This window comes from Bacillus sp. FSL M8-0071 (assembly GCF_037975455.1).
In the GTDB taxonomy this organism is placed as follows: domain Bacteria; phylum Bacillota; class Bacilli; order Bacillales; family Bacillaceae; genus Bacillus; species Bacillus subtilis.
In genome coordinates this window covers 2,544,796-2,658,608 of sequence record NZ_CP150256.1, presented here as the reverse complement: position 1 = coordinate 2,658,608, position 113,813 = coordinate 2,544,796, and the positions used below count along the sequence as shown (strand labels likewise).

Genomic DNA, 113,813 nt, shown 5'->3' with positions numbered 1-113,813 from the left:
CCCGAAGCAGCCTGGCTGCACTTACCCGTTTAAAGAGCTTGCCGGGGTTGGAGTCGCGTTTAAGCTTGCCCACGCTTTATTGGGTGAACTTCCTGATGAACTGCTTGACCTGGCGGCTATCGGCACCATTGCCGATCTAGTCCCGCTGCATGACGAAAACAGATTAATAGCAACACTAGGACTTGAAAGGCTTCGACGGACAAATCGGCTCGGCTTAAAAGAGCTGATTAAGCTGTCAGGCGGAGACATCGGAGAAGCGAACGAAGAAACAGTCGGATTTCAGCTCGCACCAAGGCTGAATGCCGTCGGAAGAATCGAACAGGCGGATCCCGCTGTTCATTTGCTTATGTCAGAGGATTCGTTTGAAGCGGAAGAGCTTGCCGCAGAAATTGACCAGCTGAACAAAGAGCGCCAAAAAATGGTCAGCAAAATGACGGATGAAGCGATTGAAATGGTTGAACAGCAAGGGCTCGATCAAACTGCAATTGTCGTGGCCAAAGCCGGATGGAACCCGGGAGTCGTCGGGATTGTGGCTTCAAAGCTTGTGGACCGTTTCTACCGACCGGCCATTGTTCTTGGCATTGATGAAGAAAAGGGAATCGCTAAAGGTTCGGCCCGAAGCATCAGAGGATTTAATTTATTTGAGAGCCTTTCTGAATGCAGAGATATTCTTCCTCATTTCGGCGGCCATCCAATGGCTGCGGGGATGACGCTGAAAGCCGAAGATGTGCCGGATTTGCGAAGCAGGCTGAATGAAATAGCGGACAATACGCTTACGGAAGAGGATTTTATTCCCGTACAGGAAGTCGACCTTGTCTGCGGCGTCGAAGACATTACAGTTGAAAGCATCGCAGAAATGAACATGCTGTCTCCTTTTGGCATGCTGAACCCGAAACCGCACGTTCTCGTAGAAAACGCAGTACTGGAAGATGTCCGCAAGATAGGGGCAAATAAAACTCATGTCAAAATGACGATCAGAAACGAGTCGTCCCAGCTTGATTGCGTCGGTTTTAATAAAGGCGAGCTTGAAGAAGGCATCGTACCGGGTTCAAGAATTTCTATTGTCGGTGAGATGTCAATCAACGAATGGAACAATCGAAAAAAGCCGCAGCTTATGATAAAGGATGCCGCTGTTTCTGAATGGCAGCTGTTTGATTTAAGGGGAAAACGGACGTGGGAAGACACAGTTTCCGTCCTTCCATCTGCTAAACGGGCCATTGTCTCTTTCAAAGAAGACTCAACAACATTACTTCAAACTGAAGACCTTCGCCGAGAAGTGCACGTCATCAGTTCTAAAGATCAAGCAAAGGCGTTTGACCTCGATGGTGCATATATTGTATTACTGGATCCGCCGCCTTCGCTGGACATGCTCGCACGTTTGCTGGAAGGCAAGGCGCCCGAGCGGATATATTTTATTTTTCTCAATCATGAGGACCACTTTTTATCAACTTTTCCCGCAAGAGACCACTTTAAATGGTATTATGCGTTCTTGCTGAAAAGAGGCGCTTTTGACGTGAAAAAACACGGTTCAGAGCTTGCAAAACATAAAGGCTGGTCCGTTGAAACAATCAATTTCATGACAAAGGTGTTTTTTGATCTCGGTTTTGTTAAAATAGAGAATGGTGTGCTGTCTGTTGTGAGCGGAGCAAAGAAACGCGACTTAACAGACTCACAAACATATCAGGCGAAACAGCAGCTGATGGAACTGGATCAAAAGCTGAATTATTCTTCTGCTGAAGAGCTGAAGGAATGGCTGAATAAGCTGATGAAACAAGATTCAGAGGCTTATGAAAGTACGAGGAGGACATAAAACAGATGGATTTAAAACAATACGTAACAATTGTACCGGATTACCCGAAAGAGGGCGTGCAATTTAAAGATATTACGACACTGATGGATAAAGGCGATGTATACCGCTATGCCACAGATCAAATTGTTGAATATGCGAAAGAAAAGCAAATTGATTTGGTCGTTGGCCCTGAAGCGCGCGGCTTTATTATCGGCTGTCCCGTTGCTTACGCGCTTGGCGTAGGTTTTGCGCCGGTCCGCAAAGAAGGCAAGTTGCCTCGTGAAGTAATCAAAGTGGATTATGGCTTGGAATACGGAAAAGACGTATTAACGATCCACAAAGATGCGATTAAGCCTGGTCAGCGTGTGCTTATTACAGATGACCTGCTTGCGACAGGCGGCACAATTGAAGCGACAATCAAACTTGTTGAAGAACTTGGCGGCGTTGTTGCTGGTATCGCTTTCTTAATCGAGCTTTCTTACCTTGACGGCAGAAATAAGCTCGAAGATTACGACATCTTAACATTGATGAAATACTAAGGATAACCGCATAACGAAAAAGCACTCCATGTCAGGGTGCTTTTTTCCTATTGTTTTGCATTTATTTTATATAATATTTGGCTATTTGAACTTCTGCTCTTTACATCTTTCGTTTTTTTCTTGATAATAAACTACAATACAGTTTACATTTTAAAAAAGGTGATTCCATGGCGAACGAACAAGTATTGACTGCCGAGCAAGTTATAGATAAAGCGCGCAGCTATCTATCTGATGAGCATATCGCATTTGTCGAAAAAGCATATCTGTACGCTGAAGATGCTCATCGCGAGCAATACCGCAAATCGGGCGAGCCATATATTATTCATCCGATTCAGGTTGCGGGGATTCTCGTTGATCTTGAAATGGACCCTTCCACAATCGCGGGCGGATTTTTGCACGATGTCGTGGAAGATACAGATGTGACGCTCGATGACCTGAAAGAAGCATTTTCCGAAGAAGTGGCAATGCTTGTAGACGGCGTAACGAAACTCGGCAAAATTAAATATAAATCTCAAGAGGAACAGCAGGCGGAAAATCATCGCAAAATGTTTGTCGCTATGGCTCAAGATATCAGGGTCATATTGATCAAGCTGGCGGATCGTCTTCACAATATGCGGACACTGAAACATCTGCCTCAGGAAAAACAGCGGAGAATCTCCAATGAAACGCTGGAAATTTTTGCTCCTTTGGCGCATCGTCTCGGGATTTCAAAAATTAAGTGGGAATTGGAAGATACGGCGCTCCGTTATTTGAACCCTCAGCAATATTACAGAATTGTCAACCTCATGAAGAAGAAACGTGCAGAACGTGAGCTTTATGTCGATGAGGTTGTCAATGAAGTGAAGAAACGTGTCGAAGAAGTAAATATCAAGGCTGACTTCTCGGGACGTCCGAAACATATTTACAGCATTTATCGAAAAATGGTGCTGCAAAATAAGCAATTCAATGAAATTTACGATTTGCTGGCTGTCCGTATTCTTGTGAATAGCATAAAGGACTGCTACGCGGTGCTTGGCATCATTCACACATGCTGGAAACCGATGCCCGGCAGATTCAAAGATTATATCGCAATGCCGAAGCCGAATATGTATCAATCGCTTCATACAACGGTTATTGGGCCTAAAGGCGATCCGCTTGAAGTGCAGATCCGCACCTTTGAAATGCATGAAATAGCGGAATACGGGGTTGCGGCTCACTGGGCTTATAAAGAAGGGAAAGCAGCCAATGAAGGTGCAACCTTTGAGAAAAAGCTTTCTTGGTTCCGTGAAATTTTAGAATTTCAAAATGAATCGACAGATGCAGAAGAATTTATGGAATCGCTCAAAATTGATTTGTTCTCTGACATGGTGTATGTCTTTACGCCAAAAGGAGATGTAATCGAGCTTCCGTCCGGTTCTGTTCCGATTGACTTTTCTTACCGGATTCACTCTGAAATCGGCAATAAAACAATCGGTGCCAAAGTAAACGGAAAAATGGTTACGCTTGACCATAAGCTTAGGACAGGTGATATCGTTGAAATTCTCACCTCTAAGCATTCCTACGGCCCGAGCCAGGATTGGGTGAAGCTTGCCCAAACATCCCAAGCGAAGCATAAAATCCGTCAATTCTTTAAGAAACAGCGGCGTGAAGAAAATGTCGAAAAAGGCCGTGAGCTGGTCGAAAAAGAAATTAAAAACTTGGATTTTGAATTGAAGGATGTTTTAACGCCGGAGAATATTCAAAAGGTTGCTGACAAATTTAATTTCTCAAATGAAGAGGATATGTACGCGGCGGTCGGTTACAACGGCATCACAGCTCTGCAGGTGGCGAATCGCCTAACAGAAAAAGAGAGAAAGCAGCGCGATCAGGAAGAACAGGAAAAGATCGTTCAGGAAGTCACTGGGGAACCTAAGCCATACCCGCAAGGAAGAAAACGGGAAGCTGGCGTTCGTGTCAAGGGCATTGACAACCTCCTTGTCCGTTTATCAAAATGCTGCAATCCTGTGCCAGGTGATGATATTGTCGGCTTTATCACAAAAGGCAGAGGGGTTTCGGTCCATCGCGAAGACTGTCCGAATGTCAAAACGAATGAAGCCCAAGAGCGGCTGATCCCGGTAGAGTGGGAGCATGAGTCACAAGTTCAAAAGCGCAAGGAATACAATGTTGAGATAGAGATTCTTGGGTATGACCGCCGCGGATTGCTGAACGAGGTGCTGCAGGCAGTGAATGAAACGAAAACGAATATTTCATCTGTCTCTGGCAAATCGGATCGCAATAAAGTGGCAACCATTCATATGGCGATTTTTATTCAGAATATCAATCACTTGCACAAAGTCGTCGAGCGTATTAAACAGATTAGAGATATCTACTCTGTGCGCCGCGTCATGAACTAAAGGGGTTAGAAAATGAGATTAGTTGTTCAGCGAGTAACAGAAGCAAGCGTTACAGTGGACGAAGAGGTCGTCGGCCAAATTGGACAAGGCCTCATGGTGCTGGTCGGCATCACTCATGATGATACAGAAGATGATGCAGCTTATTTAGCCGATAAAGTTGTCAATCTCCGTATTTTCGATGACAGTGAAGGAAAAATGAATCTGTCTCTTGTAGATATAGGAGGAGAGATTTTATCCGTCTCACAGTTTACGCTTTATGGAGATACGAAAAAAGGGCGCCGGCCGAACTACATGAACGCGGCCAAACCTGATAAAGCTTTAGGTCTTTATGAAAAATGGAATGACCTGCTTCGTGAAAAAGGAATCAAAGTGGAGACCGGAACGTTTGGAGCAATGATGGATGTTCAGCTTACAAACTCCGGACCGGTTACGCTCATTATGGATTCAAAATAAAAAAAGCTGCCAAAAGGCAGCTTTTTTTATTGGAAGTACTTCTCTAATCCGCTTTCGATCCCATCTGTTACTTTTTCTTGGTATGAATTGCTATGTACAATGGCTTCTTCCTGCGGATGGCTTACATATCCCAGCTCGTACAGCATAGCGGGCTGTCTGTTTTCCCGGAGCACATAATAATCTCCGAATAATACGCCGCGGTCTGGAATGGAAGAACGCTTCACCACTTCTGAGTGGACATCTGATGCGAGTTCCTGATCTTTGGCAGGACTGTAGTAATATGCTGTACTGCCTCTTGTAGAGGTATCCGCATAGCTGTCATAATGAATGCTGATAAAGGCGTCAGCGTTGCGGTAGTGAGACGTAGAGACCCGTGACTGCAGGCTGACAAAGGTATCATCCTGGCGTGTCACATATACATCCGCGCCAGCCGATCTAAGTTTGCTTGCGAGCAGTTTTGCCGTTTTGATCGTCAGGTTTTTCTCGAATTTCCCCGAATACCCGATCGTTCCGCTGTCTTTTCCTCCATGTCCCGGGTCAACAATAATCGTTTTATTGTTTAGAGAGCCGTTTCCAGACGGGGAATCAGAGACTGGCGGTTCACCTGCTTCTTCTGCGCTTTTAGACGTTTGAACCACCCAATTGGCTACATAAGCAGTTTGCCCGTTATCAAGCTTTATTTCATACCAGCTTCCCTTTGAACCGGTAATGGTGTATGAATCTCCTTTGGCAGCGCGCTCAACGATCGAAGCTGATGTTGACGCATCACTTCTTAGATTCGTTCCTCCGTACATGATATAGGCTTTTTTAGCGGAGGATGAACTGCCGGCATTTGCTGACTCATCAGCTGGAACAGAACTAGTCAAAAGGTAATGGCTTGCAACCCAGCCTTTTAGCCCGTTCACCTCAATGTGAGCCCAGCCATTTTTCTCGTTGAGAACAGTCAGTTTCGTTCCGCGATCAAGTTTTGTTATAATTGCCGCGTCATGTGAGGCGGAGGCTCTTACATTTAGCGAAGAAACACCGACTGTGCCCGTCGTTGACGCACCGGAATCCTTGGTTTGGTCATTCTCATCAGACGCTGAACTGCTGCCTCCTGATGTGACATATTCAGATGATACCCATCCGGTGGCACTGTGATAGGATATCTTGATCCAGCCCGAATCTTTATCAATGACAGATGCTTGGCTGCCTTGCGGGAATTTGCCGATGACTTCGTAGGAAGTGCCCGGGCCGCTTCTCATCCGCAGATCGGGGTCTGTTGATGTCACAGTGTCACTGCTTCCTGAGGAGCTTGTGCTGGCCTGGTCTTCCTTTGTAATAAGCCAGGAGACTACCCAGCCCTTTTCTCCGGAACCAAGCTGTATCTGCACCCAGTCTCCATCTTCCTTTAAAATCGGATAGCGTTCTCCCTTTTTTACTTCCGCTGTAATGCCGTAGCTAAGCCCAGGGCCGCTTCTGACGTTCATTTCATCTGTTGCGATGACCGCTTCTCCTTGAGCAGCTGTAACGGATGAAAAGGTCGGGAATAGCGCTGCGGTGAAAATAATACATACAATAAGGACAAAGTATTTCTTGTTCATTGTGTCCTCCTTTCTGATGATCATTAAAAAAGCATTCTTGTTTAATATCGTAAAGTCCTTTCTGATTTTTAAATAAAAATAAAATGATTTGTTTATACTAAGCGTAAATACAATCAAAAAGGTGTGCAAATCATGAAATATCATCCAAAAATGGGACGTGCATTTCACGACGGTGAAGCGAATCTGCATTACAGCGATCACGCAGATCCCGATACGACTGGTTATCTTACGGAAACAGCATCTGAATTTGGTCTTATGTCCAAAGAAGCAGCGCTGAGGAAAAACAACCGGAATAAAGCTTGACAGAGAACCCCAATCCCATTATTATAATAGAAATTGAGTACATAGCAAATGATGAAAGATTTGAACCAATAATGGAGAAGAGTAGGTCAGATTGCATGATTAGAGAGGAACCCGCCCCAGGCTGAAAGCGGATCCCATTGCGTCTTTCTCGAAACAACACTCCGGAGGTTTCCTGCTGAACGCGTGAATAACGCCATTAGGCAGTGAACGTGAACCTGCGTTAAAGGATCGAGCGGGAATATGAACGTATTCCAACTAGGGTGGCACCACGGGTATAACTCTCGTCCCTACTATCATGTATAGTAGGGGCGGGAGTTTTTTTCATTTTCATCATTAACGATCATTGGATATTTTATAAGGAATACATAAGGAGGTCTACCTATGGGATATAACATTCCGAGAGGAACACAGGATATTCTGCCTGGAGAATCAGATCGCTGGCAGTTTGTTGAACAAATTATGAGAGACACTTGCCGCACTTATCAATATAAAGAAATCCGCACACCGATTTTTGAGCATACAGAACTGTTTGCCAGAGGCGTCGGAGAATCAACGGATATCGTACAAAAAGAAATGTATACCTTCGAGGACCGCAAAGGCAGAAGCCTGACGCTTCGTCCGGAGGGAACAGCTGCTGCGGTTCGCGCTTTTAATGAAAACAAGCTGTTCGCAAATCCTGTACAGCCGACAAAGCTTTATTATGTCGGGCCGATGTTCCGTTATGAACGTCCTCAGACGGGCCGTTACCGCCAGTTTTATCAGTTTGGAATTGAAGCGATTGGTTCGAAAGACCCTGCAATCGACGCTGAAGTAATGGCGCTTGCGATGAGTATTTATGAAAAAGCAGGTTTAGAAAACGTTAAGCTTGTCATAAACAGTCTCGGCGATCAAGATAGCCGCAAAAGCTACAGAGAAGCGCTCGTGAAACACTTCGAGCCTCGCATCGAAGAATTTTGTTCAGACTGCCAGTCCCGGCTGCACACGAACCCGCTTAGAATTTTGGACTGCAAAAAAGACCGTGATCATGAGCTGATGAAATCGGCACCTTCGATTTTGACATATTTAAATGAAGAATCAGCCGCTTATTTTGAAAAAGTGAAACAATACTTAAATGATCTTGGCATTTCGTATGAAATCGATCCGAACCTTGTGAGAGGGCTGGATTATTACAACCACACCGCATTTGAAATTATGAGCAATGCGGAGGGCTTTGGCGCGATTACGACACTTGCCGGCGGCGGACGCTACGACGGGCTTGTCGAACAGATCGGCGGACCTGAAGCACCGGGCATCGGATTTGCGATGAGCATCGAACGCTTGCTTGCCGCAATTGATGCTGAAAAAAGAGAGCTGCCTGTTGATAAGGGAATCGACTGCTATATCGTCACACTCGGCGAAAAAGCAAAGGATTATTCTGTTTCATTGGTGTACAAACTGAGAGAAGCAGGCATTTCCAGTGAAATCGATTATGAAAATAAGAAAATGAAAGGCCAGTTTAAAACAGCTGATCGCTTAAAGGCCAGATTTATTGCGATTTTGGGTGAAGATGAGCTTGCCCAAAACAAAATCAATGTAAAGGATGCACAGACGGGCGAACAGATTGAAGTGGCACTTGATGAATTTATACATGTGATGAAGGCAAACCAAAAGGGATAAGGAGTGAAACGCATTGTTTGGAAGAACATATTATTGCGGTGATATAACTGAAAAAGCAATTGGCGAATCTGTAACGCTGAAAGGCTGGGTCCAAAAAAGACGAGACCTCGGCGGATTGATTTTTATTGACTTGCGTGACCGTACGGGCATTGTTCAAGTCGTTTTTAACCCTGATGTGTCAAAAGAAGCGCTTGCTATTGCGGAAGGCATCAGAAATGAATACGTGCTTGATATTCAAGGAAAAGTGGTGGCGCGTGAAGAGGGAACAGTTAATCCGAATTTGAAAACAGGCGCGATCGAAATACATGCTGATGGAGTGAACGTATTAAATGCTGCAAAGACACCTCCATTTGCGATTTCTGATCAAGCTGAAGAAGTGTCAGAGGACGTTCGTTTAAAACACCGTTACTTAGATTTGCGCAGACCGGCTATGTTCCAGACGATGCAGCTGCGCCATAACGTGACGAAAGCTGTTCGCAGCTTTTTAGATGAAAATGGGTTTCTTGATATTGAAACGCCGATTTTAACAGGAAGCACGCCTGAAGGCGCACGTGACTACTTGGTGCCGAGCCGTGTGCACGAAGGTGAGTTCTACGCGCTGCCGCAGTCTCCGCAGCTATTTAAACAGCTTCTGATGGTATCAGGCATTGAACGATATTATCAAATTGCCCGCTGTTTCCGCGATGAAGACTTGCGTGCGGACCGTCAGCCTGAGTTTACGCAAATTGATATTGAAATGTCCTTTATGAGCCAGGAAGACATTATGTCATTGGCTGAGGAGATGATGGCAAAGGTTATGCGTGAAACAAAAGGTGAGGAACTTCAGCTTCCTCTTCCTCGAATGACGTATGACGAAGCAATGAACAAGTACGGGTCTGATAAACCGGATACGCGTTTTGATATGCTTTTGACGGATGTGTCTGACATTGTAAAGGATACGGAATTTAAAGTGTTCTCATCAGCTGTAGCAAACGGCGGCGTGGTCAAAGCCATCAATGTAAAAGGCGGTGCCGGCGATTACTCCAGAAAAGACATCGACGCTCTTGGCGCTTTTGCTGCAAACTACGGGGCAAAAGGGCTTGCCTGGGTGAAGGTTGAGGCAGACGGAGTGAAAGGCCCGATCGCTAAATTCTTTGATGAAGAAAAGCAGTCTAAGCTGATTGAAGCACTTGATGCTGCTGAAGGTGATTTGCTGCTGTTCGGAGCGGATCAATTCGAAGTTGTGGCCGCATCACTCGGCGCCCTGCGCTTAAAGCTTGGGAAAGAACGCGGACTGATTGACGAAAAATTGTTCAATTTCTTATGGGTCATCGACTGGCCGCTATTAGAGCATGATCCGGAAGAAGGCCGTTTTTACGCAGCGCACCATCCGTTCACAATGCCTGTCCGAGAAGACCTTGAGCTGATTGAAACAGCGCCTGAAGACATGAAAGCGCAAGCTTATGACCTCGTCTTAAACGGCTATGAGCTTGGCGGCGGTTCAATCCGTATTTTCGAAAAGGATATTCAGGAAAAAATGTTTGCGCTTCTCGGCTTCTCACCAGAAGAAGCGGCTGAACAGTTCGGATTCCTGCTGGAAGCATTTGAATACGGCGCTCCTCCGCACGGCGGAATCGCACTCGGCTTAGACCGTCTCGTTATGCTTCTCGCAGGACGTACGAACCTGAGAGATACGATTGCATTCCCGAAAACGGCAAGTGCAAGCTGCCTGATGACAGAGGCGCCTGGAGAAGTAAGCGACGCTCAGCTTGACGAGCTTCATCTTTCTATCAAGAAAAAAGTTAAGAACTGAATGTGCAGTTGGATTCTTGAAAATCAAAATCGTCTGTGATATGATTTTGACAAGTTAAATAAAGTCCTGATGTGTTAGTTGTACACCTAGTTTTGACCGAACATTTTTTTGATTTGGGAGCCCGCATTTTTAAATGGCGTACATGCCTCTTTTCATTCGGTAAAGAGGACTTACAAGATTTAAAAGAGGGCACCCACCTGCTGAGAGCGGGTTCAAAACAAAGGAAAGCTGCAACGGCACTATTGGGACTTTATTTTTTGTGCGCAGAAAAAACGGCTGCTCATGGATCAGCCATTTTATAGATGAAACCAGAATACGAATGTGGAGTGAGGTTCTTGTTACACCAGTTTTCACGCAATGAATTAGCTATCGGAAAAGAAGGCCTTGAAACGCTGAAAAACAGCACAGTTGCTGTGCTTGGAGTCGGGGGGGTCGGGTCGTTCGCCGCGGAAGCTCTCGCGCGGTCAGGCGTCGGCCGCATTCTGCTTGTCGACAAAGATGATGTCGACATTACAAATGTAAACCGTCAGCTTCACGCGTTGCTTTCAACTGTCGGACAGCCGAAAGTTGATTTAATGAAGGCGCGGATCGCAGACATTAACCCGGAGTGTGAAGTAATCTCGTTAAAAATGTTCTATACGGAGGAAACGTATGAGCAGTTTTTTGACTATGATCTTGACTATGTCATTGATGCGTCAGACACCATTTGTTATAAAATTCATTTAATGAAGGAATGTCTAAAACGGGATATTCCGCTCATCTCCAGCATGGGTGCAGCAAATAAAACGGATCCGACACGCTTCCAAATCGCTGATATCTCAAAAACGCACACTGATCCAATTGCGAAGGTCGTTCGTACGAAATTACGCAAAGAGGGGATCAAAAAAGGCGTTCAAGTGATTTTCTCTGATGAAAGCCCGATTGTCATTCGGGAAGATGTCAGAAAAGAAGTGGGAAATGACGAAGCGAAAATCCGTAAAGCAAAAATGCCGCCTTCCTCTAATGCTTTTGTGCCGTCAGTTGCAGGTTTGATTATGGGCGGACATGTTGTCATGGATCTTTTGAAAGACATTGAAATCAAACGTGTGAAGGATAAATAATGCATAAAAACAGCCTTGATGATCAAGGCTGTTTTTTTGTTTTATTTTCTTTTCATTAATTTATCGTACACCTGCTTTAAGGCAGATTCGAACTTTCCAGTCTGTTTCGGCTTATAGTATTGCTTATTTTTCAGAGGATCAGGGAGGTATTGTTGTTCGACCCAACCGTTGTCGTAATTGTGCGGGTATTTATAGTCGATTCCTCTTCCTAATTCCTGAGCTCCTTTATAATGCGCGTCTTTTAAATGCTTCGGGACATCCCCAATTTTTCCGGCTCTGATATCTGCCAGGGCCTCATCGATTGCCAGAATGGCAGAGTTTGATTTCGGTGAGAGGCAAAGCTCAATAACTGCGTTGGCCAGCGGGATTCGCGCTTCAGGAAACCCGACTCGCTCAGCGGTCTGAATAGCGTTCAGCACTCTAGGGCCGGCTTGCGGGCTTGCTAAACCGATATCCTCATAGGCGATAACAAGCAATCGTCTTGCGATGCTCTCCAGATCACCGGCTTCAATTAATCTAGCCAAATAGTGAAGAGCAGCGTTGGCATCAGAGCCGCGGATTGATTTTTGAAAAGCGGACAGTACATCATAATGCGCGTCACCATCTTTATCGTGAGAAAAGCTTTTTTTCTGCAAGCATTCTTCCGCGGTTTCTAATGTAATGTGAATTTCACCGTCTGCTGACTCCTTCGTTGACAACACGGCAAGCTCAAGCGCATTTAAAGCGGAGCGGACATCTCCTCCGCATCCGTGGGCAAAATGCTCCATCGCCTGATCATCAATGGATACAGAATAGGTGCCAAGGCCCCGATGCTCATCATGGAGCGCACGTTCCAGTGCCTGTTTAATCAGTTCAGGTGTTAACGGTTCAAGCTCAAAAATCTGGGTCCGGCTTCTGATCGCCGGATTAATGGCATGATACGGGTTAGCCGTCGTTGCTCCGATCAAAATGATCATTCCGTTTTCTAAATAGGGTAATAGAAAATCCTGTTTTCCTTTATCCAGCCTGTGGACTTCATCCAGAATCAAAATCACTTGGCCGGACATCTTGGCTTCCTGAGCTACGATTTCCATATCTTTTTTATTGTTAATGACAGCATTCAGCTTTCGAAAAGCAATACTTGTTGAACCGGCGATTGCTGTTGCGATTGATGTTTTTCCAATTCCGGGCGGCCCGTACAAAATCATGGATGACAAATGTTTTGCCTGGACCATTCTGCCAATAATTTTATCTTCAGCCACCAGATGCTGCTGGCCGATAATATCCTCTATTTTTGTCGGACGCATCCGATATGCCAATGGCTTCATCTATCATCTCTCCTTACTTAATTACAGGGTAACGGAAAACCGTACATTAGAAAAGGGTAAAGGCCCCTTTCCTTCTGCCTCAATGAAAATTCGCTGAAGGTATGTTATAATAACAGTTGGTCTATAAGATAATAAACGGACGAAACATATAGAAATTACCATTATAAATGTGGAAAATCATGAAATAACAGAGGTGTTCATGTTGAAAATATCAACTAAGGGAAGATACGGGCTCACCATTATGATCGAGCTTGCAAAAAAGCACGGTGAAGGCCCGACTTCATTAAAAAGCATCGCACAGACGAATAATTTGTCCGAGCATTATTTGGAGCAGCTGGTATCGCCGCTCAGAAATGCCGGTTTAGTGAAAAGCATCAGAGGCGCATATGGCGGATATGTATTAGGCAGTGAGCCGGATGCCATTACTGCGGGAGATATTATCCGTGTGCTTGAGGGGCCGATCAGCCCTGTTGAAGTGCTGGAAGATGAGGAGCCTGCCAAGCGTGAGCTCTGGATTCGCATCCGGGATGCTGTAAAAGAGGTTTTAGACAGTACAACATTAGAGGATCTTGCCAGCTATACAGACGGAGAGCAAGAAGCTTATATGTTCTATATTTAGATCAGAGGTGTAAACATAATGGAACGGATTTATTTAGATCATGCCGCAACGTCTCCGATGGATGAGCGCGTGCTGGAAAAAATGATACCGCACTTCTCCGGCAGTTTCGGTAATCCCTCCAGTATTCATTCATTTGGCAGAGAATCTCGAAAATGGGTGGATGAAGCAAGAGCGCAAATCGCAGCAGAAATCGGAGCGGCAGAGCAGGAGATCATTTTTACAAGCGGGGGAACGGAAGCTGATAACTTGGCGATCATGGGAACCGCACTTGCAAGAAAAGATCTTGGCAGACATATCATCACAACAAAAATTGAGCATCACGCCGTGCTTCACACATGTGAAAAACTTGAGGGAGACGGATTTGACATAACGTATCTGGACGTTGACCAAAATGGAAGAGTCAGTGCAAAACAGGTGAAAGAAGCACTGCGTGATGATACAATCCTTGTGACAGTGATGTATGGAAATAATGAAGTCGGAACAGTGCAGCCGATCGAAGAAATCGGTGAGCTGTTAAAGGAACACAAAGCTTATTTTCATACCGATGCTGTTCAGGCATTCGGGTTGCTGCCAATTGATGTGAAAAACAGCCATATTGACCTTCTGTCTGTTTCCGGGCACAAGCTCAACGGGCCAAAAGGGACAGGCTTTTTATATGCTAGTAAAGATGTGAAGCTTTCACCCCTTTTATTCGGAGGAGAGCAAGAAAGAAAACGCCGTGCCGGAACGGAAAATGTTCCAGGCATTGTCGGGCTGAAAGAAGCGATCAAGCTGTCAAGTGAAGAACGTGACGAAAAAAACGAGAAGTATCAATCGTTTAAAGCAATCTTTGCCGACACGCTTAGAGATGCAGGTGTGGCATTCGAGGTCAACGGGGACAAAGAGCATAGTCTGCCGCATGTTCTGAATCTTTATTTCCCCGGTGTGTCAGTGGAAGCGCTGCTGGTTAATCTTGATATGGCTGGTGTCGCTGTCTCCAGCGGTTCAGCGTGCACGGCCGGTTCAGTCCTGCCGTCACATGTTCTGACTGCTATGTTCGGCGAAGAGAGTGACCGGCTGACGTCCTCTATTCGAATCAGCTTCGGCCTCGGCAATACGGCTGAGCAAGTGAAAACTGCTGCCAAACATGTGGCCGACGTTGTCAAACGGCTGACATAATAAGGCGGCGTAGTAATTGGAGTGAATGAAATGGAAAAACGGCCGGAGGATACAAGAGTCGTCGTCGGCATGTCCGGCGGAGTAGACTCATCTGTGGCGGCCCTGCTGTTAAAAGAACAGGGCTATGATGTAATCGGAATCTTTATGAAAAACTGGGATGATACGGACGAAAACGGTTTTTGCACGGCGACAGAGGATTATGAAGATGTGATCCGCGTCTGCAACCAAATCGGAATTCCGTATTATGCCGTAAACTTTGAAAAGCAATATTATGAGAAGGTATTTCAATACTTCCTTGATGAATATAAAGCAGGCAGAACACCAAACCCGGATGTATTGTGCAACAAAGAAATTAAATTCAAGGCCTTTTTGGAGCATGCATTGTCACTTGGCGCCGACTATTTAGCGACTGGCCACTATGCAAGAGTAGACAGAAGCGGCGGAAAAGTCAGAATGCTGCGCGGCATTGATGAAAACAAGGATCAAACGTACTTCCTGAATCAGCTGACAGAAGATACGCTGAGCAAAGTCATGTTCCCGATCGGCGAACTTCAAAAAAGCCGTGTGCGTGAAATTGCCAAAGAAGCAGAACTTGCAACAGCGACGAAAAAAGACAGTACAGGCATCTGCTTTATCGGCGAACGCAACTTCAAAACGTTTCTCAGCCAATATCTCCCTGCACAGCCGGGCGATATGATGACGATGGACGGCGAAGTAAAAGGCCGCCACGACGGGTTGATGTACTATACGATCGGACAGCGTCACGGCCTTGGCATCGGCGGAAGCGGCGAGCCGTGGTTTGCGGTAGGCAAAGATCTTGAAAAGAACATCCTCTACGTAGATCAAGGGTTCCATAACCCGCTTTTATATTCCGACAAAATCACAGCAACAAATATCAGCTGGGTACGTTCGGATATCATGAAGGGCGAAGAGATTTCCTGCACGGCTAAATTCCGTTACCGCCAAGAGGATCATAAAGTAACAGTGCGCATGACTGGCGAAGGTGAAGCGGAAGTCATCTTTGATGAACAAGTCCGCGCTGTAACGCCGGGACAAGCCGTTGTCTTCTATGACGGCGAAGAATGCCTTGGCGGCGGGACAATTGATGATGTGTACAAAGACGGAACAAAATTGTGGTACGTATAAAAGATGAAAAACCTCAACACTGAGTTGGGGTTTTTTAATGAAAGGAAGATGATCGGTGGATTATAATCAACTCGGTATAGAGGCGATGCAGGAAGGCGATTACGAGAAAGCGGCAGAGGCATTTACAAAAGCGATTGAAGAAAATAAAGAAGACGCGATTCCGTATATCAATTTTGCCAACCTGCTTTCATCCGTAAACGAGCTGGAACGTGCGCTTGCGTTTTATGATAAAGCGCTTGAATTAGACAATAGCGCAGCCACTGCTTATTATGGAGCAGGAAATGTCTATGTTGTAAAAGAAATGTACAAAGAAGCGAAAGACATGTTTGAAAAAGCGCTTCGTGCGGGGATGGAAAACGGCGACCTGTTTTACATGCTCGGAACGGTGCTTGTCAAGCTCGAACAGCCTAAGCTTGCACTGCCATATTTACAAAGAGCAGTCGAACTGAATGAAAACGATACGGAAGCGCGTTTTCAATTCGGGATGTGCTTAGCCAACGAGGGCATGCTGGACGAAGCGCTCAGCCAATTCGCAGCTGTGACAGAGCAAGACCCGGGGCATGCAGATGCATTTTATAATGCCGGTGTCGCTTATGCTTATAAAGAAAACCGAGAAAAAGCGCTGGAAATGCTGGACAAGGCAATCGATATCCAGCCAGATCATATGCTTGCGCTTCATGCTAAAAAACTGATTGATCCATCATAACAGGCACAGGAGGAGGGACAGCTCGTGCAGCAGCATCCGGATCAGCTTAAACTGGAGGAAGAGCCCTATTTAAAAGGGACAGTCAACACAGTCATCTATCATAATGACACCAATTTATATACGGTTCTGAAAGTGAAAGTCACAGAGACCTCCGAAGCCATTGAAGATAAAGCCGTATCCGTGACGGGCTACTTCCCTGCGCTTCAAGAAGAAGAGACCTACACGTTTTACGGAAAGATCGTAACCCATCCAAAATTCGGGCTCCAATTTCAGGCGGAGCATTTCAAAAAGGAGATTCCAACGACTAAGGAAGGCATCATTCAATATTTATCGAGTGATTTATTCGAGGGGATCGGCAAAAAAACAGCTGAAGAAATTGTGAAAAAGCTGGGCGACAGCGCCATTAATAAAATATTGGCTGATGCTTCAGTGCTTTATGATGTTCCCAGACTCTCAAAAAAGAAAGCAGACACGCTGGCTGGCGCATTGCAGCGGCATCAGGGACTGGAGCAAATCATGATTTCCTTGAATCAGTTTGGCTTTGGCCCGCAGCTGTCTATGAAAATCTATCAAGCCTATGAATCCGAGACGCTTGAAAAGATTCAGGAAAATCCTTATCAGCTTGTGAAGGATGTAGAAGGCATCGGGTTTGGAAAAGCGGATGAGCTGGGCAGCAGAATGGGTCTTTCGGGTAATCATCCTGAGCGGGTAAAAGCTGCTATTTTGTACACGCTTGAAACGACTTGTCTGTCAGAGGGGCACACGTACATAGAAACGGAACAGCTGATCATCGACACTCAATCACTGTTAAACCAGTCAGCAAGGGAAGGGCAGCGCATTACAGAAATGGATGCCGCTAACGCAATTATTGCCCTTGGAGAAAATAAAGACATTGTCATAGAAGATGGCCGCTGTTATTTTCCTTCGCTGTTTTACGCAGAACAAAACGTTGCAAAGCGTGTGAAACATATCGCTAGCCAAACCGAATATGAGAACCAGTTTCCCGAATCAGAGTTTTTGCTCGCGTTGGGAGAACTGGAAGAACGGATGAACGTTCAGTATGCCCCCAGCCAGAAGGAAGCGATTCAAAAAGCCCTTTCCTCGCCGATGCTTCTTTTAACAGGCGGCCCGGGAACAGGAAAAACGACGGTAATCAGAGGGATTGTCGAGCTCTACGGAGAGCTTCACGGTGTGTCGCTAGACCCGTCAGCTTATAAAAAGGATGAAGCTTTTCCGATTGTTTTGGCCGCTCCGACAGGGAGAGCAGCAAAACGGATGAGTGAATCAACGGGACTTCCTGCAGTCACGATACACAGGCTGCTTGGCTGGAACGGTGCTGAAGGCTTTACTCATACAGAGGATCAGCCGATCGAAGGGAAGCTGTTAATTATCGATGAAGCCAGTATGCTTGATATATGGCTGGCGAATCATTTGTTCAAGGCGATCCCTGATCATATACAAATCATCATTGTCGGAGACGAAGACCAGCTGCCTTCCGTCGGTCCGGGACAAGTGCTCAGAGACCTGCTGGCATCCCAGGTGATTCCGACTGTGAGACTGACAGACATCTATCGTCAGGCGGAGGGGTCATCAATCGTCGAGCTTGCCCACCAGATGAAAAATGGATTGCTGCCGAACAATTTGACTGCCCCGACAAAGGACCGTTCCTTTATTCGCTGCGGCGGGTCGCAAATCAAAGAAGTAGTTGAGAAGGTTGTCGCCAATGCATTGAAAAAAGGCTATACAGCAAAGGACATTCAGGTCCTCGCTCCGATGTACAGAGGAAAAGCCGGCATTAATGAATTGAATGTGATGCTGCAGGACATTTTAAATCCTCCTAAAGAAAAACGGAGAGAATTGAAGTTCGGGGATGTTGTCTACAGAACCGGAGATAAAATTTTGCAGCTTGTCAATCAGCCGGAAAACAATGTGTTCAACGGAGATATTGGCGAAATCACGTCGATATTTTATGCAAAGGAAAATACAGAAAAAGAAGACATGGCCGTCGTTTCTTTTGACGGCAATGAAATGACATTTACGAAAAAAGATTTTAATCAATTTACCCATGCGTATTGCTGTTCTATTCATAAATCGCAGGGAAGTGAATTTCCGATTGTGGTTTTGCCTGTTGTGAAAGGCTATTATAGAATGCTCAGAAGAAACCTTCTTTATACCGCGATTACAAGAGCGAAGAAATTTCTCATTTTATGCGGGGAAGAGGAGGCGCTGGAGTGGGGCGTGAAAAATAATGATGCAACTGTCAGACAGACCTCCTTGAAAAACAGGCTGTCCGTACAGGTTGAGGAAATGGATGCCGAGCTTGAAGCTTTGCAAAAAGAGCTCCCGTTCAGCGTACACGACGCCAACATTGGCATGGAAGGCATTACACCATTCGATTTTATGAAAGAAGAACAGCAATAAAATGCTCCCGTGCAAGCGGGAGTTTTTTTCATTTGCAGTGGAATTGATTTCATCGTATGAGTCTAAGGCGCAAAGCAAAACCTAAGCCTGTTCAACAAAAGGTGGTTGATCACACTTTGAGAACATGCCATGAAGTAGAAGGATTCCCAGTATACTCAGAACGAACTTCTTGTTATCTCGGGGCAATTTCCGATATTTGTTTTTCTCTGAAAGGAGATTGTCTTGGGTTTATTCTTGCACAAAAACGCTTTTTGCATCATCATCATGCGCTATTACGGGCGTGTGATATCTCTTCCATTCTTGATGACCGCATATTGGCTTCGGTCAGTTCAGAACAGCTTTTGCCTCTTCCGAAATCATGCTTCACATACGAGCAGATGAAGATGAAGCTTGTGAAATCGCAAGAGGGCGATATATTGGGGATGCTGGAAGATGTATACTTTTGTTTGGACAGGGGCATAATCGTAGCATATGAACTCTCGGACGGTTTCTTTTCTGACCTGGCGGGAAGCAAGCGCCAGATCCAAAGAGCGGATTCGCTTGTCGAGGTGCGGAAAGACGAGATCGTTCTGAACGGATAGAGGTGTGAGGTATGCTTATATGCCCGAATTGCAAAAGTAAGGATATCGGCAAAATCGGCGTGAACCAATATTATTGCTGGGGCTGTTTTATTGAACTGACAGTGGCGAAAGGGAAGATTGCAACTCATCAGGTGGAAGAAGACGGAACGTTAAGCAGCTTGGATGATTTGTTTTCTGAGGATGAACGCAGCATCAATTTTTAATCATGAAAGGAGATGCGCAGGATGAATCGGACGATGACTTCTCTTTTGGCAATGGGAGCCGGAGCTCTCGTGTACCGAATGGCGACTCAATCTGACATGCTGAATAATCGAAGCATGAAGCGGATGAGAAGAAGAATTACGAAAATGTTTTAATGTAAAAAGGATACTCTCCAAAGAGTATCCTTTTCTATGTTTGCCGGACCTCGAGGCGTCTTGCTGCGAGTGAAAGGCTGTAGTTGACTGCGAAATACATAAGGGCCGCAAGTAAAAAGATCGGGAAAAAATAACTGCCGTCTGCGCTTTGGCCGTTAATAATTTGCGCGTTGTGAATCAGTTCAGGCAGGGCGATCACAACAGCGAGCGATGTATCTTTTAATAAAGAAATAAACTGGCTTACGATGGGCGGAACCATGCGGCGAAGCGCTTGCGGCATGACGATAAAGAACAGGGTCTGTGTATAGCTCAGCCCGGAGGAGCGCGCCGCTTCAATTTGTCCTTTGTCAATTGATTTCAGTCCGCTTCGGATAATTTCAGATAGCATAGCGGATTCAAAAATCGTTAGTGCTGTAATTGCAGCAGCTGTAATTTCAAGCTTAATCCCAATTTCCGGAAGGGCAAAAAACGTAAAGAAAATAATTAACAGCAAGGGGAGGTTTCTGATCGTTTCAACGAGAACTGCAATCAATTGAGAAAGAACGGGAACTTTCGCATAACGCAGGGTGCCTGCGATTAAACCGAAGAAAAAGCTCAGAATGATGGAGATGTAAGCAACGTACAAGGTGACGAGAAAGCCATCCCATAAAAACGCTAAATGCTCCTGTGAATAAGCACCAATGAAATCCAATGTAACTCACTCCTTATCAATAGCTTTTTTCCAGCCGTTTTTCCAGATAGTTAACACCGATGCTAAGCGGAATCGTCAGCACTAAGTAAAAAAGCGCCACAAAAATATAAACATCAAATACAACGAGTGTGCTCGACGAAACTAAATCGGCTTGGTACATAAGATCCAATCCGGCCACAACCCCAAGAATCGAAGAGTTTTTGACTAAGTTTAAAAATTGATTGCCTAAAGGCGGAATGACGATTTTGATTGCCTGCGGCAAAATGATATGGAGCATGGCTTGGCTGTAGGTAAAGCCTGACGAGCGTGCCGCTTCCATCTGCCCTTTTGAAACAGACTGGATGCCTGCTCTGATGGCTTCAGCGATAAACGCAGAGGTATAAATGGTGAGAGCAACCGTTCCCGCTTGAAAACCGTCAAGCCTCAGGCCTGCGTTTGGAAGTCCGAAATAGAAAACAAAGGTAATTAAAAGAAGAGGGATGTTGCGGATGAATTCTACATAGGCGGTCCCGAGCCATTGCAGCGGCTTAAAGACTGTTATTCTCATAACCGCTACAGCAACGCCGAGGACAAAACTGCCGACCAGCGCGATAACACTTGCGAGCAAGGTATGGTAAAAACCGTCCATATACATGCCGAAGTTATCGAAAAGAATTGACACATTCATCTGCCTATTCACTCCTTATCAAATTGGGATGAGCATCGCCTGCTCATCCCGGGATGGTTGTTATTCAGCTGGGTCTTCTTTGATCCATTTTTTATAAATTTCATCGTATCTGCCATCCGACTTCATCTTTTTAAGTGAAGCGTTGATTTCTTTCGCGAGAGCAGATTGCCCTTTTTTCACGGCGATCCCGTAAGGCTCATCTGTAAAAGGCTTTCCTGTTAATTGATAATTTTTATTTTCATCAGCCATTCCATATAAAATCGCATTATCTGTGGTGAGGGCATCGCCTTGCCCCGATTTAAGGGCTGTAAAGGCTTCTGCGTAGTTTTCAAATTCTAAAACAGAGGCTTCAGGCGCCTTTTCACGAATGTTTTGAGAGGAGGTGGAGCCTTTTACTGCAAGAACTTTTGAGCCTTTGCCAAGATTCTCGACACTCTTGATTTTGCTGCCTTTTTTCACGAGAAGCGATTGCCCGGCCTCGAAATAGACATCAGAAAAGTCAACTTCCTTTTTTCGTTCTTCAGTGATCGTCATTGTGGCGACAATGGCGTCGATATCCCCGTTTTGCAGCATAGGAATCCTTGTTTTTGAGGTGACCTCTTTAAATTCAGCTTTTTTCTCATCACCTAAAATGTCTTTAGCGATTTGTTTGGCAATATCAATATCAAAACCCTCAATCTCACCTGAGCTTGGATTTTTAAGACCGAACAGTCGAGTGTCCGTTTTTACGCCGAAGACAATTTTGTCATTGTCTTTAATGGCGGCTAGCGTATCTTTTTTGCTCTCCTTTGAGGCTTCTCCGTTTGATCCCTTGCTGCCGCAAGCGGCAAGCAAGATGACAGCGAATAAAGAAATCAATGCTAAAGAAAAAATCTTTTTCATACAAGCTCCCCCATTTCTGTTTTAATGATTTAAAATACGGCTTAAGAATAAGCGGGCCCGTTCTTCCTTCGGGTTCGCGTAAAATTCAGCCGGCACTGCTTCTTCTAAAATTTTTCCTTCGTCAATGAAGACAATCCGGTCGGCAACTTCTTTGGCAAACCCCATTTCGTGTGTCACGACAACCATTGTCATGCCTTCTTTGGCGAGTGTTTTCATGACATCTAGCACCTCACCGATCATTTCAGGATCAAGTGCTGATGTCGGCTCGTCAAACAGCATGACCTCCGGCTTCATCGCCAGTCCTCTTGCGATGGCAACACGCTGCTGCTGCCCGCCGGAAAGCTGGGAAGGATAGGCGTCAGCCTTGTCTGGGATGCCGACTTTTTCAAGATAGTACCGCGCCGTTTCCTTTGCTTGTTCAGGTGATTGTCTAAGCACTTTTACCGGAGCCAGCATGATGTTCTGCAGCACTGTTTTATGCGGATATAAATGAAAGTGCTGAAACACCATCCCGATATTTTGCCGCACTTGATTGATATCAGTTTTTCTGTCGTTAATGGCGGTGCCGTTTACTGTAAGCACTCCCTCATTGATCGACTCAAGTCTGTTGATGCATCTGAGCAATGTGCTTTTACCGGAACCGGATGGGCCGATGATAACAACGACTTCACCTTTTTCGATTTGAAGATTAATTTGTTTTAACACGTGAAAATCTCCGTAATGCTTGTTTACATTTTGAAATGTGATCATCGCAATCCTCCTATCAGAAAATTTGACCAAAAAGTAAATGATCAAACTATTCTGAAAATTAAAAGTGAAAAAATGTCCATGACTTCTGACTGACTAAAGAAACATAAAGAATAATTCCTTGTAAACCTCAAAAGATATAGGTGAGGTGAAAGCAGATGCTCCAAAAACCGGTGCAGCTTTTGTTGTGGGTGGCTATTTGTTTGCTGGTTCTGTTAACAGTCTATGTCTTTTTTATGCTTGATATGTTATGGTCACCCTTTTGGCTCGTCATAAAAACGATCTTTATTCCCTTGATCATTTCTATTTTTATATCTTATTTATTGCTTCCGGTCACAGAATGGCTGCATGGCAAAGGATTGCCTAGGACTTTGAGCATCTTGGTCATTTATGTTCTTTTTTTTGGCGGGATTGGCTGGGCGTTGTATAAAGGGGTGCCTGTTTTAATCGTGCAGCTGACGGATCTGTCAGAAAATATACCCATGTTTGCCGAAACGTATAACGGGCTTCTTCTTCATGTGCATAACCATACGGATGACTGGCCTGATGGTATGCATCACCGTATAGATAAAATGATCCGCCAGACGGAGGCGTTTTTTGCGGGAACGATCGAGGGTGCGATCAGCGGGATCCGCAATGTGCTTGATTACTTCTTAATTGCTGCAACAATCCCTTTTCTCGTGTTTTATATGGTGAAGGACATTGAGTTAATGAAAAAGACAGTATGGTACTTGACTCCGAAGTCGTGGAGAAAGCGGGGCAGCGCCTTTTTGCGGGATGTGGATGATTCGCTTGGCGATTATATCCGCGGCCAGCTTTTGGTCTGCTTGATTCTTGGCGTGATTGCAGGCATTTCGTTCTGGGTATTTGGGCTTCCATATCCGCTGATACTTGGCCTTATCTCTGGAGTAACGAATGTCATCCCGTATTTTGGCCCTTTCATCGGAGCTGTTCCTGCGTTGTTAATTGCGATGACGATCTCAGTCAAGGCGGTTCTTGTTGTGGTGATTACGGTGTTTATTCTGCAGTTTATGGAAGGAAATATCCTCAGTCCGTTCATTGTCGGCAGAAGCCTTAAAATGCATCCGGTCGTTATCATGCTTGCACTCCTTGCCGGAGGGGAGCTTGCGGGAATCGTCGGGATGATTCTGGCTGTTCCTGCGACGGCTGTTTTAAAAGTAATGATGATCCATTTTTTGCGGATGAGGACGGAGCATTGACATCGGCGTGCCGCTTGTCTATAATTTCTCGTAGAATACATACGAATCTCGAGTGACGGATCTGAGTACGCCGAAGCCCTGTTAAAGAGAGAAGCTCCATAAGCTGAAAGGAGCTTTATCAGAAGATCGGAGGAAGCTAATCCTGAGTGCAGTTAATCACTGCCGCTTATCCTGCGTTACAGGGTTAAAGGTGACGGGCGAATGAATGCCCGTAATCAGGGTGGTACCGCGAGACAGCTCTCGTCCCTGTGTAAACGTTGGTTTGCATAGGGGGAGGGCTTTTTTGCTGTCACTGAAGAGAATTTCGATTTTTATAGAGGAGGAAATACAATGAAACACTTAACTTCTGCGGAAGTGCGTCAAATGTTTTTGGATTTCTTTAAAGAAAAAGGACATGCGGTAGAGCCAAGCGCGTCATTAGTGCCTCATGAGGATCCTTCACTGCTTTGGATCAACAGCGGTGTTGCGACGCTGAAAAAATATTTTGACGGCCGTGTCGTGCCGGAAAATCCAAGAATCGTAAACGCTCAAAAAGCGATCAGAACAAACGATATAGAAAATGTAGGTAAAACTGCGCGCCATCACACTTTCTTTGAAATGCTCGGAAACTTTTCCATCGGCGATTATTTCAAAGAAGAAGCCATTACATGGGCTTGGGAGTTTTTAACGAGCGACAAGTGGATTGGCTTCGACAAAGAGCTTCTCTCTGTTACGGTTCATCCTGAAGATGAAGAGGCATATGAGTTTTGGGCGAAAAAAATCGGTATTCCTGAAGAAAGAATTATCCGTCTGGAAGGGAACTTCTGGGATATCGGTGAAGGGCCGAGCGGACCGAATACGGAAATCTTTTACGACCGCGGTGAAGCATACGGTAATGATCCAGAAGATCCGGAGCTTTACCCAGGCGGGGAAAACGACCGTTACCTGGAAGTATGGAACCTTGTGTTCTCAGAGTTCAACCATAACCCTGACGGCACGTACACACCGCTTCCAAAGAAAAATATTGATACAGGCATGGGTCTTGAAAGAATGGTATCTGTCATCCAGAATGTTCCGACAAACTTTGACACCGATTTGTTTATTCCGATCATCAAAGCAACAGAATCGATTTCTGGTGAAACATATGGCAAAGACAATGTGAAAGACACTGCGTTTAAAGTGATTGCTGACCATATCAGAACGGTTGCCTTTGCTGTCAGTGACGGTGCGCTGCCGTCAAATGAAGGCCGCGGCTATGTATTAAGACGCTTATTACGCCGTGCCGTGCGTTATGCCAAAACGATCAACATCCATCGTCCGTTCATGTTTGATTTAGTGCCGGTTGTCGCAGAAATCATGGCTGATTTCTATCCTGAAGTGAAAGAGAAAGCGGATTTCATCGCAAAAGTCATTAAAACCGAGGAAGAACGCTTCCATGAGACCCTTAATGAAGGGCTTGCGATCCTGTCAGAAATGATCAAAAAAGAAAAAGACAAGGGCAGCAGCGTTATCTCAGGTGCTGATGTGTTTAAACTGTATGATACGTATGGATTCCCGGTTGAATTAACTGAAGAATATGCAGAAGACGAGAACATGACGGTTGACCATGAGGGCTTTGAGGAGGAAATGAGCCAGCAGCGTGAACGGGCAAGAAACGCCCGCCAGGATGTCGGCAGCATGCAGGTGCAGGGCGGCGCACTGCGCGACGTGACAGATGAAAGCACATTTGTCGGCTACTCTCAAACCAAAGCTGATGCCAATATCATTGTGCTTCTTCGGGACGGCCAATTAATCGAAGAGGCTCATGAAGGAGAAAGCGTTCAAATCATTCTTGATGAAACACCGTTCTATGCAGAAAGCGGCGGCCAAATCGGCGATAAAGGCTATCTCCGAAGCGAGCAGGCAGTTGTAAGAATTAAAGATGTTCAAAAAGCGCCGAACGGCCAGCATGTGCATGAAGGTGTTGTGGAGAGCGGTACTGTTCAAAAAGGCCTGCATGTTACGGCTGAAGTTGAAGACCATATGAGAAGCGGCGTCATTAAAAACCACACGGCAACGCATTTATTGCATCAGGCTCTAAAAGATGTTCTTGGAACTCATGTCAATCAGGCGGGCTCTCTTGTAACGGAAAACCGTCTTCGTTTTGACTTCTCGCACTTTGGCCAAGTGACAAAAGAAGAGCTCGAACAAATTGAAAGAATCGTAAACGAAAAGATCTGGGCGAGCATCCCGGTCAGCATTGATTTGAAACCGATCGCTGAAGCAAAAGAAATGGGTGCGATGGCACTGTTCGGCGAAAAATATGGCGATATTGTCCGTGTCGTTCAAGTTGGAGATTACAGCTTAGAGCTGTGCGGCGGCTGCCATGTCAGAAATACAGCAGAAATCGGCTTGTTTAAAATCGTTTCTGAATCTGGAATCGGAGCAGGCACAAGACGGATTGAAGCTGTAACGGGACAAGGCGCTTACGTCGAAATGAACAGCCAGATTTCTGTATTGAAGCAGACCGCTGACGAGCTGAAAACAAATATCAAAGAAGTGCCGAAACGGGTCGCGGCTCTGCAGGCTGAACTGAAGGAAGCACAAAGAGAAAATGAATCTCTTCTTGCAAAACTAGGCAACGTGGAAGCAGGAGCAATCCTGTCGAAAGTAAAAGAAGTTGACGGCGTAAACGTGCTTGCGGCAAAAGTGAATGCAAAAGACATGAATCATCTCCGCACTATGGTCGATGAACTCAAAGCAAAGCTTGGCTCTGCGGTGATCGTGCTTGGTGCGGTACAAAACGATAAAGTTAATATCTCTGCCGGAGTCACAAAGGACCTCATTGAGAAAGGCCTTCACGCCGGCAAGCTGGTTAAACAAGCTGCGGAAGTTTGCGGCGGAGGCGGCGGAGGCCGTCCGGACATGGCGCAGGCAGGCGGCAAACAGCCGGAAAAATTAGAAGAAGCCTTGGCTTCTGTAGAAGATTGGGTGAAATCCGTTTTATAATTCGCCCATGTAGTGTAGAATGATGGTAAGATTAGGACCCCAGGCTGAACTTTGCCTGCGAATTTGGGAAAGAGGTGCAAAACGGTGAGCTCGTTTGATAAAACGATGAAATTTAATTTCTCCGATGATTCTGCTGAGACTAACGTAAATGAGGTGCTGATTACAGTGTATGACGCGCTTCAGGAAAAGGGCTACAATCCAATCAACCAGATTGTCGGATACTTGCTGTCAGGTGATCCCGCTTATATTCCTAGGCATCGTGACGCTCGCAATTTAATTCGCAAACTTGAAAGAGACGAATTAATCGAGGAATTGGTAAAGTCTTATTTAGAACAGCATAAAGAGGCGTAAATAAAGAATGAGAATATTAGGACTCGATTTAGGAACCAAAACACTCGGTGTAGCTCTGAGCGATGAAATGGGCTGGACTGCTCAAGGCATTGAGACCATAAAGATAAATGAAGCAGAAGGCGATTATGGTTTATCCCGTTTATCTGAACTGATAAAGGACTATACTATAGATAAAATCGTGCTCGGCTTTCCTAAGAACATGAACGGAACAGTCGGCCCGAGAGGCGAAGCCAGCCAAACATTTGCGAAAGTGCTTGAAACAACGTACAATGTTCCTGTTGTGCTGTGGGACGAGCGTCTTACCACAATGGCGGCTGAAAAAATGCTGATTGCAGCTGACGTCAGCAGGCAAAAACGAAAAAAAGTCATTGATAAAATGGCGGCTGTTATGATTTTACAAGGATATCTTGACAGCTTAAATTAAAGCCAGAGGTGAAGAAAATGGAACACGGCGAAAAAAATATTACAATTGTTGACGATCAAGGAAATGAACAGCTTTGTGAAGTGCTGTTTACATTTGAAAACGAAGAGTTTGGCAAGTCTTATGTCTTGTACTATCCAATCGAATCAAAAGATGACGAAGAAGTAGAAATTCTTGCTTCCAGCTTCACGCCAAACGAAGACGGTGAAAACGGTGAGCTATTCCCGATTGAAACTGACGAAGAATGGGATATGATCGAAGAAACACTAAACACATTCTTAGCGGACGAAGACGAAGAGTAAAACATCGCGCCAAATCAAAGCCGGAGCTATACTGCTCCGGCTTTTTTCTGCTTTATGCAGGCCTCTTTTTGTAATAAATTGCCGAAATACAATGAATCATGTAGTATAAGAGCTGATGGGAGGAGACCTAATGTATATCAATCAGCAAAAAAAATCGTTTTTTAATAAAAAAAGAATTATACTGTCTTCCATTGTTGTGCTGTTTCTCATCATTGGCGGGGCATTTTTATATGGGAAATCATTGCTTGAACCTGTTGAAAAAGACAGTAAAACGACAGTTAATATTAACATTCCGAGCGGTTCGTCTGTTTCAGCCATCGCATCGATATTAAAGAAAAATGATGTCATAAAAAGCGAGAAGGCGTTTCAGTACTATGTGAAATATAAAGGTGCTTCCGGGTTTCAGGCCGGATTCTACCATCTGAATAAAGGTATGGATTTAGATGCCATTATTCAGAAGCTGACAAGCGGGGCTACAGGTTACGCTTTTCAAATCACAGTGACTGAGGGAGCACAGCTGACCCAAATCGCGGCTGCTATTGCTGATGAAACAAAATACTCTAAAAAACAAGTCATAGCGAAGCTGGACGATGAAACATTTATCAATCAGCTGAAGAAAGAATTCCCGGACACTGTGACAAATGATGTTTTCAATAAAAACATTAAGCACCCGCTTGAAGGGTACCTATTCCCGGCTACATACCCTTTTAACGATCCGGACACATCACTTGAAGACATTATCAAGGCAATGATTAAGCAGACAAATTCTTATGTGGAAACATATAAATCAGAAATGAAGAAAAACAAAGTTTCTGTGCATAAGCTGCTGACAATGGCTTCTTTGATAGAAGAAGAAGCGACTGAAAAAGCCGACCGCCATAAAATTGCGAGCGTCTTTTATAACCGCCTGAAAAAGAAAATGCCGCTCCAAACAGATCCGACCGTCCTGTACGCGGCAGGCAAGCATAAAGATCGGGTTCTTTATAAGGATCTGGAAATCGATTCACCATACAATACGTATAAAAACACAGGGCTGACGCCAGGGCCGATTGCCAATGCCGGCATGTCATCATGGGAAGCGGCGCTGCATCCGGATAAAACGGACTATCTGTATTTCTTGGCCAAATCAAATGGTGAGGTCGTATTTACAAAAACGCTAAAAGAGCATAATAAAGCAAAAGAAAAATACATTTCCTCAAAAAATGAGAAATAAAAGGAGAGCAAAAAGCTCTCCTTTTGTTCGCTTTCCGCAAGGTTTTATGATAAAATATATCGGGTTGTTTACCGATGTATCATGATGTATTCAGAGAGTGTCCTGCGCATAAGACTGGGGCACTCCTTTTTAGAACGGGAGGCTGTTTGTAGTGACTGACCGGTATGAACAAATAAATGACTATATAGAAGCATTATTAAAGCCTCGGCCGGATAACGTGAAGAAGCTTGAAGCATATGCAGAAGAACATCATGTCCCGATTATGGAAAAAGCGGGCATGGAGGTGCTGCTTCAAATTTTGTCTGTGAAACAGCCGAAAAAAATACTAGAAATCGGAACGGCCATTGGTTATTCAGCCATTCGAATGGCGCTGGAGCTGCCGTCTGCTGAAATATATACAATTGAACGCAATGAGAAACGGCATGAAGAAGCGGTAAACAATATCAAGGAATTTCAGCTTGATGACCGGATTCATGTTTTTTACGGAGATGCGCTTGAATTAGCCGACGCCGTTCATGTAACCGCGCCTTACGATGTCATTTTTATTGACGCTGCAAAAGGTCAGTATCAAAACTTTTTTCATTTATATGAACCGATGCTTTCACCGGACGGGGTGGTTATAACAGACAACGTGCTGTTTAAAGGTCTGGTGGCAGAGGATTACAGCAAAATAGAACCGAAGAGAAGGCGCAGGCTTGTAGCAAAAATTGATGAATATAATCATTGGCTGATGAATCATCCGGATTATCAAACTGCGATTATTCCTGTCGGGGACGGACTTGCGATTAGTAAAAAGAAGAGGTGAACGTCATGAAAAAACCAGAGCTCTTAGTGACGCCGACAAGTACAGCGGACATTTTGCCGCTCATACAGGCTGGGGCAACTGCGTTTTTAGTTGGGGAACAGAGATACGGCTTGAGATTAGCCGGAGAATTTTCTCGTGAAGATGTAACAAAAGCCGTAGAGATTGCTCACAAAGAAGGGGCAAAAGTATACGTTGCTGTAAATGCAATTTTCCATAATGATAAAGTGGGTGAGCTTGGCGAATATCTGGCTTTCTTAGCAGAAGCCGGTGTCGATGCAGCGGTATTCGGCGATCCTGCCGTGCTGATGGCTGCCCGTGAATCTGCGCCTGATCTGAAGCTTCATTGGAGCACAGAAACGACAGGCACCAACTATTATACATGCAACTACTGGGGACGCAAGGGTGCGGCGCGTTCTGTGCTTGCCAGAGAATTAAACATGGACAGCATTGTTGAGATTAAAGAAAATGCTGAAGTCGAAATTGAAATCCAGGTGCATGGAATGACGTGCATGTTCCAATCGAAGCGTTCTTTGATTGGAAACTATTTTGAATATCAGGGCAAAGTCATGGACATTGAAAGAAAGAAAAAAGAATCAGGCATGTTTTTACACGATAAAGAACGCGATAATAAATATCCGATTTTCGAAGATGAAAACGGCACTCACATCATGAGCCCGAACGATGTGTGCATCATTGATGAGCTCGAGGAATTGATAGATGCCGGAATTGATTCTTTCAAAATCGATGGTGTTTTGAAAATGCCTGAATACCTAATAGAAGTCACCAAAATGTACAGAGAAGCAATTGATTTGTGCGTGGAAAACCGTGACGAATACGAAGCGAAAAAAGAAGACTGGATCGAACGCATTGAAAGCATCCAGCCAGTAAACAGAAAAATTGATACCGGATTCTTCTTCAAGGAAACGGTTTATTAATCAAAAGGAGGTTAAGCTATGACTGCCGTAAATGATAAAATATCCACAATCGTTAATGGAAAGCGTGTGATTACGAAAAAGCCGGAGCTTCTCGCACCTGCGGGTAATCTTGAAAAGCTGAAAATCGCTGTTCATTACGGAGCGGACGCGGTCTTTATCGGGGGACAGGAATACGGGCTGCGCTCGAATGCCGATAACTTTACGATCGAAGAAATTGCAGAAGGCGTTGAATTCGCAAAGAAATATGGCGCGAAGATCTACGTAACAACGAATATTTTCGCTCATAATGAAAACATGGACGGGCTTGAAGACTATTTAAAAGCGCTTGGAGACGCCAACGTTGCCGGTATTATTGTGGCAGATCCGCTTATTATTGAAACATGCCGCAGAGTGGCGCCGAATGTTGAGGTTCACTTGAGCACACAGCAGTCTCTTTCAAACTGGAAGGCTGTCCAGTTCTGGAAGGAAGAAGGTCTCGACCGCGTCGTGCTGGCACGTGAAACTAGCGCTCTTGAAATCAGAGAAATGAAAGAAAAGGTAGATATCGAAATCGAATCCTTCATTCATGGCGCAATGTGTATTGCATATTCCGGCCGCTGCGTGCTGAGCAATCACATGACAGCGCGGGATTCCAACCGCGGAGGCTGCTGCCAGTCATGCCGCTGGGATTATGATCTCTACCAAACAGACGGTGCCAACGCCGTTGCTTTGTATGGTGAAGAAGATGCACCTTTTGCTATGAGCCCGAAAGATTTGAAGCTGATTGAATCCATTCCAAAAATGATTGAAATGGGGATCGACAGCTTAAAGATTGAAGGCCGCATGAAATCCATTCACTATGTAGCAACTGTTGTCAGCGTATACCGCAAAGTAATCGATGCTTATTGCGCTGATCCAGAAAACTTTGTGATTCAAAAAGAATGGCTTGAAGAGCTTGATAAGTGCGCCAACAGGGACACTGCGACAGCTTTCTTTGAAGGAACGCCAGGCTATGAAGAGCAAATGTTCGGCGAACACGCCAAGAAAACGACATATGATTTTGTCGGCTTAGTGCTGAATTATGATGAAGATACACAAATGGTCACGCTTCAGCAGCGCAATTTCTTCAAAAAAGGCGACGAAGTGGAATTTTTCGGTCCAGAAATCGAAAACTTTACACATACGATTGAAACCATTTGGGACGAAGACGGAAATGAGCTAGATGCTGCCCGCCATCCCCTGCAAATTGTCAAATTCAAACTAGACAAAAAGATTTATCCGAGCAACATGATGAGAAAGGGGAAGTAATAGCCCATGGGTAAGAATCCAGTAGTCATTGGAATCGCAGGAGGTTCCGGTTCAGGAAAAACGAGTGTCACACGGTCCATTTATGAACAGTTTAAAGGACACTCAATTTTAATGATCCAGCAGGACCTTTATTATAAAGACCAAAGCCATCTTCCGTTTGAAGAAAGGCTGAACACAAACTATGATCATCCGCTTGCGTTTGATAATGACTATTTAATCGAGCATATTCAGGATCTATTGAATTACCGCCCGATTGAAAAGCCGATTTATGACTATAAGCTTCACACACGTTCAGAAGAAACGGTTCACGTAGAGCCAAAGGATGTTATTATCCTTGAAGGCATTCTTGTTCTTGAAGACAAAAGGCTTCGTGATCTGATGGATATCAAGCTTTATGTTGATACGGACGCTGACTTGCGTATCATCAGACGGATTATGAGAGATATTAATGAGCGCGGACGCTCTATTGATTCTGTCATTGAACAATATGTGTCAGTGGTCCGTCCGATGCATAACCAATTCGTCGAGCCGACGAAACGATACGCTGATATTATTATCCCGGAAGGCGGTCAGAATCACGTCGCAATTGATCTGATGGTCACAAAAATTCAAACCATTCTTGAACAAAACGCGATTTTGTAATACCATAGCATAGACATAAATAACTCTGACCATATTATGTATAGGCAGGAAGGGAATGTGCGAATTCCCTTCTTTCCCTGTTTATAAACGCGAAATATTTGCAGAACGACACGATTCAGTTTAAGATAAACAGTACCTATATGGGAGAGAAGAACGAGGACTGCCCTGTGTTCTCATTCTTGTATTTTTTAGTTTATGCTCTCATACATAATCGAAGATGTTGAGGGACAACCAGAAGGAGTGAAGGGACATGGCACAAGAGAAAGTTTTTCCTATGACTGCAGAAGGAAAACAAAAACTTGAACAAGAATTAGAATATTTGAAAACGGTTAAACGAAAAGAAGTAGTAGAGCGAATCAAAATTGCGAGAAGCTTCGGAGACCTTTCCGAGAACTCTGAATACGATTCAGCGAAAGAAGAGCAGGCATTTGTAGAGGGCCGCGTGACGACTCTTGAAAATATGATTCGCAATGCGAAAATCATTGAAGATGACGGCGGCTCTAACGTTGTCGGTTTGGGTAAAACCGTCACTTTCGTCGAACTGCCTGACGGTGATGAAGAATCATATACGATCGTCGGAAGCGCGGAAGCTGACCCGTTTGAAGGGAAAATCTCAAACGATTCACCGATCGCAAAAAGCCTCTTGGGCAAAAAAGTAGATGAAGAAGTCACAGTACAAACACCGGGCGGAGAAATGCTCGTGAAAATTGTGAAAATTTCATAATATCTGTTTAGCAGCGAAACACCTCGTCCACAATGTGGGTGAGGTGTTTTTTTATGAAGATATCGAAACGAATGAAGCTGGCAGTCATCGCTTTTTTGATTGTATTTTTTCTGCTTCTGCTGAGACTTGCAGAAATCCAGCTGTTTTTCACAGAATCATTTTCTAAAAAGAAAATTAATTTGATTCAAGAAAGTGTGAAACAGCGGACGGAGGAAGTGCTCATTTCAGATGGAAGAGGCTCTTTTTTAGATCGAAACGGGCGGGCGCTGACAGGACAAAGCGAGCCTGCGGTTGTTTTGTTCCCTTTTCTGCTGACGCAGGATTGGCCGATCAAAAAAGTTGCGGACATCCTCGGCATGTCTGAAGATGATTTGCGCCAGACACTAGGTCAGGCAAAAAAACCGGTCATTTTGCAGCAAAAGAAAATCAAAACACTTTCAAAACAATCTATCACAAAAATCAATTCTTTGAAATATCCCGGCATTTACGGCGTATATATGGAGAATGAAGACAAGCCCAGCCTTGCTTCACATACGATAGGGAGCACGAACCAAGATCCGGCGCTGCTTCGCAAGAAATATCCTGACAAGGAGAGCCTTCCGATTACAACAGAAATCGGAACAACCGGTTTAGAACGGACATTTGACGAGTTTTTGCTTCCGGAACAAGACACAAAGCTTTTATATCATGTGGACGGAAAAGGAAACCCTTTGTTTGGCATGGACGTCAAATATACAGCTGAAGCCAATACATTTTATCCGCTCCAGATCAAAACAACGATCGATCAAAGCATTCAAAAAGCGATGGAGGAGGTATTGGATGAACAGGGGCTGAAAAAGGGAGGAGCTGTGCTGCTGGACATCGAAAATAGCAGTGTTCTGGGAATTGTAAGCAAACCAGATGCAGACGTGTCCCGGCAAAACACACTTCAAAATTATATGCTGACGCCAATCTATCCCGGATCAGTTTTTAAAACAGTCATTGCCGCAGCTGCAATCGAAAATAATATGGTGAAGCCTAGTCAAACCTTTAATTGCAATTTAAACCTGTACGGGGAACCGGGGGACGACAAAGGCACCTTGTCTTTTGATGAAAGTTTTGCCCAAAGCTGTAATTACACATTTACGAGTCTTGCAGAACAATTAATGAAAAAAGACAGCTCGGTTATTGAAGATATGTCCGAGAAGCTGGCTCTCACTGATCGGGCAGGCTGGGAGGGAAAACTGTACCACGAAACCGATTTCCGCCAGCTGTATAACGAAAAAAGCGGCGTGATTTGGGGGGATGAAAAAGACAAATCAGTCAAAAAAGCCATTGCGCAAACAGCAATCGGGCAGAAAAATGTAAAGGTAACGCCGCTGGAGGTAGCCAATATGATGGCGATAATCGCCCGCGGCGGAGAAAAACGGCAGGTGAAAATTGCCGAACAAATTGAGTATAAGAACGGCACAACGCTCGTTACGTTTAAAGATCAGAAGCTCAAAGGGGAAACGATAGACAAATATACGTCACAGCAGCTTCAAAAAATACTGCGGCGGGTAGTAGAATCTCCTTCCGGAACGGGCAGAAGGTTTCAAGATCTTCCGTATACTGTAGCAGGGAAGTCGGGCACAGCCCAGACAGGCAAGCTTTCAAAAGAGAAGGAAACGCTCTACGAAAAATGGTTTGCCGGATATTTTCCCGCGGATAAGCCGAAATACGCTCTAGTTGTTTTACACATGGATACACCGGGAGATAAGGCTCTGACAAATTCGGTGTTTTATGATATTGTTAAAAAAGTACACGAAATTGAAATCAATCAGAAATAGAACAACTTCTCAGCACATGTTAAAATATATGCTGAGCCAAGAGGGATAAAGGAGTGCAGAATTATTGAGCAATAATCAATCTCGTTATGAAAATCGTGATAAACGCAGAAAAGCCAATTTAGTGCTTAACATTTTAATCGCAATCGTATCCATACTAATTGTCGTAGTAGCAGCGAATCTCTTCATTAACAGTCCTTCTAGCAAAGATGTCAGCAAGGATTCTGAAACGGCGCAAAAACAGGAATCTCCGGCTTCAGGAAAGACGGAAAAGAAATCGGATGAGGATATAAAAGACAGCAAGAAAGATACATCTGACAGCGAAAAGGATTCTGAGAAGTCTTCTGACTCTGATTCCAAAAAAGATGACTCTGATTCAGATTCAAGCTCAGATTCAGCCGGTGACGGGCTTAAAGATGCAAAAGTAACAGAAGGCGGCTCATCGAGCGATGTGGAAAAAACGTATGAAAATCCTGACTGGAAAGCAGTCGGAACTGAGCAGACTGGCGAGCATGCCGCTACTTATGATTCAAGCTCACAAGACTGGGCTGAGATGCTGAAAGCCATTTCGTACGCAACTGGTGTCTCAACAGATAACATGACGGTGCTCTGGCTTGGAAATAACGGCAGCCCTCAGGATGCCAAAGGCAAGATTTTGGACAAGGCGACTGGGAATAAATATCAAGTCACGATTACATGGGTCGATGAAAAAGGCTGGAAGCCGACAAAAGTAGAAAAGCTAAAATAAACAAAAGCAGCCGGGTTAAAACCGGCTGCTTTTGTTTTAGGCTTCAGCTGCGAAATGAACCACCGCGCTGTACAATATTCTTCCTTCTGCCACAGCAGTTTGGTGTGAAACAGATTTCACCCGGAGCATGATGGCTTTATTGTTTTCAATTTGTGTATTGATTTTCTTTTCAAGCTCCTGCAATGAAGCCGCTTCAAAAAATTCCACTTTGTCTTTAATCAGATCTAATTGAAAATTCATGTCTTGACCCTCCAGCTTTCACAAGTCATATGAAGTATAAGCTTTTTTGCGGTCAATGCGCAATATGAGATGGCATAAAATACACAAAGTGTTTTAGTACCTGCTTTTCAGAAGATGTGGTATTATAGGAACTGTTCCATCATTAATCCATAGTATACTTATAGGAATTATTAAATATGGAGTGTGACAAATATGGGCCGTGAATTTATCCCTCTCTTTGAAGATTGGGCAGCAACTTATGATCAAACAGTACAAGGTTTAGATATTCAGTATAAAGAAGCGTTCAGAGGCTACGATCATATCCTTGATGCCATCGTCAGAAAATCTGGAACGCATGTGTTAGAATTTGGCCCGGGGACCGGGAATTTGACAGCTAAGCTGCTCGATGCAGGCAAAACTGTATTTGGAATCGAACCTTCTCCAGCAATGCGTAAACTGGCTTCTGACAAGCTCTCAGGCAGGACGGAAATCGTTGATGGAGACTTCCTGACATTCCCTGAGCCGCCATTTCAGGCTGATACGATTGTCAGTTCATATGCTTTTCATCATTTGACTGACGAAGAAAAGCGGGCTGCCATAAAGCAATATGGCAAATACCTTCACTTGCATGATAAAATAGTGTTTGCCGATACCGTCTTTGAAAATGCGCAAGCGTATCAACAGGCTATCGATAAAGCCCGTTCTCAAGGCTTTTATCAGCTTGCAAATGATTTAGAGACAGAGCATTATCCTACATTGGATGCGTTGAAAGAAATGTTTACAGCTGAAGGTTTTGCAGTCCGATTCACTCAGCAAAACGACTTCGTGTGGATAATGGAGGCGATCAAACGGTAAAGTGAAGGGAATGTGAATAGATGAGACTAGCAGTCATCGGAGCAATGGAAGAGGAAGTTACCATCTTAAGAAACAAACTTGAAAATGCAAAAACAGAAACGATCGCACACTGTGAATTTACAACAGGCGAATATGAAGGAACTGAAGTGATTCTTTTAAAATCAGGAATTGGAAAAGTAAATGCTGCTATCAGCACGACGCTTCTGCTTGACCGTTACAAGCCTGATTATGTTATTAACACAGGCTCAGCCGGCGGATTTCATCATACATTGAATGTAGGGGATGTCGTCATTTCCACTGACGTTCGCCACCATGATGTAGACGTAACGGCTTTTGACTATGAATACGGCCAAGTGCCGGGTCTTCCGGCTGCTTATGCGGCGGATGAAAAGCTGATCAGCATCACTGAAGAAGCGGTATCTGAACTCGACGGCATTCAGGTTGCAAAAGGAACGATTGCAACAGGCGATTCTTTCATGAACGATCCGAAGCGGGTTGAAGAGGTGCGTGCGAGATTTTCTGATCTGTACGCGGTTGAAATGGAGGCTGCGGCAGTGGCTCAAGTATGCCATCAATTTAAAACGCCGTTTGTCGTCATCAGAGCGTTATCAGATATCGCAGGCAAAGAATCACATGTTTCATTTGACCAATTTTTAGAGCAGGCGGCTGTTCATTCAACAGAGCTTGTGTTAAAGGTGATCAAACGAATTCATTAAAACGGGGAGAACGTTCTCCTCCGTTTTTCTCTAAAAACAACCTCTATTAAGGAGGAGGACATATATGACAGTGATTACGGACATTACCGAGCTGATTGGGAATACACCGCTTCTCCGCTTGAAGAACTTTGATGTTCCAGAAGGAGTCGCGGTGTATGCCAAGCTTGAAATGATGAATCCAGGGGGAAGCATCAAAGACAGACTGGGAGATATGCTGATTCGTGACGCGCTCGATTCAGGCAAAGTGAAACCCGGCGGAGTGATTATAGAAGCTACGGCAGGCAATACAGGGATCGGCCTTGCGTTAAGTGCCAGAAAATATGGGCTGAAAGCGATTTTCTGTGTCCCTGAACATTTCAGCAGAGAGAAACAGCAAATTATGCAAGCGCTTGGCGCATCAATCATTCATACACCGCGTCAAGACGGAATGCAGGGAGCCATTCAAAAAGCCATTCAGCTGGAGACTGAAATTGAAAATTCTTATTGCGTTTTGCAATTTAAAAACCGAGTAAATCCATCGACTTACTATAAGACGCTTGGACCTGAAATGTGGGAAGCGCTTGACGGGAATATTCATACATTTGTCGCAGGGGCAGGATCAGGAGGCACATTCGCAGGGACAGCTTCCTTCTTAAAAGAAAAAAATCCAGCAGTCAAAACGGTGATTGTTGAACCGGTGGGCTCGATTTTAAACGGAGGAGAGCCCCACGCTCATAAAACAGAGGGCATCGGCATGGAGTTTATCCCCGATTATATGGATAAGAGCCATTTTGACGAGATCTACACCGTAACAGATGAGAATGCGTTTAGACTTGTGAAAGAAGCGGCAGAAAAAGAAGGCCTGCTGATCGGAAGCTCTTCAGGTGCAGCGCTTTATGCGGCATTGGAGGAAGCGAAAAAAGCATCCGCTGGAACTAACATTGTCACAGTATTTCCTGACAGCAGCGATCGATATATCAGCAAACAAATATACGAAGGAGGCATCTGATATGAAGAAAAAAACATTGATGATACATGGCGGAATCACAGGTGATGAGAAAACAGGCGCAGTTTCCGTGCCGATTTATCAAGTAAGCACGTACAAGCAGCCGAAAGCAGGGCAGCATACAGGCTACGAGTATTCAAGAACGGCCAATCCGACTCGAACCGCTCTCGAAGCACTTGTGACAGAACTGGAAAGCGGGGAAGCAGGCTATGCGTTCAGCTCAGGAATGGCTGCCATTACAGCGGTTATGATGCTGTTTAACAGCGGAGATCATGTCGTGTTGACTGATGATGTGTACGGCGGAACATATCGCGTGATGACAAAGGTGCTTAACCGTCTTGGCATTGAATCAACATTTGTTGATACGAGCAGCAGGGAAGAAGTTGAAAAAGCGATTCGCCCTAATACAAAAGCAATTTATATTGAAACACCGACAAACCCGTTGCTCAAAATCACCGACCTGACGCTCATGGCTGATATTGCAAAAAAAGCGGGTGTTCTGCTTATCGTAGACAATACCTTTAATACTCCTTATTTTCAACAGCCGCTTACTTTAGGCGCTGATATCGTACTGCACAGTGCGACAAAATATCTTGGCGGACACAGTGATGTCGTCGGAGGTTTAGTTGTGACAGCTTCGAAAGAGCTTGGAGAAGAGCTGCATTTTGTGCAAAACTCCACAGGCGGCGTGCTCGGCCCTCAAGATTCCTGGCTGTTAATGAGAGGAATCAAAACGTTGGGACTCAGAATGGAAGCGATCGATCAAAATGCGCGGAAAATCGCAAGCTTTCTTGAGAATCACCCTGCTGTCCAAACGTTATATTACCCTGGTTCTTCAAATCATCCCGGACATGAGCTTGCAAAAACGCAAGGATCGGGCTTCGGCGGCATGATCTCCTTTGATATTGGCAGTGAAGAACGGGTTGATGCGTTTTTAGGAAATCTGAAACTGTTTACCATTGCTGAAAGCCTAGGGGCGGTTGAAAGCTTAATTTCTGTTCCTGCAAGAATGACACATGCCTCTATTCCGAGAGAACGCCGGCATGAGCTCGGCATTACGGACGGCTTGATCAGAATTTCTGTAGGAATTGAAGATGCGGAAGACTTGTTGGAAGATATCGGCCAAGCGCTTGAAAATATATAACAAATGGATAGAATTACTTTCTCTGTAAGCCGCCGGATTATATTATAATAGTCGTATACTATGAATCTGGCAGGTGATTCTTTTGAACAAAAATAGAATGAAATCTTTAAAAGAAGACTACAAGCATTTTGCTTTTACATTGCTTGCAGTCAGCACTTTTTTATATATAGGCGCAGTTCTCCCTGATCAAGGCTTAACATTAGGCCAGAAATCGACTATGTTTTTAGCGGATTGTGTATTTTTAGCCGGTGCCTTCTTTTGCGCTGACCGTTCACTTATTTACAAGAAGCGTTTGGAAGAAGCCGACGAATAAAAAAACAGCCATCATCAAGAGATGGCTGTTTTTTGTTATTTTTCTCGAAGTTCTTTTCCCATGCCTTTTAAAAACTGAAGACCGAAGCCGACGGCTCTGTTGATGTCAGGATCGTTCATTGCTTTTAACAGGTCGAGAATCCCGACTTTCTTGTCTTCTTTTAAAAAGCTTTGTGCCTGTTCAGTCCCAGCCATTACGCTTTCTAAAAGCTTTGCTGTAAACTCAGGATCGGCTTTTGTCAATGCGCCTCCGGCGGCCATCATCGTGTTGATGAGGTTGGTGACAGGCTCGCGGGAAACTTGGCCAAGCGCAATCTTGGCAATGTCTTCCTTCGCTCTGAGCATGCTTGTTGCCGCATCAAAAATTCCAAGATCATTGAGTTCATTCATTAACGTCATCGTTTTAGAGACGGCGTCCTCATTTTCCGCCAGCAGCTCTTTCAGTTCTTCTATTTTTTCAAGCTTCATTTGCTCAGCTGTTTTTGTTTCTTTTTTGATCGTCGTAATCGGAGTGGCCATTCGTTTTCCTCCTATCGTTTAATCAGTCAGATGTACATAGCCAGGGCGGTTCCATTTTCTTTCTGCTTCGACTCCGTTTTGCGGATGCCGTTTTTTGTTGCGCGGATTTGTTTTTGGAAGCGGCGCTGTTTCACAGCCGCCAAGCACTTCCATGCGGACCTTTGTCTGTTTATAAGCAGGCGTGTTCGTCCGTTTATCAGCTGCAGGGCCCGTCAAGAAGTTAATCGCTGACTCCTTGTCTGTCGAGTTCATTGGCAAATAGAGTTCATTTTTCCGTACCCGGTCTGTGATCAGCGCGTTCAATTTGACTGCTCCGAACGGAGAAACGAGCCGTACAAGCGAACCGTCACAAACACCTCGCTCTTGTGCAAGCTCAGGTGAGATCTCAACGAATACATTCGGCACTTTCGCTTGGATGCCTTTCGATTTATTTGTCATGTTTCCTTCGTGGAAATGCTCCAGCATCCGGCCGTTATTGATATGAAGGTCATATTCCTCCGGAAATGCCGCTGGCTCGGTCCAATCAGAAAGGGCAAAGCGGGCTTTTTTGTCAGGGAAATTAAATCCGTCTTCATACAGAAGCGGTGTGCTTTCACCTGTGAAGCTGCCCCATAGGAAGCTGTTCCAGCCTTCAAGCACCTCATAGCTTGCTTTGGCAAACAGAGGAGAAAGACTCGCCATTTCAGAGAAAATGTTACTTGGATGGCTGTAATTCCAATTCGCTCCTAAACGGTTTGCCACCTCTTGAATAATCCACCAGTCCGGTTTTGCGTCACCAAGCGTCGGAAGCGCCTGATACAATCGCTGGACACGGCGTTCTGTGTTGGTAAATGTTCCGTCTTTTTCAAGTGAAGGAGTGGCCGGCAAGACGACATCAGCATATTGAGCTGTTCTTGACAGGAAGATGTCCTGTACCACGAAGAAATCAAGGCTTGATAAAATATCATGCACATGGTTCGCGTTTGAATCGACCAGTGCCATATCCTCACCGACAAGATACATAGCTTTCATTTTTCCTTCTTCAATGGCATGAAGCATTTGAATATTATCTAAACCAGGCTTTCCATCAATCTCGACACCATATGCCTCTTCAAATTTAGCGCGTGCTTTGTCATCTGTAATATGCTGATATCCCGGCAGCCAGCCAGGCAATGTTCCCATATCACATGCGCCTTGCACGTTATTGTGTCCACGCAGAGGATAAGCGCCGGCACCTGGACGGCGATAGTTGCCCGTAGCGAGAAGCAGGTTTGAAATGGCTGCTGATGTATCAGAACCGCCTGTATTTTGTGTGACACCCATTCCCCAAAGGACACAAGTGCCGTCAGCATCACGAATCATTTCAGCAATTTGAATGATGTTTTCTTTTGAAAGGCCTGTGATGCGTTCTGCATAATCAAGCGTATACGTTTTAAGGGTTTCTTTATAATCTTCAAAGTAATTGACGTTCTCATCAATAAACGCCTGATCGTGCCAGCCTTGGTCGATCATATATTTCGTAACAGCCATCAGCCAAACTTGGTCTGTGCCTTGTTTAGGGCTGATGAACAGATCAGATCGCTCAGCCATCTCATTTTTACGCAGGTCAGCAACAATCAGTTTTTGACCGTGGAGCTTGTGTGCCCGTTTGACGCGTGTTGCGAGCACTGGGTGTCCTTCCGCCGGATTGGCACCGACAATGATGACCAGGCCTGCTTTGGCAATATCTTTAATCGTGCCGGCGTCACCGCCCATGCCGACAGTGCGGAACAATCCGTCTGTAGCAGGAGACTGGCAGTAGCGTGAGCAGTTATCGACGTTGTTTGTTTCAAATACCTGACGCGCTAGTTTTTGAATGACGTAGTTTTCTTCATTCGTAATTTTAGAAGAAGAAATAAACCCTACAGAGCCTTTACCGTACTGCTCTTTAATTGATCCTAATCTGCTTGCGACAAGATCGAGGGCTTCTTCCCAAGAAGATTCCACAAAGGCTCCGTTTTTACGGATTAAAGGCTTTGTGATCCGCTCCTCAGAATTGACAAAATCCCAGCCGAATTTCCCTTTGACACATGTGGAAATTGCGTTAACCGGAGCATCAGAAACAGGCTGGATCTTTAAAATATCCCGTCCTTTTGTCCATACTTCAAATGAACATCCGACACCGCAGAACGTACATACAGTTTTCGTTTTTTTCGTTCTCGTTTCACGCATTGCCGCTTCGACTTCAGAAATGGCAAAAATGCTGCCATACCCCGGTTCAACATTTTTCACGAGATCAATCATCGGTTCCATGACGTCCTCTTTAATGCCTGTCATAAAACCAGCCTGCCCGAGCATTGATTTTTCCATCAGTGCATTACATGGACATACTGTTACACACTGACCGCAGCTGACACAGGAAGATTCATTGATCGGAACTCCCTCATCCCAAATGACGCGAGGGCGTTCGCGTTCCCAGTCGATTGAGAGTGTTTCATTTACCTGAAGGTTTTGACAGACCTCAACACACTGGCCGCAGGCAATACATTGGTTTGGATCATAGCGGTAAAAAGGATGAGACATATCAACCGCGCAAGAAGGATCTTCTTTTGGCGTGTATGGGTATTTTTGATGCTCGATCCCCATCATTTCCGCTGTATTATGCAGCGTACAGTTTCCATTGTTGTTGTCGCAAACTGTACAATACAGCAAATGATTTTCAAGAAGGCGGTCCATCGCTTCGGTTTGCGCTTCTTTCACTCGATTTCCTGAAAGATCAATAGACATCCCGTTTTCTGCAACCGTCGCGCATGAACGAACCAGCTTGCCGTTTGCCTCTACTATGCAAGTATCACAAGTTTGAATCGGGTCAACCTCTGGTACGTGGCAAATCTGCGGGTACTCAAGTCCGTTTTCATTTAAAATATCTAAAATTGTGGCCCCTGCTCGTGCTTGAATTTCTGTTCCGTCTACACGGACACTGATCGACTTAACGTCCATCATATTCATATTCCCCTCCATCTTTCTTTCAAGAAGTCAAAAAAAGCCATGTATAGATACACCTGCCCTTAATTCTAAGAAGGTGTAAACACACATGGCGGAATAGTTCACTAGCAAGTCTTACTAACAGACCAATCCTTGATTTTTATAAAACGATAGACTCATAACAAGATCCTATTACAAATCCATCAACACTGCTTTTATTATAATGTGATATTTATTATAATACAATATGGCAGGAAAATTTTAACCAAGTGAAATGTCCTGAGGGGAACCGGGAAAAGCCTTTATAAGGCAATATCGGAAGGGGTAATCAGCATGTCTAAAAAAATTCATGAATTCAATGATATTATTCGAAAACTTCGCAAAGAATTGTTCGGAAAAGGGCCTGAGAGAATTCATACTGTATTTGTAGAAAACATGGCAGTTTCAACACTATACGGAAATCTGAGTGCAAGCGAGCAGTTTATCGCCCGCACGCCTGAAGGAAGAGAGATGGTACATGCGGCCCGGACAAGCCTAATTCAAGACCTTTATTCCAAACAAACACCGGAAGGAATGGAGGAACTCATGGGAGCTAAGCTAGTCCATTTGTTTTCTGATATTAAAATTGAGGAAAACATCGCTGTATCTGTATTTGTTTTTGACCGAAAAATAGATGAGCAAAAAGAAGTTCTGCAAAGCTAGTATATTTGTCATTGACACAAATTTGTCACATTTGATATGATGTTGCTACAGTTATAGAAGGCTAAAGCAATGGAATGTATGCACGAACTGTATATATTCTCTTTCAATATCTTATATACTGCTTGATATTGTTGTATGGGTATGCATACAAGTTAGGCAGCATTCAAACGCCTGGTTTGACACAGGTTATTTGAGTGCTGCCTTTTTTATTGCCTTTCTTGCATAACTGTGAGAAAAGAAGAAGTAATGGAGGCGTTTTATTATGGCTTTTCGAAAACCGGATGAAATAGCGGAAGCAGCAATTGAAGCAGGGATGAAAAAAATAAAGCTCCCGCTGCCGTCACTGCTTGTGCTGGGGTTTTTAGGCGGTGCATTTATCGCGCTTGGGTATTTGCTTGATATCAGGGTAATTGGCGATCTTCCGAAAGAATGGGGGAGCCTGTCCAGTTTGATTGGTGCAGCAGTATTTCCAGTCGGCCTGATCCTTGTCGTTCTCGCTGGCGCTGAACTGATCACAGGCAATATGATGTCAGTTGCGATGGCGTTATTTTCGAGAAAAATATCAGTAAAAGAGTTAGCGATTAACTGGGGAATCGTCACAATTATGAACTTAATCGGCGCATTGTTTGTTGCTTACTTTTTCGGGCATTTGGTTGGATTGACTGAAACAGGTCCTTATTTAGAAAAAACGATTGCCGTTGCCCAAGGAAAGCTTGATATGAGCTTTGGCAAGGTTCTCATTTCCGCCATCGGCTGTAACTGGCTTGTATGTCTTGCAGTGTGGCTTTCTTTCGGCGCCCAAGACGCAGCAGGAAAAATCCTTGGCATCTGGTTCCCAATCATGGCTTTTGTGGCTATCGGATTTCAGCACGTTGTCGCCAACATGTTTGTGATTCCTGCTGCCATTTTTGCAGGCTCATTCACGTGGGGGCAGTTCATCGGAAACATCATTCCGGCTTTTATCGGTAATGTCATCGGCGGAGCTGTATTTGTCGGTCTCATTTATTTTATTGCATATCATAAGAAAGACCGCTCCAGAAAAGAAATGAAGCAGGTGTCATGACCAACGGGCAAATCCATTCGATGATTTGCACAATTTCCGTCCATTTTTAGAAAAAGATGTTTACAAAATGGAATTTGGTGGATATACTTACAAAGTAAGAAAAAAGCAAAGGAGGCTGAACCAAAATGACAATGAGACAACGACGTCAACCTGTACGTGATACACATGTAAAAGTTCATGGTTTATTCAGCCTGTGGAAGAGTTCGTGTCCTTCCTTAACCGATGCTTATCGCACGCATTAAATTCGGAATAGTCGGACATACGCAACTCCCCGCAGGCAGTAGAGGCATTGGTGTCTTCTTTTGTCTGCGGTTTTTATTTGCCCGCGGCAGAAGGGTTGTGCCGCGGGTTATTTCGCTTGATGCGGACTTTGAAAGGGGGTGAGCGATATGACGATTAACCTATTCTTTTTAACGTTAACGATTAAAAAACGGTTTAAAAGCCTGGAAGAATTCGAACGAGAACAGCAGATTGAACAAATTTATGATGAAATGAAAGAGTCTCAGTTAAAGCATCTTTATTTAACAAACTGGCGCTAAAAGCAACGAAAAAAACTGAAGGGGGAATGGCATATGCTTAGAATGGAACTATTGATGCATTATACAATGGAGAAGGACCAAGTTTAGCGAAATAGCTGTCAAGAAAATGCGCGCCTGCATATAGTAAATCAACGTTATTGTGAGGCAGGTGATGGCATGATGAACGATTATCAAAAAAGACTGCCGTCGATTGGCCATGGTTATGCGTCCATGCCGCATTCCTTCAAACATGGTTATGGAAATCCATTCAGACAGCAGAGGCTGATGGCAATGCAGCAGCAAAGGCTGTATGTATTCCCTTATCATTGGCATTAGAAAGAGGGCAGAAAACATTATGTTTTCTGCTTTTTTTTCGGAAAAAAATGAAAAAGTTTAGTTCTATTGAAACATTTTTCAATACATTGCCGTCTAGTTGGTACCTTCCTTCACTTTTAGAAATGAAGATGATGTTTATTTTTTTAAGATAATAAATAAACATAGGAAACCAAAAGCAGGTGTTTAAAATGCTAGAAAATAGACTCTATAAACGATCGGATTTTTGGAAATTATTTTCTCGGAAATATAAGCTAACCAAAACAATTGAGCATATGATGATTGACTCTATAGATATACAAGAAAATGACAGAATTTTAGAAATTGGAATTGGAAACGGCACTGTCTTTAAAAGCATAACCAAGAAACTAAAAAAGGGTAGCCTAAAAAGCATTGATCCTTCAAAACGAAAGGTAAGACAGATATCACGTGCGAATCGAAAGAACATGGGGAACGGGGAGGTTTTTCATGGCTATCCAGAGGACATTCCCTTTGATGACCGTACCTTTAATAAAGTCTTTTCTTTACATACGGTTCAAAGCTGCACCGATATTAGGCTTGCATTAAGAGAAATTTACAGGGTGCTTCAAATTGACGGCCGGTTTTATATCAGTATTGACACAAATACCGGTGAAAAAGAGAAAACGTATATTCAACTGCTGAAAGACCAGCATTTCAGGGATCTTTCTGTTATCAGGCGTGCTTCCTGTCTATGTATTGTGGCTGTTAAATAAAAAATTTCTCGGGAAATATATCCAAGATCCTCGTATTAGGATTTGGGTATATTTTCTTAATTTTTTATTTTTTGCATATACTTTATATTAAAAAAAGTTTTTTTCATATAAACTTATAACAGAAGAAAGAACAAAGAGGTGATATCAGACAGGGCAGACATTCTTTGTGAACAAAAGGAATGAATATTCATTCCGCAAACGAATCGGAGGTTGTCAGATTACATGATACCCGCATCCAGCAGTAAATACGACATGATTATGAAAGCGTCAGTCTCACTTTTTACGGAAAGGGGTTTTGACGCTACCACTATTCCTATGATAGCTGAACGTGCTCATGTAGGGACAGGAACGATCTATCGTTATTTTGACAGCAAAGAAACACTCGTTAACGTACTGTTTCAAGAAAGCATCCAGCGATTTACGGAAAAACTGAAGCAAGACGTTTCAGAATTGCCTGTCAGAGAAGGCTTTCACCACGTATTTTGCTGTCTCGTTCAGTTTACGAAAGAGAGCGACTATGCGCTTTTTTTTCTTGAAACCAAAAAAGATGCTCATTACTTAAATCATACAAGCAAAAAAATGATAGAAAATCTGACTCAAATGCTTGATGACTATTTTAATAAGGGAAAAGCGGAAGGCGTGATTCGCAGCCTGCCCTCTAATGTGTTAATTGCGATTGTATTAGGGGCGTTTCTCAAGATATATCAGCTCGTTCAAACAGGTGATATAGAGATGGACACTGATTTAATTACTGAATTGGAACAATGCTGCTGGGACGCCATTAAGCTTCATTCATCACAAAAATAAGGAAAGGGAGATGTTAATGAAACAGGCAAGCGCAATACCTCAGCCCAAAACATACGGACCTTTAAAAAATCTTCCGCATCTGGAAAAAGAACAGCTTTCTCAATCCTTATGGCGGATAGCTGATGAATTGGGACCGATTTTCCGTTTTGATTTTCCGGGAGTATCCAGTGTTTTTGTGTCCGGCCACAATCTTGTGGCTGAAGTGTGTGATGAAAACCGCTTTGACAAGAACCTTGGCAAAGGCTTGCAAAAGGTGCGTGAGTTCGGGGGAGATGGCTTATTTACAAGTTGGACGCACGAACCGAACTGGCAAAAAGCCCACCGCATTTTGCTGCCGAGTTTTAGTCAAAAAGCGATGAAAGGCTACCATTCTATGATGCTGGATATCGCAACCCAGCTGATTCAAAAATGGAGCCGGTTAAACCCTAATGAAGAAATTGATGTAGCAGACGATATGACACGTCTGACGCTTGATACGATTGGGTTATGCGGGTTTAACTATCGATTCAACAGCTTTTACCGTGATTCACAGCATCCGTTTATCACCAGTATGCTCCATGCCTTAAAAGAGGCGATGAATCAATCGAAAAGACTAGGTCTGCAAGATAAGATGATGGTGAAAACGAAGCTGCAGTTCCAAAAGGATATAGAAGTCATGAACTCCCTGGTTGATAGAATGATAGCGGAGCGAAAGGCGAATCCGGATGAAAACATTAAGGATCTCTTGTCTCTCATGCTTTATGCCAAGGATCCAGTAACGGGTGAAACGCTGGATGACGAAAACATTCGATACCAAATCATCACATTTTTAATTGCTGGACATGAGACAACAAGCGGGTTGCTATCCTTTGCGATTTATTGTCTGCTTACACATCCGGAAAAACTGAAAAAAGCTCAGGAGGAAGCGGATCGCGTGTTAACGGATGACACGCCTGAATATAAACAAATCCAGCAGCTCAAATACATTCGGATGGTTTTAAATGAAACCCTCAGACTGTATCCAACAGCTCCGGCTTTTTCTCTATATGCGAAGGAGGATACTGTTCTAGGCGGGGAATATCCGATCAGTAAAGGGCAGCCAGTCACTGTTTTAATTCCAAAACTGCACCGGGATCAAAACGCTTGGGGACCGGATGCGGAAGATTTCCGTCCGGAACGGTTTGAGGATCCTTCAAGTATCCCTCACCATGCGTATAAGCCGTTTGGAAACGGACAGCGCGCTTGTATTGGCATGCAGTTTGCTCTTCAAGAAGCGACAATGGTTCTCGGTCTTGTATTAAAGCATTTTGAATTGATAAACCATACTGGCTACGAACTAAAAATCAAAGAAGCATTAACGATCAAGCCGGATGATTTTAAAATTACTGTGAAACCGCGAAAAACAGCGGCAATCAATGTACAGAGAAAAGAACAGGCAGACATCAAAGCAGAAACAAAGCCAAAAGAAACCAAACCTAAACACGGCATACCTTTACTCGTTCTTTACGGTTCAAACCTTGGGACAGCTGAGGGAATAGCCGGTGAACTGGCTGCTCAAGGCCGCCAGATGGGCTTTACAGCTGAAACGGCTCCGCTTGATGATTATATCGGCAAGCTCCCTGAAGAAGGGGCAGTCGTCATTGTAACGGCTTCTTATAATGGGGCGCCGCCTGATAATGCTGCCGGCTTTGTAGAGTGGCTGAAAGAGCTTGAGGAAGGCCAATTGAAAGGTGTTTCCTATGCGGTATTCGGCTGCGGGAACCGGAGCTGGGCCAGCACGTATCAGCGGATTCCCCGCCTGATTGATGACATGATGAAAGCAAAGGGGGCATCGCGTTTAACAGCGATTGGGGAAGGTGACGCCGCCGATGATTTTGAAAGCCACCGTGAGTCTTGGGAAAACCGCTTCTGGAAGGAAACGATGGACGCATTTGATATTAACGAAATAGCCCAGAAAGAAGACAGGCCTTCATTATCGATTACTTTTCTCAGTGAAGCGACGGAAACGCCGGTTGCTAAAGCATATGGCGCGTTTGAAGGGATTGTGTTAGAGAATCGAGAACTCCAGACAGCTGCCAGCACGCGTTCAACCCGCCATATTGAATTGGAAATTCCGGCTGGTAAAACATATAAAGAAGGCGATCATATCGGAATCCTGCCAAAGAACAGCAGGGAGCTTGTTCAGCGGGTTCTCAGCCGATTCGGTTTGCAGTCCAATCATGTGATAAAAGTTAGCGGAAGCGCTCATATGTCTCATCTGCCGATGGATCGGCCGATCAAAGTAGCGGATTTATTGTCGTCCTATGTAGAGCTGCAGGAACCGGCATCAAGGCTTCAGCTTCGGGAGCTGGCCTCTTATACAGTCTGTCCGCCGCATCAAAAAGAGCTGGAACAGCTCGTTTCAGATGATGGCATTTACAAAGAGCAGGTACTTGCAAAACGTCTTACCATGCTTGATTTTTTAGAGGATTATCCTGCTTGCGAAATGCCGTTTGAACGGTTTTTAGCACTTTTGCCATCACTAAAACCGAGATACTATTCCATTTCAAGCTCACCGAAAGTTCATGCAAATATCGTGAGCATGACGGTAGGAGTTGTGAAAGCCTCAGCATGGAGCGGCCGAGGTGAATACCGGGGTGTTGCCTCTAATTATTTAGCAGAATTGAATACAGGTGATGCAGCAGCCTGTTTCATTCGTACACCGCAGTCCGGATTCCAGATGCCGGATGAGCCTGAAACGCCTATGATTATGGTCGGGCCGGGCACAGGAATTGCGCCATTCAGGGGCTTTGTTCAGGCAAGATCGGTTTTGAAGAAGGAAGGAAGCACCCTTGGTGAAGCACTTTTATACTTCGGCTGCCGCCGTCCGGACCATGACGACCTTTACAGAGAAGAGCTGGATCAAGCGGAACAGGACGGTTTGGTCACAATCCGCCGATGCTACTCGCGCGTCGAAAACGAACCAAAAGGATATGTCCAGCACTTGCTCAAGCAAGATACGCAGAAATTGATGACACTCATTGAAAAAGGGGCTCATATTTACGTATGCGGTGATGGATCGCAAATGGCTCCTGATGTAGAGAGAACTTTGCGATTGGCATATGAAGCTGAAAAAGCAGCAAGTCAGGAAGAATCAGCTGTATGGCTGCAAAAGCTGCAAGATCAAAGACGTTATGTGAAAGACGTTTGGACAGGAATGTAAAATATAAAATCCCGCCAATCTGATTGGCGGGATTGCTTTGCATATGAGAAAACCGGCACGATAATGAAATCTACTGAAAAGGATGTTATAGGGAGTATCGCGCCGGCCTTATTATTCATATCGGCATGCAGAGGCAAAAGTTTAGTTCTTTTTACCTTGTTTTTAAAAATAAATAGTCTGAAAGTCTTGTTTTTGATTTTCGACTCAGGCTTTTGGCATTTTGTTCTTTCTTATTCCTTAAGATCAGTCATCTGTTGAAGATTGATGCTTGAATTGCTGTTCCACATGCTTACGGTAATGAAAGTCATGAATCAGCCGAATGGTCGGCCTGATTAACAGCAGCAAACTTCCGATCGCAAACAGCCATATCCCTGCCGACATTAACCGGTCATAAAAAAAGAAAAAACTTCCAACGAGAAACATAGCACCGATGATAAAATCGTTTACTGTATAAAGAACCTTATATCGTTTTTTGAAAAAAAGCTCATATCGTTTCAACTCTTTTTGGATGTCATGTTCTTCATTTCCTTTCATTATCATCCCTCCATTCAATTTTGGCTTACCCTTACGTAAACGGCATGTAAACATAAGGGCTGCCTTGCTGAAAGGAGACATAATCAACGATCAGAAACTAAAGTGAAAAAGTAATCCGCATAGGATCTCTTTTTTACGATTTCATCGCCTGAACAATAAGAGCAGTCAAAGCTTTTGCCCCTTTAGGAACCAAGTGAACACCATCAGGGGTAAAATATTCCGGATGCTGAAGAGCTTCTGTATGCCAGTCAACTAACGTAACATGTTGATGTGCGCTTGCCTGGCGCTGTAAAGACTCATTAACCTTGCTTTCCCATTGGCGGGGAACCCGTGTATTGACAAGATAGATATGAGCTTTTGAGAAAGATTGAAGCAGTTGTTCGATTTGGCTGTTTGTAAAGTAGCCATTGGTTCCAAGCTCAATGATAACAGCCTTGTTCGGCTGATTAAAAGACTTGTATTCCCTTGTGAGTTCCAAAGCTTGAGACATTTGTCTCCCCACCTTTCCATCAATCGTCACATTTGAAAATGACTGACGCAGATGTGAAGAAATATCAAGCATGACGGAATCTCCTATAGCTAAAACTTCTTTCGCAGTGTCTGCTGGTTTTTTCTGCTGTTGGGATTGCGTGTCTTTCTTTTTATGAGTCTCTTGCCCACTATCTTTGTTTTCCTTTTGACCCTGATTGGAATCTGTTGTCTTTTGTTCAGGATTGTGTTTTTTATCTGCTGCAGCGTTCTTTTTATCCCCAGAAGCCTGGCTGGTGTCAGCATTTGTTTCTTGTGAGCTATAGGTCCATTTGGTAGGGTGCTTTTGCTCGCCGGCTAGCCCTGACAGCCCGCCTGCAAAAATAAGTATAGCGAAAATGATGAAACCAATTGACATTTTGCTGATGACAGATGTCGTTTTCCATTCCTTGATTCTATGTATAAAAACACGGCGGAAAAATGACCTAAATCCCTGTGTCCGTATCGGCTTCTCAATAAAATGGTAGGAAAGCTCGGCAAGTATACATGTCACAATGACCTTTAGCACGATATGCCAAAAAACAGGGTTTCCGATTTCTTGAACTGGCGTGCTTAACACAATAACAGGGTAGTGCCAAAGATAAATTCCGTAAGACCTCGTTCCAAGCCACCGAAGCGGCCTCCATGAAAGCAGATTGCCTAAAAAGCTGCTCGGATGGCAAACACATGCAATAAGGATTGCGGCAGTCACGCTAATGAATAGCATTCCGCCTCTGTAAAGAAAAGGCTCGTATTCATCTGTGAAATAGACACACAACACTAAAATACAAAATGCCGAAAATTCAGTGGCGTGCAAAGTGTGCTTCAGTTTGCTAGGCAGCCTGTTGGAAGACAGCCTTTTCATCGGCCATACCAAAGCCAAGGCACATCCGATGAGAAGTCCAAACGAACGAGTGTCTGTGCCATAGTAAACGCGGCTCGGATCTCCGCCAGGTTCATACAGTACGCTCATCATCACGGCTGAACAAAGCGCAAGCAATGATATCACCGCAGCCAATCTGGCGCGGCTTTTCATTATGTACATTCCAACAACTAAGAACATCGGCCATATGATATAAAATTGTTCTTCAATCGCCAGCGACCAAAGGTTTTTTAGAGGTGATGGGGAACCGAAACTATCAAAATATGATAGCTTGTGAAAAATAAACCACCAATTGCTCATATAAAAGAGAGAAGAGATCGCATCTCCACGTACAGTGTGCAATAGTTCTCGATCAAACAATACGACCCACACAACAGTGGAAAAGATCATAAGGTACGCTGCCGGCAGAAGCCGCCGAATGCGGCGCACCCAAAAATCCCGAAAATCAAGATTGATATCATTTCCATATGCCGGTAATAGAATAGATGTAATCAAATATCCGGATAAAACAAAAAAGATATCAACTCCGATAAAACCACCGTTAGCCCAATTGAAATTTAGGTGATAAGCGATAACTGACAGGACGGCAAAAGCGCGAAGGCCATCAAGTCCAGGGATGTATCGATGATGCTCTGTCTTGTGATACATGGGTATTCCTCCAATAGTATGCAAATATTCTCGTTGTTTGTGATAGCGAGGTTACGACCTCGAATAGAGAAGAGAGAAAACATCCATAATCTTAGATGGATGTTTTTATTTTATCGAATATAACGTTCTCCCACGAGCAAGTTTGAAATGACGCCGGTTGGAATTGTAAACTCTGTAACGCCCATATAGCCGGGGGCGACTTCATATTCGTCAAATGAGATCACAAGTTTATGGTCTTCAGTAATGTAAAACGTCTGATCAGGAAGAATCGTTTTGAACGGTTCTGCATCTTCGTCAGTGAGCCAATATATTTTATTTGGATCTTCCTTCATTTGCTGTTTCATTTGTTCTTTGATGTTTTGACTGATGACTTTGATATAGCGCTCATCTTTGAATAAGCTTTTTAATGTAAGTAAAATATCATTCTTTTTGTCAATTGTAATATAACGGCTTTGTGTGTAGGAAGATGCTTGTGTTGTTTCAATATTGCGCCGGATAGAGAGTAAATCTGGCGTGTCTGTGACCGTCTCGTAATCACTGTAGATGCTGAGATGCCCTTTTTTGTTTTTGGATGTGGACTGTATAAACTCTTTATACAGCTGCTGGCTTTCTTTCAAGTATTTCTGGTTAATGCTGTTTTCAAGCTCTTTATTAGAAAGCCCGGACAAAGCAGGTGTTTTGACATCAATGCTTGATTGGTCTTTTTCCTCTTTGATTTCAATAAAGGTGATCGCTTTGACGATTTTGCCGATGACAGGGATCTTGGACATAGCCTGAGCGGCGTCCGGGTTGATATTAACAAGCGCAGTGAATAAAATAGCTGCAGCGATTGCTGCTGATGTCGGCCACATGACGATTCTTTTCTTTTTTGGTTCTTGCTGAAGGGCTTTTTCAACAATGATATCCAATTCTTTAGGAATCTGAACATTTTTATATTCTTCTCTTAATTGCTGTAATCTCTTATCCATTAAGAAAGATCCTCCTTCGTCAATTGAATGCGCATCAGCTTCAATGCTCTGTATAGGCGCGTTTTGACGGTATTCGTGTTTTCTCCTGTAATTTCCGCAATTTCTTCTAATTTGAGGTCTTCAAAAAAACGTAAAATAATAACGGTTTTATAGCGGTACGGCAATTCGTCAAGCGCTTCATAGAGATCAGTATCCTTGTAATGGTCTTCCTTTCCTTTGCTTAAAAATTCTATCGTTTCGTCGTCCATCACTCTTATCTTTTTTTGTTTGCGCAAAAAATCAATGGCTGTCCGCACTAAAATTTTATAAAACCAGCTTTTTATCGTCTCAGGGTTCCTGACCGTTTCAACTGAGCTCAGCGCTTTTTTTATCGATTCCTGAACAATATCTAATGCGTCATCTTGATTTTTCACATAACTGAAAGCCAACCTGTAGAAATCTTGCTTATGGTCAGTTATGCATGTGACAAGCAACGCTTTTGTTGTTTGTTTTTTCTTCATTGCAATAAAGGGCTCCTTTTTGAATATACGTATATCGTAGGCTGTTACCTAGGATAGACGCGGCAGGCTGAAAAATAGTTTGCGCAGAATCACATTTTTTTAAAAGAGAGAAGTAAATCAGCATGGGGGGTTTATGCATAAAAAAACAAGGCTTGTTTTGTACAAGCCTTGTTTTGGTTAAGCGATGCGAATATTATTCCAAATAATGTTTTTTGAAATCTGAATGGATAGAAAATTTACGGCGCAACTGGATGAGATTTTTCCCGAAGCTCTCTTCTAAAAGCTCTCTATGCTTTTTCAGAATTTCCATGAGGTACAGATCATGAATGATCACTTCAGTAATAGGCATGACTAAACCTACATGCATCGTCCATGCAGCACGGCTGTCATTGCCAAGTGAGACAATGCCCGCTACTACTTCTGAATCATCTCCGCTATAGACAAGCCACCGTCCGTCATACTCTTCTGTAATTTCACTGCTCATATCATGAAGGTAAACATTGGAAAAATCAGATACGATGTCTCCGTACGCAATAATGGTGACAATAACGCCTTGATCTGCCGCCTGTTTGAGCTCTGATTCTATCTCCTCAAAATCCTCTTTCCATATTTCTAAGAGGATTCTTTTTTTGGCGGATAAGATACAAGCCTTCACCTTTTCAAGAATTTCACTGCGGCCGGTGATATTCCAGATGTTTTCCCGGTCATTAGCAGTCTGCTCGAACTTTTCAAAATATTTCTCAGCCTGATCAAAATGCTCTTCCGCTTTGAGCCGGCGGTTTTTAATCAGTTCTTTTGCGGGGACTGGAACATACTGAGGCGTATTTCCATGACTGACAAAAACATCTCCCCTTATGACAAGGCTTTCCAATACTTCATAAATTTTAGAACGGGGCACTCCGGATTTTTTGGCAACGGCATAGCCTGTTAAAGGTGATTCTTGCAATAATGCCAAATACGCTTTCGATTCATATTCTGTAAAATTGAGGTTTTTTAAAATGTCTAACATATTTTCTTTCATATATCCTCCAATATAAAGAGCAATCGCTGCCTTAGTAATCGCTATTTTAACAAACCATATTGATTTATTCCAAACGCATTGATACACTTTTATAAGTAGTTACTTTTGTAGTCACTATATGATTGAAGGGATTTTTTAAAGGGGGAGAGAACAATGCACAGCTTACTCGCATACATACCGATTGCTGCCATGATGGTTATCATGCCGGGGGCAGATACGATGCTTGTGATGAAAAATACGCTTAGGTATGGCCCGAAAGCCGGCCGTTATAACATTCTCGGATTGGCAACAGGACTTTCCTTTTGGACGGTGATTGCCATTTTAGGATTATCAGTGGTGATCGCAAAGTCAGTGATTCTTTTCACAACGATCAAATATTTGGGAGCGGCATACTTAATTTATTTAGGTGTAAAAAGTTTTTTTGCGAAAAGTATGTTTTCGTTAGATGACATGCAATCCCAAGCAAAAAATATGGCAAGTTCTCCGAAACGTTATTATAAAACTTCCTTTATGCAGGGATCACTCAGTAACATTCTCAATCCTAAAACTGTTTTGGTGTATGTTACAATCATGCCCCAATTTATCAATTTGAACGGAAATATAAACCAGCAGCTCATTATTTTAGCTTCAATCCTAACCTTATTAGCGGTGTTGTGGTTTCTGTTTCTTGTTTATATTATTGATTACGCAAAAAAATGGATGAAAAACTCAAAGTTCCAGAAAGTGTTTCAAAAAATTACCGGAATAATATTAGTAGGTTTCGGCATCAAAACTGGTTTGAGTTAACACTTAAATGAAATTTGAAACCAAAGTTTAATTTAGTGTTTGGCCCTATAAAAAAGACAAGGGAGTGAGTATCCCTTGTCTTTTTTATTTCACCTTATGTCCTCTGCGGGTTTGCACCTTATACAAAATAATCAATAAAACAAACCAGACCGGGGTGACAAACAAAGCAATACGTGTATCATTTGCCAGTGCCAATATGACAAGAATGAACCCGAGAAATGCAAGTGTTAAATAGTTGGATAATGGGTAAAAAGGCATTTTAAATTTGTTTGCTTTCGCTTCATGCTGCCTTGTTTTTCGATATTTCAAATGGCAAATCACCGTGATGCCCCAAATAAAAATGAAGCATATTGTAGAAACACTTGTAATCAGTGTGAAGACTTGCTCAGGCATTAAATAATTCAGACTAACGCCAATCAGAATGGCGACGGATGAAAAGAACAGCGCATTGCTTGGCACGTTAGAAGAAGTTAATTTCTTTAATAGTCCAGGTGCGTGATGATCCTTTGCAAGTGAATAGACCATTCGGCTTGTGCTGAATAAAGCGCTATTTGCAGCTGACGCGGCTGATGTTAATACAACAAAATTGATCAAACTGGCAGCCACAACGATGCCTACTGCAGAGAAGACCTGAACAAATGGGCTTTCGTTTGGATTCAACACATTCCAAGGATAGATACACATAATCACGAAAAGTGCGCCAACATAAAAAAGTAAAATCCGGACAGGGATTTGATTGATGGCTTTAGGGATCACTTTTTGGGGATTTTCTGTTTCACCTGCTGTCAGTCCAACCAGTTCAATACCCACGAAAGCGAAGACAACCATTTGGAACGATAGGATAAACCCATGCCATCCATTTGGGAACATGCCGCCGTGGCTCCAAAGGTTGGTGAGGCTGGCAGGGCCGGAAGCTGCGGAAAAACCTTTCGCAATCAGGAGAATACCAGTTACGATCAGAGCCAGTATGGCAATGACTTTGATCAATGCAAACCAAAATTCTAATTCTCCGAAAAGTTTAACGGTGGCAAGGTTCATGATCAGCAGGATAATAAGCGCAAGAAGACCCGGCAGCCATTGAGGCACATCGGGAAGCCAATATTGCGTATAAATGCCGACCGCCGTTAAATCAGCCATCGCGAGGGAAATCCAACAGAACCAGTAGGTCCACCCAGTGATAAATGCTGCCATGTTTCCTAAATAGTCCCTTACAAAATCAACAAAAGAGTGGTATCCCGCATTTGATAAGAGCAGTTCTCCGAGCGAACGCATAATGAAAAAGCAAAATACGCCGGTGATCAAGTAAGCAAATAAAATGGATGGTCCTGCGAAATGGATGGATTTACCTGAACCTAAAAATAAACCTGTACCGATTGCACCTCCAATCGCCATTAATTGTATATGCCTGTTTTTAAGGCCTCTAGACAATTTCTGTTGCTGGCCAAAATTGTCTTTGCTAGAATTGCCTATCAATTTTATTTTCCTCCAGTAATAAAAAGATGAGTAAAGTTTTATCGGATATTATAACATTTAAAAGAATAGATACTTTTATTTTTAAATTTTAAAACTATTTTAAGTGCTGTTACATGTCTTGTGGCTCTATTTTTACTCGTGATTCTACCTGAATAGCAGAGTAAAACAGGAAAGTCATTTGGACAATCTGACAGGCTAGTTTTAATCGGTAACGATTTGTATAATTGCATACCCACTATGTTTGAGGCCTGCAGGGGGGATCAAATCGAGAGAATCGGAGATAAAGTTTTTAAGCTTACAGATTCCTTAACCTCCAATGTGGATTGCAAAAATGACGAAGTTTTGCAAATTGTAATACTGTGGCGGTCACATAGAGTGTTCGTCTTTTTAGTTGTGAACGAACTTAAGGGGTTATATTTGGGTAATTTGTCATGATCTATAAGATTCATTTTTTGTCATTGATGATTTTGACATCATTACATTCCCCGAGAATGATAAACTGTTTACTGATTATTACTTTTGAAGGGGACTGGCCCTCTAGAACTGAGCATCTATCATACTAATATGAGATGCAAATGATTCAACATGTAAACATATACGCATAAAAGCCAGCTTTGTCAATCTGCTATAGAGACCTTTTTAAACGTGTATCAGCAGATAATCTCAACGCGGACTATAAAGTTTCGAAATATTCTTGTTAATGGCTTATCTAATAAGGACAAAGGATGATAGACGTGAGAAGAATAGATAAAATATACCATCAGCTCAAGCATAATTTTCATGATTCAACCTTAGATCATCTTTTAAAAATACAGGGGAATTCAGCAAAGGAGATTGCCGAGCAGCTGAAAATGGAGCGGTCCAATGTCAGCTTTGAATTGAACAATCTCGTCCGGTCCAAAAAGGTCATCAAAATTAAAACGTTTCCTGTAAGATACATCCCAGTCGAGATAGCAGAAAAATTATTCAACAAGAAATGGGATACAGAGATGATGGAAGTGAAAGACCTTCAGGCGTTTTCCGGAAATTCAAAGCAAAATCATCAACACATTTCCACGAATCCCCTAGAGCTTATGATAGGGGCAAAAGGGAGTTTGAAGAAAGCGATCTCCCAGGCAAAAGCAGCTGTCTTTTATCCGCCGAACGGTCTGCATATGCTCCTCCTAGGGCCGACTGGTTCCGGTAAATCCCTTTTTGCGAACCGAATTTACCAGTTTGCCATTTACTCTGACATATTGAAGGCCGGCGCACCATTTATTACATTTAACTGTGCAGACTACTACAACAACCCTCAATTATTGCTTTCTCAATTATTCGGACACAAAAAAGGTTCATTTACAGGTGCTGCCGAGGATAAGGCGGGTTTAGTCGAACAGGCCAATGGGGGCATTCTTTTTATGGATGAAATCCACCGCCTCCCTCCCGAGGGACAAGAAATGCTGTTTTATTTTATTGACAGCGGTTCTTATAACAGGCTTGGAGAATCTGAACATAAACGAACATCGAACGTATTGTTTATTTGTGCGACTACAGAAAATCCGAGTTCTGCACTATTGAAAACGTTTTTGCGAAGAATCCCAATGACCATTCATATTCCTTCGCTTGAAGAACGATCGCTTAAAGAAAGAGTGGATCTGACGACGTTTTTATTAGGGAAAGAAGCAGAGCGAATTAAGAAGAATCTGAGTGTGCATATCGATGTCTATAATGCGCTTATTCACTCTGCGAAATTTGGAAATGTCGGACAGCTGAAATCAAATGTCCAGTTAGTTTGCGCACACGGATTTTTGCATAACCTTGACAGAAATGAAGTTATTGAACTGACTGTTCGCGATCTGCCTGATGAAATCAAGCAAGAATGGATGTCCAGCAGCAAAAACATGCAAAGAAGCAAAGCCATTTCTGAATATGTCAATATTACAACGATTATCTCTCCGATTGTAGAAGATGAAACAACAAAAATTGACGAAGACCTCTCATTTAACTTATATCATTTGATTGAGGAAAAAGTGAAAACGCTTATGAAAGAAGGTTTATCCAAAAAGGATATTAACCAATACATCTTGACTGATGTCCATTTGCATGTCAGAAGTTTTTTTCATCATCAAGCTTTTCAAAAAGACAGCCTGCTGACATTCGTTGAAGATGACGTGATTCAAATGACAAAACAGTTAAAAGAAATAGCTGAACATGAGCTGGATTGCACATTTGACCGTAAGTTTATTTATTTCTTGAGTATGCATATTGACGCATTTTTAAAGCGAGGAAAGCAAATTGATGTTTTGAATACACAGGAGACGGATGAAATTCGTGATACCCATGTGAAAGAATATCGGGTGGCGATGATTTTTAAAGATAAAATTCAGGAATATTTTAAAGTGGCTATTCCTGAAATAGAAGTCATCTACTTAACGATGTTAATCCATTCCATCAAATCGTTAAAGGAGAACAAAAGAGTCGGTATCATCGTGGCTGCGCATGGAAACAGCACGGCGAGTTCGATGGTTGAAGTCGCGACAGAACTGCTAGGGAGCACGCCGATTGCAGCAGTCGATATGCCGCTTTCTGTTTCACCTTCGGACATTCTTGAATGCGTAGCAGAAAAAATGAAACAGGTTGATGAAGGTGAAGGTGTTTTAATGCTGGTAGATATGGGGTCGCTTGCAATGCTGGAAAGCAGGCTGGAGGAAAAGACAGGAATTTCCATTAAAACGATCAGCAATGTTACGACTTCAATGGTGCTGGATGCTGTCAGAAAGGTCAACTATTTGAATTTAAATTTGCATGCGATCTATCAATCGGTCACGAAGGATTTTATCGAGTTGTGGGAGCGTCAGCCAGCGGCACCCGGCAAAAAGAAGGCATTGGTATCCATCTGCACCACGGGCAGCGGGACGGCGAAAAAGCTGGAAGACATTCTAACCACGATCGTAAACAAGGCCTCCGATACACCGATTCACATATTGACCGTATCATCGATTAAGCTGGCCAACAGCATAAAAGAAATCGAAAAAGAGTATGAAATCCTTGCGACAGTCGGAACGAAAGACCCTAAAATCAATGCTCCGCATGTATCTTTAGAAGTGTTAATTGAAGGGGAGGGAGAGAAGCTGATTCAACAGGCGATTACAAAAGGAAGCATCCCCTTGAGCAATGGATTGAACGAAGCAAATATGATTGTCAGGGAGCTTTGCGAGGATAGCCTGAAAAAATACCTTGTCTTCTTGAATCCCTACCATGTGATCGAAATGTTATTGGAGTGGCTGCAAACCGTTCAAGATGAGCTGGGGGTCATTTTCAATAATGCGGTTTTGATCAAAGTCATTATGCACACGGCTTTCGCCTTTGAAAGGGTAATTAAGCAGAATCCGATCGCTTTCTCAGAGGAAGAAGAGATCAATGATCAGCTGAAGGAAATGGTGTACGTGACAGAGCGAACATTAGCCCCTTATGAAGAAAAGCTCGGACTTCGCATAAGTGATGATGAAAAATTATTTATAGCCGCCATATTTGCTGAAGAAGTGCATGGCCAGCTGTTTTAAAAACAGTTTTTTCATATGAACCTGTATTAAATGGAACACCATTTTAATACAGGTTTATTTTTTTCGTTTTAAGTGTTTCAACAACAAATTGCTATTGGCTGAAATAACAATGAAAACGCTTAACACAACTGTGTTGGCACGATCCTTGCATTATATATGGATGTACAAAACAGGAAAGGAGCAATAGATATGATTTCAGTTATTATCAGCGGTCATGGAGATTTTCCCATAGCATTAAAAGAATCTTCAGGGATGATATTCGGTGAAGAAAATAACCTGATTGCAGTGCCGTTTTTTAAAGGGGAAGGAATACAAACGCTGCAAGAAAAATATCATCAGGCGCTCAAGGATATCCCGGAAGAACATGAAGTGCTTTTTTTAGTCGATATTTTTGGAGGGACGCCATATAACGCGGCAGCTTCCTTTATTGCTGAGGATCAAAGAATGGATATGGCAGCCGGCGTAAACCTGCCGATTCTGCTGGAGGTATTAAGCCTGAGAGAACATCTGGCTCTCAAAGATTTGCTGAACAACTTAAAAGCAATGAGTCAGCAAAGCTTTCAAGTGTGCAGTGAACATTTAGAAAAAGTAAAAACAGCCAATCAAGATACAAGAGAGGATGAATTATGATGAACATTGTGTTAGCAAGAATTGATGACCGCTTTATTCACGGCCAAATCCTGACAAGGTGGATAAAAGTCCATGCAGCCGACCGAATCATCGTTGTCTCCGACGATATTGCTCAGGACGAAATGAGAAAAACGCTGATCCTTTCTGTTGCGCCTTCAAATGTAAAGGCGAGTGCCGTCTCGGTTTCTAAAATGGCAAAAGCATTTCATAGTCCGCGCTACGAAGGGGTAACGGCAATGCTCTTGTTTGAAAATCCGTCCGATATTGTATCTCTTATAGAAGCAGGTGTACCGATCAAAACCGTAAACGTCGGGGGAATGCGTTTTGAAAATCATCGCAGACAAATCACAAAATCAGTCAGTGTCACAGAACAAGATATAAAGGCATTTGAAACATTAAGTGACAAGGGCGTGAAACTGGAATTGAGGCAGCTGCCTTCAGATGCCAGTGAGGATTTTGTACAGATTTTACGGAACGTAACAAAATAATCAAGGGGATGAGAATATGTCTTCATTACAAATTATTTTGTTGTTAATCATTGCAGCAATCACCGGAATCGCAAGTGTATTGGATGAAGGGCAGACACACCGGCCGCTAGTGGCCTGTACGTTAGTTGGCTTGGTGCTCGGGGACTTAAAAACGGGAATTATTCTTGGAGGCACACTGGAGCTGATGGCGCTCGGCTGGATGAACGTCGGGCTTGCCATGGCACCTGATACAGCGATCGCCTCTGTCATCTCAACCATTTTAGTTATTACCGCTGATCAAGGAATTGGCGAAGGGATTGCTGTCGCTGTTGCTTTAGCAGCTGCGGGTCAGGCGCTGACGATTTTTGTTCGGACGATCACTGTCTTTTTCATCCACCGCGCTGATCAATATGCAAAAGCGGGAAATATAAAAGGAATTGAAATTATGCATATTACCGCGATGGTGTTTCAAGCTTTGCGCGTCATGATTCCTACATTGATTGTTGCTTTAATTAGTGTCAGCGCTGTTCAGGCGTTCCTGGGAAATATTCCTGATGTCATTACAAAAGGACTGCAAATAGGCGGAGGCATTATTGTGGTAGTCGGGTATGCCATGGTGATCAATATGATGAATATTCCTTATTTAAAGCCATTTTTCTATATTGGTTTCTTATTAGCGGCGTTTACCGATTTTAACTTAGTGGGATTTGGAGCCCTTGGTCTCTGTCTGGCGCTTTTATACCAGCAGGTGATGCAAAAACAAAGCGCTCACGGAGCAGTCGCGGCCGCATCAGACAGTGGCAGTGTTGCTGTTTATGATGACGATGATGATGATCTTGATGCCTAAACGATGAGGGGGGAAGAAAAAATGGAGAAAGAAAAACGATTAACGAAGAAAGAAATTTTCAGCATGTTTATTCGTTCAAATTTTTTACTCGGTTCCTTTAACTTCGAACGTGTGCAGGCAATGGGATATTGTTATGTCATGATACCGGCGATCAAAAAATTGTACGGTCCCGGAGCGAAAAGAAACGAAGCCTTGCAGCGGCATTTGGAATGGTTTAATACACATCCGTGGCTGACAGCGCCTATATTTGGCGTGACGGCAGCCATGGAAGAAGAAATGGCGAACAATAAAGGAATTGACGGAAAAGCGATAAGCGGAATGAAAATTGGTTTGATGGGACCAATAGCGGGCGTAGGCGATCCAATTTTCTGGGGAACGATTCGTCCTGTCTTAGCTGCGCTAGGAGCCTCCCTTGCTTTAGGAGGAAACATTGCCGGCCCTTTGCTATTCTTTTTCTTGCTGAATGCCATAAGATTAAGCACAAAATATTATGGATTAAAGTATGGCTATGTGAAAGGAATGGAGATTCTTCAGGATTTAGCGGGGAATCGCATTCAAAAGCTTACAGAGGGCGCTTCGATTCTCGGGTTATTTGTTATGGGGGCTCTCGTGTCCAAATGGACCACCATCAACATTCCAATCGTTGTATCCAGGATTAAGGATGAAAGCGGAAAAGTAGATGTTCAAACGGTACAAAACGTGCTAGATAGCATTATGCCGGGGGCGCTGCCTCTCGGATTAACGTTATTGGTGGCATGGATGCTTCGCAAAGGGGTGAATCCACTTCTCATTATTTGCGGCATCTTTGTCATCGGGATTCTCGGGTATTGGGCTGGATTCTTAGCATAAGGTGTGTGAAGGAAAGAGAGAGAAACTGCAGCAGTCTTTTCATATATAAATCATTCGGATAACAGTGAAACAGAGGAGAATTGCCAGAAACGGACCAGCTTGCGCAGCAGTCTCTCTTGAAAGTGTTCAAACATGAAGAGAGGAGCGAAGGAACAAATGAAAAAGAGACTGATTCAAGTCATGATCATGTTCACCCTGCTGTTGACTATGGCATTTTCGGCAGATGCAGCCGATTCAAGCTACTATGATGAGGATTACCGTCCTCAATATCACTTCACACCGGAGGCAAACTGGATGAATGACCCAAACGGAATGGTATATTATGCTGGGGAATATCACTTGTTCTATCAATACCATCCATACGGGCTTCAGTGGGGGCCCATGCATTGGGGGCATGCCGTCAGCAAAGATTTGGTTACATGGGAACACCTTCCTGTTGCGCTGTATCCGGATGAAAAAGGCACGATCTTTTCTGGAAGCGCAGTTGTAGATAAAAATAACACAAGCGGTTTTCAAACAGGCAAAGAGAAGCCGCTTGTGGCCATTTATACACAGGATCGGGAAGGCCATCAAGTGCAAAGTATTGCCTATAGCAACGACAAAGGAAGAACATGGACGAAGTACGCTGGCAACCCTGTCATTCCAAACCCGGGTAAAAAAGATTTTCGCGATCCAAAAGTCTTTTGGTATGAGAAAGAAAAAAAGTGGGTGATGGTGCTTGCGGCCGGTGACCGAATCCTCATTTATACATCAAAAAATCTGAAGCAGTGGACGTATGCAAGTGAATTTGGACAGGATCAAGGAAGCCACGGGGGAGTATGGGAATGCCCGGATTTATTTGAGCTTCCGGTAGACGGCAATCCGAATCAAAAGAAATGGGTCATGCAGGTCAGTGTCGGAAACGGAGCGGTCTCGGGAGGATCAGGCATGCAATATTTTGTAGGGGACTTTGATGGAACTCATTTTAAAAATGAAAACCCGCCAAACAAAGTTCTCTGGACGGATTACGGCAGAGACTTTTATGCGGCTGTATCCTGGTCTGATATTCCATCCACAGACAGCCGCCGGCTATGGTTAGGGTGGATGAGCAATTGGCAATATGCGAATGATGTTCCGACATCCCCATGGAGAAGTGCAACGTCCATTCCAAGAGAGTTAAAATTGAAAGCGTTTACCGAAGGGGTTAGAGTGGTCCAAACACCGGTGAAAGAGCTGGAAACCATTCGCGGAACCTCTAAGAAGTGGAAGAATCTGACCATATCGCCTGCAAGTCATAATGTGTTAGCGGGGCAATCTGGAGATGCCTATGAAATAAATGCAGAATTTAAAGTAAGCCCTGGTTCAGCTGCTGAATTTGGTTTTAAGGTCCGAACAGGTGAAAATCAATTTACGAAGGTCGGCTATGACCGAAGGAACGCCAAATTGTTCGTTGACCGGAGCGAGTCAGGCAACGACACCTTTAATCCGGCCTTTAACACCGGAAAAGAAACAGCCCCGTTGAAGCCGGTAAATGGGAAGGTTAAGTTGCGCATTTTTGTTGACCGCTCCTCGGTTGAAGTATTTGGGAATGACGGAAAGCAGGTCATAACGGATATTATTCTCCCAGACCGATCAAGCAAAGGGCTTGAATTATATGCTGCAAATGGCGGTGTAAAGGTAAAATCTTTAACGATACACCCTTTAAAAAAGGTATGGGGAACGACACCTTTTATGTCCAATATGACTGGCTGGACGACTGTAAATGGCACGTGGGCAGACACAATTGAGGGGAAACAAGGGAGGTCGGACGGCGATTCCTTTATCTTGTCTTCAGCATCCGGGTCAGACTTCACTTATGAATCTGATATCACCATTAAGGATGGAAACGGAAGAGGGGCAGGAGCACTAATGTTTCGCTCTGACAAAGATGCCAAAAACGGTTACCTTGCCAATGTGGATGCGAAGCATGACCTAGTGAAATTCTTTAAATTTGAGAACGGTGCTGCTTCTGTCATTGCTGAATACAAAACACCGATAGACGTTAATAAAAAGTATCATCTGAAAACAGAGGCCGAGGGCGATCGCTTTAAAATCTATTTAGATGATCGTCTTGTGATTGATGCACATGATTCCGTATTTTCAGAAGGCCAATTTGGCTTGAATGTGTGGGACGCGACTGCTGTCTTTCAGAATGTAACGAAGGAGTCTTAATTTTAAAAAAGGCACAGACCCGAACAGTCTGTGCCTTCTTGTTATTTTAACAAGTTTAAAGATTCGCGGTTAAATGCTTCCAAATCATCAGGTGTTCTGCTTGTGACAATGTTGTGGCTGACGACTACTTCTGCATCTTTGTAGTTTGCACCGGCATTGATTAAATCTTTGCGGATGCTGCGGTAGCCTGTGATATCTTTGCCTTTTAGAAGATCCGTATCAATCAGTACTTGCGGGCCGTGGCAAATTGCGAAAACAGGTTTTTTGTTTTCGACAAATGCTTTTGCGAATTCACCCGGACGGTCATCTGCACGAAGCAAATCCGGAGAGAATCCCCCAGGAATTAAAAGTGCATCAAAGTCACTTGCATCCACATCAGAGATGGCTTTGTCAATCTTTACTTTCTCGCCATGCTTACCGGTAACTTCTTTGCCGGCTTCCAAATCGATAGCCACAACACTGTAGCCAGCTTCTTCGTATGCTTTTACCGGACTTGTATATTCGATGTCTTCGAATTGGTCTGTAACAAGAACTGCAATTTTTTTGCTCATAAAAAACCCTCCTAATAACTCTCTATTCATAGAATAACAGGAAGATTGACCGGCCTTCAAAATATTTGCTTAAAGAGATCATTTTTCGTGAGTTTCAATAAAAGCGGCAGCCCATATAAGGACTAACCTATTACAATGTGGAAATATCAATCACAAATCGATAACGGACATCGCTTCGGAGGATACGTTCGTATGCCTCGTCCACTTGGTCAGCTCCGATGACTTCGATTTTAGGTTCGATGCCATGCTCAGCTGCGAAATCCAGCATCTCTTGAGTTTCTTGAATTCCGCCGACTAGAGAACCTGCAATGCTGCGGCGCCCCATGATTAGGGAAAACACACTGTATGTGTCCGGCTTGGCAGGAGCTCCAACGTTTACAAGTGTCCCGTCTATACGAAGCATTGATAAATAGGCATCTACATCGAGATTTGCCGATACCGTATTTAAGATCACGTCAAAACGCCCGGCCAATGCAGTGAATGTGGCTGGGTCACTTGTTGCAAAGTAATGATTTGCACCGAGTTCCAGAGCTTCCTCTTTCTTATTCATGGAACGGCTCAGGACGGTTACTTCTGCACCCATCGCATGTGCAAATTGAATTGCCAAATGTCCAAGGCCACCTACGCCTACAATCGCAACCTTTTTACCAGGGCCAACATTCCAGTGTTTCAGCGGGGAATACGTTGTGATACCTGCACACAACAGCGGACTGGCAACATCCATTTCCAAACGATCTGGTATGCGAACAACAAATCTGTCAGTGACAACGATTTTTTGGCTGTACCCGCCATAAGTGGGGTTTCCGTCGTAGTCTACTGAGTTATACGTTTGAACAACACCCTTCGTGCAGAATTGTTCCTCTGCGTTGAGACAGTATTCGCATTCTCCGCAAGAGTCAACAAAACAGCCGACACCAACGCGGTCCCCGACAGCCAACTTGGTGACTTTTGTTCCAACGGCTGTTACAACACCGGCTATTTCATGTCCAGGCACCATTGGGAAGATGCCACCGCCCCATTCATCAAAAGCGCTATGAATGTCTGAATGGCAAATGCCGCTGAATTTAATATCGATTAAGACATCGTGCGGCCGTAATCCTCTTCGCTCAATCGTCGTTTGTTCAAATTTGGCTTTTGCATGTGACACGCTTAATACACGGGTTTGATGTTGATTACACATACGAACCTATCCTTTCTTCATCATAAGTGTTGTAAATAAAAACATGCACTTATTTATGTTTTATGGTGTCTTCAACATAACGATAAACCTTAAAGTCTGCTTTAAGGCAAGGGTTTTTTAAAAAAACCATTTAAAATGAACCTGATTTATAAGCTGAGAAACAGTCAGTAATTAATGCAGAAACTGTAATCATGCTGCGATCCCGGGATGAAAGTTCTTCTTCTCTTGCCCAAATGTCACCGAATAGAACATCATCATGAAGTTCAGCAAACTTTGGCGCAAATTCTCCTAATTGTTCTCTTCCGGCAGTGTGTTTATTTGCCATTCAGCAATCCCTCCAACTACACTGTTTTTAGTGCATGGAGAAGTATAGAGTTTAAAGTGTGCTTTAAGGCAAGTCCCGAATATATAAACCCAGATTCAGCAGCTAACCACTTGTTTTGAGCTTGACTTAAAGTTAACTTTAAGTGTTACCTTCACAACATACAGGATAGAGAGGTGAAGATCATGAATATTGCTCAGGTGGCAAAGCAGTTTGGCCTGACAGCCGCAACACTCCGATATTACGAACGTGTAGGATTAATCCCGCCTGTAAAACGAAAAGACAGCGGCATTCGCGACTATGATGAAGAAGATATCAAATGGATTGAATTCATTAAATGCATGCGAAATGCGGGACTATCGATAGAAGCGCTAATTGAATATACAACATTATTTACCGAAGGTGACCGTACGGTAGAAGCTCGAAAAAATATCCTGGCTGACGAACGACAGCGGCTGATAGAGAAGCGGAAAGAAATTGATGAAACAATTAAGAGATTAGACACAAAAATTAAAGATTATGATGGGAAATTGCGTGAAAATGAGGCAAAGCTCAAAAGCAGGCCTAAAACGGAAAGTCTTCACGGATCAGTGGAGCAAAGAAGGTAGCATTCTTTGCGTGTGAAGAGGGCAGGTCAAAAACGAAGGATTTTGTTTCTGGCCTGTTTTCTCCATCAAGAGATCGCATAAAAAGAGGTGGTTACGATTCCTTATTTGGATTGGAGAATTTGCAAACATTATCGGAGATCAGATGGGGAAAAGCGGGTTAAGCCCGAAAAAACAGTGCTCATGGCGATTCAACTTGAAGCTGAGGAACAGTTGTGGCCAATCAATACTGTTCCTCAGCAAATCAGTCATTGTATGTTAAAGGGTTGGCAATTGAATGGCTGTATCAATATTTTTTAAATTCAGCTTGACTTGTTCGTCAGGGTTCCAAGGATGGTACCAGCCTTTTTCCATCATAAAGTTTGAGAGTTGTTCGTGCATATCGAGTGCTTCTTCCAAATGGCGGATAAGGACCTCTTTTACTTCAGGTGTTCCGGCTTCAGTGGCTGCCATCGCATAATTTCTGACTCCGTTCTTTGCTGAAATTAATAAGTCCATAGCAATGATTTGGTCTGTTAGAACATTCATGCCAGTCAGATATTCTATGATAGGATTCATGATTTATTCATCTCCTCATTCGTGCTTTGCATTAGATAAAATAGAGGCAAATTCCTGCAACTGGCGTGTGGTGATATCAACATCTTGCTGCATGATTTCTTTCAGCTTCGGATCAGATACCAGTGCTTTCATTGTTTTAGATTTCGTCAAACAAAGTGTCTTAAATGCAGTCATTTCCTGAACCTCAAGCACTTCGTGTAAGGCGTATTCCATTTCTGTAACCTCCGTTTTTTAAGGCTTTAACACAACTTTGATACAATCATCCATTTTTGAATCAAAAATGTCATAGCCATGCTTGGCTTCACTAAGCGGCAGGACATGGCTGACAACATCTCCCGGATCAATTTTGCCTGTCGATACTAGTTCAAACATGTACGGCATATAGTGGATCACTGGAGCCTGTCCAGAGCGTATATTGACGTTTCGCTGCATAATATCTCCTAACGGAAAACCGTTATATCTGCCTCCATACACACCTGTAATTTGTATGGTTCCTCCTTTGCGAACAGCTTGGGAAGCAATGACCAATGCACTCATTGTTCCGCCATGAAGCTTTAAGCCGCTGGCAAGGAACTCGAGATCGCTCATTTTACCATCCATCCCAACAGCGTCAATGACTACATCCGCTCCGCCTTTCGTGATTTCCTTTAAATAATTCCCTGTATTCTCATGGTCTTCAAAATTAACGATTTCTACTTTGTTTGTACGTTTCGCATGCTGTAAGCGATAGTTTACATAGTCAACTGCTATGACTCGTTTTGCGCCTTTTAGCCAACAAAACTTTTGAGCAAACAGGCCGACTGGTCCGCAGCCGAGAACGATAACTGTATCGCCTTTTTTTACGCCGGCATTATCCACACTCCAAAAGCCGGTGGTCATGGCATCGGCAATCACGCTTAATTTCTCATCGGGTTCCTCACAAGATTCAGGGATTTTAAAATGGGTAAAATTCGCAAACGGCACTCTTAAATATTCAGCTTGCCCGCCTGGATAACCGCCAGTTTGCCCTGAATAGCCGAAATAAGCACCCATTTCCCCATTGTCATTAGACTGATCACATTGGCTTTCCAGCTGGTTTTTACAAAAAAAGCATTCCCCGCATGCTATATTAAAGGGAATAATTACCCGATCTCCCTTTTTTAGTTTAGTCACCCCAGAACCAACTTCTTCGACGATTCCCATCGGTTCATGGCCGATGACATAGTCTTCTTGCATATTCGGAATGAATCCATGGATTAAATGTAAATCTGATCCGCAAATGGCTGTACTGGTGACTTTGATAATCATGTCATCGGATTTTTCAATCTTTGGATCGGGGACATCTTTGACAACAACATTTTTAATGCCTTGATACGTTACTGCCTTCATGCTGTAAAACCTCCAGTGTTAGTGTTCATCAGGTGTCCGGTCAAACATCCCTTTACGATTTGTTTCATCAGGAAAGAGGTTCATATTGCCAACCATGATCGTGTTTTTTGCAGAGAGCTGATCCAGCTTATACTGTTCGCTCAGCTCATATGGATGGAACCATTTTTTGCTGATCATCAGTTCCGTAATCTCTTGGTGCATTCTAATTCCTTGCATCAGCTGTTTCCGCAGCAAGGCTCTTACATCTGGTGAAGCGGTTTCTGTCAAAGCTACAGCAGTATTCCTTACGCCTTCCTTAGCTCGTATAAGAAAATCCATCGCGAATGTAGTGTCTGCTAGTTCAGGCACATTCAGCGAATTAATGGGGTCTAAATGATCATTATTCAAAGAGGCTTACCTTCCTTTCAATTGATGATTGGCGTTGGGCGGCTTTGAGGGACAGGGGCCTGAAATGAGGCACGCTCATAAACCGCTTGTAATTCAGTAAGGTCTTGAATGGATTGCTGTACATCTTTTTGCATCAAGTCCTTCAGTTCTTGGTCAAACACAAGTCCTTGCATTAACTTTGATTTCGCTATACAAAGTGTTTTAAAGTTCACGATTTCATGTAAGTCAACAGCCTCGTGAGCTGCCAATGTTTGATGATCCATATTGATGTAACCTCCTTTATCAACGTTACATTTCCCGAAATGAAGTTGAAGCATACAGAAAATACACTCGGTATCATTTTTTGTTTTAAGAATCGCTGTTTTTGCTCGTTAGCGTACATTTCTTATGACATGGAATAAACTGCACTTAAATCTGAAATAAAGGTGAAGTATGGAAATTTATTTATGGAAACTTGACATAGTGCTGTCAGGTTTCCTTTTGTATCATTAAATTGGATGACCAGTAAAAAGTATGGTTTTATAGGAGGCACTCGATATGAAGCTGTTACAAATTAGACTGTTGGTGAATGATTTTAAGAAAAGCGTGGAGTTTTACAAAGATTCATTAGGACTTCCAATAAGTTGGTTAGAGAATGAAATGGAATATGCACTCTTTGATAATGGGGAAACGAAAATAGAGCTTTTATCTCGTGAAACGATGGCTGAAATCGTTGGAGAGGAAAAAAAATCGTTGGAAGGAGAAGCTCAATCAAAATTTTTGCTTCAGTTTAAGGTAGAAGATGTTGATAAAACATATGACGATTTACACGAAAAAGGAGTTAAATGTGTAAATAAACCGCATGATCGCAAGGAATGGAGTGCCCGAGTTGCTCACTTCAGAGATCCAGATCATAATCTGATTGAAATATATAAAATGTTATGATTTTTCGACTCGCAAAATCATAGAATATAACGTTTGATAACGTACCTAATCATTTTTATACGCCCTGGTAAAAGAAAGCAAAGTCATAATAGGTTGCGGACACTGAACTTGCAGCATTTACGCTGATTTGTTTGGTGTCCGTTTTTGATTGGTGAAAAAGGTAGAGTATCTATGAATCGAGAAGAAGCGTGGATACAAGGCAGAAGTACACTGATTGAGTTAATTGGTGGACACGAAACCGCTTGATCCATGTCCTTTTTCCTGATTGTCAATCGTGATTACCGACTGGACAAATGCCAAATGTAACACACCATCAATATCAAGCCTGACTACCATTTATTTTGTATCCTTAATTGTCGAAAACATAGGAATAATTCCACTTTTGAAAGATCTAGTTTATGGTACATTGATAAATATATGGGAGGGGAGGGGGCATGGTATCTGAAAGTAAATCCTTAACTGGATGTAAGAAAGTCAAACGTACGGCATTTATAAGGGGAGGGTATAAGGTGAATAAGCTAAAGAGGCTAAGTATGCTAACGGTGATGATTGCATCTGTGTTCATTTTTTCTAGCCATGCACTTGCAGCTCAGTATTATACGGTTTCAACAAGCAGCGGTGCTCCTGTCAATATGCGCAGCGGCCCAGGTACAAGTTGGGGAATTGTAACGACCATTCCGAGCGGAACCCGCATCCCGATCTATTGCTACAAAACCGGTACAACTGTAACTGGAAAGTATGGAACGAGTAATATTTGGAATTACACAGAGCGGACGCTTGCCAGCGGGGAGATCGTTCCTGGATTTGTCTCTGATACATATATGTATACAGGCTCAGACGGTCCGGTTGTTCCTAAATGCAGCTGGTAGCCTATGTTCTATCGTTTTTTAAAATGAAGGAATTGAAGAAAGAGGGATGACATTGACTAAACTGAAAATGCTGAGTATGTTAACCGTTATGATTGCATCATTATTTATTTTTTCCAGTCAGGCACTTGCCGTTCAGTACTTTACTGTCTCAACAAGCAGCGGTGCGCCTGTCAATATGCGCAGCGGTCCTGGTACAAATTATCCTATTATGCTTTCCATTCCGAGCGGCTCCCGTGTTCCTTATTATTGTTACGCTTATGGAACGACTGTTACAGGGAAGTATGGAACGAGTAATATCTGGGACCAAATCCAGTGGAAAGATTCCCGGGGGATCGTGAATATTGGATATGTGTCTGACACATATGTGTATACAGGCTCAGACGGCCCTGTCGGTTACAAATGCAATTAGTTAAATACTCCGTACAATAGAATCTCTTCTTAAGGGCCAATCTAGGACGAACCATACCAACAACAATAGTTGGTATGGTTTTTGCTGCGATGAAGTCTTCCATACCTGCATTTGTGGTAATTTTCAAAAGAGATTCATGATGTTAGACACTGGTTGTTGTTGAGGACAAAATAACGAGCCGCTTTAGAGTTGTATCTAATGGTATAAAATACGGAATTAAAATAGGAAATAATCAATAGGAGAACGTAATGTACAAACCTATTTTTCGATGAAATCCCTAATATCACTTTGGTTAAACATCTCACATTGCGTTCTCGTTAGTGAAAAGTTCTTTTTACGCTTCGTGAAATCTTCTCCAATTCCATAGTTAGTTTTACCTGTCCTATTTTGAAAATTTTAATCAATCCTTAACACGTATGTTTCTTTTCTTTTTCTAACATGTCGTGTAACCTCTCAGAAAATTCTTTATGGTACATTGTGTACCCCGTATGATTTCCGGGGAATTCAACCCATTCTGTTTCCAATTGTTCCGCTAGGGCGTTCGCGCAACGATAAGGAAAAAGCTCCCGAGAAGCACTTCCGCCAGCTGGGAGTATCTTCATCGGTGAAGATGTAAACACAGTTTTTAAAGCTTCGATATCTAATGTATAGTTGAGAATTCCTTGAATTTCATACTCAGTGAAATACGTTGAATTGCCGAGAAGCCGCTTTGTCAGCACAGCCTTTGATTGTTCGTCTGTCTCTAATCTTGACATTAACTTAATGACTTCACTTCGATGATTTTCCTTAAGGTCTTCCATAAATTGCTCGGCTTGTTTCAGCTCATTTCCATGCAGAAGCTGCAATAAGATTGGTTCGTGTGGGATCATGACATGTACTTGTTCGGGATGGCGTATGCACAGATCAAGCCCGATAACAGCCCCGGAGCTGCTTCCAAATACGTATGCCGGCTTATTGGTGATTTTGGCTAGAAGACGGTGAGCATCGTCACTGTGTGTTTCCACACGGTAATCCTCAATCTGATTGGCGAGATTGCTGCGGGAATGGCCGCGGCGATCATAAGTAACAACCGTGTACCAGTTAGCCAGATGATTGGCAACATGATGGAACTTGTCGGCATCACCGCCTCCGCCGTGGACCAAAAGAATGATGGGACCTGAGCCACGCACCTGATAGTGGATGTTCGCGCCGGGTACTTGCAACGTTCCATTGTTTATCGTCATTTGTAGGACCTTCCTTTCTTCTCATCTCCCTTAACTTTACACAATTGGCCAATGGTATCATATGCAGGAAATAACTAAGAAACAAACTCGCCATATAAAAAGCACTGATTATTTTTTATCAGTGCTTCCGTTTTGTTTATTTAGAGTAGACAATTTTTTTTATTGTTTCAATAGAGAGGTGATATTCATCAGATAATTGATGAATGGTTTTGCCGTTTTTAAATGCTTTTTTAATAGAAGCGTTTCTGTCATCGATCAGCTTTCTTGTTCCTGAACACGCACCCCATTTTTGATGAGAGGATTCAGGTTTAGGGATATATATTGTTTTTCCTTGAACATACTTTTGAATTTCCGATATCAGCTTTTCAGGTAAAATAGCGGTTGCTTTTACATATGCCATTTCTGCCAGCTCCTTATTTTTTTATGTCAAATAAGGTGCAAAGCCACTATATCAGAAAAGCTTACTTGGGCGATCTTTTAGAAAGTCTACCCCATGCAAAGTATCGCCTTCCCAATAGTAGGCTTTGCATGGGACGTTGCGGAATCTGGCATTCTCATCTTGCTTGCCATTACATCACCTCCCTAACGATTTTCGATGATCACTTCCATTATAAAATAGAGTAAAGCCTTATGGCATCTTGTTAATGAAAGTTGAAGCAGTATGAAAATCAAGGGACCTTCCCAGTGAGAGGGGCTAAGGCTGATTGGCAATGAATAGAGTAAGATTCAAGCTATATTACTTTAGATTCAAAATATTGACAAATTGATGTATTTTCAACAATAGGGCAGTTTCTTCATGTATACTGAGTCTGTATTTACAATATTTAGAAAGGGGAAGTGAAATGAAAATCAGTATGCAAAAAGCAGATTTTTGGAAAAAAGCAGCGATCTCATTACTTGTTTTCACCATGTTTTTTACCCTGATGATGAGCGAAACGGTTTTTGCGGCGGGACTGAATAAAGATCAAAAGCGCCGGGCGGAACAGCTGACAAGTATCTTTGAAAACGGCACAACGGAGATCCAATATGGATATGTAGAGCGATTGGATGACGGGCGAGGCTATACATGCGGACGGGCAGGCTTTACAACGGCTACCGGGGATGCATTGGAAGTAGTGGAAGTATACACAAAGGCAGTTCCGAATAACAAACTGAAAAAGTATCTGCCTGAATTGCGCCGTCTGGCCAAGGAAGAAAGCGATGATACAAGCAATCTCAAGGGATTCGCTTCTGCCTGGAAGTCGCTTGCAAATGATAAGGAATTTCGCGCCGCTCAAGACAAAGTAAATGACCATTTGTATTATCAGCCTGCCATGAAACGATCGGATAATGCCGGACTAAAAACAGCATTGGCAAGAGCTGTGATGTACGATACGGTTATTCAGCATGGCGATGGTGATGACCCTGACTCTTTTTATGCCTTGATTAAACGTACGAACAAAAAAGCGGGCGGATCACCTAAAGACGGAATAGACGAGAAGAAGTGGTTGAATAAATTCTTGGACGTACGCTATGACGATCTGATGAATCCGGCCAATCATGACACCCGTGACGAATGGAGAGAATCAGTTGCCCGTGTGGACGTGCTTCGCTCTATCGCCAAGGAGAACAACTATAATCTAAACGGACCGATTCATGTTCGTTCAAACGAGTACGGTAATTTTGTAATCAAATAAGCAGTGAGGAAAAGAAACCGCTGCAGATGAACTCAATCTAAAAGATACCAATGATGTTGGTATCTTTTTATTTGCAGTAAAAAGTATTCAATTTTCTCTATAATGATTATGTCATGCTTGAGGCAGATACATGAAAGGACCTTGGCGATTTCATAAAAAACAATATAGAGGCTTTTTTAAAGCCATGCAAGATTACAATGGATCTGTGCAAGAAGGCGCATTCAATCCATCTATTAACGATGGAAAGGGGGGAGGCTTTTTGCACAGTCCATCTACATCATTTGATAGTCTCCATGCGTATAAACTGTTCCGTCCATAATACGTCGTGCGGTACGGACGATCTTTATACCAGTGGGCTCCACCATTGTTTCAATAATACCAGAAGAATGAGCTAGCCGAACCTTTGTAGAGTGGTTTTTTGCTATTCTTGCAGGGATTGCACCTTCCACTGAAAGGGCTCTTGTTGTACATATCGCTCCAGTGACAGCCAGTGCTTGATGTGGCTTTTGCATGGACATCATCCTGATGTGTAAGTCCATCTCAACGCTTGAATGCCAAGCACCTGTACTATCTTTATATTTCTCTGGTTTTGCTACTATAGCCAGTTTGGGGACAGCCGGCGATAACTTTGTAGCTGAAAATCGACTGGCAAAGCCGCATTTCTCTGCCGCAATGGATCTTAATTCTTCAAATTGAGCCAACTGTAGATCAGTAAATTCTTCTGCAAGTTCCGTTCCATCCAGGCCGATACTGCTCGCTTCCACAAAAACTAATGGATTTGCATAGTCGATAATAGACACCTCTATTTGGCCTTGACTTGTATCTAAAAACTCCGAACTATTTCCAGTAGGCAATAAATGACCGGTAACTGAACCAGCGGCATCATGAAAGTTTAAATAGATTGGAGATCCAGATCCAGGTACTCCAGATATCGTAACATCTCCGTCATATTTGACCTGACCGTCTTCCACTTCTACTTCCGCAATGATCATTTTATTCGTATTGGTATTCAGGATCCTTACCGCAGTCATTGGTTCTGTCGCTTTTACAAGTCCTTCTTCGATAGCAAATGGACCAACAGCAGCGGAGATATTTCCGCAGTTCCCTTTAAAGTCCACTTTTTCTTCTGAAATGCTGACTTGACCGAAAGTATAGTGAACATCAATATCCGAAGTATATGCTTTCTTTATTATTGCCACTTTACTAGTAAGGGAATTACCGCCACCCAAACCATCTATTTGTCTTTTATCAGGACTTCCCATGACATCAAGCAAAAAGGGCTCCCATTCGTTTTTATTGTTAGGCATGGCTGATTCGTGGAAAAAAACGCCTTTGCTTGTTCCGCCTCTCATGATTGTTACATTCGTCTTGACCATCGTCATCATCCTCATCTTAAAGGTAGTATTTTTTATGTTTTTTAGTGTAGAAGGTAAAAAAATAAAAATAAAATATAAGTTTTCTTAATATTCGATAAAAAAACTTTTATAATTGTGAAAGAAGGACTAGAAAGGAAGATGAAAATGGATGAGAAAGATTGGATTTTATTGAAAATTCTTCACGAAGAACAAAGTGTAACAAAAACAGCAGAACGATTATTTACATCACAGCCTTCCATCACTTATCGGTTGAATAAGATTGAGGAGATTTTCGGAATTGAATTATTCACCAAAAGGCATAAAGGAATTACCTTTACTGCGGAAGGAGAACACTTGGTTGCTTATGCAAGAAGAATGCTACAGGAACTTCAAGATACCAAAGATCATATCTCTAATCTAAGCAAAGAGGTGCAAGGACATCTAAGGCTGGGGGTATCAAGCAATTTCGCTCAATATAAGCTCCCTAAGTTATTAAGGGAATTTTCCACTATGTATCCTAATGTCCAATATAGTGTACAAACAGGCTGGAGCACAGATGTCATGAAATTATTAGATGCTGGTATTGTACAAGTCGGTATACTGAGAGGAAGCCATCGCTGGAAAGGGGTGGAGGAACGGCTGACACGGGAAAAATTACATATCATCTCAAAAAAACCAATAACGATAGAGCAGCTTCCTTTTTTACCTTTTATCAAATATAAAACGGATGCTTCTTTAAAAACGATTATAGAAGATTGGATGCATACGAATCTAAAACAAGCCCCCATTATTGCAATGGAAGTGGATCGACAAGAGACTTGCAAAGAGATGGTAAAGCATGGTCTTGGTTACTCCATAGCACCAGAAATTTGCCTGCAGGAATCTGATCATTTGTACACAATGGAACTGTATAATGCTAAGGGTAAGCCTCTAATGAGAGATACTTGGCTAATGTACGATCAAAAATCATTAGGAATCAAACTCGTTAAAGCATTCATTGATTTTTTAAAGGGTGAACAAATGGTAACCATTTAAAGTTATGATAGAATTTTTTTTGAAACACAGTAAAAAAATATTTATTTAACTTATTACACCGTATAAGATATGTTAATCAAAAGTCATTTGAAAGCGCATTCTTGGAGGTGTAATATGCTTACTATTTTAGGTTTTTCGATGGTAACTGTTTTTACAATATTAATAATGACAAAGAAAGTCTCGCCTATTGTTGCCTTGACCATCACTCCCATTGTTTTTGCTCTTATTGGAGGTTTTGGTAAGGGTATTGGCGACATGATTTTAGAAGGAATTCAAACAGTTGCAAGTTCAGCGGCATTGCTATTGTTTGCTATTCTTTTTTTCGGAATTTTAATTGATGCAGGTTTATTTGATCCGCTAATAGAAAAAATTTTATCTATAGTAAAGGGAGACCCTGTGAAAATAGCGATAGGGTCTGCCGTCTTGGCAATGCTTATCGCTTTAGATGGGGACGGTACAACAACCTATATGATAACAGTCTCAGCAATGTTACCTTTGTATAAAAGAATTGGTATGAATCCCATGGTTATGGCGACATTAGCAATGCTGTCGTTGAGTATCGTTAGCGGAATGACTCCATGGGGCGGACCAGCTACAAGAGCGATTTCAGTGCTGGGTTTGGATCCTTCAGATTTTTTTGTGCCATTACTTCCGACCATGCTTGGAGGTATTGCTTGTGTGATATTTCTGGCTTTTCTAATGGGAAGGAAAGAGAGGAATCGAATAGGCATCGTTCAATTAGAGCCTAGACATATAACAAAGGACAGCTCTCAATCTTATATGGCTGCTAGTTTGGAGAGCGAGCAATTGAAAAGGCCACGCTTAATATATCTTAATTTATTCCTCGTTATAAGTATCATGGTGTTTATTGTGCTTGGAACTAAGCATCCGTCAGTTTTATTTTTAATTGGTTTTGTTCTTGCCCTTACTATAAATTATCCGAATGTAAAAATGCAGAAGGAGCGAATCGCCGAGCATTCTGGTAATGCCATAACTGTAGTATTATTGGTATTTTCAGCAGGAGTATTTGCTGGTATATTATCCGGGACAAAGATGGTGGATGCCATAGCAGGATCATTAATATCCGTTATTCCCTCATCAATGGGAGGGTTTTTCCCCGTTATTGTAGCACTCACTAGTATTCCGTTTACTTTTGTTTTATCAAATGATGCATATTACTTTGGTATGGTACCTATCTTTGCAGAAGCTGCCTCAGCATATGGTATAGAACCAGTAGAAATTGCAAGGGCTTCTATAATGGGGCAGCCGGTTCATCTGATGAGTCCATTGGTTGCGTCAACAGTATTGCTAGTAAACATGCTTAAAATGGACTTGGGGTCATTTCAAAGGTTTGCCGTTAAGTGGGCTGTAATTACATCATTAGTTATTACGTTGTTAGCAATCATTACAGGGGCTATTACTATTTTGTAAAGAAACAATAATAATATTTAGACTGCCAATGAATCATTAGTTTGATTGATTTAAATACAGCTGAAAGGGGTCCCAAGCTGATCAAGCCAGTTGTCTCTCCAGTTACTCTATTGTTTAGGGTTCTTTTTTAGAAGCGGCAGCATTTTTGTCGATGTTTAGCCAGCATTTCAGCACGATGTGGAAAAGACAAGAGACAAACATGCTCTTGTCTTTCTTAATATGATAGTTCAGTATAAATATTTAAGAAAAATGTCAGTATTGAGTAATGAATGTATCACCAGGCGTATGCCTCAGGTGTCTCTCCTCCAGGTCCGGGAAAGATATCATTTAACATGCAGAGAATCTCCTTATCCAGACTGATTTCAACGGCTTTTATCGTATCACGCAGCTGCTCAACCGTTCGTGGTCCGATGATCGGCGCAGTTAAAACTGGATTTGCCAGCACCCATGCCAAAGCCACATTTGCTTCTTTCTCTCCTAGTTCTTTGCATAAATCTGAAAATTTCTCGAGTTGCAAACGATGTTTTTCAATTAAATCTGCTCTTTTTGCTGTACGAGTTCCGGCATTGCTTTTCAATGCCTTCCCGCCAAGAAGCCCTCCTGCAAGGGGACTCCACGCCACTACTCCTAAACCAAGATCCCGTGCAGCCGGCAGCACTTCCATTTCAGCTGTTCGTTCTAATAAACTATACTTATGCTGTTCAGTGACGAGTCCCATGAATCGCCGTTTTTCAGCTTCAGCTTGCGCTTTAACTAAATGCCAGCCTGCAAAATTACTGGATCCAATATAGTCTACTTTGCCGGAGCGAACCTGAGTCTCAAAAGCCTCCCATATCTCATCCCACGGTGTCCGCCTATCGATATGATGCATTTGGTACAATTCGATATGATCTGTCTGAAGCCGCTTCAGTGATCCTTCCAGATGACGTCTGATTTTGTATAGAGACAAGCCCCTCATATCATTTGGTCCGTCATTCGGATCAGAAATCGGTTCATATACTTTTGTCGCCAGAACAACTTTCTCGCGGCGCTGTCCTCCTTGTGCAAACCATTTTCCAATGATGCTCTCTGTCAATCCTGCGTTTTTGCCCCAGCCGTAAATATTGGCAGTATCAAAAAATTGAATGCCGTTATCAAGCGCTTCATCCATGATACGGAACGCAGTCTTTTCGTCTGTATCAACTCCAAAATTCATCGTGCCTAAACATAAACGGCTCACCCGCAATCCTGTTCTCCCTAAATAGGTATACTCCACAACAAACCTCTCCTTTATCATTATTTTTGGCAACAGCTGCAATACAATTGATTCAACAATTGTTTGCTCTTTGTTACGATTAAAAAGACGAAGCAAATGTAAAGCAGACGCAAAATTATAGGAGGTTTTTTCAAATGAATATAGAGGATCTATGGGATCAATTTCATCAGCCGTTAAAAACATATATTTCACATAGGGTTAACGATCAATCTATCGTTGATGACCTCTTGCAAATCGTATTTATGAAAATACAAGTACATCTTCCAAATCTGATCGATGAACAAAAGATCGACAGCTGGATTTATCGGATCACTAGAAATACAATTATTGATTTTTACCGTACAAAAAAAACAAGCGAAATATTGCCTGATGTTCTACATTTTAATGACAGTGCAGAGGAAGAAAATTTCACCAAGGAAGCAACTGTGTGTATTCGATCGACCATCAAACGGTTGCCTGAAAAGTATCGAGAGGCGCTCGAGTTAACTGAATTCCAGGGGTTATCACAAAAAGAGTTGAGTGAAAAGCTCGGCATTTCTTACTCGGGAGCAAAATCAAGGGTACAACGCGGACGGAGAAAATTAAAACAGCTGCTTGAGGGGTGCTGTCATATTGAAGCGGATCGATATGGAAATATCGTAGACTTTCGTATTTTAAAGGAATAACTGATGAACAAAGTCAGTTATTCCTTTAAAATAGGCCATCCGCATGAAGAGCATTTTCCCTTTGATGTTTGCAAGAGATGTATGTATAATATAAATCGTAACGTTTCCGATTTAATAAAAAAGGAGTGTTGGAATGAACATTTTATTTTCAAAGCGGCTAGGCATATTAACGATTGGTTCATTACTAGTTTTGGCAGGATGTCAGACTTCCGGTTCTTCTGCAGGTGAGTCTAATAAAACAACATCATCCTCCTCAGCAGTTGAAGAAGACTCTTCCAAAACGCAAGAGCAAACATCTGACAGGCATATACACGAACATTCTCACGATCATAGTCATGCGCATGATGAAGCAACAGAAAAAATATATGAAGGCTATTTTAAAAACAGCCAAGTAAAGGATCGCTTACTTTCTGATTGGGAAGGAGATTGGCAATCTGTATATCCATACCTGCAAGATGGTACTCTTGACGAAGTGTTTTCATATAAATCAGAACACGAAGGCGGCAAGACAGCTGAAGAATATAAAGAGTATTATAAAAAGGGCTATCAAACAGATGTTGACCGTATTGTAATCCAGAAAGATACTGTAACGTTCTTCAAAAATGGAAAAGAATATTCTGGTAAGTATACGTATGACGGATACGAAATTCTAACCTATGATGCGGGCAATAGAGGGGTAAGATACATATTCAAACTAGCTAAAAAAGCAGAAGGGCTGCCTCAGTATATTCAGTTTAGTGATCATAGTATTTACCCGACTAAAGCTAGTCATTACCATCTCTATTGGGGGGACGACCGTGAAGCTTTACTTGATGAAGTCAAAAACTGGCCTACCTACTACCCGTCAAAAATGGATGGACACGATATTGCCCATGAGATGATGGCTCATTAGATGATTACTCTATGAAAGTTGTTCTGCCATAGCCATTTTTTCTGTGGAGAATTGATAGAATGGGGAAAAAACTGATTGAGACCATTCAGTATCCGCCATATTATTGTGACGTGACATACCTTGAGTCATCTCACATGAAGAGTAGAAGAAACCTATTTCAAAATAAAAAATCATTGGATGTATGGCAGTGGATTACGCTTGAAATCTATTGGCTTATATGAAGCAAAGAAGAGACCCAAAAACCGCAAAGCTTCTTCAAGAAAGCTTTGCGGTTTTTTATATGTCTAAGCCTCGATTCATCTCACCATAAAAATGCATTTCAACTTTCTCTTTTGATCGACAATAGTCCATAAAGGGAAGAATATTTCCCTCACAAAGAAGTCGTGGCAGTAATCTCCATAGGTGTGTTTGCATGGCCCACTTTAATGGTTTTGTTTAAATCTAATAAAAAACAGACGCCATAAAGATTTCTTATGGCGTCTGATGGATATGAGGTAAGGTGTGTTCTTAATAGCCACCAAAGAAAGATGTCCCAACGATGATTAATAGGATGAATAGAACTACGATTAATGGAAATGACCTCATAACATCACCTTCCTTAAAAGAGGATAGTACATGATATGCAGATCGAGCTTATTCGATAGTGATGCTAGTTTAATTGATGTAAAAATATTTTTAAGGCTGGACTGCTAACTGATCTTTATTGGTTATTGGATCATACTTATGATTTTGGAATGAATCCGTTTCAAAGTGATGTGTTGTTCTCGGCCAATCGTTGGCTAATCTTCCTGATGCAATCGAGCTATATGAAGCCATCCCTCTTTTATGAAAGTACACCCAAAACTTCTCTCTCTTGCAGACCCTTAATCATTTGACTTGCATATCGAGCGTAAGCATGCCTCATCTAAAAATAAAGTGCACCATCTGCTATTTGTTTTAACATTTTTAAGACAGTGATGCACACCTTTTGCGTTGAGCAAATGGAACAGGCTCAGAAGGGGCGAGCTGCTCCTTACTTCACCCAGATAAAAGACGGGGATAGACGGCATGCACCGAAGCTAACTGAAAGTTAAATTGAAATGAAAAAAGGGGCATGTTAAGCCCCCTTTAAGACTATCGAGAACTTCTCAATAGCATAACGCATTGTATGTTTAACATGTTTTAATCTTTCACAACGGATAAACTGACACTGTTGCCTGAGACTGTTACTTTAGCGAAGTCTTGTGTATCAATTACAGGTGTTATTGCTTTGTTGTCGATGGTGATGTTTGTAAAAGATGTAGAAAAGTTTGATTTGATATATTGGCGTGACCCTGTTGTAGCAACTGTAGCGAGCGCTTTCCATTTGGAGATGGAGCCGACATTTGTTTTGCTGATTTCTGAAATGAGACGGCCGTTGTATCCCGCATTGTTCGTGCCCCAGTATGTAGCGCGTGTATTGCCGTTAAGGTTTTTGTAGATGGTAAGTTGTACGGTGCTGCCGGGACGGAAGCCTTTCGTATTCGTGAATTGGCTTCCTCCTTCGAGGTACTGAACCTGATCCTGTCCTTTTGAACCGACTTTCATATATGGTTTCCATACGTTATATTTATCACTGTACTGAAACCCGATATCGGATTCTGTGCCTCCGCTAAAGCCAGAGTAGATATAGGCTGTCCCATTTGAAACCTGAATGGAGCTAGGAAGCTGGATTTTCGTAACAAAAATGGCACCAGTGCTGTTCAAGTAAGCCCTTCCGCCGATTCCATCAGTTAGCTGTGATGCAGCTTCTGCGGTTTTTGGACTAATAATACCCGGCACATCTACTGCACATGTGCCAAAAAGCACAGTTGCCGTAAGCGCACCCGCGAGCAGTCCTTTTTTCATCATCATTATTTCCCCCTATCATTATAATTAGAAAACGCTATCATCTTGTATTATAAAACATTATGAAAATAATTCCATAATAAACATGCAAATAGACACAGAATTTACACATTATGACTTTGTGTATCTGGCAAACGGTCGATTTCTAATCTCGAAAAATGTCCTGTGAAGTGTAAATGTTACGATAACTTTTCAATCGAGACTTGTGTTTTATTGAAATAGAAAAGCTATAGAGATGGGGTAGAAATAAGAGGGGAAAGAGCGAAAACACTGTAATCAGATATGTGTGTATAACTCAATTGTTTGTTAGAAAAAAAGTGGGCTTTTTAAGCCCGCTTCTTAGTTCATGTTTCCCTTCAGGAGACTGTCTTTTTCATTTACATTGGATAACAAACCCGAATTATTACTTCTTCCTTTTGTAAATTTACTGAAAAATTGTTTATAACCAGAGCCCCTTACATTCAACGTCCAACACGACTCCTTTGATTTTCATCTAATATTTCAAACAATTTTTTGTACTTTGATATGATTTCTTGGTCCACAATTTTCTGGCCTGAATTGAAAAAGGTGATTGAGCCCGATCCTTTACCAAGCTGGTTACGATCTGCAAGAACTTTTTTCAACTGTTTTGCAGTACCGACACTGCCTGAAATCATATCAACTTTTATCCCAAACAGTTTTTCAAAACTGTTTTTGAAAAACGGAAAATGAGTGCATCCTAACACAATCGTTCCGTATTGTTTCAAATCAAAAGAAGATAGTTCGTTCTTTAGATATTTAATGATTTTGTCTTCACTAAAATCAAAGTTCTCAGCAAATTCAACTAGTCCTGGAAGAGCTAAGCAATCAACAAGGTCATGGTGATCAATTTCTTTAACTAGATTATGAAATTTCTCTTCTTTAAGCGTCAAATTAGTAGCAACTACCAGAACCCTTTTTCTTTCCTCTGTACATTTATTTATAGCAGGCTTTACAGCGGGTTCGATTCCGATTATCGGAAAGTCGAAGTTTCTCCGAAGATCCTCTATCGCAATGCTAGTAGCTGTATTACACGCAATAACCAGAGCTTTGATATTTTGACTGGCCAGAAATTCAGCTGCATTGAAAATATATTCTTTAACTTTACCCTTTGATTTTTCACCGTATGGAACGTTTAACGTATCTGCATAAAAAATGTAATCTTCATAAGGAAGAACTTTTATGGCCTCATACAATACAGTCATGCCACCAATTCCTGAATCAAAAAATCCTATTTTCATCAATTCTCACGCTTTCTGTCTCATTCTTTTTTTATCATATGACTTTATATCATCTGAATCAAACGAAAAAGAACCATTTTACTATTCGAATTTAATATGTGAGTTATCGATTTTTCGAAAACTTGAGAAGGGGAGATAAGATCGAAATGTTGGTGATGTATTGTGGTTGTTGAAATCATTAAGATCGCATCGTATCAATGGGATGATTGGTAACCCGATTCAATTAGCTTTGAAAATGTAGGAGTATTGAGATTTCCAGAGTCAGGGGATGAAATTACGAAAAAAAAAGCAAACTGCCTGTCGAAGTTTGCTTTTTGCTCTATCAATGAGGTGCGCCTATATTTTTATATCCTCTTGGCAAAGCTGATTTAAAAGCTGCTTAACCGAAATTTCCTCAGTCAATGACCGTATCCCTTGACCTGCCCATAAAGACATCTGATCATGGTTATTTTGAAGTGAAGCCTTCTGTCTCATTGCCTTCGTTAGTGTATTTTGATAAGGGTACGGAAGGGTTTGTGTCTCAAACTGTTCTTTTTCTTCCATCCATTTATTTACGATTCCTCTGGCCTCTTTACCTGAAAATAATGTCGTAAGCTTTGTATCTGCTTCGTTTGCTTCTAGTATTTTCTGTTTATGCACTGGATGTGCGTTACTCTCGTGACAAATTAAAAAGGCAGAACCGATTTGAACTCCTTGGGCTCCAAGGGTTAAAGCTGCTTTTACTCCTCTGTGGTCTATCATTCCCCCAGCAGCTATGACAGGTACGCTCAGTGCATCTGCTGCTTGTGGAATCAGAGCCATTAAACCTACGGCAGATTCACCTTTGGAAGGTAAGAATGCTCCGCGATGTCCACCGGCTTCACTTCCTTGAAGGACTACTATATCCATTCCCCGTTCTTCCATTAACAATGCTTCTTCTACTGTTGAAGCGGTTCCTATTAAACAGCATCCAGCGGTTTTTAGCTCCTTTACTGCGTCTTCAGGCGGCAGATCAAAAGTGAATGAGCAAGCCTTAACCTTGTATTTTAAAATTAGATCAATTTTTTGATAGAAGTCATCCCACTCTTCTTGTACAGATGTGAATTGATTTACTTGATTAGCTAACGGTATGTTTTCTTTCCACTTTTTAATCTGATCTTCTGGTGGCATCTCTAGACCTAGCGGAACAAACACATTAATTTGAAAAGGAGCGTCTGTCAGCTCAAACATTTCTTTTATTTGTTGTTCTAGGAGGTCTGGCGTAAGATACCCCGATGCTAAGCTGCCAAGAGCACCTTGATTCGAAACTGCAGATGCAAGTCGGGGCTTTGTAATACCGCCAGCCATTGGAGCTTGAATAATCGGTTTTGTTAAGGAAAACTTCTTCATAAATTCATTCATACCGAATCCCCCCGTTAAGACATGATTTTTGAAAAAAGTGCCATTTTAAAATTTACTCAAAAACTCGTATTCGCTTAAATATATCGTTTTCCTTCTTTTTGTCAATCTCTCATACCAGTTAACATGTCGATAATGCAGGGGAGATTAAAGTGTGTCAAAGAGTGTCGTCCCATGGCGGCTCTACAAAAAACTGAATATTCATGTAGTCCTTCATAGTTGATATCTGATTTTGAGATGTCTTGCATCTTAATTTTGAATGATATATAGAAGGACTTCATGTAAAATAAAGCTTAGAAGAATACATCACATTCAAGAGTAAAAAAATCTATAAGACGTACAGATCAATATTCGGTTTTACAGTTAGATATTAAGGCTGAAACGGAGGAACATGCGATGCGAAGTGAGCAGGAAATGATGGACATTTTTTTGGACTTTGCTTTGAACGATGAGAGAATCCGATTGGTCACTTTGGAAGGGTCGCGTACAAACAGAAATATCCCTCCTGACAACTTCCAAGATTATGACATCTCGTATTTTGTAACTGATGTAGATTCTTTTAAAGAAAATGATCAGTGGCTCGAAATCTTTGGGAAGCGCATTATGATGCAAAAACCAGAAGATATGGAGCTTTTTCCTCCCGAATTAGGTAATTGGTTTTCATACATTATTCTTTTTGAGGATGGCAACAAATTAGATCTAACCCTTATTCCAATTCGTGAAGCAGAAGACTATTTTGCTAATAACGATGGTTTGGTTAAGGTATTGCTTGATAAGGATTCGTTCATCAACTATAAAGTGACCCCAAATGATCGCCAATACTGGATGAAAAAGCCGACTGCAAGGGAATTTGATGATTGCTGTAATGAGTTCTGGATGGTTTCGACTTACGTAGTAAAAGGATTAGCAAGAAATGAAATCCTTTTTGCCATTGACCATTTAAATGAAATTGTACGTCCTAATTTATTGAGAATGATGGCCTGGCATATCGCATCTCAAAAAGGGTATTCATTTAGTATGGGGAAGAACTATAAATTTATGAAACGGTACCTTTCAAATAAAGAATGGGAGGAACTCATGTCTACATATTCTGTGAATGGGTATCAGGAAATGTGGAAGTCTTTATTTATTTGCTATGCATTATTTAGAAAGTATTCAAAAGCTGTATCAGAAGGTCTTGCATATAAGTATCCTGATTACGATGAAGGTATCACTAAGTATACGGAAGGTATTTATTGCTCAGTAAAGTGATAAGAATATAGGATTGTCTTCATATGATATTTGATTCTCGCTGACAATGGAGACCAAGTAGTCAGATGTTTGTAAAAAGATGCGTAAATCGTTACGTTTAAGAATGTCTACGCGCATTTTACTATGATTATTCTTGTCCGAAATTTTTGTTCTTTTTAACGAAACGAAGCATTATAATTAACCTATAGGCACATTAAAAAAACAAAAGAATGTAAAGGAGGATTTTTGTGTTCCAAACCTTAGACCATTTTTTGAAATCTTGGGAGTTCGAAGCAGATGCTACACAGAAACTATTAAATAGTCTAACTGATGAATCACTTAAACAAGAAATAACTTCACAAAATTGGACTCTAGGCCGTATTGCTTGGCATACTGTTGCTGCCATTCGCATCATTACCTCAAACACAGATTTAACGTTCCATGCCCCAGCTGAAGATTATCCTGTTCCAACTTCGGCTCAGTTTATAGCTGACAGCTATCATCAAGCCAGTAATGCATTTGTACAGGCATTAAAAACCCAATGGACTGACCATACACTTCAAGAACGTATCAACTTTATCGGACAACAATTGCCTAACGGTTCACTTTTGATGTTTTTAATTCAACATCAAAATCACCATCGGGGACAAATGACTGTTCTTATGAGACAAGCAGGGTTAACTGTTCCAGGTATTTATGGTCCAGCAAAAGAAGAATGGGCAAAATTTGGTTTGGAAGCCCCGAAAATGTAATCAACCTTTTTATAAAAAAGTTACGCTATGACAACATATAAGAAGATGTTTTGATCTATCTTTTTTCAAAACATGTTCTTTTTTTGTTCGTTTACCAATGATAAGAACATATTCGAATCATTTTTATTCCAAACCACTTCAAATGACAACGTTCTTCCGCTTTATGGTTGGCCTGTTCCCAACAATGTAAGTATAATTTTTAATGCTGTCAAATCTTCTAGATACACATGTCTATAGATTCCTCTCTAACAAAACCCCCGCTTTTTCTGCCATCACTCGAGGTGGGGAAGGCATTTCATTTTTCAACCACCATTCGACTACTCCTACTTATGCATTTGCAACAAATTCAGCAGCGATCGATGGTTCAGAAATTCCAATGAAACATTCAGGTGTTGCTCAATTTTTGAATAAAAGCAGCTGCGCCAAAAGGAAGCCTATTGGAAGAGTCTAGCTGAGTTGGAACGTCTTCTCAAAAGGGAAGGCAATTTATTTACTGTAATTCATACAATGAGTAAAGCCTCCCAGGTATAATCTTTACTTCGTTCGACAAATTCTGCAAATTGTAGACAACTTCCTGATTATTTGGATAATTAACTGGATAGGAGGGGAAAAGTTGTCATATTTCATTATACTTATCATCGTTCTATTAATCGGAGCATTGGTAACAGCAGCAGTCGGTATCATCTCTTCAAAAGTAGAGGTAATCTCGCCGAAAACTACAATAGAATCTAAAGAGGAAGAACAGAAAAGTTTTTATACGCTGAAATAAAGCAGAGAAAGAGCATCTCCTACGGGGGTGTTTTTTATAGAGGAGTTGAAAAAACTGAATCAGACTAATTTACTTTTAAGATTCACCCTTGAAATGGCTGCACTAATCTCCTTAGGGGTGTATGCTTGGATAAGCTTTAATGGTTATTTTAAATATGTTTTAACTTTGGTTTTACCTATTGCAGTTATGATTGTCTGGTCTGTATTTGCAGTACCTCATGATCCTAGTCGAAGCGGACAAACTGTAATAGCTGTAAACGGGGTAACAAGGTTAGTTATTGAATTATTGATCTTTGCAATGGCTGTTGCAGCGCTTTATTTTAGTCATTTAAAACCAGTTGGTATTGTCTTTTTATGTCTAATAATACTCCACTACATCTTTTCAGCTGAGCGTATCAAATGGCTTCTAAATCAATAGTTTTTCATTTCAGCACTCGTTATTAGAGTGTTTTTTATTATTCTCTGTAGAGCCAGTGATTCTCAGATTAGATTTGAAGGTTAACGGCTTGGGCACAGTTGCAGTATAGAACGCATTTTCCAATAAAGAAGGCGCTCATTTGAAATTCATCATTAAACAATTGTACAAAAGTAAAATTTGTATTTAGAATGTAGTAATAAATAGAAATTCTACGTAGGAGGGTATCTTGTGGAAGAAAAGAAAGCTTTAATCATTGTGGATGTACAAAAAGCCTTCGATGATAAAAAATGGGGGGAACGGAATAACGTAAAGGCGGAAGAAAACATTAGTAAAATACTAAAATTATGGAGAGAAAAAGGATGGACAGTCATATACATACAACACACTTCTGATAAACCTCATTCTTTATTCCATCCAAAGAATGAAGGGTTTGCGATAAAGGAAATAGTTAAGCCTATGGATGAAGAAGTCATTATAACCAAGACAGTAAATAGCAGCTTTATTGGTACGAATTTAGAAGAATTCTTAAAATTAAATGAAATAACCACTGTAGTCATAACTGGTTTAACCACGCCTCACTGTGTATCAACCACCACAAGAATGAGTGGTAATTTAGGGTTTGATACATACCTGATTTCAGATGCAACAGCAGCCTTCGGAATGAGAGACCAAAATGATACATATTATGATGCGGCGACTATTCATAATATATCTCTAGCTTCATTGCATGATGAATTTGCTACAATATTGACAACTGATCAATTAATAAATGATTTTATAAAAACTCACTGATGAAAAACATTTTGGCACAGTAAAACGGCAGGCGCCTTTCCAATAGGAAGGGCGCTTTAATTCGATTTCCTGCTTTACTGCTCAGAGGAGGTGCATCAATGTTTCTTTATCGACAAGCAAGAGCAGAGGAAGTAAGCAAAGTGGCAAAGCTATTCCATCAATCTTTCAATCAATATCCTTTTATGGATTTACTCGTAAAACGCGAAAAAAAGATCATTCATTTATTTTTGAAATGCATAAAGTACTGACAAGAGCATATTTTAAAAAGCATTTCTTTTTTGTTGACATTCAGAATGGTGAAATGGTTGTTGTCGCTCTATTAAAACATCGTGATAAACCCGACATTAACTTGATCGATTATATAGCAGCAGGGGGGATAACATTAATCAAAATGGGGCTAAAAAATTTTCCAAATCCTTAAAAGAGCCGGCATAGAAGTATTAGGAGTTTCGCCATTTTATCAGGGAAAGAGTTTAGGCAGCAAAATGATTAATGACTGTCTCATATCTTTTATTTCAAAATGCGGGGGCGGCATCTTGACCTTAATTACGAATGCTGATCTCAATAGATCATTTTACAAATCGTACTGATTTTATATTTAAAGATTATCATAACCTTTAATAAAGATGGAGGTTGAATGAATGTCTTCAAAAGAAAAAAATAGTGTAACCATTTTGACGGAAAGCCAATTGTCTTCGAGAGCATTTAAAGAAGAAGCGTATGATTTTTATAAAGAATTGCGAAAATCACAGCCTCTCTTCCCATTATCTTTAGGAACTCTGGGGGAAGGCTGGCTCATATCGAGATATGATGATGCAATACATTTATTAAAGAATGAAAAATTAAAGAAAAACTATGAAAATGTATTTACTGCAAAAGAAAAGCGCCCTGTTCTATTGAAAAATGAAGAGTCTTTAACCAAGCATATGCTTAATTCAGATCCCCCTGACCACAATCGTTTGCGAACTCTTGTTCAGAAAGCATTTACTCATCGGATGATTTTGCAATTAGAAGACAAAATTCAACATATAGCAGATTCTTTATTGGATAAAGTACAACCCAACAAACTCATGAACCTAGTAGACGATTATGCGTTTCCTTTGCCGATTATCGTGATAAGTGAAATGCTTGGCATTCCCTTGGAAGATCGTCAAAAATTCAGAGTGTGGTCGCAAGCAATTATAGATTTTTCAGATGCCCCTGAAAGACTTCAGGAGAATGATCATTTGTTAGGAGAATTTGTTAAATATCTGGAATCCTTAGTTTGCAAAAAAAGGAGCGAACCTTCAGGAGATTTAATCAGTGCATTAATTCAAGCGGAAAGTGAAGGCACACAATTAAGTACAGAAGAATTGTACTCGATGATTATGCTGCTCATCGTTGCAGGTCATGAAACAACCGTAAACTTAATCACCAATATGACATATGCTCTGATATGTCACCATGATCAACTAGAAAAGCTCCGCCAGCAGCCGGACTTGATGAATTCAGCCATAGAAGAAGCATTGCGGTTTCACAGCCCTGTTGAGCTAACGACTATTCGCTGGACGGCTGAACCGTTTATACTGCATGGGCGGGAGATTAAACGGAAAGATGTGATCATCATTTCTTTAGCATCAGCAAACCGTGATGAAAAGATATTTCCAACTGCCGACATATTTGATATTGAAAGAAAGAACAACCGCCATATTGCTTTTGGCCATGGCAATCATTTTTGCCTTGGTGCACAGCTAGCCCGCTTAGAAGCAAAGATTGCCATTTCCACCTTATTACGCCGCTGTCCAAATATACAGTTAAAAGGCGAAAAGAAACAAATGAAATGGAAAGGGAATTTTCTGATGAGAGCACTCGAAGAACTGCCGATTAGTTTTTAATTTTTTGGGGATATGTGATTTTCAAACATATCTTGTTTTACTCCTCAATTAGATTAAACGATAGTAAAAGCTGTAACATAAAAATTTGATATGATAGCTTTTTAAAAACAAAGTTTAGCATTATTTATGCCTACCGGGCATGAAGATGTCTTGCAAACACCAATAGTTTCATCCTATCGGTGTTTTTTATTTGTTTTCAGCCTCATTTGGACAAACAGCTGTTACATAGTAAACGTTTGTTAAGATAAAATAATGGAGGGCATAGTTTCTAATGAGAAAAATAATGATAGATGGAAAAGACTTTGAAAATATAGAAGTTTTACATGATGTTTTAAAAGATAAATCTTTATGGGATTGCCTGACAGGGTGGGTGGATTTGCCGCTCACTTTAGTCTTGAAAAATTTTGAGTTCATACATTTTTAGGTTCATACGCTGACGACGTATTAGAAGTTTTACAAGAGGCTCAAGAGGAACTAAAGGACGAATTTAAAATAATAATAGAGTAGACTTTCTGTTTTGCGAATTTTAACAATTTTCGTTCGCGGAAAAAGGCAATGGGCACCGCAAATTCAATTTTCGGTGAGACCGCAATAACTTTTTGGCTTCTGATAAGTTTCTTATGATGTTGGTATCAAGTCACACAAGTACATAACTCTCCCATGACTTCTTTCTTATGTAAGTTAATTTAATTATGAGTTAATCGAGAGGATAATTTTATTCTGTGAATAATATTTTAAAAGGATTTAAATTTAAATAATATTTGATCGCCGAATAAAAATTCGTTATTATTTAAATTGGATGAAATATAATTCTGTTAAGAGTATTGGGGGTTGTGAAATGGGTATTATGCTTGACGAAACTGATAAGGCCATCTTAAGAGAATTGCAGGAAGATGCTTCAATATCAAATCTAAATTTATCTAAGAAAATTGGGCTTTCACCATCAGCTTGCCTTGCAAGAACAAAGAACCTAGTAGAAGCAGGTATAATTAAAAAGTTTACGACTATTGTTGATGAGAAAAAACTTGGAATCGAAGTCACAGCACTAGCTCTCATCAACTTATCACCTTTAAATAGGGAGACAATTCATTCATTTTTAGAGGATATAAACAAATTCCCACAGGTTCAAGAATGCTACACACTTACAGGAAGCCATGACTATATGCTTAAGATTGTGGCGAAGGACATGGAGAGTTATCGGAATTTTATCATTGATTCATTAATGCAGAACCCTGCTATTAGTGGAGTTGACACAAGCATAGTCATGAGTACAGAAAAAAGAACTGTCAGTGTGCCAATTGATGAAATGTAGGAGGTTGTTGATTTGAATAAAAATAAAGAATCGTTACATTTAAGCTCTTCTGCTATAAACACTCATATGAATAAGAGAAGTCAAATATGGGCTGCATTTCGTTCTGCATTCCCATATACCATTCCGATTTTTGCGGGGTTTTTGTTTTTGGGGATAGCTTATGGAATCTTTATGCATTCTTTGGGATTTAGCGCAATCTATCCAATCATCATGAGTTTTATGATATTTGCGGGCTCAATGGAGTTTGTTGCAGCGAATTTTTTACTTGGTGCGTTCAACCCTATGAATGCTCTTTTTTTGACGTTAATGGTCAATGCCAGGCATTTGTTTTATGGAATTTCCATGTTGGATAAGTACAGGGGGACTGGAAAGAAAAAGCTTTATCTGATTTTCGGAATGTGCGATGAATCATTTTCTATCAATTATACCGCTAATGTTCCGGCGAATGTTGACAAGGGCTGGTTTATGTTTTTTGTGACACTGCTTAATCATTTATATTGGGTCGCGGGGGCAGCGATAGGAGGTATTTTTGGGTCGTACGTGAAGTTTAATACCGAAGGGCTTGATTTTGTGATGACTGCTCTGTTTATTGTGATATTCATAGAACAATGGATGAAAGAGAAAAAGCATTACAGTGCTCTCACAGGACTTGGACTTTCAGTAGCCTGTCTTATCCTTTTTGGCGGAAACCAATTTATTATTCCTGCTATGCTCGCCATTTTAGGGGTACTGACTGTTCTGAGAAAACCATTGGAGAAAGCTGAGGTTTCCGTATGACGATGACTATGACGCAGCAAATGATCACCATTGCAATGGTCGTGCTTGGAACAATGCTGACACGGTTCCTTCCATTCATGATTTTCCCGTCTGGCAAACCGACACCGAAATATGTACAGTATCTTGGTAAAATGCTGCCATCAGCGGTAATCGGGCTTTTGGTCATTTATTGTTTAAAAGATGTGAGTCTGCTTTCTGGAAGTCATGGCATTCCTGAATTAGTTGGAGCAGCTGCAGTTGTACTGCTTCACTTGTGGAAGAAAAATATGCTTCTTTCCATAGCGGGGGGAACCGTTGTTTATATGGTTTTGGTGCAATTGGTTTTTTAACCGATATCGGAAACGATCAAAATGATCATGCTTTTATTGAACTTGATAAAAATCTATAAAACTGACACAAGCTTATTTTGGAATCAACACTGTGCCAGTGCAAATAGCACCTGTAATGTTTCCTGGCTATTCAAGAAGTGTCTACTTTAATCGGAGGATGTATAATGTCAAAAAAAGTGTCGGTTTCCTATATCATCATTATAGGATTAATGCTATTTGCATTGTTTTTTGGAGCAGGAAATCTCATTTTTCCGCCTATGCTTGGTCAATTGGCCGGGAAAAATGTATGGATCGCTAATGCAGGTTTCTTAGTGACCGGAGTTGGATTGCCATTACTGGCTATAACAGCATTTGTTTTTTCGGGTAAACAAAACTTACAGTCGTTAGCCAGCCGTGTTCACCCGGTGTTTGGCATTGTATTTACGACGATTCTCTATTTGGCAATCGGGCCTTTTTTCGCTATCCCAAGATCAGGAAACGTATCGTTTGAAATTGGGGTAAAACCTTTTTTATCAAATGATGCAGGCCCTGTCTCATTGATCATATTTACAATATTATTTTTCGGATTGGCATGCGTGTTATCACTTAATCCTTCAAAAATCATTGATATAGTTGGGAAATTTTTGACACCAATTAAGCTGACATTTATCGGATTGCTTGTAGTGGTAGCTCTTATTCGCCCAATTGGAACCATTCAAGCACCATCAAAAGGGTACACATCACAAGCGTTTTTTAAAGGATTTCAGGAAGGATACCTTACTCTGGATGCCCTTGTAGCATTTGTTTTTGGAATTATCATCGTGAATGCATTGAAGGAACAAGGAGCTTCTACCAAAAAACAGCTGATGGGTGTTTGTGCAAAAGCAGCCGCGATTGCAGCTGTACTCTTAGCAGTTATGTATACAGCTCTTTCCTATATGGGGGCTTCCAGCGTTGAAGAACTAGGGATTTTAGAAAATGGAGCAGAGGTTTTGGCTAAGGTTTCATCCTATTATTTTGGTTCTTATGGTTCAATCTTATTGGGCTTAATGATTACAGTGGCGTGTCTGACGACAAGTGTCGGACTGATCACTGCGTGTTCTTCATTTTTTCATGAACTATTCCCGAACATTTCTTATAAAAAAATTGCTGTCGTTTTATCAGTGTTTAGTACGCTTGTCGCAAATATAGGATTAACCCAGCTTATTAAGGTGTCAATGCCTGTCTTACTGACGATGTATCCTATCGCGATTTCCTTAATATTTTTAACGTTTTTGCATTCTGTATTTAAAGGGAAGACAGAAGTGTATCAAGGCAGTTTATTATTCGCATTCATCATCAGCTTATTTGACGGTTTGAAGGAGGCGGGAATAAAAATTGAAGTTGTGAATCATATTTTCACTCAGATTCTTCCTATGTATAACATAGGGCTGGGGTGGCTCATTCCAGCTATTACAGGGGGAATATGCGGCTATATACTGAGTATATTCCGAACAAAAACAAGTTGATCAATCAACAGCAATATCACTCAGATCTGCAGGATCTCCTCCATCAGTGGATACTTCAACTGTTACAATTGGATGTTCTGCCCCTGTCCAACCGAAAATATCAATCTTTCCGTTGTCACCCGAAATCTGTAGGTGAATATTTAATAGTTGTGAGAGCGATTGACTCTTTAGGAAATAGTCAGCCTTTAACTTCAAGACGCAACCAAGTGTCTAGGGCAATGATCTTCGTTCAAAATTCTTTGAATGAGGAAAATCTACATTCTAATATCGACTAGGTTTCACAATTCAGAGTGCAAAATCACGAAGAAAAAGCAAACTACATACCGAAGTTTGCTTTTTTGCTCTATACAAACAATGAGATGCGCCTATATTTTTATATCAGACAACTGATCAGAGGTATTTTGAGGCGAAGCCTGCCTTCCATCCATTTATTTACGATTGATCTGGCCTCTTTACCTGAAAATGATCCCTCATATGCGTTAAAAAAGCAGATAAAGCAGGGGTAATTAAAGTGTCTTTCCGCCTTATAAACATGGTTGATACGAAAGAATATTTGTCAGAGATAGTGTGGCTGCGAATGCGGCCTTCTTTTTCATGCGAAGCAATGATTGAACGAGGCAGCAGTGAAATCCCCAAGCCGGCGCTTACACAGCCAATGATCGCTTCAAGTATGCCAAATTCCATTAATTTTATAGGTAATAAACCTTCTTCTTGGAGGATATGATTGAGCTTTGCTCTGTAAGAGCATCCTTTACGGAATACAAGCATTGTTTGTGTTTGAACATCCTGAATGGAAGAAATCACAGGGTGTGAAGCACTTGTAACAAGAACCATCTCTTCATCCAATACCTTTTCTTGAACTAAATCAGGGTGTTCAATAGGCCCTGAAATAAAAGCGCCGTTTAACTCATAATGTAAAACTGCTTGTATTTGTTGTTCCGTAGGGCCGGTTACTAGGTTCAAATCAACATTTGGATAGAGGTTATTATAATGTGCAAGGAGTTGAGGAAGCCAAACTGCAGCTGTTGTTTCCATTGATCCTATACGCAGTGGCCCAGAAGGCACGGATGATTCGCCCATGGCTGCTCTAGCTTCTTCAATAGTATGTAGAATTTTCTCTGAGTAAGAAACAAGAATTTGCCCTGGGGGAGTAAGTGTGATTCCTCGACTATGGCGATAGAATAATTTTGTCTGTAAATCGTTTTCTAGTTGTTGTATCTTATTCGTTACGTTCGATTGTGCATAATTTAAAGTCTGAGCAGCCTTGGAAATACTGCCTTCACGAGCAGTAGTGAGAAAAACCTGTAACAACTGAATATTCATCTAGTCCTCCATAGTTGATATCTGATTTTGAGATGTCTTCCATCTTAATTTTGAATTATATATGATAGCAGAGCTTCATGTAAACTAAAGCTTAGAAGAATAAATGATTTCTAAAGTAAGTGATAAGGCTATTTCAAAAAATGGTTAATTTACTCGAAGTTGATTCTGTATATTGCCTATGGAAATACACATCATAACATAGGCTTGACTAACACCAGAATGAAGGGGTTATTGGGAAATTACTTTATTCTAAATGTAGCAGCTGCTTGGAAATAGCTGACACATTAACGAATGAAATTAAAAAGACTGTTGTAGTAGAAGGAGGGGATTTTATGCCATTACTTCGTTTTGACTTAATAGAAGGGCGAGATCAATCAAGTTTGAAAAAACTTTTAGATGTCGCTCACAATGTTGTAGTAGAGGCTTTTGATGTGCCTCAACAAGACCGTTATCAAATTGTTCATGAACATCCAGAAAATCATATGATTATTGAGGATACTGGGTTAGGATTTAACCGAACTAAAAATCTTGTTGTTCTTTCAGTTACAAGTAAATCCCGACCGGAAGAGAAGAAACAAAAATTTTACAGGCTGTTAGCTGAAAGACTGGAATCTGAGTGTGGTATCGCATCAACTGATTTAATTGTATCTATTGTTGAAAATGATAATGCTGACTGGAGTTTTGGACTTGGTGAGGCCCAATTTTTAACAGGTAAATTGTAGTTGAATACTACCCTCAAATGCTTGATTGAAGAAAAGGATAGAGAAACTAGGGTAGCGGAGCAAACCATGTGTTTGCTCCGCTTTTTTATGTTTATAAAAGAATAATTAAGGAGGTATTGTGGATTTCTATAAAAAATATTTTGACATTTCAGTAAAGAGCAGATATATTTATATATGAACACATGCTCATATATAAAAATTGTTTGCATCATGTTAGAATGCTTCATAACAGATTTGAAATAATAAATACATATGTATCAATAAACTTTAGGTAAGGAGGAGTTTTTTATGGGTCACAATCATAATGAAGGAGCAAATAAAAAGGTTTTATTGATCTCTTTTATCATGATTACAGGTTATATGATAATAGAAGCTATAGGTGGATTTTTAACAAATAGTCTGGCGCTTTTATCTGATGCAGGCCATATGCTGAGTGATTCAATTTCATTAATGGTTGCCCTGATTGCTTTTACATTAGCTGAAAAAAAGGCAAATCACAATAAGACATTCGGCTATAAACGATTTGAGATTCTTGCAGCTGTGATAAACGGTGCTGCCTTAATTCTTATTTCTCTTTATATCATTTATGAAGCAATCGAACGCTTCTCTCATCCACCAAAAGTAGCAACAACCGGCATGCTTACAATTAGTATCATCGGGTTAGTTGTGAATCTATTGGTCGCTTGGATTATGATGAGTGGCGGAGATACAAAGAATAATCTGAATATAAGAGGAGCTTATTTACATGTAATAAGCGATATGCTCGGCTCTGTAGGTGCCATTTTAGCTGCCATACTTATCATCTTCTTTGGATGGGGCTGGGCAGATCCATTGGCTAGTATCATTGTGGCTATTCTTGTTCTAAGAAGCGGTTACAATGTGACTAAAGATTCCATTCACATCTTAATGGAAGGAACTCCAGAAAATATCGATGTCTCTGATATCATTCGTACAATTGAAGGGATAGAGGGAATTCAAAACATTCATGATTTACACATATGGTCTATCACAAGCGGATTGAATGCTCTTTCTTGCCACGCAGTTGTTAACGATCAACTGACCATTTCAGAAAGTGAAAATATTTTACGCGAAATTGAACATGAACTTGAGCATAAAGGCATTACGCACGTAACCATTCAAATGGAAACCGAAGCGCATAATCACGACAATGCGATCCTTTGTCAGCCCAAAATGGAGAAGCAGCGTGACCACCATCACCATTAAATTTTTTATCTAACTTTATAGTGAGGAGATCAACTAGCATTTTGCAGATTCTGTCTACTGACAATTTGAAATTGGCGGGGTGATAATGTGTACGACACTATAGTAATCGGGGCTGGTCAAGCAGGGATCTCGATAGGGTATTATCTAAAGCAGTCCGATCAAAAGTTTATTATTTTGGATAAAAGTCATGGGGTGGGGGAGAGCTGGAAAGATCGGTATGACTCATTAGTTTTATTTACTTCTCGAATGTATAGCTCTTTGCCTGGAATGCATCTTGAAGGAGAAAAACATGGATTTCCTTCAAAAAATGAAATTGTTGCTTATCTAAAGAAGTATGTTAAAAAATTTGAAATTCCAATCCAATTACGGACAGAAGTAATAAGTGTCCTAAAAATAAAGAATTATTTCTTAATAAAAACAAATCGGGAAGAATATCAAACGAAGAATCTTGTCATTGCTACAGGGCCTTTTCATACCCCTAATATTCCATCAATATCAAAGGATTTATCCGATAATATTAATCAACTACACTCATCACAATATAAGAATTCAAAACAATTGGCATATGGAAATGTACTAGTAGTTGGTGGTGGGAATAGTGGTGCTCAAATAGCTGTTGAATTATCCAAAGAAAGAGTTACATATTTAGCTTGTAGTAATAAACTTGTTTATTTCCCTTTAATGATAGGAAAAAGAAGCATCTTTTGGTGGTTTGATAAACTAGGAGTTTTACATGCAAGTCATACATCAATAGTAGGCAAATTCATTCAAAAGAAAGGTGATCCAGTATTTGGGCATGAATTAAAACATGCAATAAAACAGAAGGAGATCATCTTAAAAAAAAGAGTCATTGCCGCAAAGCAAAATGAAATCATTTTTAAAGATTCATCTACATTAGAAGTAAACAATGTTATTTGGGCTACTGGTTTCAGGAATCCCTTATGTTGGATAAATATAAAAGGTGTTTTGGATCAAGAAGGTCGAATCATACATCATAGAGGTGTTTCACCTGTAGAAGGATTGTACTTTATAGGTTTGCCTTGGCAGCATAAGCGAGGTTCAGCGTTGCTTCAAGGCGTAGGAAATGATGCTGAATACATTGTAAAACAAATGAACGGTGAATAAACGAAGCAGAGCAGTAACTCACATGTTTACTGCTCTATTTTTTGCGTGAATAAGGGTAGCGAAGTGGAGATGAGCCTTCTCTTTTATTTAAGAAGTTAGAATATAGAAAGGGAAAAATCACTTTAAGCCATACTCATATTTTTATGTTCAACAATGGTCTTAAGGAGGCTGCGCATTGAATTTGTCAGGTACGCATCTTTATGGCGTATAAAGATTGTGGAGATACAGCTGTCTTTCTCAGGCAATGGGTGGCAATAAACCTTACCTTGTACAGCTAGATGCATAACAGCAGATTCCGGTACCACTGTTATACCGAGTCCAAGTGCAACACTATTTAAGATTGTCTCCAGGATGTTAAATTCCATCATTCTGTTTGGGTGCACACCTTCATCTTTGAGCCATTGTTCAAGTCTAGACCGATACCCGCACCCCTGATTAAAAACAAGAATCGGAGTCGTTGAAAAATCCTCTATATTAAACGTTTTGTTACTGGTTACAAGAGTAAGTTTTTCAGTATAAACATCATACTGTTCCAGAATAGAATGTTTCAAAGGACCTGAAATAAAAGCTCCGTCTAATTCGTGATTCATGACCTTTTTAATAAGTTCCTCTGTTAGACCAGCCTGCAATGATAAATCCACATTAGGATACTTTTTATAATAGGAAGCTATGATGGTCGGCAGTATCCTCACTGTTTCCACTGTACCGATTTTTAATATTCCAGACGGTATTTCAGTATCTAGAAAGACTTGCTCCAGTTCTTCAACATCTTTCAAAATTTTGTTAACGTATTCAATCATTTTTCGGCCCTCTGGGCTTAGTGAAACCCCTTTTTTATGGCGATTGAAAAGAGGTGTTTTGAGCTCATTCTCTAATTGCTTAATCCGCGCAGTTACATTAGATTGTACATAATTTAACTCTTTTGCAGCACCGGTAATACTCTTGTGATGGGCTACGCATTTGAAAATTTGTAAGTCTCGCAGTTCCATGAAGATCCCCCCTTCATTAATGTATCATTATCAATGATGTTTTTCATCACTTTTGTTCATTTTACTTGATGCTTACTTCTTTTTATAATTCTCATTGTAATTTTAAAGAAAAGGAGGGGAATTCAATGAAAAAAGGTCAATTATTCATTGGTGCCCTTACATGTTTAGTAGCAAGTATGTCTTGGGGCGCGATGTTTCCAGTTGCAGATCATGCATTAGAATTTGTTGATCCGTTTTATTTTTCATTTATTCGCTACGGTGTGGTAACGATTATGTTAGTGATTTTATTATTGGTGAGAGAAGGAAAAAAATCATTTTATTTAGAGGGTAAAGCAAAATGGATCATTTTATTTGGGGTGATGGCGTTTACTGTATACAATGTTCTTATTTTTTTAGGTCAAAGGTTGATGGGGAAGTCTGGAATTATGACAGCATCCATTGCCGAGGCACTCATGCCGATGCTTTCAATTGTTATTCTATGGGGATATAAACATGTGAAACCTAAAAAATACACAATGATCAGTATATTGATTGCCTTTTTGGGGGCTTCGATGGTCATAACCAAAGGTAATATAAGTTTCTTTTTTTCATTAGGGGATCATCTATTCTCGATACTCTTTATATTCATTGGTGTTTTAGGGTGGGTTGTCTACACAATGGGGGGACAGATATTCCGAGAGTGGTCCACACTTCGTTATTCAACTTTGACATGTTTATTCGGCACAGCTATAACAGGAATCATGACAGCTATACTTACCGCGCAAGGTTACGTGTCGGTACCGAGTATTAAAGTGATTGCAGCAATTAAGTATGATTTTTTATTTATGATTACTTTACCTGGTATCATAGCCCTCCTTAGTTGGAACTATGGCATTAAAATCCTATCATCCATTAATGGGATTTTATTTATTAACTTTGTCCCCATTACTACATTGTTAATCATGGTGATCAAAGGATATAACATAACTGCATTTGATATAGTAGGAACACTGTTTGTCATTATTGGACTCATTTTAAATAACATATATCAGCGTAAGGAAGATTATAAGCAGGTATTACAAAAAGAAAAAACAAATTTGACTATCACTTAGACGGTGGGGGATTTAAAATGTTTGAAGGTTTATTGTTTTTCATTTCAGCTGGAATTGTCTGTGAACTTGCTGCAATTAATAGAAATGGCCGCAAAAATATAAAGCAACAGGCGGAATTGATTCAAATTTTAAAAGAAAACCTTAATAAAGACATTAAATAAATCAAGACGGTTGGATATTATTGAAACACACCAGAAAATTCAGGTGTGTTTTTATTTTGCTTTCTATTTTAAGTCTTAAAACGTCACCAATCGCTAGTTGAATACTACGGGAACCACTCTCCATACGGAAAAAGATGATTATTTACATCATTCAGAGTTGATTTTAGGTTCTTTTGAACTTATAATGTTATATATACTGTTTTTTGTTTATTCAGAAAAAACGGGTTATAAAAATAAATATTTATATCGGAGGTGTACGCCTTACTAGGTAAGGCAAATCATTGACAACCATTAACCTTATAATCTTTACTATTTTAATTGTCTTAACAGCATTTTTTGTTGCGACTGAATTTGCGATAGTAAAGATCAGGTCATCAAAAATTGACCAACTCATATTAGAGGGAAAAAAAGGTGCCGTATCAGCCAAAAAGGTCATTACTCATTTGGACGAATATTTGTCAGCTTGTCAATTAGGGATCACGGTTACAGCGTTGGGAATTGGCTGGGTCGGAGAATCGACTTTTGAAGTGATTCTGCACCCCTTATTTGCTCATTTTCATGTAAGTGAAACAGTCTCACATGTATTGATCTTAGTGATTGCTTTTGTGATGGCGACTTTTTTGCACGTTGTAGTTGGAGAGCTTGCTCCTAAAACACTCGCTATCCAAAAAGCGGAAACCATCACTCTTTTGACTGCAAAGCCAATTATTTGGTTTTACCGCATCCTGTTCCCTTTTATATGGTTTTTAAATGGTTCAGCCCGGTTTATAGTAGGACTCTTCGGTTTGAAACCTGCATCAGAACATGAACTTGCTCATTCTGAAGAAGAACTGCGCATCTTACTGTCTGAAAGCTATAAGAGCGGTGAAATCAATCAAAATGAGTTGAAATATGTAAATAATATTTTTGAATTTGATGAAAGAATCGCCAAAGAAATTATGATTCCGAGAAGAGAGATCGTAGCGATTTCTAGTGAGGATTCTTATGAAACTCTTGTTAAGACCATTAAGACAGAGAGCTATACAAGGTACCCAGTCCTAAATGGAGATAAAGATTCAATCATTGGTTTTATCAATGCTAAAGAATTTTTGTCAGCTTATATTGACACAGACCAGAAGATAAAAGAGGATTTCAAGTTAGAAAATCATATCAACCCTGTTATCCATGTTATTGAATCCGTTCCAATTCATGATTTATTGGTAAAAATGCAAAAAGAGCGAACACATATCGCTATTCTTGTGGATGAATATGGCGGCACTTCAGGTTTAGTCACTGCTGAAGATATTCTTGAAGAAATTGTCGGGGAAATCAGAGATGAATTTGATAAAGATGAAGTGCCTAATATTAGAAAAGTAAATGATAATCACTATATCTTAGATTCGAAAGTGCTCATTGAAGATGTAAATGATTTATTGGGAACGACGTTAGCAAGTGACGAAGTGGATACAATAGGCGGCTGGTTTATGACTCAACAAATAGACGCTGCAGTTGGGTCCGTTATAGAAGCCGATGGGTATATTTTTAAAGTGCACAAAACAGTTGGCCGGCATATTAATTATTTAGAAATTGTCCGGAAAAAAGAATAACATCTGGATAAAACACATGAGATTTTGACTAATAAGATGCTTAAAGCCTGAGATGAAATTTTCATCCAGGCTTTTTTAAACAATGATCTTGCAGTTTAAGTAGGTAATCATTATCGAAGTTCAAACGTTTCTCAGCAAAAAAGGAGGCCTGGATATCTATAGCTCTTTTACCATTACCTTCTCACCATTAAAGTCGAGTTCACCATTAAATTGAAAACCAAACCTTTGATAAAGGCGTATAGCATGAATATTATTTTCAAATATACTTAAATAAATTCTCCTACATTTATATAGCTCAGCAAGGTGCTGAATGAGGGCTTTAAGCATTTTCTTCCCTAATCCTTTTCCCTGATAGCGTTCGTCAATAAAAAATCGATCAAGCCAGACTCGTCCATTTTTATTATCTTCATCATACTCGGGAAACAATCCATACATTGCAAAACCGACTAGATCTCCTTCATAGTAAAGCCCGACAGGTTTATAATAGTGACATTCTTTTGCATCCTCTAAACATATTTTTGTAGATTCAATATATGATAATTGATTCTGGCTGACATGCAGATCAAGAATTGCAGCACGATTATCATCAGTTACTGCTTTTATTTTTATACTCATACTACATTCTCCTTTTTTCTTATCCCGGTTAGGCTGCGGCTTAAGGTGATGGCAGATGAAATCCTGATATTGCCAAAACTCAGCTTAAACTATATTCACGTCAAGCAACATGTAGCCTATCAAATTAAGTACCTTTTCTTATTGTGCCTAACCAGAGGCATTCCCTGCATCCAAATGACTTGACTTTATAGAGGCTGAATTAATTCAAAGCTGTAGCATCATTCTTTTTTTCTTTCCAAACCATTGTAAGACCAAGGCCGACAATCATAACGAAACCTGCAAAAAGGAAAGGATAATGAATGTTAAGATCAAATAGTATACCGCCTAAAGCAGGTCCAAATATATTTCCCAGGCTGGTGTATGTGGAGTTCATGCCTGCTACGAAACCCTGCTGGTTACCGGCCATATTGGATAAATGAGCGGTTAAGGCCGGACGTAGCAAATCGAACGCCAGAAAAATAAAACAAGTTACAAGCAAAACAGTTAAAAATCCTGACATAACAGTAGACACGAAAGCCAAGATCGCTCCGGTTATTAAGCACAGCTGAATCATTCTTTTCTCTCCAAGTTTGTTGACCAATTTCCCGAATAGTAAAACTTGAATAACTACCGCAACAATGGAACTAATCGTAATAATGGTTGCGATATCTTTTGGTGTAAAGCCAAATTTATGATCAGAAAACAAGCTGAATACCGTTTCATAAGCTGATAAACCAAAAGCCATTACAAAGACGATAATAAATGCAATGAAATAAACAGGATGAATGGATCTCTTCAAGTCTTTAATGAAATTTGATTCCTTTGTATGAGATGAGAGTTGATGGCGTTCTTCTATTGACAATGACTCTTTTAGTATAAAAACGGAAGTGACAGCTGCTATTAATGCGATGGCGGAGGCGAAGAAAAACGGCATGCGGATGCCAAAGCCGGCAATAAATCCTCCCGCACCAGGCCCAATAATAAAGCCTGTGCTAATTGCAGCAGAAACATACCCCATAGCCTTTGACCTTTCCTTTAGGGTTGTAATATCAGCTACATATGCTGTTACCGCGGGCATGATAAAAGCCGCACTTACACCACCCAATATCCTCGAGAAATAAAATATTGAAACATGGGTCCCTAATCCGAAAATCAACTCAGATAAACTGAATATAAGCAACCCGAGAATAATCATTTTTTTTCTCCCGAAACGGTCAACCCACCTACCTGCAAAAGGTGAAGTAATTAACTGAGAAATGGCAAAAGCCGCAACAAGATAACCCATTGTGCTGCCGGATAAATGCATGATTTTCATAAAAGAAGGCATTACTGGAATGATTAAACCGATACCAAGAAATGCTACGAAGATGTTGCTTAATAGTATAATGAATATCGTTTTTTGCTCATTTATTGATTTTTTCATCTGAATTCCCCTTTTACTCAATTGAACCCTTTTTACCTATCCTTTTCGCTTGAAGCTTTTTTCAAGTACAATCAAATCATAAGGTATATGGTTACCGTATAGTCAAGGAGGTTTTTATGAGCGAAGATGTTAAGAAGTATTTCACAACAGGGGAGTTTTCGAAGCTCTGCCGTGTAAAAAAACAAACCTTATTTCATTATGATGAGATTGGTCTTTTCTCGCCGGAAATAAAAAAAGAAAATGGGTATAGATATTATTCCTATCATCAATTTGAGATTTTTCAAGTCATCAGTCTATTTAAAGAGCTTGGGGTTCCATTAAAAGAAATAAAGTGTCTAATAAAAGGAAAAACACCAGACAAGATCCTGCATGTTCTAAAAGAAAAGTCTATTGAGATTGATAAAAAAATAAATGGGCTTAAGCAGTTGCAAACGATCTTACAAACAAAAGTGACGCTTACAGAACAAGCACTTGAGACTGATTTTTCCTCAATTTCTTTTGAATATTTACATGAAGAAACATTCATGTTAAGCCGAAAAACATTAAACTTACCAGAACGAAAATATGTGGCAGCCATTTCAGAACTCATTCATGAAGTTCAGCAATATGAATTAGATGAAGGTTATCCGATAGGCGGAATCTTTGCACGGGAACAAATCTTAGAAAAAGACTTCTACAATTACAGTTACTTTTATATAAAAGTAAAAGATGGGGCAGAGAACATAAATTATCATGTACGGCCAAAAGGCCTGTATGCAGTTGGATATGAAATAGGCGGAAATACTGAAGAGGCGTACCGGAGAATCATTGAGTTCATTGAAAGAAATGGAATGCAAATAGGGGAAAATGCATATGAGGAATATATGCTGGATGAGATGGTAGTTGACGGGTATGAAAATACATATGCCAAAATCCTCCTTCAAGTTAAAGAGGTGTAAGATTACGAGATTTTCATATGGAAAAATTGTTTCTGTTGTGTGCCCAAAAAGAATATAAACTGGTTTACTAAAAGCGAGCCAGCATACAGGAGACGGTACAAACGGCACTGGGAACCGCAAGTCTATCGGCGTTGAAATATGCTATAACGATTCAGGAGGCGATAAATTCTACGCTGCTGAAAAACTGGCCATCAAGGCGCATCCAAAGAGATAAATCTAAAAGAGCTGGGATAGGGGGGACAAACAACAGAATTCCGTATACTCTGTTGTTGTGCTATGTAAATGTTCAAAAGCCATTTAGGATCGTCGACCTTTGATAATCCATCATATAAAGGTGTCATTCGATGTCTTGTTAACAAAGGCTAGTGAAATTCAACATCCAGAAAACGATTACAAGGTCGGTGATAAATTATTCATCCGTGAATCAAACGGTGATCGAACATTCATTTTTGTGTTTAATATGAGTTTTCTTGATTTAGCACACTCCCTTAATAAATGCATAGGATACTATCACAAAAATTTATAATTGCGGGGATCAAAAAATGTACTATAACCCTTTTTCGCCTCAATGTTATTATTATGTGACTGTGCCGATGTATAATGATGGAAGATCTGTTTATTGGACTATTCCAAATGAGATGGAGAACGTACACAGAGGTGCCGATTTGCGCTCTTCATATGAAGATAGAAATCTTCTTTTAAAGGATTATGGACCAAAACCATTTGTTGTAAATATCAATAGAGCCACAAAACAAAACAATACGTTCCGTACTGCTTTATGGACAGGAAAGCATTTTCAAGTTACTTTGATGAGTCTTGGTATTGGAGAAGACATTGGGTTGGAAATCCATCCTAACGTTGACCAGTTCTTACGGATTGAGCAGGGGCGTGGGGTCGTCAAAATGGGAAAGAGCAAAGATCATTTGAACTTTCAAAGAAATGTTTATGATGATTCTGCCATTGTTGTACCTGCCGGCACTTGGCACAACGTAATTAATACAGGTAATACGCCATTAAAACTTTACTCCATTTATGCTCCTCCTAACCATCCATTTGGTACAGTTCATGAAACCAAAGCAGATGCAGTGGCTGCGGAAGATTAGCACAGATATTCTGCAGAATTCTAGAATAATTAAAGTCACATTCAGCATGAAACATGGGGAACCAGTACCATGCTAATGAAACCCCATTTAATATCCAAGCGGCGTGTCTTGTGCTAATTTTAAGTAATTGATAAATAAAGCCGATTTAAAATTAAATCGGCTTATTGCTTTATTCGAGTTCCTTTTAGCAGAATTGGCATTATCGAATGTAAGTATTTTTTCAATCCACGGATATCGAAATGAATCTATCAGCTCATAGAAAGTAACTTTCACACTTGACTATATACCTATGGGGGTATATTATTGTTTTGTGAATAACAAAGAGTTAATAAGGTGGTGTAAGTAGTATCAATTATTTAGTTATTGCATTCCTGCTTATTTTTGTGATTATCATTGCAACGTATAGACGTTATTATCCTATAACCGGAATCTCTTGTATCCATAAAGATAAATTAGAGGCTATGGACATCACAATATTAGATATTCGCCATTATAACGATGTACCCAATTTTTCGGATAATATTATTTTAAACATCCCATATGCGTATCTAAAACGTTTTTATTTAGAGATTCCACGTGATAAAATACACATAATAGCTCGTGACCGGGTGGAATTAAATTTAGGAGTGCGTTTTCTAAAGCGCAAAGGTATCTATGTAAACAGTTATGAACTGGCAGCATGTAAATGTAAAAATAAATGAAAGAAAGGATTTCATTGATATATGGAGTATGATCAAAAGATTAAAAACCGCTTACGACGGATTGAAGGACAAATTAAAGGTGTATTGACTATGATGGAACAAGGAAAAGATTGTAGAGAGGTTGTGACCCAATTAGCAGCTTCCCGTAATGCGATCGATCGAGCGATGGGTTTAATTGTGAGCACAAACCTTGAACATTGTGTTCGTGAAAGTTTAGAAAAAGGCGAAGACACACAAAATTTAGTAAAAGAAGCAGTTGACTTATTGGTAAAGAGCCGATAAAAATTCATCAACCTAAGGTTGACGAATTTTTATATGCGTTATATTATACCCCTACCGGTATTTGAAGAGTTGAATAATAGCAGATCTTTCGAAAAAATTTTGACTTTAATATACCCGCGGGGGTAATTGGTTAGGAGAATAAACATGACAGAACAAACAAAACGCACAACAATTGTTTTATTTAGCGGGGATTATGATAAGGCAATGGCAGCCTATATTATTGCAAATGGTGCAGCTGCCTACGATCATGAAGTGACGATCTTCCATACTTTTTGGGGATTAAACGCTTTACGTAAAGAAGAGCTGATTCCAGTGAAAAAAGGATTTCTTGAAAAACTGTTTGGAAAGATGATGCCTCGTGGTGCTGATAAGATGGGTTTATCTAAAATGAACTTTGCAGGTATGGGCCCTAAAATGATTAAAAATGTGATGAAAAAGCATAATGTACTTACTTTACCTCAGTTGATTGAGATGGCTCAAGAACAGGGGGTAAAGCTCGTAGCTTGTACGATGACAATGGATCTTCTTGGTTTACAGGAAAAAGAACTATTAGATGATATTGACTATGCTGGTGTAGCAGCTTATTTGGCAGATGCTGAGGAAGGCAGTGTCAACTTATTTATCTAATGTTACTCATTTACTCATTGCTAAGCGGAATGAGAAGTTTAAAGGCAAGTAAAAATATTGAAGAAACAAGGATTTAAAAACATCACAAATATAAAAGGGGACATGAATACATGGTATTAACTTCTAGTGAGAAACTTTTTGTATATTTATATACCCCCACCCCTATATGAGAAAAGGAGGAAAAAATGATGAAAGCAACTATTGTACTAGACGCTAAAGGTTTGGCGTGTCCAATGCCTATCGTAAAAACGAAGAAGAGAATGAAGGATTTAAAAGCTGGTGAAGTATTGGAAATTCAAGCAACAGATAAAGGTTCCACAGCAGATCTGGAAGCATGGGCAAAAAGTACAGGCCATGAATATCTAGGTACTGAAGCAGAGGGAGAAATACTTCGTCATTTTCTTCGAAAAGGAGGAGAGCATTCATCAGAAAATGCATCTTCAATTCCTGAGATTTCATTAGAAGCTTTCAAACAGAAAGTGGATAGTGACGAGTCTCTTAACATTTTAGATGTACGAGAGATAGAGGAGTATGAAAAAGCTCATATTCCTGGAGTTGTGCATATCCCTCTTGGTGAAGTGGAAAAGCGCTCTAATGAATTAAACAAAAATGATGAAATTTATATTATCTGCCATTCGGGAAGAAGAAGTGAAATGGCGGCCCACACCATGAAAAAACAAGGTTTTAAAAAAGTTATTAATGTTGTCCCCGGTATGCGGGATTGGACAGGTAAAACCGAATAAATAAAAAGCATGATGAACAGATGAGTAGCGATTATTGCGGAAAATGATGGTCTGTTTGATGCTTATAAAGTATTTAATATTGCGACTGCGGCAGCAGCAAGTGATCAAGAAGTATCTATCTTCTTTACATTCGAGGGATTAAACCTGATCCATAAGCATTCCCATCAACATTTAGAAATGCCGAAAGGAAAAGAACACTTCGCAGAAGGTTGTAAGAAAGCAAATGTGCCTTCTATTCCTGAATTGATTGAAATGGCACAAGAAATGGGAGTTACATTTATTGGTTGTCATATGACGATGGACGTTATGGGTTTAACAAAAGATGATTTTATAGAAGGAAATCGAAGTAGGCGGGGCTGTTACCTTTTTAGATTTTGCTAAAGATGCAGATGTATCTTTAACATTTTAAGTTCTGCTTAATAAGATTTGATAGGGGAGGAAATGAAACATGGCCGTTCAAGCACTTACCGCAAAAGAAGTCACACAAAAAATCTTTAACAAAGAACCTTTATTTATTTTGGATGTGCGTAATGAAAATGATTTTAACGATTGGAAGATTGAAGGACATGACTTTGACCATTTAAATATACCGTATTTCGATCTTTTAGATGGCGTAGAAGATATCTTGGAGAAAATTCCTTCTGATAAAGAAGTGCTGGTCGTTTGTGCAAAAGAAGGTTCATCCGTCATGGTATCCGAAATGCTATCTGAAGCAGGTCATTCTGTATCCTATCTTAAGGGTGGAATGAAAGCATGGAGCGAACATTTAGAGCCGGTAAAAGTCGGGGATTTAAAAGATGGCGGTGAGATGTATCAGTTTGTTCGAATCGGTAAAGGCTGCCTGTCATACATGGTCATTTCCAATGGTGAAGCAGCAATTATTGATGCGACACGTATGGTAGATTTCTTTATGGATTTTGCGAAGGAGAAGAGTGCAACGATTACTCACGTATTTGATACACATCTTCACGCGGACCATATTTCAGGCGGCAGAGTCATTGCTGAAAAAACAAAAGCAACCTACTGGTTACCGCCTAAAGATGCTGAAGAAGTGGTATTCGATTATCAGCC

Annotated in this window: 121 protein-coding genes, 1 other RNA gene, 7 pseudogenes and 1 other annotated feature (2 of these 130 only partly in view); of the genes and pseudogenes, 92 read left to right on the top strand and 37 right to left on the bottom strand. The window is 41.4% G+C overall.

Annotation, left to right across the window (positions count from 1 at the left end; all coding sequences use genetic code 11):
* The 4 genes from recJ to dtd all read left to right on the top strand — a co-directional run.
* A protein-coding gene (recJ, locus tag MKX71_RS13730; RefSeq protein ID WP_046381236.1) for a single-stranded-DNA-specific exonuclease RecJ crosses the window boundary here: on the top strand, window positions 1-1,810 show its 3' portion. It extends 551 nt beyond the left edge of the window; 1,810 of the gene's 2,361 nt are visible here — the last part of the coding sequence; the start codon falls outside the window, past its left edge; its stop codon occupies window positions 1,808-1,810.
* 5 nt (window positions 1,811-1,815) lie between these two features.
* Entirely contained in the window at window positions 1,816-2,328 is a 513-nt protein-coding gene (locus MKX71_RS13725; RefSeq protein WP_003229745.1) for an adenine phosphoribosyltransferase, read from the top strand.
* A 167-nt stretch (window positions 2,329-2,495) separates the two neighbouring features.
* A complete protein-coding gene (gene relA / locus MKX71_RS13720; protein ID WP_003229747.1) occupies window positions 2,496-4,700 on the top strand; it encodes a GTP diphosphokinase in 2,205 nt (734 codons plus the stop codon).
* 12 nt (window positions 4,701-4,712) lie between these two features.
* On the top strand, window positions 4,713-5,153 hold the full coding sequence (gene dtd, locus MKX71_RS13715; RefSeq protein ID WP_004398689.1) for a D-aminoacyl-tRNA deacylase: 441 nt from the start codon (window positions 4,713-4,715) through the stop codon (window positions 5,151-5,153).
* 26 nt (window positions 5,154-5,179) lie between these two features.
* On the opposite strand, the gene MKX71_RS13710 is transcribed toward dtd, so the two are convergent.
* The gene (locus tag MKX71_RS13710; protein ID WP_172850091.1) at window positions 5,180-6,736 is read right to left on the bottom strand and encodes an SH3 domain-containing protein; all 1,557 of its coding nucleotides are present in this window, start codon (window positions 6,734-6,736) and stop codon (window positions 5,180-5,182) included.
* Window positions 6,737-6,868: 132 nt separating this feature from the next.
* On the opposite strand from MKX71_RS13710, the gene MKX71_RS13705 reads away from it, so the two are divergent.
* From MKX71_RS13705 to MKX71_RS13685, 5 genes are all read left to right on the top strand, one after another.
* Window positions 6,869-7,039 (top strand): YrzK family protein, encoded by a 171-nt coding sequence (locus MKX71_RS13705; protein ID WP_004399157.1) that lies wholly within the window; start codon window positions 6,869-6,871, stop codon window positions 7,037-7,039.
* A 59-nt stretch (window positions 7,040-7,098) separates the two neighbouring features.
* Window positions 7,099-7,331: a binding site (T-box leader), on the top strand.
* Between the two features lie 89 nt (window positions 7,332-7,420).
* Window positions 7,421-8,695: a histidine--tRNA ligase gene (gene hisS / locus MKX71_RS13700; protein ID WP_003229755.1), complete on the top strand. Its 1,275-nt coding sequence runs from the start codon at window positions 7,421-7,423 to the stop codon at window positions 8,693-8,695.
* Window positions 8,696-8,708: 13 nt separating this feature from the next.
* Entirely contained in the window at window positions 8,709-10,487 is a 1,779-nt protein-coding gene (gene aspS, locus MKX71_RS13695) for an aspartate--tRNA ligase (RefSeq protein ID WP_003229758.1), read from the top strand.
* A 60-nt stretch (window positions 10,488-10,547) separates the two neighbouring features.
* A non-coding RNA gene (ssrS, locus tag MKX71_RS13690) (6S RNA) lies at window positions 10,548-10,740 on the top strand.
* An 82-nt stretch (window positions 10,741-10,822) separates the two neighbouring features.
* Window positions 10,823-11,587 carry a tRNA threonylcarbamoyladenosine dehydratase gene (locus MKX71_RS13685; protein WP_014480428.1) on the top strand — a complete coding sequence of 255 codons (765 nt, stop codon included), beginning with the start codon at window positions 10,823-10,825 and terminating at the stop codon, window positions 11,585-11,587.
* Window positions 11,588-11,628: 41 nt separating this feature from the next.
* Here MKX71_RS13685 and MKX71_RS13680 read toward each other — a convergent pair whose 3' ends face one another.
* Entirely contained in the window at window positions 11,629-12,894 is a 1,266-nt protein-coding gene (locus tag MKX71_RS13680; RefSeq protein WP_004398500.1) for a replication-associated recombination protein A, read from the bottom strand.
* Window positions 12,895-13,096: 202 nt separating this feature from the next.
* Here MKX71_RS13680 and cymR point away from each other — a divergent pair, with 202 nt between their 5' ends.
* The 8 genes from cymR to MKX71_RS13640 all read left to right on the top strand — a co-directional run bounded on the left by cymR (window position 13,097) and on the right by MKX71_RS13640 (window position 19,881).
* Window positions 13,097-13,513: a cysteine metabolism transcriptional regulator CymR gene (cymR, locus tag MKX71_RS13675; protein WP_003225879.1), complete on the top strand. Its 417-nt coding sequence runs from the start codon at window positions 13,097-13,099 to the stop codon at window positions 13,511-13,513.
* An 18-nt stretch (window positions 13,514-13,531) separates the two neighbouring features.
* On the top strand, window positions 13,532-14,671 hold the full coding sequence (locus MKX71_RS13670; RefSeq protein ID WP_033882962.1) for a cysteine desulfurase family protein: 1,140 nt from the start codon (window positions 13,532-13,534) through the stop codon (window positions 14,669-14,671).
* Window positions 14,672-14,701: 30 nt separating this feature from the next.
* A complete protein-coding gene (gene mnmA, locus MKX71_RS13665; protein ID WP_004398509.1) occupies window positions 14,702-15,817 on the top strand; it encodes a tRNA 2-thiouridine(34) synthase MnmA in 1,116 nt (371 codons plus the stop codon).
* An 85-nt stretch (window positions 15,818-15,902) separates the two neighbouring features.
* Window positions 15,903-16,523, top strand: coding sequence for a tetratricopeptide repeat protein (locus MKX71_RS13660; protein ID WP_202926392.1), 621 nt, complete (start codon window positions 15,903-15,905; stop codon window positions 16,521-16,523).
* 24 nt (window positions 16,524-16,547) lie between these two features.
* Window positions 16,548-18,944 carry an ATP-dependent RecD-like DNA helicase gene (locus tag MKX71_RS13655; RefSeq protein WP_014477509.1) on the top strand — a complete coding sequence of 799 codons (2,397 nt, stop codon included), beginning with the start codon at window positions 16,548-16,550 and terminating at the stop codon, window positions 18,942-18,944.
* A 56-nt stretch (window positions 18,945-19,000) separates the two neighbouring features.
* Complete coding sequence (locus tag MKX71_RS13650) at window positions 19,001-19,525, top strand: PRC-barrel domain-containing protein (protein WP_072692710.1); 525 nt, start codon at window positions 19,001-19,003, stop codon at window positions 19,523-19,525.
* Between the two features lie 11 nt (window positions 19,526-19,536).
* Window positions 19,537-19,728: a hypothetical protein gene (locus MKX71_RS13645; RefSeq protein WP_003225893.1), complete on the top strand. Its 192-nt coding sequence runs from the start codon at window positions 19,537-19,539 to the stop codon at window positions 19,726-19,728.
* A gap of 21 nt (window positions 19,729-19,749) precedes the next feature.
* A complete protein-coding gene (locus MKX71_RS13640) occupies window positions 19,750-19,881 on the top strand; it encodes a YrzQ family protein (RefSeq protein ID WP_003229780.1) in 132 nt (43 codons plus the stop codon).
* Window positions 19,882-19,915: 34 nt separating this feature from the next.
* Here the strand turns inward: MKX71_RS13640 and MKX71_RS13635 are convergent, their stop codons facing one another.
* The 4 genes from MKX71_RS13635 to MKX71_RS13620 are packed head-to-tail and all read right to left on the bottom strand — an operon-like array spanning window position 19,916 to window position 22,871.
* Window positions 19,916-20,572, bottom strand: a complete 657-nt coding sequence (locus MKX71_RS13635; protein WP_129138187.1) for an amino acid ABC transporter permease — start codon at window positions 20,570-20,572, stop codon at window positions 19,916-19,918.
* 16 nt (window positions 20,573-20,588) lie between these two features.
* Window positions 20,589-21,239, bottom strand: a complete 651-nt coding sequence (locus MKX71_RS13630) for an amino acid ABC transporter permease (protein ID WP_160221711.1) — start codon at window positions 21,237-21,239, stop codon at window positions 20,589-20,591.
* A 60-nt stretch (window positions 21,240-21,299) separates the two neighbouring features.
* Complete coding sequence (gene glnH / locus MKX71_RS13625) at window positions 21,300-22,121, bottom strand: glutamine ABC transporter substrate-binding protein GlnH (RefSeq protein WP_032722249.1); 822 nt, start codon at window positions 22,119-22,121, stop codon at window positions 21,300-21,302.
* A 21-nt stretch (window positions 22,122-22,142) separates the two neighbouring features.
* Window positions 22,143-22,871, bottom strand: a complete 729-nt coding sequence (locus MKX71_RS13620; RefSeq protein WP_003246180.1) for an amino acid ABC transporter ATP-binding protein — start codon at window positions 22,869-22,871, stop codon at window positions 22,143-22,145.
* A 155-nt stretch (window positions 22,872-23,026) separates the two neighbouring features.
* On the opposite strand from MKX71_RS13620, the gene MKX71_RS13615 reads away from it, so the two are divergent.
* The 13 genes from MKX71_RS13615 to MKX71_RS13555 all read left to right on the top strand — a co-directional run bounded on the left by MKX71_RS13615 (window position 23,027) and on the right by MKX71_RS13555 (window position 36,288).
* Window positions 23,027-24,088: an AI-2E family transporter gene (locus MKX71_RS13615; RefSeq protein WP_009967889.1), complete on the top strand. Its 1,062-nt coding sequence runs from the start codon at window positions 23,027-23,029 to the stop codon at window positions 24,086-24,088.
* 330 nt (window positions 24,089-24,418) lie between these two features.
* Complete coding sequence (alaS, locus tag MKX71_RS13610; RefSeq protein WP_273796543.1) at window positions 24,419-27,055, top strand: alanine--tRNA ligase; 2,637 nt, start codon at window positions 24,419-24,421, stop codon at window positions 27,053-27,055.
* An 84-nt stretch (window positions 27,056-27,139) separates the two neighbouring features.
* On the top strand, window positions 27,140-27,406 hold the full coding sequence (locus MKX71_RS13605) for an IreB family regulatory phosphoprotein (protein ID WP_003225903.1): 267 nt from the start codon (window positions 27,140-27,142) through the stop codon (window positions 27,404-27,406).
* A 7-nt stretch (window positions 27,407-27,413) separates the two neighbouring features.
* Entirely contained in the window at window positions 27,414-27,830 is a 417-nt protein-coding gene (gene ruvX / locus MKX71_RS13600; RefSeq protein WP_003229795.1) for a Holliday junction resolvase RuvX, read from the top strand.
* Window positions 27,831-27,847: 17 nt separating this feature from the next.
* Window positions 27,848-28,129 carry a DUF1292 domain-containing protein gene (locus tag MKX71_RS13595; RefSeq protein ID WP_003246199.1) on the top strand — a complete coding sequence of 94 codons (282 nt, stop codon included), beginning with the start codon at window positions 27,848-27,850 and terminating at the stop codon, window positions 28,127-28,129.
* 130 nt (window positions 28,130-28,259) lie between these two features.
* Entirely contained in the window at window positions 28,260-29,342 is a 1,083-nt protein-coding gene (gene mltG, locus MKX71_RS13590) for an endolytic transglycosylase MltG (RefSeq protein WP_003229799.1), read from the top strand.
* Window positions 29,343-29,493: 151 nt separating this feature from the next.
* Entirely contained in the window at window positions 29,494-30,147 is a 654-nt protein-coding gene (locus MKX71_RS13585) for an O-methyltransferase (RefSeq protein WP_015251578.1), read from the top strand.
* 5 nt (window positions 30,148-30,152) lie between these two features.
* Window positions 30,153-31,082: a peptidase U32 family protein gene (locus MKX71_RS13580; RefSeq protein WP_004399094.1), complete on the top strand. Its 930-nt coding sequence runs from the start codon at window positions 30,153-30,155 to the stop codon at window positions 31,080-31,082.
* 18 nt (window positions 31,083-31,100) lie between these two features.
* Window positions 31,101-32,369 carry a U32 family peptidase gene (locus MKX71_RS13575; protein WP_003229802.1) on the top strand — a complete coding sequence of 423 codons (1,269 nt, stop codon included), beginning with the start codon at window positions 31,101-31,103 and terminating at the stop codon, window positions 32,367-32,369.
* Between the two features lie 6 nt (window positions 32,370-32,375).
* A complete protein-coding gene (gene udk / locus MKX71_RS13570; protein WP_003225916.1) occupies window positions 32,376-33,011 on the top strand; it encodes a uridine kinase in 636 nt (211 codons plus the stop codon).
* Between the two features lie 250 nt (window positions 33,012-33,261).
* Window positions 33,262-33,735: a transcription elongation factor GreA gene (gene greA / locus MKX71_RS13565; protein WP_004399078.1), complete on the top strand. Its 474-nt coding sequence runs from the start codon at window positions 33,262-33,264 to the stop codon at window positions 33,733-33,735.
* A gap of 53 nt (window positions 33,736-33,788) precedes the next feature.
* On the top strand, window positions 33,789-35,543 hold the full coding sequence (locus tag MKX71_RS13560; protein ID WP_339231217.1) for a penicillin-binding protein 2: 1,755 nt from the start codon (window positions 33,789-33,791) through the stop codon (window positions 35,541-35,543).
* Window positions 35,544-35,607: 64 nt separating this feature from the next.
* Complete coding sequence (locus MKX71_RS13555) at window positions 35,608-36,288, top strand: YrrS family protein (protein ID WP_339231216.1); 681 nt, start codon at window positions 35,608-35,610, stop codon at window positions 36,286-36,288.
* A gap of 36 nt (window positions 36,289-36,324) precedes the next feature.
* On the opposite strand, the gene MKX71_RS13550 is transcribed toward MKX71_RS13555, so the two are convergent.
* Window positions 36,325-36,528 carry a YrzA family protein gene (locus MKX71_RS13550; RefSeq protein ID WP_014477495.1) on the bottom strand — a complete coding sequence of 68 codons (204 nt, stop codon included), beginning with the start codon at window positions 36,526-36,528 and terminating at the stop codon, window positions 36,325-36,327.
* Window positions 36,529-36,720: 192 nt separating this feature from the next.
* Between MKX71_RS13550 and MKX71_RS13545 the strand changes: the two genes are divergently transcribed.
* From MKX71_RS13545 to MKX71_RS13525, 5 genes are all read left to right on the top strand, one after another.
* Complete coding sequence (locus MKX71_RS13545; protein WP_003229807.1) at window positions 36,721-37,362, top strand: class I SAM-dependent methyltransferase; 642 nt, start codon at window positions 36,721-36,723, stop codon at window positions 37,360-37,362.
* A 20-nt stretch (window positions 37,363-37,382) separates the two neighbouring features.
* Window positions 37,383-38,078: a 5'-methylthioadenosine/S-adenosylhomocysteine nucleosidase gene (gene mtnN / locus MKX71_RS13540; protein WP_009967881.1), complete on the top strand. Its 696-nt coding sequence runs from the start codon at window positions 37,383-37,385 to the stop codon at window positions 38,076-38,078.
* 64 nt (window positions 38,079-38,142) lie between these two features.
* Window positions 38,143-39,066, top strand: a complete 924-nt coding sequence (locus MKX71_RS13535) for an O-acetylserine dependent cystathionine beta-synthase (RefSeq protein WP_003229809.1) — start codon at window positions 38,143-38,145, stop codon at window positions 39,064-39,066.
* Between the two features lies 1 nt (window position 39,067).
* On the top strand, window positions 39,068-40,207 hold the full coding sequence (locus tag MKX71_RS13530) for a bifunctional cystathionine gamma-lyase/homocysteine desulfhydrase (protein ID WP_339231215.1): 1,140 nt from the start codon (window positions 39,068-39,070) through the stop codon (window positions 40,205-40,207).
* Between the two features lie 82 nt (window positions 40,208-40,289).
* Window positions 40,290-40,520, top strand: a complete 231-nt coding sequence (locus MKX71_RS13525) for a YrhC family protein (protein WP_003237358.1) — start codon at window positions 40,290-40,292, stop codon at window positions 40,518-40,520.
* Between the two features lie 35 nt (window positions 40,521-40,555).
* Here MKX71_RS13525 and MKX71_RS13520 read toward each other — a convergent pair whose 3' ends face one another.
* Together MKX71_RS13520 and fdhF are read right to left on the bottom strand one after the other, a co-directional pair.
* Complete coding sequence (locus MKX71_RS13520; protein WP_014664782.1) at window positions 40,556-41,038, bottom strand: DUF1641 domain-containing protein; 483 nt, start codon at window positions 41,036-41,038, stop codon at window positions 40,556-40,558.
* Between the two features lie 18 nt (window positions 41,039-41,056).
* On the bottom strand, window positions 41,057-43,999 hold the full coding sequence (gene fdhF, locus MKX71_RS13515; RefSeq protein ID WP_339231214.1) for a formate dehydrogenase subunit alpha: 2,943 nt from the start codon (window positions 43,997-43,999) through the stop codon (window positions 41,057-41,059).
* 315 nt (window positions 44,000-44,314) lie between these two features.
* On the opposite strand from fdhF, the gene MKX71_RS13510 reads away from it, so the two are divergent.
* The 7 genes from MKX71_RS13510 to cypB all read left to right on the top strand — a co-directional run bounded on the left by MKX71_RS13510 (window position 44,315) and on the right by cypB (window position 51,319).
* Complete coding sequence (locus tag MKX71_RS13510) at window positions 44,315-44,683, top strand: DUF2294 domain-containing protein (protein ID WP_003229814.1); 369 nt, start codon at window positions 44,315-44,317, stop codon at window positions 44,681-44,683.
* 262 nt (window positions 44,684-44,945) lie between these two features.
* Window positions 44,946-45,746 (top strand): formate/nitrite transporter family protein, encoded by an 801-nt coding sequence (locus MKX71_RS13505; protein WP_003229815.1) that lies wholly within the window; start codon window positions 44,946-44,948, stop codon window positions 45,744-45,746.
* Between the two features lie 389 nt (window positions 45,747-46,135).
* Entirely contained in the window at window positions 46,136-46,285 is a 150-nt protein-coding gene (locus MKX71_RS13500; RefSeq protein WP_004399102.1) for a YrzI family small protein, read from the top strand.
* A 156-nt stretch (window positions 46,286-46,441) separates the two neighbouring features.
* Window positions 46,442-46,600 (top strand): hypothetical protein, encoded by a 159-nt coding sequence (locus MKX71_RS13495; RefSeq protein ID WP_003229817.1) that lies wholly within the window; start codon window positions 46,442-46,444, stop codon window positions 46,598-46,600.
* 188 nt (window positions 46,601-46,788) lie between these two features.
* On the top strand, window positions 46,789-47,331 hold the full coding sequence (locus MKX71_RS13490; RefSeq protein ID WP_004398716.1) for a class I SAM-dependent methyltransferase: 543 nt from the start codon (window positions 46,789-46,791) through the stop codon (window positions 47,329-47,331).
* 222 nt (window positions 47,332-47,553) lie between these two features.
* A complete protein-coding gene (gene fatR / locus MKX71_RS13485; protein WP_046381225.1) occupies window positions 47,554-48,138 on the top strand; it encodes a transcriptional regulator FatR in 585 nt (194 codons plus the stop codon).
* 16 nt (window positions 48,139-48,154) lie between these two features.
* A complete protein-coding gene (gene cypB / locus MKX71_RS13480; protein WP_339231212.1) occupies window positions 48,155-51,319 on the top strand; it encodes a bifunctional cytochrome P450/NADPH--P450 reductase CypB in 3,165 nt (1,054 codons plus the stop codon).
* Between the two features lie 243 nt (window positions 51,320-51,562).
* On the opposite strand, the gene MKX71_RS13475 is transcribed toward cypB, so the two are convergent.
* The 5 genes from MKX71_RS13475 to MKX71_RS13455 form a co-directional block, all read right to left on the bottom strand.
* A complete protein-coding gene (locus MKX71_RS13475; RefSeq protein ID WP_004398584.1) occupies window positions 51,563-51,853 on the bottom strand; it encodes a YrhK family protein in 291 nt (96 codons plus the stop codon).
* Window positions 51,854-51,986: 133 nt separating this feature from the next.
* Window positions 51,987-53,891 (bottom strand): peptidoglycan O-acetyltransferase OatA, encoded by a 1,905-nt coding sequence (gene oatA, locus MKX71_RS13470; RefSeq protein WP_339231211.1) that lies wholly within the window; start codon window positions 53,889-53,891, stop codon window positions 51,987-51,989.
* 110 nt (window positions 53,892-54,001) lie between these two features.
* Window positions 54,002-54,859, bottom strand: coding sequence for an anti-sigma-V factor RsiV (gene rsiV / locus MKX71_RS13465; protein WP_003229823.1), 858 nt, complete (start codon window positions 54,857-54,859; stop codon window positions 54,002-54,004).
* The gene (gene sigV, locus MKX71_RS13460; RefSeq protein WP_198878605.1) at window positions 54,859-55,359 is read right to left on the bottom strand and encodes an RNA polymerase sigma factor SigV; all 501 of its coding nucleotides are present in this window, start codon (window positions 55,357-55,359) and stop codon (window positions 54,859-54,861) included. The genes rsiV and sigV overlap by 1 nt, the downstream gene beginning before the upstream one ends.
* 193 nt (window positions 55,360-55,552) lie before the next feature.
* Window positions 55,553-56,380, bottom strand: a complete 828-nt coding sequence (locus MKX71_RS13455; protein ID WP_339231209.1) for a TrmB family transcriptional regulator — start codon at window positions 56,378-56,380, stop codon at window positions 55,553-55,555.
* A gap of 153 nt (window positions 56,381-56,533) precedes the next feature.
* On the opposite strand from MKX71_RS13455, the gene MKX71_RS13450 reads away from it, so the two are divergent.
* Window positions 56,534-57,166 (top strand): LysE family transporter, encoded by a 633-nt coding sequence (locus tag MKX71_RS13450; protein WP_014477480.1) that lies wholly within the window; start codon window positions 56,534-56,536, stop codon window positions 57,164-57,166.
* Between the two features lie 84 nt (window positions 57,167-57,250).
* On the opposite strand, the gene MKX71_RS13445 is transcribed toward MKX71_RS13450, so the two are convergent.
* Window positions 57,251-58,639, bottom strand: a complete 1,389-nt coding sequence (locus MKX71_RS13445; protein WP_256682906.1) for an amino acid permease — start codon at window positions 58,637-58,639, stop codon at window positions 57,251-57,253.
* Between the two features lie 38 nt (window positions 58,640-58,677).
* Window positions 58,678-58,817, bottom strand: a pseudogene (locus MKX71_RS13440) (hypothetical protein).
* A 556-nt stretch (window positions 58,818-59,373) separates the two neighbouring features.
* Between MKX71_RS13440 and levR the strand changes: the two are divergent.
* The 7 genes from levR to sacC all read left to right on the top strand — a co-directional run bounded on the left by levR (window position 59,374) and on the right by sacC (window position 67,164).
* Entirely contained in the window at window positions 59,374-62,181 is a 2,808-nt protein-coding gene (gene levR / locus MKX71_RS13435) for a transcriptional regulator LevR (RefSeq protein ID WP_339231207.1), read from the top strand.
* A 189-nt stretch (window positions 62,182-62,370) separates the two neighbouring features.
* Window positions 62,371-62,811, top strand: a complete 441-nt coding sequence (gene levD, locus MKX71_RS13430; RefSeq protein ID WP_003246144.1) for a PTS fructose transporter subunit IIA — start codon at window positions 62,371-62,373, stop codon at window positions 62,809-62,811.
* Window positions 62,811-63,299, top strand: a complete 489-nt coding sequence (gene levE / locus MKX71_RS13425) for a PTS fructose transporter subunit IIB (RefSeq protein WP_004399158.1) — start codon at window positions 62,811-62,813, stop codon at window positions 63,297-63,299. Before levD ends, levE begins: the two co-directional genes overlap by 1 nt.
* Before the next feature lie 16 nt (window positions 63,300-63,315).
* On the top strand, window positions 63,316-64,125 hold the full coding sequence (gene levF, locus MKX71_RS13420; protein WP_003229833.1) for a PTS fructose transporter subunit IIC: 810 nt from the start codon (window positions 63,316-63,318) through the stop codon (window positions 64,123-64,125).
* Between the two features lie 21 nt (window positions 64,126-64,146).
* Window positions 64,147-64,974, top strand: coding sequence for a PTS fructose transporter subunit IID (levG, locus tag MKX71_RS13415; RefSeq protein ID WP_003229834.1), 828 nt, complete (start codon window positions 64,147-64,149; stop codon window positions 64,972-64,974).
* Between the two features lie 80 nt (window positions 64,975-65,054).
* A complete protein-coding gene (locus tag MKX71_RS13410) occupies window positions 65,055-65,222 on the top strand; it encodes a hypothetical protein (RefSeq protein ID WP_119123072.1) in 168 nt (55 codons plus the stop codon).
* Window positions 65,155-67,164 carry a levanase gene (gene sacC, locus MKX71_RS13405; RefSeq protein WP_223257627.1) on the top strand — a complete coding sequence of 670 codons (2,010 nt, stop codon included), beginning with the start codon at window positions 65,155-65,157 and terminating at the stop codon, window positions 67,162-67,164. Before MKX71_RS13410 ends, sacC begins: the two co-directional genes overlap by 68 nt.
* Window positions 67,165-67,205: 41 nt before the next feature.
* Here the strand turns inward: sacC and yraA are convergent, their stop codons facing one another.
* From yraA to MKX71_RS13390, 3 genes are all read right to left on the bottom strand, one after another.
* The gene (gene yraA, locus MKX71_RS13400; RefSeq protein ID WP_003229836.1) at window positions 67,206-67,715 is read right to left on the bottom strand and encodes a cysteine protease YraA; all 510 of its coding nucleotides are present in this window, start codon (window positions 67,713-67,715) and stop codon (window positions 67,206-67,208) included.
* 130 nt (window positions 67,716-67,845) lie between these two features.
* Window positions 67,846-68,895, bottom strand: coding sequence for a formaldehyde dehydrogenase AdhA (gene adhA, locus MKX71_RS13395; RefSeq protein ID WP_019712532.1), 1,050 nt, complete (start codon window positions 68,893-68,895; stop codon window positions 67,846-67,848).
* Window positions 68,896-69,025: 130 nt separating this feature from the next.
* On the bottom strand, window positions 69,026-69,220 hold the full coding sequence (locus MKX71_RS13390; RefSeq protein ID WP_003229839.1) for a carboxymuconolactone decarboxylase: 195 nt from the start codon (window positions 69,218-69,220) through the stop codon (window positions 69,026-69,028).
* A 182-nt stretch (window positions 69,221-69,402) separates the two neighbouring features.
* Here MKX71_RS13390 and adhR point away from each other — a divergent pair, with 182 nt between their 5' ends.
* Window positions 69,403-69,825 (top strand): aldehyde stress transcriptional regulator AdhR, encoded by a 423-nt coding sequence (gene adhR / locus MKX71_RS13385; RefSeq protein ID WP_004398725.1) that lies wholly within the window; start codon window positions 69,403-69,405, stop codon window positions 69,823-69,825.
* A gap of 255 nt (window positions 69,826-70,080) precedes the next feature.
* Here the strand turns inward: adhR and MKX71_RS13380 are convergent, their stop codons facing one another.
* The 5 genes from MKX71_RS13380 to MKX71_RS13360 are packed head-to-tail and all read right to left on the bottom strand — an operon-like array spanning window position 70,081 to window position 72,398.
* Window positions 70,081-70,380 carry a spore coat protein gene (locus tag MKX71_RS13380; protein ID WP_339231206.1) on the bottom strand — a complete coding sequence of 100 codons (300 nt, stop codon included), beginning with the start codon at window positions 70,378-70,380 and terminating at the stop codon, window positions 70,081-70,083.
* 15 nt (window positions 70,381-70,395) lie between these two features.
* Window positions 70,396-70,593 carry a hypothetical protein gene (locus MKX71_RS13375; protein WP_014480384.1) on the bottom strand — a complete coding sequence of 66 codons (198 nt, stop codon included), beginning with the start codon at window positions 70,591-70,593 and terminating at the stop codon, window positions 70,396-70,398.
* Between the two features lie 18 nt (window positions 70,594-70,611).
* On the bottom strand, window positions 70,612-71,748 hold the full coding sequence (locus tag MKX71_RS13370; RefSeq protein WP_003229843.1) for a zinc-dependent alcohol dehydrogenase: 1,137 nt from the start codon (window positions 71,746-71,748) through the stop codon (window positions 70,612-70,614).
* An 18-nt stretch (window positions 71,749-71,766) separates the two neighbouring features.
* A complete protein-coding gene (locus tag MKX71_RS13365) occupies window positions 71,767-72,135 on the bottom strand; it encodes a spore coat protein (protein WP_014477470.1) in 369 nt (122 codons plus the stop codon).
* A gap of 17 nt (window positions 72,136-72,152) precedes the next feature.
* Entirely contained in the window at window positions 72,153-72,398 is a 246-nt protein-coding gene (locus tag MKX71_RS13360; protein WP_014477469.1) for a hypothetical protein, read from the bottom strand.
* 274 nt (window positions 72,399-72,672) lie between these two features.
* Between MKX71_RS13360 and MKX71_RS13355 the strand changes: the two genes are divergently transcribed.
* The 4 genes from MKX71_RS13355 (at window position 72,673) to MKX71_RS13340 (ending at window position 74,337) form a co-directional block, all read left to right on the top strand.
* Window positions 72,673-73,059: a VOC family protein gene (locus tag MKX71_RS13355; RefSeq protein WP_015251599.1), complete on the top strand. Its 387-nt coding sequence runs from the start codon at window positions 72,673-72,675 to the stop codon at window positions 73,057-73,059.
* Window positions 73,060-73,203: 144 nt separating this feature from the next.
* Window positions 73,204-73,305 carry a hypothetical protein gene (locus MKX71_RS13350; RefSeq protein WP_339231205.1) on the top strand — a complete coding sequence of 34 codons (102 nt, stop codon included), beginning with the start codon at window positions 73,204-73,206 and terminating at the stop codon, window positions 73,303-73,305.
* A 263-nt stretch (window positions 73,306-73,568) separates the two neighbouring features.
* Window positions 73,569-73,928 carry an SH3 domain-containing protein gene (locus tag MKX71_RS13345; RefSeq protein WP_004399021.1) on the top strand — a complete coding sequence of 120 codons (360 nt, stop codon included), beginning with the start codon at window positions 73,569-73,571 and terminating at the stop codon, window positions 73,926-73,928.
* Between the two features lie 52 nt (window positions 73,929-73,980).
* Window positions 73,981-74,337, top strand: coding sequence for an SH3 domain-containing protein (locus MKX71_RS13340; RefSeq protein WP_014664754.1), 357 nt, complete (start codon window positions 73,981-73,983; stop codon window positions 74,335-74,337).
* Window positions 74,338-74,744: 407 nt separating this feature from the next.
* Here MKX71_RS13340 and MKX71_RS13335 read toward each other — a convergent pair whose 3' ends face one another.
* Together MKX71_RS13335 and MKX71_RS13330 are read right to left on the bottom strand one after the other, a co-directional pair.
* The gene (locus MKX71_RS13335) at window positions 74,745-75,560 is read right to left on the bottom strand and encodes an alpha/beta hydrolase (RefSeq protein ID WP_317680575.1); all 816 of its coding nucleotides are present in this window, start codon (window positions 75,558-75,560) and stop codon (window positions 74,745-74,747) included.
* Window positions 75,561-75,696: 136 nt separating this feature from the next.
* Window positions 75,697-75,960: a CD3324 family protein gene (locus MKX71_RS13330; protein ID WP_003229850.1), complete on the bottom strand. Its 264-nt coding sequence runs from the start codon at window positions 75,958-75,960 to the stop codon at window positions 75,697-75,699.
* 442 nt (window positions 75,961-76,402) lie between these two features.
* Here MKX71_RS13330 and csn point away from each other — a divergent pair, with 442 nt between their 5' ends.
* Window positions 76,403-77,236 (top strand): chitosanase, encoded by an 834-nt coding sequence (gene csn / locus MKX71_RS13325; protein ID WP_003229851.1) that lies wholly within the window; start codon window positions 76,403-76,405, stop codon window positions 77,234-77,236.
* Window positions 77,237-77,508: 272 nt separating this feature from the next.
* Here the strand turns inward: csn and MKX71_RS13320 are convergent, their stop codons facing one another.
* The gene (locus tag MKX71_RS13320; RefSeq protein WP_019712533.1) at window positions 77,509-78,612 is read right to left on the bottom strand and encodes a 2-methylaconitate cis-trans isomerase PrpF family protein; all 1,104 of its coding nucleotides are present in this window, start codon (window positions 78,610-78,612) and stop codon (window positions 77,509-77,511) included.
* 144 nt (window positions 78,613-78,756) lie between these two features.
* Between MKX71_RS13320 and MKX71_RS13315 the strand changes: the two genes are divergently transcribed.
* Window positions 78,757-79,626 (top strand): LysR family transcriptional regulator, encoded by an 870-nt coding sequence (locus tag MKX71_RS13315; protein ID WP_015251604.1) that lies wholly within the window; start codon window positions 78,757-78,759, stop codon window positions 79,624-79,626.
* Between the two features lie 114 nt (window positions 79,627-79,740).
* Window positions 79,741-81,057, top strand: coding sequence for a citrate:proton symporter (locus MKX71_RS13310; protein WP_033882988.1), 1,317 nt, complete (start codon window positions 79,741-79,743; stop codon window positions 81,055-81,057).
* Window positions 81,058-81,331: 274 nt separating this feature from the next.
* Here the strand turns inward: MKX71_RS13310 and MKX71_RS13305 are convergent, their stop codons facing one another.
* A complete protein-coding gene (locus tag MKX71_RS13305; protein WP_033883000.1) occupies window positions 81,332-82,312 on the bottom strand; it encodes an aldo/keto reductase in 981 nt (326 codons plus the stop codon).
* A 134-nt stretch (window positions 82,313-82,446) separates the two neighbouring features.
* Here MKX71_RS13305 and sigZ point away from each other — a divergent pair, with 134 nt between their 5' ends.
* The 3 genes from sigZ (at window position 82,447) to MKX71_RS13290 (ending at window position 84,090) form a co-directional block, all read left to right on the top strand.
* On the top strand, window positions 82,447-82,977 hold the full coding sequence (gene sigZ / locus MKX71_RS13300; protein WP_021480181.1) for an RNA polymerase sigma factor SigZ: 531 nt from the start codon (window positions 82,447-82,449) through the stop codon (window positions 82,975-82,977).
* 133 nt (window positions 82,978-83,110) lie between these two features.
* The gene (locus tag MKX71_RS13295) at window positions 83,111-83,869 is read left to right on the top strand and encodes a metal-binding protein ZinT (RefSeq protein WP_069322792.1); all 759 of its coding nucleotides are present in this window, start codon (window positions 83,111-83,113) and stop codon (window positions 83,867-83,869) included.
* Window positions 83,870-83,928: 59 nt separating this feature from the next.
* Window positions 83,929-84,090 carry a hypothetical protein gene (locus MKX71_RS13290; RefSeq protein WP_339231202.1) on the top strand — a complete coding sequence of 54 codons (162 nt, stop codon included), beginning with the start codon at window positions 83,929-83,931 and terminating at the stop codon, window positions 84,088-84,090.
* Window positions 84,091-84,376: 286 nt separating this feature from the next.
* Here the strand turns inward: MKX71_RS13290 and MKX71_RS13285 are convergent, their stop codons facing one another.
* The 4 genes from MKX71_RS13285 to MKX71_RS13270 form a co-directional block, all read right to left on the bottom strand.
* Window positions 84,377-84,454 (bottom strand): YjcZ family sporulation protein, encoded by a 78-nt coding sequence (locus MKX71_RS13285; RefSeq protein ID WP_072175780.1) that lies wholly within the window; start codon window positions 84,452-84,454, stop codon window positions 84,377-84,379.
* 576 nt (window positions 84,455-85,030) lie between these two features.
* A complete protein-coding gene (locus MKX71_RS13280; RefSeq protein WP_339232041.1) occupies window positions 85,031-85,738 on the bottom strand; it encodes a YrpD family protein in 708 nt (235 codons plus the stop codon).
* A 458-nt stretch (window positions 85,739-86,196) separates the two neighbouring features.
* Window positions 86,197-86,994: a glutamate racemase gene (gene murI / locus MKX71_RS13275; protein WP_163130523.1), complete on the bottom strand. Its 798-nt coding sequence runs from the start codon at window positions 86,992-86,994 to the stop codon at window positions 86,197-86,199.
* A 336-nt stretch (window positions 86,995-87,330) separates the two neighbouring features.
* Window positions 87,331-88,374, bottom strand: a complete 1,044-nt coding sequence (locus MKX71_RS13270) for a nitronate monooxygenase (RefSeq protein ID WP_015251610.1) — start codon at window positions 88,372-88,374, stop codon at window positions 87,331-87,333.
* A 393-nt stretch (window positions 88,375-88,767) separates the two neighbouring features.
* Here MKX71_RS13270 and aadK point away from each other — a divergent pair, with 393 nt between their 5' ends.
* Both aadK and MKX71_RS13260 read left to right on the top strand, forming a co-directional pair.
* Window positions 88,768-89,622 carry an aminoglycoside 6-adenylyltransferase AadK gene (gene aadK / locus MKX71_RS13265; protein WP_144531228.1) on the top strand — a complete coding sequence of 285 codons (855 nt, stop codon included), beginning with the start codon at window positions 88,768-88,770 and terminating at the stop codon, window positions 89,620-89,622.
* 227 nt (window positions 89,623-89,849) lie between these two features.
* A complete protein-coding gene (locus MKX71_RS13260) occupies window positions 89,850-90,353 on the top strand; it encodes a DinB family protein (protein ID WP_015251612.1) in 504 nt (167 codons plus the stop codon).
* Window positions 90,354-90,584: 231 nt separating this feature from the next.
* On the opposite strand, the pseudogene MKX71_RS13255 reads toward MKX71_RS13260, so the two are convergent.
* Window positions 90,585-90,701, bottom strand: a pseudogene (locus MKX71_RS13255) (TetR-like C-terminal domain-containing protein); the annotation flags it as partial.
* Window positions 90,702-90,966: 265 nt separating this feature from the next.
* On the opposite strand from MKX71_RS13255, the gene MKX71_RS13250 reads away from it, so the two are divergent.
* The 12 genes and pseudogenes from MKX71_RS13250 to MKX71_RS13195 all read left to right on the top strand — a co-directional run bounded on the left by MKX71_RS13250 (window position 90,967) and on the right by MKX71_RS13195 (window position 98,385).
* Window positions 90,967-91,122: a hypothetical protein gene (locus MKX71_RS13250; protein WP_014477443.1), complete on the top strand. Its 156-nt coding sequence runs from the start codon at window positions 90,967-90,969 to the stop codon at window positions 91,120-91,122.
* Between the two features lie 45 nt (window positions 91,123-91,167).
* Window positions 91,168-91,539, top strand: a complete 372-nt coding sequence (locus MKX71_RS13245; protein WP_339231201.1) for a DUF2568 domain-containing protein — start codon at window positions 91,168-91,170, stop codon at window positions 91,537-91,539.
* A 228-nt stretch (window positions 91,540-91,767) separates the two neighbouring features.
* A complete protein-coding gene (locus tag MKX71_RS13240; protein WP_339231200.1) occupies window positions 91,768-92,331 on the top strand; it encodes a cysteine hydrolase family protein in 564 nt (187 codons plus the stop codon).
* A gap of 98 nt (window positions 92,332-92,429) precedes the next feature.
* Window positions 92,430-92,579 carry a hypothetical protein gene (locus MKX71_RS13235; RefSeq protein ID WP_164972449.1) on the top strand — a complete coding sequence of 50 codons (150 nt, stop codon included), beginning with the start codon at window positions 92,430-92,432 and terminating at the stop codon, window positions 92,577-92,579.
* 156 nt (window positions 92,580-92,735) lie between these two features.
* A complete protein-coding gene (locus MKX71_RS13230; RefSeq protein ID WP_339232040.1) occupies window positions 92,736-92,921 on the top strand; it encodes a GNAT family N-acetyltransferase in 186 nt (61 codons plus the stop codon).
* Window positions 92,922-92,972: 51 nt separating this feature from the next.
* A complete protein-coding gene (locus MKX71_RS13225; protein ID WP_339231198.1) occupies window positions 92,973-94,205 on the top strand; it encodes a cytochrome P450 in 1,233 nt (410 codons plus the stop codon).
* Between the two features lie 271 nt (window positions 94,206-94,476).
* Window positions 94,477-94,712, top strand: a pseudogene (locus MKX71_RS13220) (barstar family protein).
* Window positions 94,713-95,043: 331 nt separating this feature from the next.
* Window positions 95,044-95,517: an azlBCD operon transcriptional regulator AzlB gene (azlB, locus tag MKX71_RS13215; RefSeq protein ID WP_015251617.1), complete on the top strand. Its 474-nt coding sequence runs from the start codon at window positions 95,044-95,046 to the stop codon at window positions 95,515-95,517.
* 12 nt (window positions 95,518-95,529) lie between these two features.
* The gene (azlC, locus tag MKX71_RS13210) at window positions 95,530-96,294 is read left to right on the top strand and encodes an azaleucine resistance protein AzlC (protein WP_019712540.1); all 765 of its coding nucleotides are present in this window, start codon (window positions 95,530-95,532) and stop codon (window positions 96,292-96,294) included.
* The gene (gene azlD / locus MKX71_RS13205) at window positions 96,291-96,623 is read left to right on the top strand and encodes a branched-chain amino acid transporter AzlD (RefSeq protein WP_019712541.1); all 333 of its coding nucleotides are present in this window, start codon (window positions 96,291-96,293) and stop codon (window positions 96,621-96,623) included. The genes azlC and azlD overlap by 4 nt, the downstream gene beginning before the upstream one ends.
* A 164-nt stretch (window positions 96,624-96,787) precedes the next feature.
* The gene (gene brnQ, locus MKX71_RS13200) at window positions 96,788-98,110 is read left to right on the top strand and encodes a branched-chain amino acid transport system II carrier protein (RefSeq protein ID WP_019712542.1); all 1,323 of its coding nucleotides are present in this window, start codon (window positions 96,788-96,790) and stop codon (window positions 98,108-98,110) included.
* On the top strand, window positions 98,068-98,385 hold the full coding sequence (locus MKX71_RS13195; protein WP_015251620.1) for a hypothetical protein: 318 nt from the start codon (window positions 98,068-98,070) through the stop codon (window positions 98,383-98,385). Before brnQ ends, MKX71_RS13195 begins: the two co-directional genes overlap by 43 nt.
* 157 nt (window positions 98,386-98,542) lie before the next feature.
* On the opposite strand, the gene gltR is transcribed toward MKX71_RS13195, so the two are convergent.
* Window positions 98,543-99,433, bottom strand: coding sequence for a glutamate biosynthesis transcriptional regulator GltR (gene gltR, locus MKX71_RS13190; protein WP_339231196.1), 891 nt, complete (start codon window positions 99,431-99,433; stop codon window positions 98,543-98,545).
* A 332-nt stretch (window positions 99,434-99,765) separates the two neighbouring features.
* On the opposite strand from gltR, the gene MKX71_RS13185 reads away from it, so the two are divergent.
* The 3 genes from MKX71_RS13185 to MKX71_RS13175 all read left to right on the top strand — a co-directional run bounded on the left by MKX71_RS13185 (window position 99,766) and on the right by MKX71_RS13175 (window position 102,504).
* Window positions 99,766-100,155, top strand: coding sequence for a tautomerase family protein (locus MKX71_RS13185; RefSeq protein ID WP_004398711.1), 390 nt, complete (start codon window positions 99,766-99,768; stop codon window positions 100,153-100,155).
* A 288-nt stretch (window positions 100,156-100,443) separates the two neighbouring features.
* Window positions 100,444-101,379, top strand: a complete 936-nt coding sequence (gene czcD, locus MKX71_RS13180) for a CDF family zinc transporter CzcD (protein WP_151262351.1) — start codon at window positions 100,444-100,446, stop codon at window positions 101,377-101,379.
* An 87-nt stretch (window positions 101,380-101,466) separates the two neighbouring features.
* Window positions 101,467-102,504: an NAD(P)/FAD-dependent oxidoreductase gene (locus MKX71_RS13175; protein WP_259266253.1), complete on the top strand. Its 1,038-nt coding sequence runs from the start codon at window positions 101,467-101,469 to the stop codon at window positions 102,502-102,504.
* Window positions 102,505-102,626: 122 nt separating this feature from the next.
* On the opposite strand, the gene czcR is transcribed toward MKX71_RS13175, so the two are convergent.
* Complete coding sequence (czcR, locus tag MKX71_RS13170; protein WP_339231195.1) at window positions 102,627-103,493, bottom strand: LysR family transcriptional regulator CzcR; 867 nt, start codon at window positions 103,491-103,493, stop codon at window positions 102,627-102,629.
* A 125-nt stretch (window positions 103,494-103,618) separates the two neighbouring features.
* Between czcR and MKX71_RS13165 the strand changes: the two genes are divergently transcribed.
* The 3 genes from MKX71_RS13165 (at window position 103,619) to MKX71_RS13155 (ending at window position 106,331) form a co-directional block, all read left to right on the top strand.
* Window positions 103,619-104,584 carry a DMT family transporter gene (locus tag MKX71_RS13165; RefSeq protein ID WP_015714359.1) on the top strand — a complete coding sequence of 322 codons (966 nt, stop codon included), beginning with the start codon at window positions 103,619-103,621 and terminating at the stop codon, window positions 104,582-104,584.
* 17 nt (window positions 104,585-104,601) lie between these two features.
* Window positions 104,602-104,745 carry a YrzO family protein gene (locus MKX71_RS13160; protein ID WP_014477437.1) on the top strand — a complete coding sequence of 48 codons (144 nt, stop codon included), beginning with the start codon at window positions 104,602-104,604 and terminating at the stop codon, window positions 104,743-104,745.
* 281 nt (window positions 104,746-105,026) lie between these two features.
* On the top strand, window positions 105,027-106,331 hold the full coding sequence (locus MKX71_RS13155; RefSeq protein ID WP_339231193.1) for a hemolysin family protein: 1,305 nt from the start codon (window positions 105,027-105,029) through the stop codon (window positions 106,329-106,331).
* A 156-nt stretch (window positions 106,332-106,487) separates the two neighbouring features.
* Here the strand turns inward: MKX71_RS13155 and bltD are convergent, their stop codons facing one another.
* A complete protein-coding gene (gene bltD / locus MKX71_RS13150; RefSeq protein ID WP_339231191.1) occupies window positions 106,488-106,946 on the bottom strand; it encodes a spermine/spermidine acetyltransferase in 459 nt (152 codons plus the stop codon).
* Window positions 106,947-107,145: 199 nt separating this feature from the next.
* Window positions 107,146-108,348, bottom strand: a complete 1,203-nt coding sequence (gene blt / locus MKX71_RS13145) for a multidrug efflux MFS transporter Blt (RefSeq protein WP_101169564.1) — start codon at window positions 108,346-108,348, stop codon at window positions 107,146-107,148.
* A gap of 116 nt (window positions 108,349-108,464) precedes the next feature.
* Here blt and bltR point away from each other — a divergent pair, with 116 nt between their 5' ends.
* The 11 genes and pseudogenes from bltR to MKX71_RS13090 form a co-directional block, all read left to right on the top strand.
* Entirely contained in the window at window positions 108,465-109,286 is an 822-nt protein-coding gene (gene bltR / locus MKX71_RS13140) for a multidrug efflux transcriptional regulator BltR (protein ID WP_339231189.1), read from the top strand.
* A 64-nt stretch (window positions 109,287-109,350) separates the two neighbouring features.
* Window positions 109,351-109,482 (top strand): annotated as a pseudogene (locus MKX71_RS13135) (hypothetical protein); the annotation flags it as partial.
* Window positions 109,460-109,603 (top strand): hypothetical protein, encoded by a 144-nt coding sequence (locus tag MKX71_RS13130; RefSeq protein WP_128993660.1) that lies wholly within the window; start codon window positions 109,460-109,462, stop codon window positions 109,601-109,603. The pseudogene MKX71_RS13135 and the gene MKX71_RS13130, both read left to right, overlap by 23 nt.
* A 225-nt stretch (window positions 109,604-109,828) precedes the next feature.
* Window positions 109,829-110,389, top strand: a complete 561-nt coding sequence (locus MKX71_RS13125) for a cupin domain-containing protein (RefSeq protein WP_339231188.1) — start codon at window positions 109,829-109,831, stop codon at window positions 110,387-110,389.
* A 383-nt stretch (window positions 110,390-110,772) separates the two neighbouring features.
* Window positions 110,773-111,090 carry a sulfurtransferase gene (locus MKX71_RS13120; RefSeq protein ID WP_250635620.1) on the top strand — a complete coding sequence of 106 codons (318 nt, stop codon included), beginning with the start codon at window positions 110,773-110,775 and terminating at the stop codon, window positions 111,088-111,090.
* 21 nt (window positions 111,091-111,111) lie between these two features.
* Window positions 111,112-111,372, top strand: coding sequence for a metal-sensitive transcriptional regulator (locus MKX71_RS13115; protein ID WP_003237170.1), 261 nt, complete (start codon window positions 111,112-111,114; stop codon window positions 111,370-111,372).
* Between the two features lie 144 nt (window positions 111,373-111,516).
* A complete protein-coding gene (locus MKX71_RS13110; protein WP_033885207.1) occupies window positions 111,517-111,999 on the top strand; it encodes a DsrE/DsrF/DrsH-like family protein in 483 nt (160 codons plus the stop codon).
* Window positions 112,000-112,022: 23 nt separating this feature from the next.
* Window positions 112,023-112,119: pseudogene (locus tag MKX71_RS13105) on the top strand (rhodanese-like domain-containing protein); the annotation flags it as partial.
* Between the two features lie 65 nt (window positions 112,120-112,184).
* Window positions 112,185-112,742: a sulfurtransferase TusA family protein gene (locus MKX71_RS13100; RefSeq protein WP_015251636.1), complete on the top strand. Its 558-nt coding sequence runs from the start codon at window positions 112,185-112,187 to the stop codon at window positions 112,740-112,742.
* Window positions 112,743-112,772: 30 nt separating this feature from the next.
* A pseudogene (locus tag MKX71_RS13095) lies at window positions 112,773-113,151 on the top strand (DsrE/DsrF/DrsH-like family protein).
* 32 nt (window positions 113,152-113,183) lie between these two features.
* Window positions 113,184-113,813 (top strand): annotated as a pseudogene (locus tag MKX71_RS13090) (MBL fold metallo-hydrolase) (it continues 505 nt past the right edge of the window).

What these genes read in the sequence shown, in the direction of transcription:
- MKX71_RS13725 (WP_003229745.1), top strand. Translation starts at nt 1,816, where the DNA reads ATGGATTTAAAACAATACGTAACAATTGTACCGGATTACCCGAAAGAG.
- relA (WP_003229747.1), top strand. Translation starts at nt 2,496, where the DNA reads ATGGCGAACGAACAAGTATTGACTGCCGAGCAAGTTATAGATAAAGCG.
- dtd (WP_004398689.1), top strand. Translation starts at nt 4,713, where the DNA reads ATGAGATTAGTTGTTCAGCGAGTAACAGAAGCAAGCGTTACAGTGGAC.
- MKX71_RS13710 (WP_172850091.1), bottom strand. Translation starts at nt 6,736, where the DNA reads ATGAACAAGAAATACTTTGTCCTTATTGTATGTATTATTTTCACCGCA.
- MKX71_RS13705 (WP_004399157.1), top strand. Translation starts at nt 6,869, where the DNA reads ATGAAATATCATCCAAAAATGGGACGTGCATTTCACGACGGTGAAGCG.
- hisS (WP_003229755.1), top strand. Translation starts at nt 7,421, where the DNA reads ATGGGATATAACATTCCGAGAGGAACACAGGATATTCTGCCTGGAGAA.
- MKX71_RS13680 (WP_004398500.1), bottom strand. Translation starts at nt 12,894, where the DNA reads ATGAAGCCATTGGCATATCGGATGCGTCCGACAAAAATAGAGGATATT.
- MKX71_RS13670 (WP_033882962.1), top strand. Translation starts at nt 13,532, where the DNA reads ATGGAACGGATTTATTTAGATCATGCCGCAACGTCTCCGATGGATGAG.
- mnmA (WP_004398509.1), top strand. Translation starts at nt 14,702, where the DNA reads ATGGAAAAACGGCCGGAGGATACAAGAGTCGTCGTCGGCATGTCCGGC.
- MKX71_RS13660 (WP_202926392.1), top strand. Translation starts at nt 15,903, where the DNA reads ATGCAGGAAGGCGATTACGAGAAAGCGGCAGAGGCATTTACAAAAGCG.
- MKX71_RS13650 (WP_072692710.1), top strand. Translation starts at nt 19,001, where the DNA reads ATGAGTCTAAGGCGCAAAGCAAAACCTAAGCCTGTTCAACAAAAGGTG.
- MKX71_RS13645 (WP_003225893.1), top strand. Translation starts at nt 19,537, where the DNA reads ATGCTTATATGCCCGAATTGCAAAAGTAAGGATATCGGCAAAATCGGC.
- MKX71_RS13640 (WP_003229780.1), top strand. Translation starts at nt 19,750, where the DNA reads ATGAATCGGACGATGACTTCTCTTTTGGCAATGGGAGCCGGAGCTCTC.
- MKX71_RS13630 (WP_160221711.1), bottom strand. Translation starts at nt 21,239, where the DNA reads ATGAATGTGTCAATTCTTTTCGATAACTTCGGCATGTATATGGACGGT.
- glnH (WP_032722249.1), bottom strand. Translation starts at nt 22,121, where the DNA reads ATGAAAAAGATTTTTTCTTTAGCATTGATTTCTTTATTCGCTGTCATC.
- MKX71_RS13620 (WP_003246180.1), bottom strand. Translation starts at nt 22,871, where the DNA reads ATGATCACATTTCAAAATGTAAACAAGCATTACGGAGATTTTCACGTG.
- MKX71_RS13615 (WP_009967889.1), top strand. Translation starts at nt 23,027, where the DNA reads ATGCTCCAAAAACCGGTGCAGCTTTTGTTGTGGGTGGCTATTTGTTTG.
- alaS (WP_273796543.1), top strand. Translation starts at nt 24,419, where the DNA reads ATGAAACACTTAACTTCTGCGGAAGTGCGTCAAATGTTTTTGGATTTC.
- ruvX (WP_003229795.1), top strand. Translation starts at nt 27,414, where the DNA reads ATGAGAATATTAGGACTCGATTTAGGAACCAAAACACTCGGTGTAGCT.
- MKX71_RS13595 (WP_003246199.1), top strand. Translation starts at nt 27,848, where the DNA reads ATGGAACACGGCGAAAAAAATATTACAATTGTTGACGATCAAGGAAAT.
- mltG (WP_003229799.1), top strand. Translation starts at nt 28,260, where the DNA reads ATGTATATCAATCAGCAAAAAAAATCGTTTTTTAATAAAAAAAGAATT.
- MKX71_RS13580 (WP_004399094.1), top strand. Translation starts at nt 30,153, where the DNA reads ATGAAAAAACCAGAGCTCTTAGTGACGCCGACAAGTACAGCGGACATT.
- MKX71_RS13575 (WP_003229802.1), top strand. Translation starts at nt 31,101, where the DNA reads ATGACTGCCGTAAATGATAAAATATCCACAATCGTTAATGGAAAGCGT.
- udk (WP_003225916.1), top strand. Translation starts at nt 32,376, where the DNA reads ATGGGTAAGAATCCAGTAGTCATTGGAATCGCAGGAGGTTCCGGTTCA.
- greA (WP_004399078.1), top strand. Translation starts at nt 33,262, where the DNA reads ATGGCACAAGAGAAAGTTTTTCCTATGACTGCAGAAGGAAAACAAAAA.
- MKX71_RS13560 (WP_339231217.1), top strand. Translation starts at nt 33,789, where the DNA reads ATGAAGATATCGAAACGAATGAAGCTGGCAGTCATCGCTTTTTTGATT.
- MKX71_RS13550 (WP_014477495.1), bottom strand. Translation starts at nt 36,528, where the DNA reads ATGAATTTTCAATTAGATCTGATTAAAGACAAAGTGGAATTTTTTGAA.
- MKX71_RS13545 (WP_003229807.1), top strand. Translation starts at nt 36,721, where the DNA reads ATGGGCCGTGAATTTATCCCTCTCTTTGAAGATTGGGCAGCAACTTAT.
- mtnN (WP_009967881.1), top strand. Translation starts at nt 37,383, where the DNA reads ATGAGACTAGCAGTCATCGGAGCAATGGAAGAGGAAGTTACCATCTTA.
- MKX71_RS13535 (WP_003229809.1), top strand. Translation starts at nt 38,143, where the DNA reads ATGACAGTGATTACGGACATTACCGAGCTGATTGGGAATACACCGCTT.
- MKX71_RS13530 (WP_339231215.1), top strand. Translation starts at nt 39,068, where the DNA reads ATGAAGAAAAAAACATTGATGATACATGGCGGAATCACAGGTGATGAG.
- MKX71_RS13520 (WP_014664782.1), bottom strand. Translation starts at nt 41,038, where the DNA reads ATGGCCACTCCGATTACGACGATCAAAAAAGAAACAAAAACAGCTGAG.
- fdhF (WP_339231214.1), bottom strand. Translation starts at nt 43,999, where the DNA reads ATGATGGACGTTAAGTCGATCAGTGTCCGTGTAGACGGAACAGAAATT.
- MKX71_RS13510 (WP_003229814.1), top strand. Translation starts at nt 44,315, where the DNA reads ATGTCTAAAAAAATTCATGAATTCAATGATATTATTCGAAAACTTCGC.
- MKX71_RS13505 (WP_003229815.1), top strand. Translation starts at nt 44,946, where the DNA reads ATGGCTTTTCGAAAACCGGATGAAATAGCGGAAGCAGCAATTGAAGCA.
- MKX71_RS13500 (WP_004399102.1), top strand. Translation starts at nt 46,136, where the DNA reads ATGACGATTAACCTATTCTTTTTAACGTTAACGATTAAAAAACGGTTT.
- MKX71_RS13495 (WP_003229817.1), top strand. Translation starts at nt 46,442, where the DNA reads ATGATGAACGATTATCAAAAAAGACTGCCGTCGATTGGCCATGGTTAT.
- MKX71_RS13490 (WP_004398716.1), top strand. Translation starts at nt 46,789, where the DNA reads ATGCTAGAAAATAGACTCTATAAACGATCGGATTTTTGGAAATTATTT.
- fatR (WP_046381225.1), top strand. Translation starts at nt 47,554, where the DNA reads ATGATACCCGCATCCAGCAGTAAATACGACATGATTATGAAAGCGTCA.
- cypB (WP_339231212.1), top strand. Translation starts at nt 48,155, where the DNA reads ATGAAACAGGCAAGCGCAATACCTCAGCCCAAAACATACGGACCTTTA.
- MKX71_RS13475 (WP_004398584.1), bottom strand. Translation starts at nt 51,853, where the DNA reads ATGAAAGGAAATGAAGAACATGACATCCAAAAAGAGTTGAAACGATAT.
- oatA (WP_339231211.1), bottom strand. Translation starts at nt 53,891, where the DNA reads ATGTATCACAAGACAGAGCATCATCGATACATCCCTGGACTTGATGGC.
- rsiV (WP_003229823.1), bottom strand. Translation starts at nt 54,859, where the DNA reads ATGGATAAGAGATTACAGCAATTAAGAGAAGAATATAAAAATGTTCAG.
- sigV (WP_198878605.1), bottom strand. Translation starts at nt 55,359, where the DNA reads ATGAAGAAAAAACAAACAACAAAAGCGTTGCTTGTCACATGCATAACT.
- MKX71_RS13455 (WP_339231209.1), bottom strand. Translation starts at nt 56,380, where the DNA reads ATGAAAGAAAATATGTTAGACATTTTAAAAAACCTCAATTTTACAGAA.
- MKX71_RS13450 (WP_014477480.1), top strand. Translation starts at nt 56,534, where the DNA reads ATGCACAGCTTACTCGCATACATACCGATTGCTGCCATGATGGTTATC.
- levD (WP_003246144.1), top strand. Translation starts at nt 62,371, where the DNA reads ATGATTTCAGTTATTATCAGCGGTCATGGAGATTTTCCCATAGCATTA.
- levE (WP_004399158.1), top strand. Translation starts at nt 62,811, where the DNA reads ATGAACATTGTGTTAGCAAGAATTGATGACCGCTTTATTCACGGCCAA.
- levF (WP_003229833.1), top strand. Translation starts at nt 63,316, where the DNA reads ATGTCTTCATTACAAATTATTTTGTTGTTAATCATTGCAGCAATCACC.
- levG (WP_003229834.1), top strand. Translation starts at nt 64,147, where the DNA reads ATGGAGAAAGAAAAACGATTAACGAAGAAAGAAATTTTCAGCATGTTT.
- sacC (WP_223257627.1), top strand. Translation starts at nt 65,155, where the DNA reads ATGATCATGTTCACCCTGCTGTTGACTATGGCATTTTCGGCAGATGCA.
- yraA (WP_003229836.1), bottom strand. Translation starts at nt 67,715, where the DNA reads ATGAGCAAAAAAATTGCAGTTCTTGTTACAGACCAATTCGAAGACATC.
- adhA (WP_019712532.1), bottom strand. Translation starts at nt 68,895, where the DNA reads ATGTGTAATCAACATCAAACCCGTGTATTAAGCGTGTCACATGCAAAA.
- MKX71_RS13390 (WP_003229839.1), bottom strand. Translation starts at nt 69,220, where the DNA reads ATGGCAAATAAACACACTGCCGGAAGAGAACAATTAGGAGAATTTGCG.
- adhR (WP_004398725.1), top strand. Translation starts at nt 69,403, where the DNA reads ATGAATATTGCTCAGGTGGCAAAGCAGTTTGGCCTGACAGCCGCAACA.
- MKX71_RS13380 (WP_339231206.1), bottom strand. Translation starts at nt 70,380, where the DNA reads ATGAATCCTATCATAGAATATCTGACTGGCATGAATGTTCTAACAGAC.
- MKX71_RS13375 (WP_014480384.1), bottom strand. Translation starts at nt 70,593, where the DNA reads ATGGAATACGCCTTACACGAAGTGCTTGAGGTTCAGGAAATGACTGCA.
- MKX71_RS13370 (WP_003229843.1), bottom strand. Translation starts at nt 71,748, where the DNA reads ATGAAGGCAGTAACGTATCAAGGCATTAAAAATGTTGTTGTCAAAGAT.
- MKX71_RS13360 (WP_014477469.1), bottom strand. Translation starts at nt 72,398, where the DNA reads ATGGATCATCAAACATTGGCAGCTCACGAGGCTGTTGACTTACATGAA.
- MKX71_RS13355 (WP_015251599.1), top strand. Translation starts at nt 72,673, where the DNA reads ATGAAGCTGTTACAAATTAGACTGTTGGTGAATGATTTTAAGAAAAGC.
- MKX71_RS13335 (WP_317680575.1), bottom strand. Translation starts at nt 75,560, where the DNA reads ATGACGATAAACAATGGAACGTTGCAAGTACCCGGCGCGAACATCCAC.
- MKX71_RS13330 (WP_003229850.1), bottom strand. Translation starts at nt 75,960, where the DNA reads ATGGCATATGTAAAAGCAACCGCTATTTTACCTGAAAAGCTGATATCG.
- csn (WP_003229851.1), top strand. Translation starts at nt 76,403, where the DNA reads ATGAAAATCAGTATGCAAAAAGCAGATTTTTGGAAAAAAGCAGCGATC.
- MKX71_RS13320 (WP_019712533.1), bottom strand. Translation starts at nt 78,612, where the DNA reads ATGGTCAAGACGAATGTAACAATCATGAGAGGCGGAACAAGCAAAGGC.
- MKX71_RS13315 (WP_015251604.1), top strand. Translation starts at nt 78,757, where the DNA reads ATGGATGAGAAAGATTGGATTTTATTGAAAATTCTTCACGAAGAACAA.
- MKX71_RS13310 (WP_033882988.1), top strand. Translation starts at nt 79,741, where the DNA reads ATGCTTACTATTTTAGGTTTTTCGATGGTAACTGTTTTTACAATATTA.
- sigZ (WP_021480181.1), top strand. Translation starts at nt 82,447, where the DNA reads ATGAATATAGAGGATCTATGGGATCAATTTCATCAGCCGTTAAAAACA.
- MKX71_RS13295 (WP_069322792.1), top strand. Translation starts at nt 83,111, where the DNA reads ATGAACATTTTATTTTCAAAGCGGCTAGGCATATTAACGATTGGTTCA.
- MKX71_RS13290 (WP_339231202.1), top strand. Translation starts at nt 83,929, where the DNA reads ATGGGGAAAAAACTGATTGAGACCATTCAGTATCCGCCATATTATTGT.
- MKX71_RS13285 (WP_072175780.1), bottom strand. Translation starts at nt 84,454, where the DNA reads ATGAGGTCATTTCCATTAATCGTAGTTCTATTCATCCTATTAATCATC.
- MKX71_RS13280 (WP_339232041.1), bottom strand. Translation starts at nt 85,738, where the DNA reads ATGATGAAAAAAGGACTGCTCGCGGGTGCGCTTACGGCAACTGTGCTT.
- murI (WP_163130523.1), bottom strand. Translation starts at nt 86,994, where the DNA reads ATGAAAATAGGATTTTTTGATTCAGGAATTGGTGGCATGACTGTATTG.
- MKX71_RS13270 (WP_015251610.1), bottom strand. Translation starts at nt 88,374, where the DNA reads ATGAATGAATTTATGAAGAAGTTTTCCTTAACAAAACCGATTATTCAA.
- aadK (WP_144531228.1), top strand. Translation starts at nt 88,768, where the DNA reads ATGCGAAGTGAGCAGGAAATGATGGACATTTTTTTGGACTTTGCTTTG.
- MKX71_RS13235 (WP_164972449.1), top strand. Translation starts at nt 92,430, where the DNA reads ATGTTTCTTTATCGACAAGCAAGAGCAGAGGAAGTAAGCAAAGTGGCA.
- MKX71_RS13225 (WP_339231198.1), top strand. Translation starts at nt 92,973, where the DNA reads ATGTCTTCAAAAGAAAAAAATAGTGTAACCATTTTGACGGAAAGCCAA.
- azlB (WP_015251617.1), top strand. Translation starts at nt 95,044, where the DNA reads ATGGGTATTATGCTTGACGAAACTGATAAGGCCATCTTAAGAGAATTG.
- azlD (WP_019712541.1), top strand. Translation starts at nt 96,291, where the DNA reads ATGACGATGACTATGACGCAGCAAATGATCACCATTGCAATGGTCGTG.
- brnQ (WP_019712542.1), top strand. Translation starts at nt 96,788, where the DNA reads ATGTCAAAAAAAGTGTCGGTTTCCTATATCATCATTATAGGATTAATG.
- MKX71_RS13195 (WP_015251620.1), top strand. Translation starts at nt 98,068, where the DNA reads ATGCGGCTATATACTGAGTATATTCCGAACAAAAACAAGTTGATCAAT.
- gltR (WP_339231196.1), bottom strand. Translation starts at nt 99,433, where the DNA reads ATGAATATTCAGTTGTTACAGGTTTTTCTCACTACTGCTCGTGAAGGC.
- MKX71_RS13185 (WP_004398711.1), top strand. Translation starts at nt 99,766, where the DNA reads ATGCCATTACTTCGTTTTGACTTAATAGAAGGGCGAGATCAATCAAGT.
- czcD (WP_151262351.1), top strand. Translation starts at nt 100,444, where the DNA reads ATGGGTCACAATCATAATGAAGGAGCAAATAAAAAGGTTTTATTGATC.
- czcR (WP_339231195.1), bottom strand. Translation starts at nt 103,493, where the DNA reads ATGGAACTGCGAGACTTACAAATTTTCAAATGCGTAGCCCATCACAAG.
- MKX71_RS13165 (WP_015714359.1), top strand. Translation starts at nt 103,619, where the DNA reads ATGAAAAAAGGTCAATTATTCATTGGTGCCCTTACATGTTTAGTAGCA.
- MKX71_RS13160 (WP_014477437.1), top strand. Translation starts at nt 104,602, where the DNA reads ATGTTTGAAGGTTTATTGTTTTTCATTTCAGCTGGAATTGTCTGTGAA.
- bltD (WP_339231191.1), bottom strand. Translation starts at nt 106,946, where the DNA reads ATGAGTATAAAAATAAAAGCAGTAACTGATGATAATCGTGCTGCAATT.
- blt (WP_101169564.1), bottom strand. Translation starts at nt 108,348, where the DNA reads ATGAAAAAATCAATAAATGAGCAAAAAACGATATTCATTATACTATTA.
- bltR (WP_339231189.1), top strand. Translation starts at nt 108,465, where the DNA reads ATGAGCGAAGATGTTAAGAAGTATTTCACAACAGGGGAGTTTTCGAAG.
- MKX71_RS13125 (WP_339231188.1), top strand. Translation starts at nt 109,829, where the DNA reads ATGTACTATAACCCTTTTTCGCCTCAATGTTATTATTATGTGACTGTG.
- MKX71_RS13115 (WP_003237170.1), top strand. Translation starts at nt 111,112, where the DNA reads ATGGAGTATGATCAAAAGATTAAAAACCGCTTACGACGGATTGAAGGA.
- MKX71_RS13110 (WP_033885207.1), top strand. Translation starts at nt 111,517, where the DNA reads ATGACAGAACAAACAAAACGCACAACAATTGTTTTATTTAGCGGGGAT.
- MKX71_RS13100 (WP_015251636.1), top strand. Translation starts at nt 112,185, where the DNA reads ATGATGAAAGCAACTATTGTACTAGACGCTAAAGGTTTGGCGTGTCCA.